Origin of the sequence: Psychrobacillus sp. NPDC096426, assembly GCF_044762745.1 — a bacterium.
GTDB lineage: Bacteria > Bacillota > Bacilli > Bacillales_A > Planococcaceae > Psychrobacillus.
The window spans coordinates 57,672-173,014 of sequence record NZ_JBIWEX010000004.1 but is presented as its reverse complement, the minus strand read 5'-3'; the positions used below and the strand labels follow the sequence as shown (position 1 = coordinate 173,014).

Below are 115,343 nucleotides of genomic sequence, written 5' to 3'. Positions count from 1 at the left end.
AGAATGGCTGGAGCAGTACAGCTTTTGAGACATACGACTCTTGGGCTGTAAGAAATACAATAGACGTCATTAATAAAGATAAAGAAGATGCAAGAAAATATCTTTTATCTTTTTTTTCAAATATTTGTAGTGATGAGTCAATAAAGAAACTGGAAAAAATATTCGTATAAGTAAAGAAAAGAAGTGGTGTGATTTAGTTTTCTTCCTTGTATCATAAACCATTCAAACACAATTCTGAAGAGAGTCTGAATGGTTTGTGTCAGTGATGACTAAAACGGAAAAAATCCATATCCTTCAATGTCATGTATCCAAACTTCGGCATTATTACCATTCGGATCAGCAATCCATAAATCTTTCTTTGTTGCGATAATATCACTCTTTCTGATCCATGTAATTTTGTTGATGGATTTTAAAAACAGTGGATTATAATCTCCAAATTCTTTTTTAGGCGTCGTTATTTTTAGTTGTTTTTGACCATTAATCGCTACATAATATAAAGATGGTTTTGGGCGTTTTGTCGGATCATTTGACCATTCGGATTCTTGCACTCTGGAAACAATAAGTGACATATCATTCACCCATGTAAAACCCATTTCTGCAAAGTTATTTGGTGTGAGATTTAGACTAGGAGCAGCGGGAAGTTCCGTGACTTTCAAATCTTTATTTTTAAAGCCAAATACAATTCGACCTCCACCTGCAATATAGCCGAGCGTATTTTTGGTAATTGCCCATTTTGGTTTGAAATCGAGAATTACTTCATCAATTACCTCAAAATCATCTCCACCTTCTGAGATGATACAAAGCATATCACTATCCATAGACAAAGAACCGGTCGGATTAACAATAAAGGAAATCCATTGCCCATTGGGAGAAAAACTAAATGACCCTGCGTTGATGGACATGATTCTTTTATCGTTTATCCCTATTTCTTTTGGAATGACAAATAGCTTTTTCACATGTTTCGTTAAATCCCAGTTTTTAAAATAATCATCTGTCAGTGTTATTGTAAAGAGCACGGGATTAGTCCAACCATCTGGTCGAAGCGAAGCGCTTGACGATGCAATAAAGCCTTTACCGTTAGGATGCCACTCATAACTATCAACACCTAAAGCAATGTTCGTAAAGGTTTCTAAATTTGATATATTTAACACTCCTCTATCGGTGAAAGCGACAATATTCTCGGTAGGAGACCATTTCGGGTTATACCCGTCATAAAAGATTTTATGATGCTTTCTCGTACTTACATCATATACCCATAACTCATTTGAAGTTTCTATTGATTTATTTATGTTACCACGTACGTTTTTCTGATAAAGGATTAGTGTCCCGTCGAATGACCAAGATGGGGGATAATTGTATACTGCTTGTTTGTCTGTTATTTTTTCTTCTATCCCGTTATCTTTTATCCATACATAACCATCCCGAACAAAAGCCACTTTTACACCTAACGTATTTGTTTCCGCATAGATAGCCGCTGGGAAAATCAAACAGAAAATAATTAGCAAATATAACAGCTTTGACATACGATCACCTCTTCCATCGTATATTCTCCAGTTCAGTCAATGTTAAGCATCTTAAAATTTTCCTATTCATATAAAGGTGAATATAAAACGTGTTTTTCCCTCGAATTTGCGGATTTTAGAATTTAAATCGTATAGACCTATTACTAGCCATACTTGGAGGACTGATGGGAGGTTTAGTTAATTCAATTTATCATTTTTGGGGAGTTAGTGTGCATAATCTATTATCAGACATAGCAATTTTCATATTATTTTTGATTTATACAGAAATAAGCTTCAATTCTCTGGATATTACAAAGTGAAAGAACGGGTCAAATTGTCTAAACGATTTAGTATATCACTTTATTATGATCGGTTTTATTGCTACTAATTGTTCCTATGCGTCGTTAACGAAAAGAGGAGGAGAATGAAGAAAATCATTGCAAATCTAATACTTCTTTTGTTTTCAGTAGTTATATTCATTACTCTTTGGAAAATAATGCAATATTTCTTTAACGCTTTTGTCCCGTTTAATCCAATGACGGAGCTTATCTCTTTCGTTGTAATTGTGATTATTATACCTACGTCCATGATTTTAGCAGATATTAGTTTTAGGCCATTTCAAAAATCCTTTAAGTAAAGGGAAAAGAATGCGGCTCAGGTGAATTATTTTTTGAAGTGTCCTGATCCCTTTGAAGGTAATCTTTCTACAAGATGGCTGTCTAGGTGTTAATGCACCAATTGTTCTTTATAGTGTACGTTTAATCTACTTTATGCATTTAATATTTCAAGACTGTTTAATTTACACTCACATAGCAGTTTTTTGTGTACCATTTGAACAAGTTATACGAAATATCCTTATCTTTTGGGCTAATCTTTGTGCAATACAACCATAGTATTCACCGATGAAAAACGGTAAATTGGAAGTGTAAACATCTAATATTATGAAGATTCTGAAAAAGTAGGTGATGTTGTGAATTATCAATCGAATAGATTGGGGCAAATCCCTCTTTATCTATTGTTGGAAATTTGAAGTGGAAGGCGTTCGCCTGTAGCGTAAATCAACCTTGTTCGGATTATAAGGTCATTTCCTTTTATGAAATTGATTGAACTAAATTGTTTTCTAAAAATGGGAGGAACATATATGAAAAAATATCTTAATTATATTGACGGCGAGTGGAGCGAATCATCATCAGGTAAATATGTAGAGATTTTGAATCCTGCGAATGGAGAAGTACTTGGTGAAGTTACACAATCGACGAAAGAAGATGTAGATCGTGCGGTTCAAGCAGCAAAGAAGGCACAAAAAGAATGGCGTCTTGTACCAGCTCCCGAGCGAGCGGAATTTTTATATAAAGTTGCATTCCTGTTAAAAGAGCGCAAAGAAAAAATTGCGCAAGTACTCACTAGTGAAATGGGTAAAGTGATTGAAGAGGCAAGAGGTGAAGTGCAAGAAGCGATTGATATGGCTTTTTATATGGCTGGGGAAGGTCGTCGTCAATTTGGGGATACTGTTCCGTCGGAGCTACGCAATAAATTTGCGATGAGTGTGCGAATTCCAGTTGGGGTAGCAGGTTTAATCACTCCATGGAATTTCCCAATTGCGATTGCTTCATGGAAGTCACTTCCAGCTCTAGTAACTGGTAATGCGGTTGTTTGGAAACCGGCAACTGAAACACCAATGACTGCTTATGAGTTTGCTAAAATCTACGAAGAAGCGGGCTTGCCAAAAGGGTTATTAAATCTAGTAAATGGTTCAGGAAGTGTTGTAGGAAATGCAATAGTAGAACATCCTGACATCGATCTAATCTCATTTACTGGTTCTAATGAAGTTGGTAGTGCTATTAATGCGCGTGCCGGTGAACTACTAAAACGAACATCTCTTGAAATGGGCGGTAAAAATGCTGTAACTGTATTGGCTGATGCTGATTTAGATCTTGCGGTAGATAGTATTTTATGGGGGGCATTTGGAACAAGTGGTCAACGATGCACTGCAACGAGCAGAATTATTGTCCATCAATATGTGAAAGCTGAGCTAGAGCAAAAGCTAGTGGACCGTATTGGAGAATTGACGCTAGGCGATGGTGCAGATGAGTCGGTGAAAGTGGGTCCAGTTATCAATCGCTCTGCTCTTGAAAAAATTCATGATTTTGTGCAAATTGGTCAAAGAGAAGGTGCTCGGCTACTTGCTGGTGGGCATATTGTATCCGAAATTGGGTTAGATGGTGGGAACTTCTATGCGCCAACGATCTTTACGGATGTAACACCAGAAATGCGAATTGCAAAAGAAGAAATCTTTGGTCCAGTTGTATCTATTATTTCTGTAAATAGTTTAGAAGAGGCAATCGAAATAAATAACAATGTAGAATTTGGTTTATCGAGTTCCATCTTTACAGCAGATGTAAATCGGGCGTTCCAAGCAATGAGAGATTTAGATACTGGAATCGTTTATATTAATGCTGGTACGACTGGAGCTGAAATCCACCTTCCGTTCGGAGGAACAAAAGGAACGGGGAATGGACATAGAGATTCTGGTGTAGCTGCACTTGATGTATACACGGAGTGGAAATCAGTCTATATAGATTACAGTGGTAAATTACAAAGAGCACAAATTGATAATAATTAATGAGTATAAAAAAACTGCCTATTCTTGAATTCTCAAGGGTGGGCAGCTTTAACTTTCGTATCGTCATAGCATTGGATAGCGGTATACAAAAGCATACAGTGCTTGAAGTCACTTGTATTAAGTGACGTAATTTCTTGAATTTTTCTAAGCCGATAAATGAGCGTGTTTCTATGAATGAACATATTTCTGGAAGTTTCACTTAATTTCATGTCATATTTGCAATACTCCATAAATGTACTGGATAAAACGTCATAATTTTCATGTTCGATGAATGGTGAAATAATGTTTGAAAGCTTTCGTTGATATTCTACTGACAATTCTTTTGGTAGAAGACGAAGCAACATTTCCCGTTCATTGTATACATGAATCGATGAATCCTTTTCTGTATCCCTTCCAATAGTCATTGATTTCTTTGCGTTTTGATAAGATTCAGATACACCCTTTATCCCATCACTCGTATCACCAACTGAAACGTAAGCGGAAACTTGATATTTTCTCTCCAAAAATACATTTAGTTTTTCAAGTTTTTCATCGAGGCTTTTTACTAAAATGGATAAGGATTTCTTAGTAGGAAGCGCTTTGATAATAATGAAGCGTTCGATATTTAAAACCGAAATAATATCATCCGTATTTTCAATGAAGATTAAGCGAAGATAATCTAAAACTTCCCTTTGAAAATATTGCAAGGAGAAATCGTCTAACAATCCCACTTTTCCTTTTTCAGAAGAAACTTTTTCAGTTAGATTATTAATGTCTATTAAAAGACAAACACGATTTGCATGTAAATCAACATTAAGTAAAGTTGCATATTGTAAAACATGATCATCCACCTCATTATCTTTAGAATGAATGATTTGGTGGACGAAATATTCAATCATTTTTGCTTTTAACTCCGCCATTTCCTTACTAATAGCCTCTTGACACATCATTTCTACTTGGTTTTTAACCAATTGCCCGTATTTATCTACTTCTTTTGGCTCTCCAACAATTCCAAGTACACCAATCACTTGGTTATTGAATTTAAGTGGAACAGCTACCCCGGGTAATACTTTATTGTCGATTTTATTCACACACTCTACCATTTTATTTGTTTTGACGACTTTTAGCGACGGCTGATGGAAGATTCCGATCCGGCTTATATCTGAAGCCCCAATAATATATCCTTCATTATCCGTAATGCTAATAGGGTATGGCAAAACTTCACTTGTTTTTTCCACAATATCTTGTGCGATACGTTTAAGTATTTTCATCGAGTGATGTCCTTTCTGTTATTTTCAAATTGTTTTAAACCTTGAAAGAGTGTTTGTTATTTACTCTATCAGAATAGTATGCACAATGGCTATTCTCAATGAAAAAATTGCTATGTAAATAGAAATTGGAAATGTGGTCTGATAAATAAAAAGGTTGTACAAGACATATGATTATTAATGATAGGGAGAAAAGTAATATGAATAAGTGTTATTCAATTGCATATAGATGGAAATAGCGGTTTGTAAGGAAGGAGAATATAGTTGGTGAAACTATTAAGAGATAACGAGTTTCTAGATTTTATCATGGATGGAGATAAGTTATTGGTTGGTGGATTCGGTATGTCAGGCACTCCTTTGACACTGATTGATGGATTAGCCTCCTCTTCTAAAAAAGAGTTAACTATTGTAAGCAATAACTTGGGTGAAGTAGGTAAAGGATTAGGAAAACTTTTGAACAAAAACATATTGAAAAAGGCAATCGGCTCTTACTTTACAACCAATCGGGATGCCGTTAAAGCATGGTCCGAAGGGAAGTTGGAAATAGAGCTTATTCCACAAGGTACTTTGGCGGAGGCTGTTAGGTGTGGAGGGGCAGGAATCGGTGGTTTTTATACGAAAACAGCTGTCGGTACTAAATTAGCGGAAGGAAAAGAAGAAAAAGTAATCGATGGGGAAAGATATATTTTAGAAAAGGCGATTAAAGGGGACGTTTCATTAATTAAAGCATATAAAGCAGATCGTTTAGGCAATTTAGTTTATGACCATACGGGAAGGAATTTTAATCCGGTTATGGCTACTGCTAGTAAGATCGTTATTGCAGAAGTAGATGAAATTGTAGAGACCGGTACACTGTTACCAACGGAGATTGTTACACCTCATGTTTACGTGGATTATATTGTGATGAGTAAATATGTAAAAAAAGGTGGGGTTTTCGTTGAAACAGTCTGAACGAGTGAAAATTGCAAAACGTATAGTTCAGGAGCTTAAAGAAGGGCAAGTTGTAAATCTGGGTGTTGGTATTCCAACACTTATTCCAGATTATTTGGAAGAGAAATACCTTGTTTTACAGTCAGAGAATGGTTTGCTTGGTATGGGGGCAACACCACCTCCTGAAGAAATAAATATGGATTTAATAAGTGCAAGTAAGGCTCCTATTACAATGGAGATAGGCGCTTCCTTATTTGATAGTGCAAGTTCTTTTGCGATGATACGTGGAGGTCATATAGATGTTGCTGTTCTAGGTGCTTTACAAGTGGATCAAACAGGAGAAATTGCCAATTGGGCAGTTCCTGGACAAACGATACTAGGAGTCGGTGGTGCAATGGATTTAGTCGCTGGTGCAAAGAAAATCATTGTTGCAACTGCACATTCCTCTATAACGGGTGAAGCAAAACTTGTGAAAGCACTTACTTTTCCGACAAGTGGGATCCGAAAAGCGGATCTTGTAGTAACGGAACATGCGGTATTTAAGTTTGAAGAAAATAACATGAAACTGGTTGAGAATTTGTCGGATATGACCATATCTCAGCTTAAGGAAATAACGGAAGCGGAGTTTATCTATGAATCAGAAAACAGTGATTTACGTTAGTTTAGACGTAAATTTGAACGGAGGAGATTAGCCCATGAAGCAAATTACAGTTGTCGGGTCTGGTGTTATGGGAAAAGGGATTGCCTATACAAGTGCAGTATCTGGATTTAAGGTGTATTTGAATGATTTGAACGAGAAGATTCTAGCAAAATCAAAAAAGGAAATTGATGATTTGCTAGATTCAAGTTTTCGTGGAGGTTTTTTAAACGAAGCGAAATATAAACAGGCAAAAGAGAATTTGATCTATGAGTACCAACTAGAAGTTGCAGCACAGGACGCTGATTTGGTTATTGAAGCAGTGCTTGAAAAAATAGACTTAAAAATAGAAGTGTTCCAGAAGCTTGATCGTATTTGTAAGCCGGAAGCGGTATTAGCGACAAATACTTCTACGATGAGCCCTACTGAAATCGGTGCCCAAACATCTCGTCCAGACAAAGTTATCGCTATGCATTTCTTTAATCCAGTCCATAAAATGAAGCTGATTGAAGTAGTAAAAGGGCTTGAAACTTCCGATGAAACAGTCGAATTTGTAAAAGGCATTTCCGAATCAATGAAAAAAGAAGCAGTCGAAGTGAATGAGTTTCCTGGTTTCGTCACTTCTAGGATGAACTGTTTAATTGGCAACGAGGCGATGAATATGCTTATGGAAGGAGTCGCATCTGCCGAAGACATCGACAAGGCGATGAAATTAGGTCTTAATCACCCGATGGGACCGCTAGAACTTGCGGATTTAGTAGGATTAGATACGAGATTACGTAATATGGAATATCTATATGCAACTTTGGGTGAGAAATACCGTCCTTGCCCACTACTTGTTAAATATGTTAAAGCGGGGCGTCTCGGTAAAAAATGCGGGAAAGGCTTTTATGATTATACGTAAGGGGGAAATAGGATGGGGAATTTCAGCAATCTCCTTGTGGAAAAAGAGAAGGGAATTATGTGGCTCACGCTTAACCGTCCGGAAACGAGAAATGCGCTAGACTGCCAAAACATTAGTGGAAATCGATACCGCATTTTCTGATGCTGAATCGGACAATGAAGTCCGAGTAATTGTCATACAAGGAGCAGGCGGTAAATCATTTGCTGCAGGAGCGGACATTCAGCAACTACATGATCGAGAAGCGCTAGAAGCACTTATTCCTGGAATGCAAGGGTTGTACTCGAAAATTGAAAGTTGTTCGAAAGTGACAATTGCAGCTGTAACAGGGTATGCCCTCGGAGGAGGATGCGAATTGGCGTTAGCTTGCGATATTCGTATAGCGACTAAAAAAGCAAAGTTTGGACTCCCGGAACTAAATTTAGGAATTATTCCCGGAGCAGGTGGTACACAGAGACTCTCTAGAATTGTCGGTAAGGGTAGAGCACTTGATATGATCTTAACCGGAAAAATGATAGACGGAGAACAAGCAGAGCGAATTGGTTTAATCACCTACCTCACGGATGAAGAAGGACTGGAGGAAACAGTGAAAAAAGTAGCTGCTGATGTTATGAAAAAAGGACCTGTTGCCATACAACTTGTAAAACTAGCTATCCATAAAGGATATGATGTTGATTCTGGAACAGCTATGTGGATTGAGAAATTATCCCAAGCAGTTGTGTTTAGTACAGAAGATAAAAAAGAAGGTACGTTAGCATTTTTAGAAAAAAGAAACGCAAATTTTATCAATCGATAAAGGGGGAGATTACGATGGATTTCACTTTCACGGAGGATATCAATTTTTTAAGAGAAACCGTAAGAAAGTTTGTACGAGAAGAAGTAGAACCTGTGGCAAAGATTATTGAAGAAGAAGACAATATTCCAACAAAAATTGTAGAGATGTCTAAAGAGATGGGTCTATTCAGTCTTGGAATCCCTGAAGAATATGGTGGACTTGGACTAGATATGGTTGGTAAATGTGCCATTTATGAAGAACTTGGAAAAACACATAATGGTTTCACAACTCTAATTGGCGCCCATACAGGGATTGGGACTGTTGGTATCGTAGAACTTGGAACAGAAGCGCAAAAACAAAAGTTTTTACCGAAGTTGGCTTCAGGTGAATGGATCGGTGCTTTTGCATTAACGGAACCAAGTGCAGGATCCAATGCTTCCAATATTAAAACGACTGCAGTTAAAAAAGGAGATAAATATGTCATAAACGGTTCCAAGCATTACATAACAAACGCCGTAGATGGACATATCTTTACTGTCATGGCTGTAACGGACAGTTCAAAAGGTGCAAAAGGAATCACTTCTTTTATTGTGGAAAAAGATACACCTGGATTTATCTTAGGAGCTGTAGAACAGAAAATGGGATTAAGAGGTTCTCATTCTGCGGAACTATTCTTTGATAATATGGAAGTCCCAGCGGAAAATGTCTTAGGTGTAGAAGGGTCCGGATACGTTAATGCACTCAAAATACTTGCGAATGGTCGCGCAGGTTTAGCCGCAAGAAATTTGGGATCATGTATCAGATTGCTTGAACACTCACTTGAATATGCGCATGAACGGGAACAATTTGGTCAAAAAATTGTAGACATTCAAGCCGTTCAACATATGCTTGCTGAAATCAGTATGCAAATTGAAGTACTTCGCGGGGTGACATATCGCGTTGCATGGATGACAGATCAGAAAATGCGCGTCGTAAAAGAAGCGGCAATTGCAAAACTTTTTGCTTCTGAAGTGTATAACAAAGTGGCGGATATCGCCTTACAAATCCACGGAGGAATTGGATATATGAAAGATTATCCAATAGAAAGATATTACCGCGATGCACGAATTACAAAAGTCTATGAAGGTACTTCTGAGATTCAAAGAAACATTATTGCAAGTGAACTAAAACGTGATTATGTAAATAGGGGGCTGTGAAGAAATGCGGAATGCTTATATTATAGAATCGGTAAGAACAGCTATTGGTAGAATGGGTGGTTCGTTAAAAGACATACCAGTTGACCATTTGGCGGAAAAGGTCATTAAGGAATTGTTGGTAAGGACAAATAAAGAAATCGAAGTAGATGAAGTTATTTTGGGTCAAGCAAAACAAAGTGCAGATACGTCAAACTTAGCGCGACTAGCAGCACTAAGGGCAGAATTACCAGTAACGGTCCCAGGTTATACCGTACATCGACAATGTGGTTCCGGCTTGCAGGCGATTAATAATGCAGACCAACAAATCCGTTTAGGATTATCCGATGTTGTCATTGCTGGAGGTGCTGAAAGTATGAGTACGGCACCATATTATATTCGAAACGGGAGATATGGTCTTGGAGCGGGGAATGGATTACTGCTAGACCCGAATACAGAAAGTCAACCACGCTCACAGCCCGCTGAAAAGTACGGGGAATTGACAATGGGCTACACCGCTGAAAATCTAGCAGAAGCATACAATATTTCACGAGAAGAACAAGATAAATTCGCCATGAGAAGTCAACTTCTTGCTGAAACTGCCATTAAAGAAGGTAGATTTAAAGATGAAATCGTCCCTTTTGAAACCAAAGGAAGAAAAAATAGCGTGCTATTTGAAGTAGACGAACATCCAAGAAAGTCTACGGAAGAACAAATGGCAAAGCTTCGCGCTGTCTTTAAAGACGGTGGGACTGTCACAGCAGGGAATTCAAGTGGAAGAAATGATGGTGCATCCGTCGTTCTCATGATGTCAGAAGACAAAATGAATGAATATGGATTGCAACCAAAAGCAAAAATTATTGCACAAGCAGTCAGTGCTGTATCCCCTGAAATTATGGGGATCGGACCAGTCACTTCGACACAGAAAGCATTGGAGCAATGCGGTCTAACAATCGATGACATTGATTTAATTGAGTTAAACGAAGCATTTGCTGCCCAAGCTTTATCCGTTATTAAAGGGGCTGGCATGGACATGGATAAAGTAAATGTCAATGGCGGAGCAATTGCACTTGGTCATCCGATTGGTGCTACAGGTGCAATACTCATGACGAAATTGCTCCATGAAATGGGTCGTAGAGGTTCGAAATATGGACTTGTTACGCTTTGTATCGGAGGAGGTCAAGGAATTACAACTATCGTGGAAAACTTACAATAATTGATTAGTATTCACGAAGTGAAAATGTATCTGAAGAAAGGGGAGCTGAATGTCTTTACATATCGTTCAAATACTGCCGATGTATCATCCTATCGGTGAAGAAAAGTTGAAAGAATTTGCTGATGTAAAAGTATTTCATGTGTTTAATGAGCAGGAGATTATTTCCTATTTGCAGCAGAATGTTGTGGACGGAATTATTTTGAGAGCGCCTGCGAAAATCACTCCTGCCATATTAGATCAATGTGAACATGTAAAAGCCATTTCAGGAGCAGGTATTGGACTAGATAATATAGACGTAGACTATGCAACAAAAAAAGGAATTAAAGTTTTGCATGCACCGAAAATGAATAGTGAAGCTACAGCTGAACATGCCGTAGCTTTACTACTAGCTGTTATGAAAGATATTAGTAGGTTCCATTTAGAAATGAAAAAAGGAAACTATTCTTTTAGGGATGGCAGATATACGACAGAATTAAAAGGTAAAACGCTTGGACTTGTAGGATTCGGATCCATTGCTCAAAAAGTGGCAAAAATATTAAAGAATGGCTTTGAGATGAATGTTCTTGCATATGTTCGAACGATTTCAGCTGATAGACAAGAAATAGCAAATTCATTAGGAGTTGAACTGACAACTTCCATAGAGAAGGTATTTAGGAAGAGTGATGCAATCAGTCTTCATATCCCGCTAACAGAGGAAACGAAAGAATTGATTGATAAAAAATTATTTAACATCATGAAACCATCGGCAGTTATTATAAATACGGCACGTGGCGGTATTATAAATGAGAAGGATTTAGTTTCCTCATTAAAAAACAAAACATTCTCAAGGGCCGGAATAGACGTATTTACAGTTGAACCGCCAACGGAAAACCATCCGTTTTTTCAAATAGATGAAATTACAATGACGCCGCATATTGGTGGCATCAGTATCGAAGCTGCAAAAAAGACATCAGTCGTGATAGCTGAGAATTTACTAAAAGCAATCGAAGGGGAAGAGCTATCCGTTATTGCAAACTTGGATGCACTTCATAAGATACAAGGAACATAAAGAATTAGTAAAAAATATGCCGCTTCGCAGATAAATCTATCTGAGGGAATTGTCCAACTTTTATAGAAGATCGACCAACTTTAGGAGAAGATTGTCCAACTATTTGAGGGCATTGTCCAGGTTATATAGAAGATTGTCCAACTTTAGAAGGAGATCGTCCAAGTTCTATTCGAATGTCAATTTTGGTATTTTTCATCTATACCACCTTCCGTATTATCCAATTTATCCAAATATACAATATTACTAGTAGTAATATTATTCTGCTGACACAAAAATAATCCACCCATCCGCTTAACGCCTTGGGTGGATTATTTCTTTTAGCATTTTGAACCTTTGTAAACTTATAAATATTACTAAAATCCTCTTTTATACGGTACGGGTGGTACTACATTCCCTGTAATGGATTCTTCTGCATGTAGTGCCCAGTAAGGATCCTTTAGCATTCCCCGACCAACCGCAACAAGCTCTGCATCTCCATTTGCAATCGTTTGCTCTGCCAAAGCAGCATCTTCTAAAATTCCAACAGCAATTACAGGTACATTTAATGCTTCTTTATATGCACGCGCAAATGAAACCTGATATCCAGGCGTATTTGCAGGCTTTATCTTCCCGGAAGGTCCTTCGCCTCCGCTCGAAACATGGAAAACGTCGACACCCGCTTCTTTATATTTTTTTGCTATTTCTAATGAATGCGCTAAATCATAACCGCCATCCATATATTCAATCGCTGAAATTCGGAAAAGAAGCGGCATTTCCTCCGGCATCACACTTCGTACTGCTTCGATAACTTCTACGCCAAATTTGGATAAGTCTTTTCCATATTCATCGGTTCGATTGTTAATTATTGGTGAATGGAATTGATGGATTAAATAGCCATGTGCTCCGTGAAGTTCGATTGTATCGAACCCAGCTGCAACAGCCCGTTTGACAGCTTCTTTGTATTTTTCGACCATTTCATTTACTTCTACAGTGGAAAGCGCTCTTGGCACTTTCCAATTTTCCGCGACCGGAATGTCAGAAGCACTAACAGGTGGGTTAGCATCGGTTGCTTTTCTACCAGCATGTGCAATTTGTATGCCTATTTTAGCATTGTGTTTATGTACTTCTTTCACGATTCTTTCGTACGCAGGAATTTGATCGTCTGACCATAATCCTAAATCGAAATCGGTTATTCTGCCATCCGGTTCTACATCGGTCATTTCAACGATAATAAGCCCGGCACCACCAACTGCTCTAGAAACGTAGTGGACAAAATGCCAATCGGTTGGGGTACCGTCTTTTGCTTCTACCGAATATTGACACATAGGAGGCATCACCACTCGATTTTTTAATGTTAGTCCATTTAGTGTAATAGGTGAAAATAAATGACTCATTGAACACACTCCTTTCTTCCATTATCTTTGTTTCATTTCCGGGAATCAATTAATCTGTCTAATAAAAATATTCTTCATAATCATAAATTACTGGTTGTATTTATACATTAAGCATGTTACATTATGTATATTAATACTATAATAATGAATAAACATACAACGGAGGAATATAAATGAGTAAAAAAGTTGTTTTAGCATATTCAGGTGGATTAGATACTTCGGTTGCAATAACATGGTTGAAAGATGAAGGATATGATGTAGTTGCGGTGTGCCTAGACGTTGGAGAAGGCAAGGATTTGGAATTCGTGAAAAATAAGGCGCTACAAGTTGGGGCTATTGAAAGCTATATGATCGATGCAAGAGAAGAATTTGCGAATGAATATGCATTAATTTCTTTACAGGCTCATACATGGTATGAAGGTAAATACCCATTAGTTTCTGCATTGTCTCGTCCATTGATTGCTAAAAAGTTAGTGGAAATTGCAGAACAAACTGGCGCAACTGCAGTAGCTCATGGTTGTACGGGTAAAGGAAATGACCAAGTTCGTTTCGAAGTTTCTATTAATGCTCTAAATCCCAATTTAGAAGTAATTGCCCCAGTTCGTGAATGGAGCTGGAGCCGTGAAGAAGAAATTGCGTATGCAAAAGAAAAAAATATCCCAATTCCGATTAACTTAGATAGCCCGTTCTCGATTGATAAAAACCTTTGGGGACGCTCAAACGAATGTGGTATTTTAGAAGATCCATGGCAAGCACCGCCAGTAGATGCATATGAACTAACAGTTGCATTAGAAGATGCACCTGATACTGCAGACGTTATCGAAGTTGAATTTGTTCAAGGGGTGCCTGTAGCAATCGACGGTGCAAAATATCCTTTATACGAATTAATTTCAAGATTAAATGATTTAGCTGGTAAACACGGGATTGGACGTATCGATCACGTAGAAAACCGTCTTGTTGGTATTAAATCACGTGAAGTATATGAAATTCCAGGTGCTCATACATTATTACTCGCACATAGAGAATTAGAAGATATTACACTAGTAAAAGAATTAGCTCACTTTAAACCAGTAATTGAGAAAAAATTAACAGAACTAATTTATGAAGGACTATGGTTCTCTCCACTAAGAACCGCTCTAGAAGCATTCTTAAAAGAAACACAAGTGTATGTAAATGGTACAGTTCGTGTGAAATTATATAAAGGTCATGCCATTGTAGAAGGACGTAAATCTCCAAACTCTTTATACAACGAAAAACTTGCAACTTATACAGCGGAAGATGAATTTAACCATGCATCAGCAGTCGGATTTATCGAACTTTGGGGACTTCCAACGAAAGTTCACGCTATGGTGAACAAGGGAGCAGAGAAGGTGAAAGCATGACTAAGCTTTGGGCCGGAAGATTTCAAAAATCTGCCGAGCAGTGGGTAGATGAATTTGGAGCTTCCATCGGTTTTGACCAAACATTAGTAATGGAAGATTTAGACGGAAGTATCGCGCACGTCAAAATGCTTGGGGCATGTCAAATTTTGCCCCAAGCAGATGTGCAGCAAATTCTAAGTGGATTAGAGCAATTAAAAAAACGAGCAGAAGATAATGCATTAGAGTTTTTAATTGCAAATGAAGACATTCATTTAAATTTAGAAAAAATGCTAATCGATTTAATCGGTCCAGTTGGTGGAAAATTACACACTGGGCGTAGTCGAAATGATCAAGTAGCAACCGATATGCACTTATATTTGAAAAATAGGGTTGGGGAAATCATTGAGTTAATTGAACTTTTCCAACAAACACTTATCGCTCAAGCAGAAACGCATGTGGAAACACTTGCACCAGGATATACGCACTTACAACGTGCACAGCCAATTTCATTTGCACATCATTTAATGGCGTATTTCTGGATGCTCGACCGAGACAAAGAGCGTTTTAAAGATTCGATTAAACGTATCGACATTTCACCACTTGGAGCAGGAGCGCTTGCAGGGACTACTTTCCCGATTGATCGCAAACTTTCGGCGGAATATTTAGGCTTTGCGAACGTATATGCAAACAGTATGGATGCGGTAAGTGATCGGGATTTTATCGTAGAATTTTTAAGTAATTCTTCGATGCTTATGGCACATTTATCTCGATTTGCGGAAGAAATCATCTTATGGTCCAGCTCGGAGTTTAACTTTATTGAGTTAGATGATTCATTTTCCACTGGCTCTAGTATTATGCCACAAAAGAAAAATCCAGATATGGCCGAGTTGATCCGTGGAAAAACAGGACGCGTTTACGGCAATCTAATGGGCTTACTTACAGTTATTAAAGGATTACCACTTGCTTATAATAAAGACATGCAAGAAGACAAAGAAGGTATGTTCGATACCGTGCATACAATCGTTGGCTCATTGAAAATATTTGAAGGTATGGTTCGTACTATGACGGTTCATAAAGAGCGTCTTCACGATACTGTACATAAAGACTTTTCAAATGCAACAGAACTTGCAGACTATCTTGCAGCAAAAGGACTTCCATTCCGTGAAGCACATGAAATCACTGGGAAGCTCGTATTTTTATGCATCCAAAGAGGTTATTTCTTATTAGATCTTCCGCTAGAAGATTTGCAAGAAGCAAGCAGCCTAATAGAGTCGGATATTTACGATGTATTATCACCGCTTGCGGCTGTAAAGAGAAGAAATTCCCTTGGTGGAACTGGATTTGACCAAGTTGCCATCCAAATAGAAGAAGCTAAAAAGCGTTTAGTATAATAACGAACTGTAGACACTCTTTTGGAGCTGTCTACAGTTTTTGCTTATGTAACATTAAGTTTAGTTGGAAAATTGGTGAGTTTAGTTGTAAAAAGGAATGATTTAGTTGTAATTATTGCAGGTTTAGTTGGAAAAATTTCGAACAGGTTAGTAACAACTTCTAGGATACAGTAGTCACCATTAGTACAATTCTAGTTGATTTGCATGTACTTTACTAAGCTCTATTATTTTATTCGCAACTGCCTGCTCATCACTTTCAACAACCCTCGAAGCGATTTCTTTTAATTCTTCATGCATACCCACACATACCGCTTCTTTTGCAAATTGAAACATGGGTATATCATTTGCATCGTTGCCAAATGCAATGAATTCTTGTTTTTTCACATTTAATTTTTGCAAGCCTGTCCATTTATCGATGCCTAAAGGGCTAATATCTAGAATATTTTCTTGTCCGTGATTGTATATCAGAACCTCAAGCGATTCTAATCTGGCTAATATCGCAAGTGCATGTTCATTTGGAAATAGTACGACTTTCATCATTTGTTTAATCTCATCAATCGAAATATTTTTCGCTAACTTTTCGGGATCAAGATTTTGATATATCGGATGTTCTGTGTTTCCAGTAAACGAATAATTCCATTCACTATCGATTAAATAGGTAAGATGAAAGTCCTCTATCATTTGTATTATTTGTTCTTTTGTTTGATTATCAAACGATGTTAGATACGTGTTTTTCCCCGCATTTGTTACAAAAGCACCATTTCCACCAATCATGGGATTCATATGCATCTCTTTTGGAAGTACAGGCAGTAAATCGCGAATCGGTCTGGCAGAAGCAAAAATTACTTCATGTCCCATATGGCGACAATATTGTAATGCATCCGTTATTTCTGTACATAGAGGCTGCCCCTTAAAACAAATCGTACCATCTAAATCGAAAACAAATTTCATTTTTCTTCATCCTTTCACTCTCTTCATAGTAGCGATTTTTCGATATAATAAAAAGGACATATGTCCCAAAAGGAGAAGAACAATGCAAATTATTCAAGATCATTTACTTTCAACCTATTATTTGAACAATGAAGAATTGAAAAAACTTTTTAGTGATAAACAACATCCTTTTCAGATTAGACGATATAGTCGCAACGAAGTCATTTTATTAGAAGGGGAAGAAATAGATGGGTTATATATTCAAGTTTCGGGTAGAACGAAAATTACTACGAGTGTCATTACAGGTAAAGCATTGCTGCTCAGATTTTGTTCTGCTATTTCAATCATGGGTGATATTGAATTAATTCAAAAGGTGCCAATTCAATCCCAGGTGTCAGCAGTGATCGATTCAGATTTTATATTTATCCATAAAACGTACATACGCAACGAATTGATGAAAGATTTAGCTTTTTTGCAACAACTCTTAATCCATACAACGTACAAACTACAGACATGTACCACTGCTTCTCGCATTAATTTGCTCGCTTCAGTAGAAACAAGGTTTGCGAGTTATTTATGCACCGTCCGTAATGGAGAAACGTTTGGTAAAGAAATCCACACGACAAATAGCGTGGAAATAGCTTCCCTAATAGGTACAACAACACGACACTTAAATCGAATAATTGAAAAACTTGTTAATGAAAAAGTAATTGAGAAGGAAAAGAAAGAAATAATGGTTATCGATTGGGAAAAGATAGAGGAATTTTCAGGTGGATTAAGGTATGAATGACTCAAAAGTCTTAAGCGAACTAGCTACCTTCAGGAAAAATATTTCTTCCATTTGAAACCGAAAGGCGATTTGATTTGTCTAACAGGTAGTAAAAGAATGGAGGGGAAGGGTTGGATAGGCAAGATAGAGACTATCTGCTTGTAAAAGCAATGAATGAGTACGGACATTACTTAACACGGCTTGCTTATTCATTTGTAAAAGACGAAGCAAAAGCTGAAGATATTGTCCAAGAAGTATTTATTCGTTATTACTTGAATATGGATAATTTTGAAGGACGTTCTAGTATTAAAACATATTTATATCGCATCACCGTGAATGAGTGCCACAACTATTTTAAAAGCTGGTCGTATCGAAAAGTGGAAATATCAAACTTTATCAATCATTTACTAATACATAATCAGACTCCTGAAGAAAGCATAATAGCTGATGAAAGTAGTAATGAACTTTCGGATGCAATTAAAAAATTGCCTAGGAAATATCGGGAAGTATTATGGCTTTACTATTATGCGGAACTTTCTGTAACGGAGATTGGTACGATTTTGAATTGTTCTAATAATACTGTGAAGACACGACTAGTAAGGGGGAGAAAAATGGCTAGCCTTACATTTGCTGAGGAGGGATTCCATCATGGAGGAAGAAATTAAACGCAAGTTAGATTCATCTGTGCCAGAACATATTACGTTATCAGAAGAACAAAAGAGCGAAATTTTAACGGAAGCGCGACATAGGGTTTCATCTGAGGAGAAGCGACAAAAGAGAATGCTTAAACCAATTCTTGTTGGAGTAGCGATTATTGGTCTATCTGGTATATTAAGCTATCCTTATGTAAAGGATTGGCGGGAACAAGCTGGTATTAGTAGCTCAGTTAAAGAAGAGTCTTTAAGAAAAGTGATGATAGAAGGACATGATTACAACGCTCTTATCAACTCTATTTATGATGAGAAAACAGATTCCATGATTTACACAGATAATAAGGCAATCTATACTTATTCGCTTACATCAAATAAAAAGACAATATTGGTAGCCCCAAAAGAGAATGTCTTGATAACAGAGGTACTATTAAACGAAAAATGGTTTGTTTGGGACGAATTATATTCGGAAAATGATAATGGCCATGCATCCATTCATATACTAAATCGTGAAAGTAATGAAACATTTGTAATGGAAGAAACTCTACAAGCAGATCTTCAACTTGATGGTGATTATTTAGTTCGTTTGTCTTTTGATGAACAAGGTGCTGTGCCAAGTTACCGAATCCTTGACCTAGAAACGTTAAAAGAAACATTAGTGCACGAATTAATTGGAGAAGGTACTAATAGTAGAGCTTCTTTTAATGATGGCTTACTTGTTATTCCGGAGCGGCTTACAGATAATGAGCAAAAAACGGTGAAGTTCTTTGTATACGATGTGTACAAAAATGTCAAAATAGGGGAGTATATCGTGCCCTACGAATACTCATTAAATGTTACAGTAACAAGAGATAAGATATTTACTCAATTGCTAAATGAAGATGATCCTTCGATTTTAGCGTATATAGATTTAGAAAGTGGGGAATTAAACAAAATTGGAACTCCGACATTCCAGGACTATGCTGTGTTCGGTGATTATGTAGCATTAAGTGTTCCTAAGAAAAAATCCGACACAGTCGAGTTATATAAAATAGAAGGAACAAAGGTGAAAAAAATGTCTACTTTCAATAGAGTAAAAGAACGACTAGTAAAACCAAGGTTCACTGTAAATGGTATGCTCATTGTGAATGGAGAAGGTGAAAAGTTTCCGATGTACTTGCAAGACGTTCGTAATATGGAATAGTTAAGGGCTTCTACTTATTTAATTAAAATAAATTAAACAGAATATTCCCGTTAAATACTATTAAATAACATTCGCTTCCTGTATTCTTAATCTATAGAGATTCTTAATAATATGAAGCTTTTTGACAAAAGGGGAATGAACGTTATGAACACAGTTTTTATAGCAGGGCATGCAAGACTTCCGGCGGGAATGGCCGCACAAAATTTATATGAAACATTGACAATTACAGCGGAAATCGATAAAAAATACGGGGTAATTGTTACGGCTAGTTGTACGTTAGCTACGGAACATGGACGAGCGTTTGTACAACACCTGCTAAGAGGGCATAGTTTACAAGATGGAATTGATCAGCCACTCGCGAGTATAAAAAATCATTATTTAGGAAAAGCGGGAAATGCGGTAATGTCAGCATTGAAAGATTTATATAAACATTATGAGCTATATACAGCTGAAAAATTATAATTTATAAAATATTTAAAAATATTTAAAAATATTTAAAAATATTTGATTATTTAGTTTACAAACTAATATTTGTGTACTAGAATAAGAAGTAACGAGTCATGCCGAAGCGTTTCAACGTTCATTCCCATGACCAAATTATGCAAAACAAATAGAAAAGCTAATACTGCCTAATCTGTCAAAATTCTTGCCGGGATTTTTAACCACAGATAATAAGCCAGTTCAATTTGATTTACAGCGAGTCTGTAGTCTCTTTGAATTGGCTTTTTGAATTCAATAGAGGAAAGGTGTGATTGTTCAAATGACGGGAGCTCTTGCGAATATCAAAATCTTGGATTTGTCACGTGTTCTCGCTGGTCCATATTGCACGATGATTATGGGTGACTTAGGTGCGGAGGTCATAAAGGTGGAAGCACCTGGAGGAAGTGATGAAACACGTAAATGGGGTCCACCATTTAAAAGTGAAGTAAGCGCTTACTACTTGAGTGCAAACCGAAACAAAAAGGCGATAACTTTAGACTTGAAGTCAGTAGCTGGTGTCGAAACTATTAAAAAGTTGGTTCAAGAAAGTGATGTAATTATTAATAACTTCAAAACTGGAACGATGGATCGTTTCGGTTTAGGCTATGACGTTTTGGCGGAGCTTAATCCACGTATTGTGTATTGCTCAATTACAGGGTTTGGTGAAACAGGACCGGATCGACATGTTCCTGGATATGACTTTATCATTCAAGCGATGAGCGGGTTAATGAGCATCACCGGTACGAAAGAATCGGGACCACAAAAGACAGGTGTCGCCATCGTAGATGTTTTGACTGGGTTATATGCATGCATTGGAATTCAAGCTGCTTTGTTAGAGCGTGTACAATCTGGGAAAGGACAAAAATTAGACATTTCCCTTTATGATTCTGCAGTAAGCGCACTAGTGAATATCGGCAGTAACTATTTAATGGCCGAACAAGTTCCTAAAGCTCTTGGAAATACCCATGCAAATATTGTTCCGTACCAGGCATTTCAAACGTTAGATGGGGAAATGGTCGTTGCAGTCGGAAATGATCATCAGTTTAAGGCATTTTGCGAAGTGCTTGGAAAACCCGCATACGCCCAAAATGTTCTTTTTCAAACAAACCCTAACCGCGTGAAAAACAGAGACAAATTAGTTCCATTATTACAAGCCATATTATTAACAAAAGGGACCGCCTACTGGCAGGAACAATTTAGAAATAATAATATTCCAAGTGGTCCAATTCAAAATATAGAGGAAGTTGTAAATGATAAACAGCTCCAGTCACGCAATATGTTTATCACGCAAGAACATCCAACAGCGGGCCGCATCAAACTGATTGGAAGTCCACTTAAGCTATCCCGGACACCCGTTCAGATGAAGTACCATCCGCCTAATCCAGGAGAACATAATGAAGAAATTATGAATCGATTAAGTATGACACAAACAACCAATTAAAAAAGGAGAGATTATATTATGAACTTTTCATTTTCAGCAGAACAAAACATGTTACGTAAAACGGTGAGAGGATTTGTCGACAAGGAAATTATGCCTTATATTGGCGAATGGGATCGTGCAGGAAAATCAGACCCAGCTATTTATACGAAACTTGCAGAACTTGGATTCATGGGTGTTTGTATTCCTGAAGAATATGGCGGAAGCGGAATGGACTACAATTCGCTTGCTATCGTATGTGAAGAACTAGAACGCGGAGATACGGCTTTTCGTACAGCGGTTTCCGTACACATTGGCTTAAATAGTTTGACGTTGTTGCAGTGGGGAACGGAAGAACAGAAACAGAAGTATTTAGTGCCTCAAGCAAAAGGGGAGAAAATTGGTGCGTTTGGTTTAACGGAACCTGCCGCTGGGTCTGATGTGGCTGCACTTGAAACAACCGCTGTTAAAGATGGGGATCACTACATTTTAAACGGACAAAAAGCATGGATTTCACTATGTGATGTTGCGGATCACTTTTTAGTGTTTGCATATACAGGAGACAAATCGGAAAAACATAAAGGGATTTCTGCATTTATCGTAGAGCGTACGTGGGAAGGGTTTTCTTCTATTGTAACGAAAGGAAAACTAGGAATACGTGCCGGCAATACAGGCGAGTTATTTTTCGAAAATGTGAAAGTGCCAAAAGAAAACTTACTTGGTGAAGAAGGAGAAGGATTTAAAATTGCGATGGCGGCTCTTGATAATGGGCGCTTCACAGTAGCGGCAGGAGCAGTAGGACAAATTATGGCATGTATGGAAGCTAGCGTGAATTACTGCCATACGCGCGAAACTTTTGGAAAAGAAATTGGTAGACACCAATTAGTTCAACAAATGATCGCTAAAATGGAAGCAGGTTATCAAATGAGTAGCTTGCTAGTGTATCGCGCAGGTGAACTGAAAAACGCTGGAAAAAGAAATACGCGTGAAACGTCCCTTGCTAAGTGGCAAGCTTGTGATTTTGCCAACCAAGCAGCAGATGATGCAGTTCAAATTCACGGGGCAAATGGCTATTCGGATGAATATCCAGTAGAACGTTATTTACGTAATTCAAAAGCGCCGGTCATTTATGAAGGGACACGTGAAATCCATACAGTGATGCAAGCTGAATACGTATTAGGATACCGTGAAGACAAACAATTAAACAAAATGCTTCCTGCTTGGGAACAAGAACTAATTAGATCATAACTAATCAAAAGAACACCTAACGGAGTCAACCTATTTAAATAAAAAAGCAATCTCCTGTAATAGAGAAAGCTGATTTAACAATCCGTGCAGTTAAAAGTAATCGGCCATATATGAAATGGCTGATTACTTTTTGTTTTTTAGTGAATACAACTCATTCAACAGTATCTTATCTCCAGTTTTCAAGAAAAGATATTATTAATTAGTTTTTTTGATATAATATTCTCAAGATTATAATATTTTGGGGGTTAAGTTAATGATTGAAGTAAGCCGACTGCAATTAGATAAAACAAAACGTGCAATTATCATTTCAGATATACATGCAAATCTAAAGATATTTAAAAATCTATTACAAAAAGTGAATTATACGAGAGAAGATTATCTATTCATCAACGGTGATCTTTGCGAAAAAGGACAAAATAGTTTAGAAGTAGTGGAATTTGTGAGAGGTTTATCTAAACAATCCAATAAGGTCTTTGTCACAAAAGGAAACTGTGATGTAGTCCATCGCTATGTGTTTAATGGGAGTAATGGAATTATTCCATACATGAACAGACAAAAAAATTCTGTTTTAAATGAAATGCTAGCAAAAAATTTTAAAACAATAGATGATTTCACAAATCTAGAAGAACTTGCCCGCTATTATCGCCAATATTTTCAGGAGCAAATAGATTGGATAGAATCATTACCAATTGCTTATGAAACCGATGACTTTATTATCATTCATGCAGGTATTGAAAATAAAGAAAATTGGAGAGAAACAAAAGAAGAGGTTGCATTATATACGCAAGAATTTTATAAGCAAGTGCACCAAGCCGACAAAATAGTCATCGTAGGTCATTGGCCAGTCGTTAATTATCGTGCAAATCAAGTTAGTTCCCATAATTCGATCATTGATCTTGGTAAAAAAATCATTGCTCTAGATGGTGGAAATCAGATTAAGAAAGATGGACAACTAAATGCGCTAATTATCCAAAATGGAACGTATACATCTACATATGTGGATGAGTTAACGAGCGAAATGATTGTGCAAAAAGAATATAACAATTCCACAAAAAGAGTAGGAACTGTGACATATCCAAATTACGACATGCAAATAATAAGACAAGAGAGATACTTTACTCTGTGTGAAAATACGAATCTCGGCATTGAACAATGGATTAAAAATGAATATTTACTAATAGATCATGAATCAGCCCGTGCCAAAACGGACCTGAGTACAACCTTTCTATCTGTTAAACAAGGAGAAAAAGTATCGATGGTTGATAATGAATGTGACGGATATATTCTTGTGAAGAGAGAAAATGGAGAGGTAGGCTGGTTGCCAAAAGATTGCTTTTGAAGTGAGTGCAACAACAAGGGGGACATGAAATGTTAACAGAAGTAACAGATGGTATACATAAACTAGTTATCAAATTTCCAAAAGGAATGGGAGAGGTTAACTGCTATTTAATAGAAGGAAAAAATGGATATACGGTGATTGATACGGGGACTGATTCAATAGAATCGAAAGAAGGATGGAAAAAAGTGTTATCATCTGGGATCTTAATAGAGAAAGTGGTCCTGACACACACTCATCAAGATCATATCGGTCTTGCAAAATGGTTTCAACAGGAAGTTGGAGTACCTGTTATTGTCTCCAATTTGGGTTACGAAGAAATGAGGAAAAATCGGAATTCACATGGTAGAGACCGATTAAACAGTTTGATTATCAGACATGGGGGACAATCACTTCCTAATAAAATAAATGAAGATCCTCCCATTTACGATTTCGAACCGAATGGTTTTTTTGAAAATCATCAACATATTCAATTAGGTGAGGAATTGTTTGAGGCTATTTGGACACCAGGTCATGCACCTGATCATTTTTGCTTTTATAATGAAAATAAGAAGATCATGATCATTGGAGATCATGTATTAAACAAGATCAATCCAGTAATTGGTCTATGGTCGGGAGAAGAAGAAAATCCATTGAAAGATTACTTTTTATCATTGACGGAATTGGAAAAATATCCAGCCGACATTACTTTACCAGGTCATGGAGACTTAATTTATGATCTTCATTCTAGAATAAACGAACTGACTGCTAAACATGAATATCGCCTACAACAAGTACTACAATCCGTGACGAGCGAAAGTAAAACCGCTAATCAAATCTGCCACGAAGTATACGGAACCGTAAATATCATCCTCAATTTAAGTTCTTTTATGGCTACACTTACTCGATTATTGTATTTAGAATCGATTGGAAACGTGGAGCGTCAGGAACTGGACGGAGTAGTAAAGTTCAAGGCGAGAGAATAGATAACGAAGATAAGAATTCCTAATAAATGAAAAGAAGGCATAAAAAAAGTGGCATGATTTCTTCTTAAATCATGCCACTTTTTTAACCTAAATCTTGCCCAGTTATAATAATATAACCGATTAAGAATATATTCAAAATCACGATTAAAACGGTACATCCCCACGCTAATATTTTCACGGGTAGTGTATTGGCGAATTCGCCCATTTTTCTTTTATCGCTTGTAAATAATACTAAAGGTATAACGGCAAATGGAAGAGCAAGGCTTAATACTACTTGACTCCATAACAATAACTCACCTGTTCCTTTAGAACCTGCTATCCAAGTTACAATAAACGCAGGAATGACTGCTAATAAACGTGTGATCAAACGACGAAGCCATGGAGAAATTTTTAATCGTATAAATCCTTCCATCACTATTTGCCCGCTCATAGTTCCTGTAATGGTCGAATTTTGCCCGGAAGCAAGTAAAGCAACCGCAAATAATGTACTTGCAATACCTACACCTAAAGTAGGGCTTAATAACTCATAAGCTGCTTCAATCTCGGATACATCTAAATTTGTTCCATAAAAGGCAGCTGCCCCAAGAATTAAAATTGCAGAATTGATAAGAAAAGCGACAGTTAAAGAAAAAGTAGAGTCAATAAGCGAAAACTTTAGTGCTTCTTTTTTCCCAGCTATTGTTCTTTTATAATTTCTTGTTTGAACGATAGAAGAATGCAAATACAAATTATGTGGCATAACCGTCGCTCCTAATATACCAAGAGAAATAAAAAGCATGGATGGATTTGTGATAATTTCCATTTTCGGTACATATCCACCAAATAATGCGGAAATTTCTGGTTTGGATATAATCACTTCAAATGCAAAGACGACAAAAATAGTTACCATTAGCACAATGACAATCGATTCGATAATACGAAAGCTTTTCTTTTGTAAGTAAAGCAAAAGCAAAACATCTAATGTAGTGATGGTGATTCCTAATAGTAAAGGGATACCAAACAATAAACTTAATGCAATCGCCGAACCGATTACCTCTGCTAAATCTGTTGCAATAATAGCAAGTTCCGTTAAAATCCAAAGGAAGAAAGCCGTTTTTTTGCCAGTGGCATCTCTTGTTGCTTGCGCAAGATCCCTCCCAGTAACGATACCAAGTTTTGCTGATAACGCTTGTAGGAGCATAGCGATTAAATTAGATAGTAAAATAACAATCAAAAGCGTATAACCAAAGCGCGCACCACCCGCAATAGAAGTCGCCCAATTTCCTGGATCTACATATCCAACCGCCACTAAGGAACCGGGACCTAAAAACGCAAACAGTTTGCGCCAAAAGCTACCTTTTATTGGAACATTAACCGAGCTATTAACCTCTTCTAAACTCACATTAGCACTTGCTTTTAACCAACCTTGCTCTTCTGTTATATGTTTTGGGTCAGAACTCATCATTCATCTCTCCTAAGTTTAAAATGTTTCCCTAGACCAACTTTAAAAGTAAAAAAAATACATTCTTATGATATGTAAATATTGTAACACGGTATCTTGTCTTCGTAAACAATTTTTGTTAGAGGGAAACTTTTAGTTATGAAGGAAACACATGGAGAAATAACAATAGGTCTAAGAAAGCGCCTAAGTTGTATGAGTGTTTCTAGAAAAGTAACGCGCTTATACATTGGAGAGTAACGGAAGGGTTTTTTTTAGTGGGAAAAGCAATTGGAACCCGTAATGAGTCGTGTATTGTCCGAAAATTGTTTGACAATTGAATTAATTATATGCTATTTTTATTGTAATATCTTTGAAGGGATGATGAGTGGCCGATGTTAAACTAATTCTATTTATAGTAAAAATGTATATACATTTACTTGCAAAATAGGATTAGTCTGCTCATTTATCATATATTCAAAGAACCTAATACACTCAAAATAGGCGTATTTGTTATGCATAAATGAATACATATATAGACTGATCCTTCCAAATAAACGGAGGGATTTTTTGTTTTCTTTCCTATTAGAGGCGATCTGAATGACCGGTAATATACTTATAAAAAATATGTTGTTTAAATATGTTTCGATGATTCAACCGATTTTTAAAAATGTAAACTTAAATATCAATGAAAATTGGAAATTAGGGCTTGTTGGCCGGAATGGTCGGGGAAAAACAACCTTTTTAAAAATCCTTTTAGATGAGTTAGAATATGAAGGTTCTATACAGTCCACATTAGACTTTAAATACTTCCCATCTTATAAAGATATGCATGAAGATCTAACTGCTTTGGAAGTATTACGGAAACAAAATCCATATATAGATATTTGGCAAATTGAGCGTGAGTTAACCTATATGGATCTATCGACAGACATTTTATATAAAAAGTTTAATATTTTAAGTGGAGGGGAGCAAACAAAAATCTTATTGATAGAGTTATTTTTGAATGAAAATTCATTCCCTTTAATTGATGAACCAACAAATAATCTAGATGTAAATGGAAGAAAAATAGTGGGGCAATATTTAAAGAAGAAAAAGGGATTTATCGTAATTAGTCATGATGAGTCTTTTTTAAATCAATTTGTTGATCATATTTTAGCTATAAATAAAGAATCGATGGATTTGATTAGTGGGAATGTGGATACGTGGAAATACGAAAAAGCAAATGCAGATATGCTTTCTGAAGAAGTAAACGCAAAGCTCCAAAAGGAAATTAAACGGCTTCATGATGTTTCAAAACAAGTAAGTAATTGGGGGTTAAAAAAAGAAAACAGCACAAAGGATGCTTCTGCAAGACGATCGGCAGCAAAACAAATGAAAAGAGCAAAAGCTATAAACAAACGAACAGAAGCAATGATCGAGGAAAAAGAAAATCTCATTCATAATTTCGAAAATATCTCGGAACTTGAAATGATTGTGGAACAGCCAAGAAAACAAATTTTATTCTTTCGTGATTTTTCCATTTTGAGAAATGGTGTCCCTCTTTTTGAACCGATCAATATAGATATATATCCAAATGATCGTTTCTTTATTGGAGGGAAAAATGGAAGTGGTAAATCTACTCTATTAAATTTTATTTTAGGATCAGAGCAGCTAGATACAATAGGTGAGTATCGTATTAGGCTACCTGAACATTTATCGATACTACATCAAAAAATTCAAAAGGAAGTAGATTATTTTTCAGTGCTAAGTCGATTATCAACAAAAGAAGCAAAAGAAAAATATTGGTATTTGTTATATCAATTAGGTATTGAGCGTTCAAGTTTTTCAGCTAAATCAAGTAAAGATTGGAGCTCTGGTGAACAGAAAAAAGTATTTTTAGCGAATGCATTATTAGGTAAAAATGAGTTATTTATTTGGGATGAGGTAACGAATTATTTAGACATATTCGTAATAAATCAATTGATAGATGCAATCAAGAAATATCAACCAACGATAATTGGCGTAGATCATAATGAATATTATGTTAACACTATATCTACTAAAAAAATAGAATTAAAACCTTTTTAATCACTTCTATTATCTGAATAATGAATATTCAGTTGATTCTATGTATTTCGAATGATATATTCAGAGTATATAGAATTTTCTGGAGGGGTGATGTATTGGATGTCTTAAATCTTACAAGTAGGAAGAGAGAAACGTATCAAGTTCAATTAAAATACTCTGTTTTATGGGAATGTGCATTAGGAATAGCTGCAATTACGAATAAGCCTCTTATTAAAACACTAGAAAAACCTGTATACTATTGGAAAGAAATAAAAGAATCTCTACCTGTGAAACTATTAGTTGAATTAGACTTTGTAGAAAACAAAAATACTTGGAAAGCCTTACTACAGTTACTCCATCAACGAGACTTCGCTGATCTAAGAGAGTTTACTAAGTATATTCAGGAACTTTCCATGCCAAATTTTATTTTTATTTGTTTGCCGTTTATCGGAAACAACTATCAAGAGTTAAGAAGAAATGCTTCATTAGGCGATCAATTGGCCATGAAGGAAATGATGAAAATTACGAAGGATAACTCCTTTTTTCCACGTTATATCGAATTCATTTGTCAGGCTAACGGTAAACGGTTAAAAGAACATCTTATTAACGTGATGACTGGATGGTATGAGGCAGTTATTATAAAAGATGTGGAGCTTCATGCTATTTTGCAAACGGATTATGAAATGAAGATAGAGATGGCAAGTAAAATGTCGGCGGAAGAACTAGTAGAATGGACGACAGGAGGCATTACATATTCACCAGAACTAAATGTATCCAACGTGTTATTAATCCCACAATACATTTATCGCCCGTGGAATATTGAGGCAGATTTAGAAGATACAAAAGTATTTTACTTTCCTATTACGAATGAAAGTATCTCACCAAGTGACCGGTACACACCAAACAATTTATTAGTATTGAAACATAAAGCATTGGGAGATGAGGTCCGTCTCCGAATGGTTAAATTACTTGAGGAACGGGATCTTTCGTTACAAGACATTACAGAGCAATTAAACATAGGCAAATCAACCATCCATCATCATTTAAAAATTCTAAGAGCAGCTAAGTTAGTAGAGATTATCGATGCAAAGTATTCGCTTAAAAGAAACTCACTGGATGTGCTATCGAAGGAACTGGAGTTTTACTTAAATCAATGAGAAACACCTTATTAAAGAGTCGTCCGTTTCTTATTGTCTGGATAGGGAATGTTATTTCCGAACTAGGCGGTGCATTTGGTACTTTTTGCAATTCAATTCTTATTTATCAACTGACCAATTCGACGATGGCATTAGGTAGCATGTGGTTACTGTATTTTATTCCGTCTATTATTTTGCAATTATTTATTGGTCCTTTTATTGATCGATGGAGTCGAAAATGGATCATGGTATTTTCACAGTGGACGCGAGGGTTAATATTCCTTATACCACTTGTCTCATTGGCTACTGGAAATCTACACGCGTGGCATATTTATGCAGTCCAAATAATAGTGGGATTAATAACGCCTATTTATACACCAGCAAACCAAGCAATCACACCAACAATCGTACCGAAAGACCAATTAGCTGCAGCGAATGCCTATATAGATGGAACGGTCCGATTAATGACTTTTCTAGCTCCAATTTTGGGAGGAATCGTCATTGAGTATATAGGCGTTATACCTACTATACTATTTGTATGTGGCACACTAATTACAAGTGGCGCACTTTTACTTTTTATCCAAGAAAACAGAATTTCCTTAAGTGTACGAACGTCTTGGTTAGAACAATTCTTGGAAGGAATATCATATTTCTTTAAGCAACGGCTTATCGTTTGGTTAGGAATCTTTTTAGCATTCGTCCAATTTGGAGTAGGAGTGACGATGGTTGTCACCTTACCTTATATAACAAAAGAGTTGTCAGGAAGCTATGCTGAATACGGCTATTTTATGGCTAGTTTTCCACTTGGCTATGTAATTGGATCAATACTAGTAGGGAAAATAACGTATAACAGTCGTAGAGTTTTAATGTTGGGAGCATTGATAATCGGTGGTCTAACATTTATCGCGTTAGGATTTAACCATAGCATTATTTTGGGCATAATGACCGAGGTGATTGCTGGAATTGCAATGGCTTTTTTCGGTGTCCATAACTTAACGATATTTCAACAAACCGTTCCGAACGAATTGATGGGTAAAGTAGCATCTGTCCGACTTTTTATCATTCGAGGGGCAATGCCGCTAGGCGTACTCGTTGGAGGGATTTTAAGTGAACAGTGGGGAATACGTCCGCTTTATTTTTTGATTGGATCTATTATATGTACAGTATCATTACTTGGGATACTTCTTCCCTATTTTAGGTTTATGGATGAATACTCTGAAAATAGCAGTTGAACTAAATGTCAATTCAGTTAAATAACAAGATGGTACTGTCTGGATGTTACATTCATTTAGACACTTTCATGAAAATAATTCTCTAAAGGAAGTGGGCAAGATCGAACAAAAAAATATCGGAATATTCGGTGTGTTGTTCGTCCTCTATATTGTGGGAATATTTTTTATCAGCGTTCCCACCGCAGTTGCTGTAAAAAAAACATATTATATTGCAGGAGACCGTAATTTACCACCATTCTCATACACAAATGAGGATGGAACACTAAGTGGCATTAGTATAGATATTATGAAGAAAATAGCTAGCGATAATGGGCTTACTTTTAAATATATTCCAATGAGTATAAGTGAAGCTGAAACAGCTCTGAAAAATGGAACAATTGATGCGATTGCTGGCATCACCTATAGTACAGAAAATGATGAGTGGTTTGATTTTTCGGACTCATATTTTACAATGTCTGATTCACTCATCATTCCAAAAGAGAAGGTAGGCACTATTCGATCTATTGCTGATGTTCGGAATCAGCACGTAGTGTTGGAAGAACGTACACCAGTACTCAACATGCTTCTCAATATGCGCAACCCAAATCTAACAATTACAACAAATCAATATGATGGTCTCGAAACATTGCTTAATGGGCAAGCAGATGTGTTTGTAGGGAATAAATGGACAGCAGCTTTCTATTTAAAAGGTTCCCAACAAGAAAAAAAAATCGTAATCCTCGAAGAAGTGATAGAACCAGCTGATTATACAATTGCAGTGAAACAAGGCGAAGAAGCATTGCTTCTAATGGTGAATAATACACTTAATACACTGAAGGCAAAAGGAGAAGTTAATTCTATAATTCATAGATGGTTAATGCCACAATCTGAAGCACAAATCACTCAACTAAAGCATTTCATTTTTCTTCTAAGTCTTGTGTTAATGGCAGGTGCGCTAGGAATTTTCTTCATCTACAAATGGAATCAACGGCTAAAAAAAGAAGTTAATATCCAGACGCATAAACTTGTGAATTTAAATATGAATCTGCAAGAACAACGACAAGTGATTGCTGATAATAATGCCTTTAAAGAACAAGTGTTGAATAATATTGATACAGGTATCGTTACATATGGTCTTAACTTTAAGATAACTAGCTGGAATGCTAAGGCATTGGATGTGCTTGGCCTTTCTGCTAATCACATTGACAACCTTCAAGATTCAACTCTTCTTAACCAACTATTTCACCAATACAGAGTTGGTAATGAACAGCAGGAAGGTTCAATTATCCCCTATATTCGGGAATTTAATGAGGGTACACAGCAAAAGTTAATATCCTACCGCGTAGTCCAAATGTATGATTCGCAAGAAAAGCAGACAGGATATTTACTGTCCATGAACGACGAAACAGAAAAGAAGAAGCTCGAGCATAAACTTAATTCACAGGAGAAGATGCACGCACTTGGACAACTTGTCGCTGGAGTTGCACATGAAATCCGTAATCCTTTAACGTCGATTAAAACTTTCATTGATTTGCTCCCCAGAAAATATGATCAGCCTAAATTTCGGGAATCAATTATTGATCATTTGCCTGCAGAGGTGAACAGGTTGAATAAAATTGTAACCAATCTACTTGATTATTCACGTCCGCGTCCACCTAAAAAGCAAAGATATAATACTGTTGATGAGCTTACTTCATTGCTATCATTTCTTCAAATTACTATAGAGAAGAAACAAATTATCCTTGAACAATTTGTAGAGAAAAATTTAGTTTTTTATATTGATCCACAGCAAATACGTCAGGTGCTCCTAAATTTAATATTAAATGCTATTGATGCGGTTGAGGAGACTGAAGAGAAAAAAATTACAATTAAGATAAAAAAAGAACATGGGAATACAGGGAAAATTACAATAACCGATACAGGGATAGGTATAAGAAAAGAAGATATTAATAGAATATTTGAGCCCTTTTATACAAATAAGGAAAAAGGAATAGGATTAGGTTTATCCGTATCCTACAAGTTGGTTAAAGAAAATAACGGGGATATTCAGGTTTATAGCCAACCCAACCAAGGTACGATATTTATAGTATTCTTACCATTGTTCGAAACGGAGGGGATGAAAAATGAATTCACGGATTTTAATAATTGATGACGAAACTGCTATTTGCGTATCTCTAAGTTTTGCTCTTGAGGACGACTACGATATTACAACGACTACTAATCCGCAGGATGGTATTAACATCATTGAAGAAGGAAATATCGATCTAGTTCTTCTTGATCTTAACTTAGGAATTTACAGTGGGCTTGACATCCTTCAAGAGATTAAGAAAAAAGATCCATCTATTACTGTTATAATGATGACTGCCTATTCATCTATTGAAACTTCCATAGAAGCTATTAAACAAGGTGCCTACTATTATATTGAAAAGCCTATTAATATTGAGGAACTTCAGTTACTTATGTCGAAAGCTCTTGAATTTAAGGGGCTATCGTCCCGAGTTGAAACGTTAACTGAAGAACTAGAACAGAGGCTCGGTTATAAAAACTTTATTGGTAAGAGTAAGGCTATGTATCGCGTTTTTTCGTTGATTGAGCGCATTAAAGACATTGATTCAAGTGTACTAATAATGGGTGAAAGCGGCACAGGAAAAGAGCTAGTAGTTAGAAATATACACAACAGCGGAAAACGAAAAAACGGTCCGTTTGAAGTTGTAAATTGTGCTGCCATTCCTGAAGCGTTACTTGAATCAGAGTTGTTTGGCTACGAAAAAGGAGCTTTTACTGGAGCAACACAGAGAAAACTAGGTAAATGGGTATCCGCTAATGGAGGAACGCTCTTCCTAGATGAAGTAAGTGAGATGCCTTATACGCTTCAAGCAAAATTGTTACGTGTATTACAAGAGCGTGAAATTACACCATTGGGTTCAAATACAAAAATTTCGTTAGATGTACGAATTATAAGCGCTACCAATAAAAAACTGGAACAAATGGTGAGTGAAGGAACCTTCCGTGAGGATTTGTATTTTAGGCTTAATGTCATTCCAATTACAGTTCCTCCTTTAAGGGAAAGAAAAGAGGATTTACCCCTTTTGATAGATTATTTCTTACAAAAGTATTGTTTAGAAATGAATAGAAACAACAAATGTTTTTCTACAGCTGCCTATCGATTTCTACTCGAATATAATTATCCGGGAAATGTAAGGGAACTAGGAAATATTATTGAATATGCAGTTGCATTATCTAAAGATGACAAGATTTTAGATAATGATTTACCAATGTATATTCTGGAACAAAAAGCGGGTCTTTCAACTTCTGTAACCAACGAAGGAGGAGAGGGGATTTATATTCCATTAGGTATTTCAATGAAGGAAATTGAAAAAAAGATGATTGCCGCAACACTAGATTATTATGGCTGGAATCGACAAGATACTGCCAACGCACTACAAATTTCAGAACGCGGTCTTCGTAATAAAATTAATCAGTACGAAATAGAAGAGTAACATAGAAGAAAACGGAAATATATGCCGGCAAACTTTTCCTTGCTAAGGAAAAGTTTGCCGGTTTTTCTTTCATATATCCACATATCTATTTATATGAAGGTTCGGAAAATTGGCACGTTAATTGCATTATAAATAGAAAAGGAAGAAAGGAGGGAAGAAGTATTTATTATAGGAGCCCTATCACTTGTCATACCCCATTAGAAATTCAAAGAAAACAAGGAGGTTTATTAAAATGAAAAAAACTATAAGTATATTTATTATTGCTCTACTTGCTCTGCTTTCCGGATGTGGGAATCCATCTCCTCAACAACCAGGAGGGGCAATTAAATCCTCTGAGGGAGGAGCCAAAGAAATTACGATTGCAGGAAATGGAGGGGTAATTGAAAAAACTATACGCGACGTAATTGCCCCTAAGTACAAAGAAGAAACCGGAATTCAAATAAATTATATAGCTGGCTTATCAGGTGAAATATTATCCAAAGTAGAATTGCAGAAAAATTCTCCACAAATTGATATCGCTATCTTTGTTCCGAACGATGTCTACCGAGCTAAAGACAAGGGTCTTTCTGAAGCCATTGACGAAACTATCGTCACGAATATGAAAAATGTTAATCCACATTTTATAGCTGTTGAAGGTGCAGCTGCGCCAGTTTTTGGTCTTGCAATAGCTCCAGCATACAACACTGAAAGTTTCGAAAAGAACGGAATTAAACCAATAGAGTCATGGAACGATCTAGCTAGTCCTGCATACAAAGGTAAAACAGCTTTTGTTGATATTACAAATGATTGGGGCTTTAACACTCTTAATGCCTTAGCCATGGCAAATGGCGGTAGCACGGACAACATGGAAGCAGGGCTGGAAAAAGCGAAAGAACTTGCGGGCTATTCCACTACATTCTATAAAAACTCGACTCAGGTAATCCCAGCTATCCAACAAGGTGCCGGTGATATTACTGTAATGGGAAGCTACGCGATTGCAGAACTGGCAAACTCAGGAATTCCAATTAAAATGGTCGTACCAAAAGAAGGAGTACCACTTCAAGCATTCAGTGCTACCCTTGTAAAAAATGCACCACATCAAAAAGAAGCGACTGACTTCATAAACTATTTAATTAGTGAGGAAGCACAAGGATTAATAGCAGAAAATGCATTTTATCCAGTTGTCAAAGGGATGAGTCTCCTAGAAAAATTTGAACCTGTTATAGGCCTTAAGGAAACAGATAAAACCTTTGTGCCTGATCCTGCCAAAATGGCAGAAGTCCGTGGTGAGTGGACAGACAGATGGGCTAAGGAGGTTACTCCTGAACTTGGAAAACTACTAAAATAAGAAATAAAAGAGGAGGATAAAACGATGCAAGTTATAAAAGATCCAACGGTACAAGCTATAAAAAATGACGTAGAAATAAAAGGCGCTTTTAAGCAATACGGTTCCAATATCGTGCTAAACGGGATTGACCTGGAAGTAAAACAGGGGGAGTTACTCACCCTCCTTGGACCATCAGGTTGTGGGAAATCAACAACGTTAAACCTAATTGCGGGATTTCTCGAGGCAGATGAAGGCGACGTATATATTAAAGGAAAGAAAGTCACAAAAGTACCACCATATAAGAGAGATTTGGGAATGGTTTTCCAGTCCTATTCCCTATTTCCTCATATGACAGTATATGAAAATCTAGATTTTGGTCTAAAATTGCGAAAGATAGAGAAGTCAGAGAAGGACAGACGTATTGCCCGAACTCTTGAACTCGTAAGGATGTCTGGTTTGGAAGATCGTTACCCTCGGGAACTTTCTGGTGGACAACGGCAGCGTGTAGCTATTTGCCGTGCACTTGTAGTAGAGCCAAAATTACTTTTACTTGATGAACCCTTATCTAATCTTGATGCGAAGTTGCGCCATGAGCTAGGTGCGGAAATTAAGCGCTTACAAAAAGAAATTGGAGTAACGACGATTTTTGTTACACATGATCAGCAAGAGGCACTTTCCCTTTCTGATCGGGTTGTTGTAATGAATCAAGGCAAAATAGAACAAGTCAGCACTCCTACTACAATTTATAATCATCCACGTTCCGAATTTGTCTATCAGTTTATCGGTAAATCGAATAGTTTTGAAGGTACTATCATGGCAGTAGAGAATAGAGAAATCGCTGTAAAAGTGAATAATGACATAATGCGAGTAAATATAGATAATATCATGGGCGACGATCATTCTTGTCATTCTGGAGATGCTGTTAAGCTATACATTCGGCCTGAGAAGATACAAATCTTCTCAAAGGCTACTGCTTCACAGAAACCATCAAATTTCTACAAAGCTAATATATCTCAGTTGAACTATCTCGGTACTTCATGGGATATAGATGTGATGATGTATGGGGAATCATACCAAATATTGACTTATGCTATTGACTCTTCTTGGCAGCAGGGAAAAGAGGTGTATATCGGATGGAATCCATCAGACATGATGCTGGTCAAGAAATAACACAACATACAGAAATAACAAACCATACACAGCCACCAAGACAACATAGAAACAAGAAGAGTAAATGGAGAAATCCCGGTCTTCTTCTCCTTCTTCCAATTCTATTGTTTCTTGTTAGTTTTTTCGTTGTACCGATGCTCTATATTTTATATTTAAGTTTTATTGATACAGATGATTTAGGTGGAGCTGATGCAGTATACAGCTTTAAAAACTATATTCAGTTCTTTACTGATAGTTACTATCTATCATCATTATGGTTAACGGTGAGAATCAGTCTTTATACAGTAATCGTTTCGCTACTCCTTGCTTATCCGGTTGCGTTGACGATGGCAAAAAGTACGCCGCGAGTTCGAGGTTATATAGCTTTGCTAGTAGCCTCACCACTATTAGTTAGTATTGTTGTTAGAAATTTTGGTTGGTATCTCCTGTTATTACCGAATGGTACTGTAAATAATTTCCTAGTTTCAATTGGGATAATCAAGGCTCCACTTAATCTATTATTTTCTGAGATCGGGGTTGTCATAGGTCTGTCAAACGCTTATTTACCTTTTATGATACTTACAATTGCTACAAGTTTATATGGTGTGGATCCTGATCTGGAGAAGGCTGGAGCTATTCTGGGGAGCAGTCCTATTCGCAGCTTCTTATCAATTACGCTACCACTTAGTCTACCTGGTATCGTAGCAGGCTGTGTCCTTGTGTTCAGCCTTTCAATGAGCTCCTACGTTACACCAGCCTTAATGGGAGGAGCAAACGTACCGGTAATGCCAGTCGTAGCATACGATCAAATCAACAGTCTATTGCGTTGGACTTTCGGTTCGGCTGTTTCATATGTCCTACTAGCAACTACGCTTATTTCGGTATTCATCTTTACACGTGCCTTTGAATTAGGTAAATATAAGGAGGTATTCCGATGATAAAAAGTCTTGGGCGACTACGCTTAACGGTTGCAGTCATCAGTATTATTTATATTTTAATTCCACTTCTTGTAGTTATCCCTGCTTCCTTTACAAGTGCAAATTATCCAAGCTTTCCGGCACAGGGATTTTCTTTTATGTGGTATACCAAGATATTAGAGCGTCCTGAATTTATAGAAGCGCTCGGAAATAGTGCGAAATTTGCACTTATGGCAGCTTTATTTTCAGTTATATTTGGCACATTAGGTGCACTTGCTATTGCCAAGTATGAAATACCAGGAAAATCCTATATTACAACGCTATTGACAGCTCCTTTGAGTGTACCGCAACTCGTTCTCGGTATAGCACTACTAATATATTTTACACCGATGATGCTTGCTGGCACACCAACTGGTTTTTTAATTGCTCATATAATCATTTGTATTCCTTATGTTATCCGACTCGTACTAACTGGTCTTAGCGGATTCGATTACAATCTTGAGCGAGCAGCAACTATTCTTGGTGCAAATCCGCTAGTTGTATTTTGGAAGGTGACGCTGCCACTAATACGTCCAGCGATTATATCGGGAGGATTGTTTGCTTTCCTTACGTCATTTGATAATGTAACTGTTTCTCTATTTATGGTTTCATCTACCATGCGAACGCTACCTCTAGAGATTTTTTCACATATGCAGGATGCGTATGATCCATTAATAGCATCTGTTTCTAGTGTGGTAATCTTTATTTCTGTTATTTTGATTCTTATTCTTGAAAAATTACAAGGGGTTGGAAAGGCATTTGGGGGGCCAAGTTCTTAATCATCAAATATACAGTGAAAAAGTGGAGTACATGTCAAATCCACCAGATAACATCTCACTTTTGGAAAATTGTTGCTCGGTTTTACAAAACGCTGCAAGCTAATCTTATTTCCTTCGCCAATTGATTAGATTAGTTTGCCTTAAATCATTCGAGGAGGAAAGAACATGAATGCGCTTAGAGATACCATTATCGAAAAGCTCATTGAAGCAATCGGTGATCCATTAAGAGTATTAACAGAGATACATGATTTGTTTAGTTATTCGTTCGACGCTTCTTTTGGCGTTTACAAACCTGATTTTATTTGCCAACCAATGGCAACTGTTGAAGTTGTAGAAATTATAAAATTGGCGTCCCAGTACGAAATACCAGTCACCGCAAGAGGAACAGGTACAAGTTTAAGCGGTGGCCCACTTGCTATCAAAGGTGGAATTATGCTTGACTTCTCTTTGTGGAATACAAAGCTCGAAATTGATCCAGATAATTTAGTCGCAGTTGTTTCACCGGGTGTTATTACTGCGAAGATTAATGCAAAAGCTGAGGAATTTGGACTGATGTATCCACCTGACCCGAGTAGCGCTCATGTATCAACAATCGGTGGAAATCTCGCTGAAAATGCAGGAGGCCCAAGAGGGTTGAAATACGGTGTGACGAAAGACTATGTACTGGGTCTTGAAGTGGTAACTGCACAAGGAAAGGTGATTCGAACAGGCGGACAGACTGTGAAAAATGTAACGGGATATGACTTAACAAAGTTAATTGTTGGTTCTGAAGGGACACTTGGAGTAATTACGGAAGCAACCTTGCGACTTATACCGAAACCAATGGCTACGAAAACAGCTATGGTTTTATTTGATGAAATTGTAGATTCCGGACGTGCCATTTCTAAAGTGCTTCGTTCAGGAATTATGCCATCGAAGATGGAAATAATGGATCAGCATTCAATTATTGCTGTGGAAGAATATGCTTCTCTTGGATTGCCCACTGATGTTGAAGCGATTCTCTTGATCGAATTGGACGGACACCCAATTGCCTTAGAAGAAGAAATGGCGCGCGTGGCAGAAGCTTGTATGATGGTCAATGCAAGACATGTGCAAGTGGCAAAGGACAATGAAGAAGCCCAACAATTATGGCAGGCCAGAAAACTAGTTTCCCCTGCCATCGTAAAAGTAAAGCCTACAAAAATTTCGGAAGATGCAACGGTTCCCCGAAGCAAAATCCCAGAAATGTTTCAACGTCTTAAAGAAATTAGAGAAAAATATAATGTTCATCTCGTCGTATTTGGTCATGCGGGAGATGGCAACTTGCATCCAAATATTATTGCAGACCAACGTGATGAAGAAGAGATGCGCCGAGTCGAACAGGCAGTCGAAGAAATCTTTGAAACAGCAGTCGAACTGGGTGGAACATTATCTGGCGAACATGGAATAGGACTTATGAAAGCGCCATTCATGGAAATGGAGTTGGGAAAAGACGGATTACACATGATGAAGCTAATTAAAGATGCATGGGATCCACAAAATATACTAAATCCCGGAAAAATATTTCCAGAACCGGGGCAAAGGTTTGAGTTGCGAAATGATTGATGAAAAAGATTTAAGAAAAAAACTTGCTTATGACGAAACTTTTAGTTGTGTTCAGTGTGGATATTGTTTACCGGCATGCCCCACATACATTTCTTTTGGGAAAGAGACACATTCCCCGAGGGGCCGAATCAATCTTGTAAAGATGGCCGCGGAAGGGAAAATTTCAATTCATGATATGGCAAATCCAATTGACCTCTGTTTAGGTTGCCGTGCTTGTGAAACCGTTTGTCCTACGAATGTTAAATACGGAAAAATTCTTACATCCGCTGTCAACGTATTAGCCGATTATAGGGATAAAGACAGAAGTCGCAAGACAAATGCAATAAGATCTCTTATATTTCATCATACATTACCAAATAAAAGAGTATTAAAATTGATGGGACAAGGTCTTTATATTCTTCAAAAGACAAAAATTATTAATGGCATTAGGAAATCTAATGTACTATCAGTGCTCCCTTCAGCAATCAAACGTATGGAGTCAATTACACCTGTTGTTAAACTTCCATTAAAGAGAAAAAGTATGCTTTCTACTAAAAAGAATTCTCCACTTTTACGTATTGGCTATTTTCCAGGATGTGTGATGGATACGTTCTTTGCTAATATTAACGACCTTGCGATTAAACTACTAGAAGCAGGTGGTTGTGAAGTTATCACGATTAAAGAACAAGGGTGTTGTGGAGCACTCCAACATCATGCCGGTGATAGTAATCAGGCAGTTACACTTGCAAAAAAGAATATTGTAGCTTACGAGAACTATGAACTTGATTTTATCGTAAATTCGATAGGTGGTTGCGGTGCTGCACTTGTTGAATATCCTTTGTATTTTGATGAAAAAGATCCGTGGTTTGAGCGGGCAACAAATTTTAGTGAAAAAAATAAAGATATTAGCGTTCTTTTGTCAAAGTTAGAATTGCCATTCAAAAAAAGCATTCACAAATCCGTATCTTATCAACCATCTTGCCATTTAACGAATGTCCAACATATTGTGGATGAACCTTTGCGATTGTTAAAACAAATTCCAGGCATTACGTATACGGCAATGGAGCAAAAAGATATGTGCTGTGGGTCAGCGGGAATATATAATATTGTTCATCACGAAGAATCGATGCTTGTTCTTGATAACAAGATGAAAAATGTAAAAAAAATTGTACCTGATGTGATTGTTACCACAAATCCAGGTTGTCATCTCCAGATGTTATTAGGTGTGCAGCGTGAAGGCTTGCAAGATAAAATTAAGGTTGTCCATCTTGTAGAATTCATCGCTGAAGCCTGTGAGATTAACTAAAGCAATAAAGGGGGCCAGGCATTTGAATGATTATCTTATTATCGGCGGAGGAATTGTAGGTTTGGCAGTAGGGATGACAATTCTTGAAAGAAATCCTAACGCGAAACTCGCAATACTAGAAAAAGAATCAGAACTTGCACTGCATCAAACGGGACATAACAGTGGGGTTATTCATTCTGGAATTTATTATAAACCGGGGAGTTATAAAGCGAAGTTTGCAAAAGCCGGAAGTGAAAGTATGCGGGCTTTTTGCGAAACAAACGGAATTCCCCATGACATTTGTGGAAAAGTTATTGTTGCAACGAATCCAAAAGAGTTACCAGAACTTGAAAAACTTTATAATCGAGCCCTTCAAAATAAACTTGAAGTCAGAAGATTAAATAAAGAGGAATTACTTGAAAAAGAACCCCATGTAAATGGAATCGAAGCAATTCATCTTTCAACAACAGGAATTGTTAATTATAAAACCGTTGCAGAAAAAATGGCAGAGATTATTCGAAGTACCGGCGGATTAATTGAAAATAATGCAGAAGTGAAAGCAATTGACGAGCAACCGAATGAAGTAACAGTTGAAACAACAAATAAAACCTACAAAGCAAAGTTTCTTATAAATTGCACCGGATTACATAGCGACAGAATAGCAAAAATGGCCGGCTATGTAATAGATATGAAAATTTTTCCTTTTCGCGGTGAATACTTCAAACTTAAGAAAGAAAAAAGATCGCTTGTTAAAAACCTCATCTATCCCGTACCCAACCCGAACTTTCCATTTTTGGGCGTACATTTCACAAGGATGATTGATGGAGAAGTTGACGTTGGTCCAAATGCAGTACCAGGATTTAAAAGAGAGGCATATAAAAAAACGTCATTTAATTTAAAAGACTTTGGAGAAATGATTACATATTCAGGCTTTTGGAAGCTAGGATTGAAAAATTCAAAGGAAGGCTTGGAAGAAATCGTTCGATCCGTGAGTAAAAAAAGATTTGTTGAGAATGCACGTATTCTTATCCCTGATATTTCGGAAGATGACTTGATTGCTGCACCAGCCGGCGTGCGCGCACAAGCACTTAAAAGTGATGGTAGTCTTGTGGATGACTTCTTCATCGTAAATGGCCAGAGTAGTGTTCATGTATGTAATGCACCTTCCCCAGCCGCAACGGCGGCACTAGAGATTGGAAAAGAAGTTGTGAATAAAATTGAACAGATTGAAAAACGTTAAAGATTTCTAGAATTTTATGAACTAGTGTCATTGGAGTTAACGATATAATACTAACAAAAATAGGTATATACCTTTTCTCATTCGAAAAATCTAATCGATGGTTTAAGTAACTTCGGAGAACTTGTTTCGTTTTGAGGATATGCTTTAGACAACTCAGATTAATAAAACCATAGATTTAGGGGGGAATTTATGAAAGTCGGATTAATTCACGCTACAACGACCGCATTAAAACCTATAGAAAAAGCGTTCAATAATGAAGCGCCTGACGTTCAACTTCTACATTTCATGGATACGGGCTTGTTCTCTATGATCGAAAGTAGTGGCTCGCTTACACCAGAAATTATTAGAAGATTTTCATTACTGATTAATTTAGCTGTCCAATCAGACGTAGACTGCATTTTGCTTACTTGCTCTGCATTTAACAATGTAACAGATATTCTTCAACCTCTATATCCCGTTAAGTTGTTCCGTTCTGATGAAGCTATGCTCGATGAAGCACTAAAATATGAGCGGATTGGTTTAGTATCTACAGTTAGAGAAACCCCAATTGCCTTACTTAGTTATATAACAGAAAGGAATCCTGAAATTTTAGTGGAGTCTCTAGTTGAACCGGGACTTATTCATCTACTTTCATTAGGTAAGAAGGATGAACATGATGAAAGGATACGGAAAATGGTTCATCAAGTAGAAGCAAAGGTAGATGTAATTGTCCTCTCTCAATATAGTATGGCTCATATCGCCGATCAGCTAAATACGACTGTTCCTATTCTTACAGCTCCAAGAGCTTCGGCTAAAAGATGCTTAGGTTATTTACAATCTCTCCCAATAAATATAAGTAATTAACCTTGGGCATTTGAGACTTTTAATCTTTGTAAATAGCAATAGAGAATCATTCCTTATTTGTGTATTCACTACAAATGCATACTTAAACTAGAATGATTTTCTTTTGTTTATTTACCTTCAATTATTCAAATTTAATTTGAAATCTCGTTATTCTACCAACTTGTACTATTTATAAGTATTGATAAGGATGCTTATCGATACTTTGGAAAGAAAACTAATTTTTCCATCCTTTAAGCATCCTTAGATTAAATATGTCGAAAGACGAAATGAATCAATTATGATGCTTTTAATTTTCTATAAATTCAGAATTGACAATTAAATTATCATTCTATATTATGTGATTAGTTACCATTAAAGAATAACTATTACCGTATATCGGTAAAAGGGGAGATAATAATGAAGCAATTACAACTTCCGGCATTTGAATTTACAGAAAAACAGAAAGAATTCCGACAGATAGTTCGCTCTTTTTTAAAAGAAGAAAAGGCAAAAGGGAGTTTTGAAACGCATGCGGATTCTTGGTTAAGTGGTTACAGCTCTGAATTTTCCAAGAAACTTGGCCAACAAGGATGGATTGGAATCACTTTCCCTAAGAAATACGGAGGACAGGCAAGATCTTCAATCGATCGTTACATCATCACGGAGGAATTACTAGCAATAGGTGCTCCTGTTGCATCTCATTGGTTCGCTGATCGTCAGACAGGACCGTTGCTGTTAAAATTCGGTACAGACGAGCAAAAAGATTTTTTTATCCCGAAAATTATAAAAGGGGAATGTTATTTTTCTATAGGGCTTTCTGAACCAAATTCAGGTTCTGACCTTGCTTCACTGAAGACAAGTGCCAAGAAAGTAGAGGGTGGATGGATAGTGAATGGTATGAAGACATGGACATCAGGTGCACATCATTCACATTATATGATCACCTTATGTCGTACTACTCCACAGGATCCGAATAAGCGCCACCATGGGATGAGCCAGTTAATCGTTGATTTAAAGTCTGAAGGAGTTAGCATTCGTCCAATTCAGTACTTAACAGGTGATCACCATTTCAATGAAGTTTTTCTTGAAAACGTTTTCGTTCCTGATAATCGAGTAGTTGGGAAAATAGGAGAGGGATGGGCACAAGGAATGACGGAACTAGCTTTCGAAAGAAGTGGTCCAGAACGAATTTTGAGTACATTTCCATTACTTGAGGCTGCTATCGCCTTACTAAAAGAAAAAAAGGATCATCTAGGATTGATGGAAGCCTCAAAACTAGTTAGCCGAATGTGGTATCTTCGTAATATGTCAGCTGGGATAGCAGCTCTATTAGAAGAGAAAAAAGATGTTAATTTGGCAGCAGCCCTCGTTAAAGATTTAGGAACTAATTTTGAACAGCATGTGGCAGAAGTGATTCGATTATTGTTACCAACACTACCTGATAAGCGGTCCACTGATGAATATACTCGTTTACTAACCGAATCTATTCTCCATGGTCCAGGATTTACTCTTCGCGGGGGAACAACTGAAATCATGAGAGGTATTGTGGCGAAAGGGGTGGTTTATGCATGAGTGAAATGAAATCGTATATTGAAGGTACAACGGAAAAAATTTTAAAAGTCTTATCGACAAAAGAACAGCGTGAACGATTCGAAGAAGGGGAATGGAATGTGCCATTATGGCAAGCGATACAAGAGGCTGGATTGACACTCCTTAGTATTGATGAAGAAAAAGGAGGGGTTGGTGGTGACTATGAAGATGTGTTTGCTATTTTACGCATTGTCGGAAAGTATGCAGCTCCTATTCCTTTAGCAGAAGTAATTTATGCCAATCAGTTCATAGCGAATCATGAAGGAGAAGTTGAACCTAAGCTACGAGTCGTACATTTTGAAAATGGAAGTGAAGAGGAACTAAAATACGTCCCGTTTGCTCGATATGCAGATGAAGTAATTGTGATATCAACAGAAGGCTATAAGGTAGTTAACCTTGCTTTAAATGAAATTAGTAGCAACAAGGAAAATATTGCTGCTGAACCCCGAGACACTGTAAAGGTAATACAGCGATTAGAGAACAGAAAATTAAATACTACATCTGAAGAAGCTCTAGAAGATTATACAAACTTCTTAGCACTTAGCCGAGTTGCGATGATGGCTGGGGCGATGGAAAGTGTATTAGCATTATCTATTTTTTACTCCAAAGAACGTCAACAGTTTGGACGCTCTCTATACAAATTCCAAGCAATTCAGCAACACTTAACTGTAATGGCCGGTGAAACTGCTGCAGCAAATGCAACTTTAGCTGTAACGAGCGCAACATATCAGACAGATGTAGGAAAAGAGCAAATAGCAATGGCGAAAATTGAGCTTTCAGCAAATGCAAATTTAGTAGCAAAGGCTGCACACCAGTTACATGCAGGAATAGGGATGACCTATGAACATGAATTGCATCATTTTACGAGACGTCTGTGGGCATGGCGTGAAGAAGGTGGAAATGAGACATATTGGGCAGATCAGTTAGCTACGATGTACCTCGCACGTGAAGAAACAATTTGGGAATCGATTACTCAAGTCAAAGGAGCGGAAGTTCATGTCTGATTTACTATTTGAAGTAAATAATAAAGTTGCAAAAATCACTTTAAATCGCCCAGAGGCTTTAAATGCATTTAGTGGTGAAATGTTAGATTTATGGATTGATGCACTTGAAAAAGTACGTGATTCAGATGAAATATCTGTGTTGATTGTTCAGGGAGCAGGAAAAGGCTTCTGTTCTGGTGGGGATATTAAAGAGATGATTGCGGGCAAGGGATTTTATAAATCAGAAAAAGATAATATTTCAAATGGAATTAGGAGAAAAAATTCGCTTTGGAAAAAAGTACAACGAATTCCACTTCTATTAGAAGAAATTGATAAACCAGTGATTGCAAAAGTGCATGGAGTAGCTTTTGGTGCAGGACTTGATATGGCTCTGATGTGTGATATTCGCTTTGTGGCCGAGTCAGCTAAACTATCTGAAAGTTATATTAAAGTCGGATTAGTCCCTGGAGATGGAGGGGCATACTTTTTGCCTCGACTTGTAGGGCGAGATATGGCGTTGCATATGTTGTGGACGGGAGAAGTTTTAACGGCTAAGGTAGCGAAAGAACGAGGACTAATTACATTTGTAGTTCCAGATGAGGAACTAGAACGAACGGTCGATGATTATGCGGAAAAATTGGTAAGTGGCCCTCAGCTTGCAACTCAGCTTATTAAACGGGCAGTATATCAGAACAGTGAAATGACTTTACGCTCATCACTAGATTATATCTCATCGAAAATGGCCTTCGTGATGGAAGAAGAGGATCATAAGGAAGGTGTGCAGGCGGTCATGGAGAAAAGAAAACCGGAATTTGGAAAGTAGGAGATTAGGAGAAAACTATGAAAAGGGGTGTAGTAAAATGATTCAACCTTTACATGATATACGAGTATTGGATCTATCACGTGTTTATGCAGCTCCTGCTGGTGCCATGATATTAGGAGACTTGGGAGCAGACGTTATTAGAATAGAGCCGCCCGGTGGTTCTGATAGTATGAGGGATTGGGGACCTTTTTTAAAGGGAGAGAGTACCTATTATTTAAGTGCAAATCGCAACAAACGATCTGTCACTCTAGATTTGAAGTCAGAAGAAGGGAAGCTACTTTTCTTTGATCTAGTTGAAAAATCAGATGTAGTTATTGAGAATTTTAAAGCTGGAACAATGAAGAAGTTAGGTATAGATTATGACGTGTTAAAGGAGAAAAAACCGGGAATTATTGTGTGTTCTGTCACTGGATTCGGGCAAACAGGACCACTTAGCGAATTACCAGGTTTTGACCCTGTTATCCAGGCAATGAGTGGGTTAATGGATGTGACTGGTAGTCCCCAAGATGTTGCAACAAAAGTAGGTATACCGATTGCTGATATTATCACCTCTGTGTATGTTGCTCTTAGCGTGGTAACTGCGATTCGTCAGCGAGATATGTCAGGTGAAGGGCAATATATTGATCTTTCACTACTTGACGTTCAAGTTGCAAGCATGGCTAACGTTGCAAGTGCATATTTGAACACAGGAATGATTTCAGAGAGAAAAGGAAATCAACACAATAACGTGGCACCTTATCAAGTATTCCAAACCGGAGACTTCGCTATTATGATTTGTGCTGGTAATGACGGGTTATTTAGGAAGTTTGCTGCCGCGCTTGGTCACCCAGAATGGGGTAATGATTCACGATTTATAACAAACAATGACCGAAAAAAATATGAAAATGATTTGGTGATTTTAATAGAGGAAGTATTGAAAAAGAAAAAATCTGACCAATGGGTAGATATTCTTTCTGATGCCAAAGTCCCGGTTGGGCGCGTGAATAATATTCAGCAAGCATTAGATCAAGAACAAATAATTGCTCGTGGAGGCATTGAAAACTTGTTACACGAAGTAGGTGAAGTAAAACTGCTTGCCAGTCCTTTAAAACATAGTGGACTTAATGTGAAGACAAGAATGGCTCCTCCAACATTAGGTCAGCATAATGAGGAAGTATTTCAGGAACTTCTTGATTTGAAAAAAGAGGGAGTAGCAATATTTAAAGAAAATAATCTACTATAAAGGGAATAATTATGAAAGAGGTGCACACCTTGAAGGAAGAAACATTTAAAAGTAATTATTCTATGTCTTCGATTCACCGAGTGATTCAAGTGTTACGTGCATTTTCTGTAGATCAACCAAAATTATCATTAACTGAAATTTCTAAGGGAACTGAAATTTCTATTTCTAGTTTACAGAGAATCGTTAGTACATTAGTTTACGAAGGTTTTCTTGTAAAAGATGAGAAAACCAAACAGTATTCATTAGGACTAGAGCTTATGTTTTTAGGTCAACTGGTTAAAAAAAATGACGTACTTCTTTCTAGAACCATACCAATAATGGAAGAATTGAATGACCAAACAAAAGAGAATGTCTCATTAAATATTATTGAACATGATGAGCGTCGTTGTATCTATAATTTGCCGAGTCGTCACGAACTGTCAGCACTTACTTTTGTTGGGCATACTTCGCCATTGTATGCGGGAGCCTCAGCTAAGATTTTACTTGCCTATCAAGACAATGCATTTATTCAAAACTATATAAGTACTAATGAATTCAAAAAAATTACGGAAACTACGGTAGATTCGAAAGAAGTCCTTCTTAAGCAATTATCGTTTATTCGAAACCATGGATATGCAATGACTAAAGGAGAGCGTGTAAAAGGTGCCATGTCCATAAGCGTACCAATTTTTGCTAAAGGTAACTTATTACTTGGCACGCTATCAGTAACATTTCCTGTTATTCGTCAAGAAGAGTACGATATTGAAGCGCTTATTTGTTTATTAAAGGATGCTGCAAAACGAATTATGAATCAGGAATAATCTTTGGTTGTCACTTTACTACTTGGCTATGTAATTGGGTCACTATTAGTAGGGAAAATAACGTATAACAGTCGTAGAGTTTTAATGTTGGGAGCATTGGTGATCGGTGATCTATCATTTATCGCGATAGGATTAATTTGCAAAATAAAGGATATTTTTAAATTAGTTAGAATGAAAGAAAGGAGGAGTGATAGTGAAAACAAAAGCGTACTTTGCTACAGGAATGTGTATAATTTTTCTAGTGGTTGGAGGGTTCTTTATGCTAGAGAAAGAACCTAAGATAGCTGTAGTAGAACCAGAAGTTGAAGCACTAGAAATACTACCTACAAAAAAGGTAAGCAAGGTACCTGTTTCAGAACTTCCAGGTTCCAGAGGAAATTACAAAATAGATATTCGCCAGGCGGAGGATTTACGTTTCCACATATTTGCGGAGATAGAAGTTAGCAATGAATCCAAAGGTGTATGGGAGGATATTGGTTTTTATTTTATCCCAAATATAACGACGGTAGGGAACAAATACTATACGTTACCATATACAGGAGAAGCGGAGATTACTTCTATTAGAGGTAAAGATGGCGAAGAGTTATCCTATAGTCTTGAAAATACCATGCTATTTATCACTCCAAAATCTAATGTTAAGCCAGGAGAAAAAACAATATTAACAGTAGACTATTTATTATTGCCGCCATTAGAAGGGCAACGATTGTCGAAAGTAGACAATAACTTCTATTTAGCATTATGGTATCCAATGCTAGGTAGATATAATGACAAATGGGATTTGAATCCTTATTATCATAATGGGGAATTCTATGATACAGGGTATGGAGACTATGAGATTACCTATGAGTTAGCTAAGGATTACTTGGTTGCCAGTTCTGGAGAAGATGGGGAACCCAAGCCTACCAAAAGCGGAAAGACACAAGGGACAAATATAAAAGATTTTTATATCGCATTTCTCGATCCCGAAGAATGGATTAGTGAGTCTCTGGTAGCAAATGATACAACAATCAGATACTTTTATCCGTATGATGAACCAGATACTTTACATCAAATGATTTTGGAAGCCGAAAGAGCGTTTTTATTTATGGAAAAAAATATAGGTGACAATCCGAATAAAGAGTTAGATATTGTTGCAAATGATTCAGGAATGGAATACCCAAATATTGTAGAAGTATTGGGATACTCCCCTGGGAAATATGAGAGAACACTTATACATGAAATTGCTCATCAATGGTTTTATTTTATGGTGTCCAGTGATCCTTATGAAGAATCTTGGTTAGATGAAAGTTTAACTGCACTATTGGAGGGAACCTACCGTACATTAAGTTTTAGTTCCAGTAATGTTGGCGAACAAATAGGTTTTCATGAAATAAATCTTTTTGCTGAAAGAAAAATAGGAAAGGTGTTTGCTAATATTCCAGTTACAGATTTTGGTGCGCAGCTTGGTCCTATAATATACGGAGAAATTCCAGCAATTCTAAGAGATTTCTTTAAAGCACATGGTGGACATGAAGAGACAATCAAATTTTTATCAGCTTATTTTAATGAATTTAAATATCAATATGTGGATACTAAAACCTTTATAGAATTCTTTAATGAGTATCATCAGGAAGATCATACAGGTTTTTTCAAAGAGTGGCTCATATTAGAATAATTTATTATTGTATTAAGCCTCCAATTATATTGGGGGCTTTTATCGTAGGAAATATAATAGCAGAACATAAACTAATAAAAATTTTACTGAATAGTTTCGAACACTCACTTAATCCATTTTCATAATTTCTCACTTTTAAGACAAGCTATTTAAAAAGAGAAAGGTGATCAAATGGATAATAATTATGGATTAGGTAGTTCGCAATATGAATAAACCCTTCACACCACAGCTTGTCTATTTTGAGCCAAATGCACTTGATTATCCACTTGGAAAAGAATTGAAGGAAAAGTTCGAGAAAATGGGGATTGAAACGCGCTTTACGACTTCGCATAATCAAATTCGGGATTTGCCAGGTGATACGGACGCTCAAAAATATCGTATCGCAAAATCCACCTTAGTCGTAGGCATTCGAAAAACGTTAAAATTCGATACGTCCAAGCCTTCAGCTGAATATGCAATTCCTCTTGCGACGGGTTGTATGGGGCATTGTCATTATTGTTATTTGCAAACGACGATGGGCAGCAAACCATATATTCGAACTTACGTAAACGTGGAGGAGATTTTTGAAGCGGCTGATCGCTACATCGAAGAACGCGCACCTGAGATTACCCGCTTCGAGGCTGCGTGTACATCCGATATTGTGGGAATTGACCATTTGACGCATTCATTAAAGAGAGCAATTGAACATATTGGTCAAACAGAACTAGGCAGGCTGCGTTTTGTGACGAAATTCCATTTTGTCGACCATTTACTGGACGCCAAGCATAATGGTAATACGCGATTCAGATTTAGCGTAAACGCTGATTATGTCATTAAAAATTTTGAACCCGGCACATCTCCTCTAAATAAAAGAATAGAAGCTGCAGGAAAAGTAGCGAGAGCTGGCTACCCACTTGGCTTTATCATCGCTCCCATTTACCTGCATGAAGGCTGGGAAGAAGGCTACCGCCAAATGTTTGAGCGACTTGACGAGGAATTGCCGCAAGATGCAAGAGAGGATATTACATTTGAATTCATTCAACACCGGTTTACGAAGCCCGCGAAAAAAGTAATTGAAAAGAACTACCCAAAGTCAAAATTGGAGCTAGATGAAGAAAAAAGACGCTACAAATGGGGCAAGTATGGAATTGGTAAGTATATTTACCAAAAAGACGAAGAGGATGAAATAAAATCTCATCTATATAGTTATATGGAAAAGTACTTTCCGAATGCCAAGTTAGAGTATTTTACTTGAGCAATCAAAAAAGGGTAAGGCCCTGGGAAACTGGGGCTATTTAGTGTGTAACAATTTAAGTGGTAAAGCAGAAATTACAGAGAGGGATTTATTTGTATTATTTACGGATCAAAAAATTCAATAGGAAAATTGTGTTAAAACAGCAGTTTAGGATTCTTTCCTGAACTGCTGTTTTGTATGGTGACAATAATAAGTTTATATACTATTTCATGTTAATTTATGGAGAAATAAAAAAGAATCAAAATTAGAAGGAGGATCAGTGAACTAGAAAATGGGATTTGAAGAGTCTAATTGGGTATGCATTAAAAAATAGTAAATGGGCAAATAAATTTTTTATATTTAAAATTCGTTGACAAAAATTTTTTTTGTATATAAAATAAAGCGGAAGATAGAATTATAAATTAATTCTGAAAATTTGTGGAAAGGGGTTGTTTGCTTGTTATTTTAAAACTATTTGTATTATTGAAATAACTAATGTGCGATAGATTTTAAGGAGTGTTATAACTGAAATAGTGTAAGAAAACCTATATGTTAATCTTTTTTTGATGTAAATGAACAGATTGGTCTAATGATAGTTAAAGAGAATAAGAGGATAAAAATATTAGTGTGGAATACCAGAAACCATTTTCACTAATAAAAAAATGTGGAGTACGCCACGGCGTTAATCGGATAAAGACTAAATGAATATTCCTCAAAAACGAAGGAGGGTTTATTCATGTTGGGAGGAGATTGTATGTTGGAAAAAAACTATCATTCTATTGATGTGACAGTTGACCAAGCGGTTTGTATTGTTACTTTGAACAGACCAGAAGCAAGAAATGCTTTAGGTTTGGAAATGCGAGAAGAATTAAAGGATTTTTTTGTTTCTGTTAAAAAAGCTAATAATATAAAAGTAATTGTATTAACAGGAACGGGTCTAGCATTTTCTGCTGGAGGTGATTTAAAGGCTTTACAGAATATAGAATTAGTTTCAGGAAGAAGTAGATTGCAATCAGGACATGAAATGATTAAGTCTATTCTAGATTTGGAGAAGCCAGTCATTGCAGCTGTCAATGGTGTCGCGGCTGGGGCAGGTACTAGCGTTGCGCTAGCGTGTGATTTTATAGTGGCAGCAGAGTCATCTAATTTCATTCAAAGTTTTATTAAAGTAGGTCTAGTACCAGATCTAGGATCTCTTTACTTCCTTCCACGTCTTGTAGGACGGCATCGTGCGTTAGAAATGATGCTCTTAGGGGAAAAAGTGAGTGCAAAAGAAATGCAAAATCTAGGTGTCGTTAATCGTGTTGTAAAGGATGAGGAAGTTCTCGGCGAAGCATTGATCATCGCTCGGAAACTCGCTGAAAATCCAGTTAATGCCATGGGGCTAACAAAAAGGTTAACGAATAAAAGTATATTGTCGGATATAGATGAAACATTTGAATTAGAAGGGTTTGCCCAAGCAATGTGCTTTGATTCGGAAGACTTTAAAGAAGGAGTAAGTGCATTCATTGAAAAACGTAAGCCGCAGTTTTCTTAATATTAATAGATAAAAGTATTTAGAAAATAATAAAAAAATAGAGGGCAGGTTGATAAATATGAAAAAATTAGAAGATAAAGTTGCAATAGTAACAGGATCCGGTCGTGGAATAGGGCGTGATATAGCATTATTATTGGCAAGTGAGGGAGCGCGTATTGTAGTTAATGATTTAGGTGGGAGTTCTGACGGTGGAGGAAACGATTCAAAGGTAGCAGATGAGGTAGTTAGGGAGATTAAAGAGGCTGGGGGACAGGCAGTAGCTAATTATGACTCTGTAGCAGATTATGAGAGTGCAAATAATATTGTACAAACGGCAATTAATGAATTTGGAAGAATTGATATTGTCGTCAATAATGCTGGTATTCTAAGAGACCGTATGCTTTTCAAAATGAGCGAGGAAGAATGGGATTCGGTTATTAGTGTTCATTTAAAAGGATCCTTTAATATGACACGGGCAGCTGCCCCGTATTTTAAAGAGCAAAAGAGTGGACGCTTTATTAACTTCACATCTACTTCGGGTTTAATAGGGAATGTGGGGCAGGCCAATTACGCAGCAGCTAAACTAGGTATTGCAGGATTATCTAAAATAACGGCATTGGATATGGCTAGATATAACGTTACTGCCAATTCTGTAGCACCGTTCGCATGGAGTCGATTGATAGGTACGATACCGACTAATACTGAGGCAGAAGAGGCAAGAGTGAAAAAACTAAAACAGTTATCACCAGCACATATTGCTCCACTAGTTGCGTTTTTAAGCTCAGATGAAGCAGCAGATGTTTCAGGGCAAATCTTCGGTGTTAGAGGTAAGGAAATAATGGTCTTTTCTCAGCCACGCCCAGTCCGATCTGTATATAATTCAGATGGTTGGTCTATTGAGAGTATCAGTGCAATCAAGGATTCACTTAAATCGAGTTATACACCACTAGAAGTAAGTTCGGATGTATTTCCATATGAACCACTAGTTTAAAGGATGCATAAAATTAACCATTACAGAAAGCGCTTTCAGATATTTATAACCTAATGACACCAGATCATGTGCCTGTTCAAGTAGGATTTTATACTATTTGTAACAGGTCATGAGACTTTGGATTAAATCTAATGTGTGAATTCTATTTTTTGGTAAATGCCGATGCAATGTGTATTTTCTGTCGCGATAGTAGGTAAGGGACTTTCATAACTTAAGAAAAGGAGAGATTTGATTGAGTAATCTAAGTGCAACACTAGAAAATATAAAAAAGATAAAAATAGATCCTTTTACGTATACGGTAGAAAAAGGGAAAATTAGAGAATTTGCATCTGCCATTGGTGATGAAAAAGAGGAATATATGAATGGTGAAATAATCCCTCCAACGTTTCCGACGGTCATAGAGTTTTGGGGTGGTAAGTCATCTTCTTCGCAGTCGTTGGGATTGAATATTTCTAAAGTACTCCATGGTGAGCAAGCTTTTGAATATTTAGGGGACATTAATCCTGGAGATGAAATAACTGTATATAGCACTGTTGAAGATGTTTATACGAAAGCATCTATGAATTTTGTTGTACTAAAAAAAGAGTTCGTTAATCAAAATAATGAAACGGTGTTAATCGGTCGTTCTACTATTATAGAAAGACACTAGGAGGAGAAAAAATGAACGTAGGTTATCAATTTGATTCGCTTCAAAAAGAGGAAATTACTCATACTCAGCTAGTGCGCTATGCTGGTGCTTCGGGAGATTTTAATCAAATCCATACAGTTGTACCATTTGCAGAAAAAGCTGGTTTGGGAGGAGTTATTGCTCATGGAATGATGATTATGGGGTTTATAGGAGAAGCCATAGGTAACTGGTTTTCAGTCAAAGATCTTACTAAATACTCCGTTCGTTTTAAGGCAATGACCAAACCAGGAGAGAAAATTGAAATTAATGGAAGTATAGTGGATGAAACAGAGGATCGATGGATTTGTGAAGCTAGGGCAGTAAATGAACTAGGTGAAGTGAAAGTTCAGGCTTATTTCGAAGTTAAAAAATAATAATGAACATATTGGAGGATAAACATTGTGAAGGGTAAAACAGTTGTTGTCACAGGAGGTAGTAGCGGTATTGGGAAATCCATGGCGAAAAAGTTCGCCATGGAAGGTGCGAACGTTGTTATTACCGGTAGAAACGCAGAACGTTTAGATGATGCAAAAGAAGAATTTAAACCATTTGTAGGGAATGTAAAAACTATTCAAATGGATGTTAGGGATCCTATTCAAGTTCAGGAAATGGTTGAGCAGACAAGAAAGAGTTTTGGAAAGATTGATTTTCTCGTTAATAACGCTGCGGGAAACTTTGTTTGTCCAGCTGAAGACCTATCTATTAATGGATGGAATTCTGTAGTAGATATTGTATTGAATGGAACTTGGTATTGCTCTCAAGCCGTTGGAAAAGAATGGATTAAGGAGGGGCATAATGGAAGCATTCTTAATATTATTGCAACCTATGCGTGGGGTGCTGGTCCTGGAACGGTCCATTCTGCGAGTGCAAAGGCAGGGGTATTAGCAATGACCCGAACTCTTGCAGTTGAATGGGGAAGCAAGTATGGAATTAGAGTAAATAGCATTGCTCCAGGACCGATTGAGAATACAGAAGGAGTGGCAAGATTAATTAAGCCTGAAGTTCAACAGCGGGCAATAGATTCTATTCCTCTTAAACGTTATGGGCGGGCGGAAGAAGTTGCAGATTTGGCATATTTTCTATTTGCTTCAGAATCTAGTTATATAAATGGAGAATGTATAACCATAGATGGTGGAAGATGGCTTAACAATCGTCTAGACAACGGTTAATTAATAATAAAATGGAAAAAAGTCTAAGTTGTTTACAGTATAGACTCTTTATATAGTGAAATTTACTTCAATTCGACATTTTTTTATAGCAGAATCGATACTATAACGAAAAAATATTTATAAAAGTCATAAAGATGTGGAATTTTAGAATTTTCTTTTAAAATACTAATGAAACTAAATCTTAAGTAAATTATTTGTAAGAAAAATTTCTTTTGTTTGAGTTATTACTTGTTCTCTAATAACTTTTTACAAAATTTTTTTGCTTCTTTATGAGTTTTATCAATGACTATCGAAGACTGTGAATATGTTTGTCATTGTATGGTATTAAATAATAATGAGGAGTGAACAAAAATGGAGAAACCATGGCTTAAATTTTATCCGGAAGGCATTTCTTCTAAGATAGAAATTCCAACAACTACTTCGATTTATCAAATACTTGAGAAATCTGAATCTAAATATTCATCTAATATCGCTGTCATTGATGGAGAACATAGACTAAGTTACTTCGAATTAAAGAACACTACGGAGTATCTTGCTTCTGCACTTTATAACCGAGGTTTTAAAAAGGGTGATCGTTTAGCATTAATGCTATCTAACAGTATGGAATATATTCTAACTTTTTTTGCAGTTCATCGTCTTGGTGGAACAATCGTTCAAGTGAATCCGATGTATCAGACTCATGAGTTAGACAAAATATTGAAAGATTCAGAGTCTAGCTGGTTTATCGGGTATAAAGACGAGGAAAAAAAGTTGGACAATATCGGTTTAACCGAGAAAATAGTGAAGTTTTTCATCGATGGTAAAGATGAACAATCTTTTTACGCATTAATAGATGAAAAAGGCACAAATCTTCCTGATTTGACTATTAATCCTACAGAAGATATTGCCGTTCTACAATATACAGGTGGAACCACAGGAATACCGAAAGGAGTAATTTTAACACATTTTAATATAGTCGCTAACATTAATCAGATTAGTTCTTTTGGTGAACTTATTTTCAAGAATGGCCCCAACAGTTTTTTAGGTATATCCCCAATGTTTCATGCAATGGGAATGACCAATTTAGTACTCAATTTATCAATGGGCGGTACGTATATTTCTTTAAAAAGATTCGAAGTTAAAGCAGTAATTGAACTAATTAGAAAGCACCGTCCAACACTTTTTACAGGATCCCCCACAATGTATATTGCATTATTAAACTACCCTGAGCTTAGAGAAGATGATTTCCATAGTTTAAAGCTTTGTGTTTCCGGAGCTGCACCGATGCCGGTTGAAGTAATTAAGAAGTTTCGACAAGTTACGAATGCACTAATGATAGAAGGGTATGGTCAGTCAGAAGCAACAACTTCATCACATCGAAATCCGATGCCAGGGAAGTTGAAGGTCGGTAGTATTGGTATTCCAATTACAAATACTGATGCAAAAATAGTTGATATTGACTTTGGAAAAACGGAAGTACCAATTGGTGAAGCAGGAGAGCTTATCGTCAAAGGACCACAAGTGATGAAAGGTTACTGGAAAAGTACGGGGGAAACTGAAAAGGCGATTCGGAATGGCTGGTTATATACTGGCGACATCGCTACTAGAGATGAAGATGGGTATTTTTATATAGTTGGTCGTAAAAAAGAAATGATAATTGCTAGTGGTTATAATATCTATCCAATGGAAGTTGAAGAAGTTCTATACGAACATCCATTAGTAAAAGAAGCTTGTGTGTTCGGAATTCCGGATACATATAGAGGTGAAACGGTAAAAGCTATTCTAGTTATGAATGGTACTGCAAGTGAAGAGGAAATTAAAAGTTGGTGTGCGGAAAGACTAGCTAAATATAAGGTGCCTCGAATTATCGAATTCAGAGATGAGATACCGAAAACATCAGTAGGAAAAGTTCTAAGGCACAAATTAGTAGAAGAGGAACTAAGTAGACTCCAAATTGAAAAGTAAAGGAGCTCGTGAAATGAAAAGCAAATATCTAATTTGGACATTTTTTTCATTATTGTTACTAATGATAGGCGCGTGTGGGGTGGCTACGGATGAGTCTATAAATAGTGAAGTGAAAAATGAAAGTTCAAAAGAAAAAATCACACTAAAATTTGCTGTATCCACCCCTGAGAGTCATACAATGCATTCGGAAACATTTTTACCTATTATGGAGAAAATAACTGAATTAACCGAGGGGCAAGTCGTATTTGAATATTTTCCTGCGGAACAATTAGGCAAAGCAGCAGATTTATATGAGTTAACTAGTGATGGTGTTACGGATATCGGTGTTTATTATGCTTCTTATATCCCAGATAATATGCCTATAACGAGTGGACTTCTTGCAATACCTGGCATTTATTCAACAGCTTATGAAGGATCAATGGCTTATCATGCATTAAGCAAGCAAAGTCCAGTGTTAGAATCAGATTTCTTAAAGCATGGTGTACGGCCGTTGTTTTTATTGGCCCCACCGCCATCCGAAATTTTCACCACAAAAAAAGAAGTTAAAGTACCGGAAGATTTAAAAGGAATGACAGTTAGAGTTACTGGAGATATATTGAACATTGCTATAAAAAAACTTGAAGCTGCTCCTGTAAATATTGCTTTACCAGAATTATATGAGGGACTTGAAAGAGGAGTCTTTAACTCAATTAATCAAAATCCAGCATCCATAAATGACTATGGATTAGCAGAACTTATTAAGTATGGTACAGAAGGACTTTCTTTTGGAGGGGTTAGTGCAGGGCTTGTTATCAATGAAAAAGTATTCCAAAGTTTACCGGAAAATATACAGCAGGCAATTGTTCAAGTAGGTGACGAAGTAACTGAAAGTACTGCAAAATACTATGATGAAAATGTCAAAGTGATTCTTCAGAAATTTAAGGATGATGGAATTAATATACACCAATTATCGGAAGAAGAAAAAACAAAATGGCAAGCGTTTTATACTGAACTAGAAGATGACTGGGTGAAAGAAAAAAACAATCCTAAGTTGAAAGAAACAATAGAAATGTTCAAGGAAGAAAAAATAAAATACTATTGAGAATCTATAAGATGACCGGGAGGAAATAAAGATGAAAAGCAAATATATAATGGCTATAATGTTTGCTCTACTGTTACTTGTTGTTACTGGATGCAGCGATGGTAAAGAAACTGCGAAGGCTAGAGAATCAAAAGAAACGATTACTTTGAAAGTAGCAGTGTCACAACCAGCTTCGCATGCTATAAATGTAGAAACTTTTGTACCATTCATGGAAAAGGTAACTGAGTTAACAGACGGACAAGTTGAATTTGATTTTTATCCTGCTGAACAATTGGGGAAAACTGGTGACATCTATGACCTTACTGCTGATGGAGTAACAGATCTTGGGTTATATATGTCCCCTTATTATCCAAATAAGATGCCACTTACAAATGCTTTACTAACAATGCCGGGATTGTATTCAACAGCTTATGAAGGGACAATGGCTTACCATGAACTTACCAAACAAAGTCCTTTGTTGGAATCAGATTTCTTGAATAACGGTGTAAGACCGATAATTAACTATGCTATTCCTGTATATGAATATTGGACAACTGGAAAAGAAATTAAAGTTCCAGATGATCTTAAAGGATTGAAAGTAAAGATCTCCGGAGAATTAGCCAACAAAGCAATGGGAAGTCTTGGTGCTTCACCTGTAAATATTACAGTAAGTGAAATGTATGAAGCACTTGAAAGAGGAGTTGTTGATTCTATAAGCCTTTACGCTGCATCAATGAAAGATTATGGCATGGGTGAATTGGTTAAGTATGGAACAGAGGGAGTTTCTTTTGGGGGAAGTGGTGTTGGTTTAGTTATAAATGAAAGGGTATTCCAAGGATTGCCTAAAAACGTACAAGAAGTACTTGTAGAATTAGGCGATGAGTTTACGGAAAGTAATGCTAAGTACTTCGATAAATATAACTACGAGGTTATTCAAGAATTTAAGGAAGCTGGGATCAAAGTACATGAATTATCGGAAGATGAAAAAGCGGAATGGCAAAAGTTCTATGCTGAAATTGAAGCAAGTTTCTTAAAAGAACAAACTAATCCTAATATAGATAAAACAATAAGTAACTATAGAGAAGTAGTAAAAAAATACAAATGAGTTATTGCTGGCTTGAAATATCGAATAAAGAACCAATCAGTAAATAAGGATCTGTTCTAAAATTGTAAAAAGTTTATTGGGTAGTTCAGAAAAAAATCCTACAAAATTACTATAGTAAAAGACTTTGTATAATCAAGATAACTTTATCTTGATTATAAGCTAAGGGGGAATGAAAAGTGATGAGGAAATTTTTGATGGTTTTTATGTTCGCTTTTCTCCTAATCATCACCACAGCTTGTAGCGGTGGTGATGAAACAGGAAATGATACTGCAAAAGCTGAAGAAACAAAAGAAAAAATTATATTGAAATTTGCAGTTTCACAACCTGAATCTCACGATTTGTATGCAGGGACGTTTACTCCATTTATGAAAAAGGTTACAGAGTTATCGGAGGGAAAAGTTGAATTTGAATTTTATCCAGCAGAACAATTAGGAAAAGCAGGCGATTTGCTTGAACTGACTAGTGATGGTGTAACAGATATTGGTTTTTATTTCCCACCCTATTACCCAAGTAAAATGCCAATCACGAGTGCGCTCATACAGATTCCAGGTTTGTATTCAACAGCTTATGAAGGAACCATGGCTTACCATGAACTTAGTAAACAAAGTCCTGTGTTAGAGACAGACTTTTTAAAGAATGGTGTTAGACCCTTATTAGCAATAGGTGCTCAACCCGCAGAACTTTGGACAAAAGGAAAAGAAATAAAGTCTCCTTCAGATATTAAAGGAATGAAAGTAAGAGTGTCTGGAGAATTGACAAATAAAGCTGTATTGGCTCTAAATGCATCTCCGGTAAATATTACTTTACCAGAATTATATGAAGGACTTGAAAGAGATGTTTATGATTCAATTAATCTGAATGCTGTATCAATGTCTGATTATGGTTTAGGGGAATTAATTAAGTTTGGAACAAACGGTGTTGGATTTGGAGGAGTTACTGTAGGTTTAATTATTAATGAAAGAGTATTCCAAGATTTACCTAAAGATATACAAAATATCCTAGTGGAAGTAGGAGACGAACTCACTGAAAGTGTTGGTCATCGCTATGATAATAATAGTAATAAAATTATTCAAGGGTTCAAGGAGAATGGGGTAAATGTATATGAATTATCTGAAAGTGAAAAAGCACAATGGAAGAATTTCTATGTTGAAATTGAAAAATCATTTTTAAGTGAACAAAATAGTCCACAACTTGAAAATACATTGGCTACTTTTAGAGAATTAGTCAAAAAATATAATTAATCTTTGTTGAATGTGAAAAAAAATTCAAAACTATGGATTTTGGGACGTCTTTTATTTCTTACCAATAGACTAATTATTTACGAAATTAAAAAGATAATTGGAGGTAGTGCCTTGAAATACTTAAACAAATTTCTGACTAAAACAGATGAATTTATTAGCAGAATATCAGCAATAACAATATTTATTATGATGATGTGGATTGTGATAGATGTTGTATTAAGGTCTGTATTTCATACACCAGTATCGGGCACAATTGAAATAACTGGAGAATATTTACTTGTAATCATTGTGTATCTGTCTATTAGTTATACCTATAAAGAAGGTGGGCACGTATCGGTTGAATTATTTGAGAATAAGTTTTCTGTGAATATAAAAAAAATTATCAAACTATTTACTAACCTATTAACAATAATTGTTTTTGTACTTCTAGGTATTGCGAATTTTCAAAAAGGACTAAATTATTTTGTAAATGATATTCGAACAACTAGTTTACTTAACTATCCGTTGGCACCTGCATTATTTATTATTACTTTTGGCGTACTTTTACTAGTCATCAATTTAATCCTCGAATCTATCAATATACTACGAGGGAAAAAAGGCTTTTAGTATTACTTGGTTACTAATACTTAGTTAAACTAATAACGTAAAAAGAGGTGCTCAGATGGTGATCGGGATTTTAATGTTGTTATTAATTATTCTACTTTTAATAGGGATGCCTATAGCTTTTGTATTACTTTCGATAGGTTCAATAGGCATCTTTTTAGTTCAAGGATTTGACTCATTACAAGGTATTTTATCAACGACTGCTTACCGAAGTGTGAATAGCTTCTCGTTTAGTGCTATTCCTTTATTTATCTTAATGGCACATTTAATTTCTAAAAGTAAAATTGCTGATGAATTATTTGATAGTGTCATTAAATGGATTGGGCATATACCGGGTGGGGCAGGTGTCGCGACTGTTTTAGCAAGTGCAGGATTTGGTACATTATCAGGATCAAGTATTGCAGCAACCGCAGCAATGTCTCAAATTGCGGTTCCTCAAATGATAAAAGCCAATTACTCGGATAAATTTTCGGCTGGCTTAGTCGCTACTGCTACAGGAGTATTGGCAGCGATGATTCCACCAAGTATTCCTCTCATTTTATATGGAATTCAGACCGAAAACTCAATCGGAAAACTACTGATGGCTGGTGTTTTCCCAGGTATATTAATCGCCTTACTTATGTGTATTTTTGTTGTATTGGTGTCCTTTAAAAATAAGAGTAAAACGGAAAAGTATCCTTGGAAGGATAGATGGCTATCTTTGAAAAATATTTGGCCAGTCGTTCTATTGGTTTTATTTGTATTATTTATTATTTATACGGGAATTGGAACAGCTACAGAAGCAGCTGCTTTTGGTGCATTTGGTGCACTTTTGATTGGATTACTCATGAGAAGGTTAAACATTAAGACAGTTTTTGAGTCGTTAATGCTGACTACAAAAAATTCAGCTATGATATTTGCGATTATCATTGGTGCGCACGTCTTTTCTTACTTCATTGCTTTTACAAGGATTGGAAACAAAATAATAACTGCAATTGAAGCAACTGGATTCCCTTCATGGGCAATATTGTTAATGATTGTTATTCTTTATCTTGTCATGGGAATGTTTATGGACTTAATAGGAACGATGTTATTGACGATTCCTTTAGTATATCCACTAATAATTGGACTTGGATATGATCCAATTTGGTTTGGTATTGTCCTTGTATTGTTATTGGAAATCGGACTTGTGACACCGCCTGTCGGAATAAACTTATTTATTGTAAGTGAGAACTCAGGTATCCCTTCAAATAGAGTATTAGTCGGTTCAATTCCTTTTATCGGAGTTTTGTTTGTAGCGCTACTTTTGATAATTTTATTCCCACAAATTGCTTTGTATTTACCATCATTAATGTAATAACACTAAAAATAACTGAATATTCATTTATTTTTAAGACTGTAATGGAAATAATTTTGCTTTGGGTGACTTAATAAGCTCCAGATTAATCAAAGAAAGTAGAAAGGTGGGTGGAAACATGAAAGCTGTTGTATTGCGAGAAACGGATAAATATAGGAGGACTATAAAATGAAAACAAGAATTACAGAATTACTTGGAATTGAATACCCAATTATTTGCGGAGGAATGTTTCAGGTTGGAAGAGCGGAGTTAGCCGCAGCAGTTTCTGAAGCTGGAGGGCTAGGTATTATTACATCAAAAACTCAAGGATCACCAGATAAGTTACGTGAAGAAATTCGAAAAGTTAAGGCGTTAACTAAAAAGCCATTTGGCGTAAACTTAAATCTTTTTCCAAGTCAGTCTGCTACACCTAATGAAGAATTTATTGAAGTGATGATACAGGAAAATGTCCGCATCGTTGAAACGAGCGGACAAAGTCCAGAGCCACTAATGAAGCTATTGAAGGATAACAACTTTATCGTCATGCATAAAGTTATCGGAGCAAAATATGCAATAACAGCTGAAAGGTTAGGTGTTGATGCAGTAATTGTCGTCGGGAATGAGACAGGAGGACATCCAGGAATGAGTGATGTCGGTACAATGGTTGCACTGCCCCGTGTCATTGACTCTGTAAAGATACCTGTTATTGCAGGAGGTGGGTTTGCTGATGGAAGAGGACTTGTAGGTGCTTTGGCGTTTGGAGCAGAAGGCGTATTAATGGGAACTCGTTTTATGGCTACGAAAGAAGCTACTATTCATGACAATGTGAAGAAATGGATGATTTCAGCAGATGAAACCCAAACGGTTGTCGTTCAAAAAACTATTGGAAGTCCCTCACGCGTTGCAAAAAATGAAGTAAGTAAAGAAGTAGAGCGTTTAGAAACTAAAGGTACATCGATTGAAGAGTTGCTACCATTAATTACTGGACAGAGAACGAAGCATGTCTACTTTGAAGGTGATTTAGACGGGGGAATTTGGTCTTGCGGTCAATCAGTCGGATTAATTCAAGAAGTACTGTCGGTTGAAGAACTTATCAAACAAATGGTTGCTGAAGCCAAAAAAGCTTCAGCATTTATTCAAGAAAGTATAATCTAAAGAATTTATAAAAAAGGATGGATAAGTCATGTTAAAGGGTATACGCGTCATCGATTTTTCGCAATATCTACCAGGTCCGAATACGACATTACGCTTGGCAGATTTGGGAGCTGAAATTATTAAAATTGAGTCACCTAGTGGAGATCCTGCACGATTTCCTCCTGAAAAAGATGGCGGAGATCGGTACGTATTTCGTGCCCAAAATAGAGATAAAAAGAGTGTCATACTAAATTTGAAAGACCCTTCTGAACAGCAAAAAGCGAGGAAATTAATCAGGGAAGCAGATGTTGTAATTGAAAGCTTTCGTCCAGGTGTCGTAAAGCGGTTAGGTATTAGTTATGAAGAAATCATCAAAGAGAAGCCTGACATTGTATATTGTTCATTATCTGGTTATGGTCAAGAAGGTGAGATGAGTCATTTAGGCAGCCACGATATAAATTACATGGCACTAAGTGGAGTTCTTGCGCAGTTTAAAGACGATACTGGAAGACCTGTATTTCCTAGTACAACGCTTGCAGATTTAGTCGGTGCTGTTACAGCTAGTGAATCAATTGTTGCAGCACTTTTACAGAAAGAAAGAACAGGTAAAGGATCTTATCTTGATATTGCTTTAGCGGATTTAATGTCTTCACTTATGACAAATCATATATTAATAGAGTCAGCAACTGGGCAAAAAAATGGAGTTGAAAGATTGCATAAAAAGCTCATATCTTATTCCATTTATGAAACGAAAGATGGCCGATTTATAAGTCTTGGTGCACTTGAACCAAAGTTTTGGGAAAATTTTTGTCTAGCCATGGATAAAGAAGAATGGATACCAGCGCATCTTTCCGCTCCAGTTGAGACAAATCAAGTTTATGAGGAAATGAAAAATGTATTTTTAAGTCGGAACTTGGAACAATGGACGCTTTTTTCACAACAGGTAGACTGTTGCATGGCTCCAGTGTTGGAATCTGGAGAAATCGCAGACCATCCTTATTATAAAAATAGAAACCTCATCCAAGAGCGATGGGCTCTTAAATATGTTTCTACTCGTTATAACAACGGATATTCTTTACTTGAACATTCAACCCCTTCTCCGAAACATGGAGAACATACAGATGAGCTATTAAAAGAATTGAAGCATTCTTAAATTAACGTTCTGACGCAAATGACTGGGGCACTGAACGAATATTTGAACTAACGGTTACCTACTCGAAGCAAGGAGTTCAATTTGGACGACTGATTGGGAAGTTTCAAGCAGTTCGGCGGCAAATTACAATTTTAGCAGGAGAGGTTACTGCTGCTAAGTCTATTGTAATTAATAGTAAAAATAAATGTCGCAATCTTCTCTTTACTTCAAACCCTATTTAAATACAAGGAGGAAAATTGAAATGAATAGAACTTGGTATTCGTTTTATCCAGAAAATGTTCCGGAAAAAATTGAACTACCTACTATTTCTTTATACGAACTATTAGCACGTACAGCTGAGAAATATCCATTTCATAAGGCAGTTATTGACGGTAACGAAGAGCTCACCTATACCGAGTTAAAGAATGCATCCGACTATTTTGCCGCGGCACTCTATAACAGAGGATTTCGAAAAGGTGACAGAATGGCAATCATGTTACCAAATAGTGCCGAATATATCATTGCTTATTTTGCAGTTCATCGGTTGGGGGGAATTGTGTGTCAAGTAAATCCCATGTACCAGTCACAAGAATTGGAATATATTTTACAAAATTCTGAGTCCAAGTGGTTTATTAGCTTTGAAGAGCAACAGTATAAACTAACGGAATTTGGTAGTACCGATAAGTTAACCATCATTACTGCAGATCGGGGTCAAGTACACATTAATAATCTTCATGAGTGGATAAAGGAAGAAAACAACTTTCTCCCACAATTAGACATTAATCCAGAAGAAGATACTGCATTGCTTCAGTACACGGGGGGAACGACAGGCAGATCTAAAGGAGTAATGCTTACTCATGCTAATCTGCTTACGAATGTTTTCCAATCGGTAACGTTTCAAAAAAACGAACTTCAGATTCCAGGTGAAAGATCGTTTGGTTTATCACCATTATTTCATATAGCGGGAATTGTTAACTTAAATCAATCTATTTTAATTGCTTCCACATATATTGCGGTAAGAAGATTTCAGTTAGAAGCAACATTAGAACTAATTCGGAAACATCGTCCAACAATATTTTCTGGTAATCCTACAATATACATCGCACTTTTGAATTATCCAGATTTAAGAGATAGTGATCTAGAAAGTTTTAAGATTTGTGCGAGTGGCACGGCACCTATGCCAGTTGAAGTCATGGACGCAATTAAGCAAAAAACTAAAGCACGTGTTTATGAAGCGTTTGGTATGTCAGAAACGCTAATAACGCACCGAACTCCACCAGGTGCTATTAGTAAGATTGGCAGTGTAGGGGTGCCCCTGCCAAATACAGATTCTAAAATTATGGATATTGAAACAGGAACAAAAGAAATGCCCAATGGTGAAACAGGAGAACTAATTATTAAAGGGCCTCAAGTCATGAATGGTTACTGGAGAAATCTTGAAGAAACCGAGCATGCACTACGTAATGGATGGATGTATACCGGCGATATAGCGTATATGGATGACGATGGTTTTTTCTATGTAGTCGGTAGAAAAAAGGACATGATTATTGCTAGTGGTTATAATATATACCCAAACGAGATTGAAGAAGTGATTTATCAGCATCCAGCGGTCTTAGAGGCTTGTGTATTTGGCGTTCCCGATTCTTATCGAGGAGAGACTGTTAAAGCAGTTATTGTAATTAGAAAAACGGAAACAGTTACAGAAGAAGAAATTTTGAACTGGTGTAACGAGCGAATGGCGAGATATAAGGTACCACGATTAATTGAATTCAGAAGTGAGTTACCTAAATCTTCTGTTGGAAAAGTTCTAAGGCGTATTTTAGTAGATGAAGAGAAAAATAAAATTAAAAATTAAAGAACTAGAGATTACCTAGCAAGCAAAGAGATTGTTCGGCGCACCTGCGAATGAACCGAGGAAGAGGCATGTGAAAAACATAAAAAAACGTGAAACGAACAATACTATAAAAATATACGTGGAGGTATAAAAATGACACAAGCAGCAGTCGTAGATACAAAGAATGTAAATCGTTCTTATTTTACAGAGGAGCATATTATGTTCCGGGACTCCTTACGAAGATTTCTTGAAAAAGAAGCAGTACCATATTTTGACCAGTGGGAAGAAGAACGTCTTGTTCCACGTTCATTTTGGAAGAAGATGGGCAAGAATGGATTTATTTGTCCGTGGGTAGACGAGGAATATGGAGGTCTTGGTGCCGATTTTATCTTTACCATTATTTTAAACGAGGAGTTAGGACGCATCGGAGCGGGCTTAGGTGGAGTTGGTATTCACAGTAGTATCGTCGCCCCTTATATTAATAATTTTGGTACAGAAGAGCAAAAGAAGAAATATTTGCCTGGTTGTATTAGCGGAGATATTGTGACCGCAATAGCCATGACGGAACCTGGAGCGGGATCCGATTTGGCAGCAATCAGTACAACAGCGATTAAAGATGGAGATAGCTATATTATTAATGGTCAAAAAACATTCATATCGAATGGTATTCAATCAGACCTTATTGTTGTTGTTGCTAAAACAGATCCAAAAGCAAATCCTGCTCATAAGGGAATTAGCTTATTTTTAGTTGAAAGTGATACGCCTGGCTTCTCGCGTGGAAGAAAACTCAAGAAAGTCGGAATGCACAGTCAAGACACGGCAGAATTAGTTTTTGAAGATGTAAAAGTTCCAGCTACTAGTTTACTTGGAGAAGAAGGCAAGGGATTCTATCATTTAATGAAAGAGTTACAACAGGAAAGAATCCTTTCAGCTATAGGGTCTCAGGTAGCAGCTGAGGATATGCTTAACATGACACTTGACTATGTGAAAGAACGGACAGCTTTCGGAAACCCGATTAGTAAGTTTCAAAATACTCAATTTAAACTAGCTGAAATGGCAACGCATGTTCAATTAGGTCGAACATTGGTAGATGATTTAATTGTAAAACACATGGAAGGAAAAGATATTTATAAAGAAGTATCGATGGCCAAATGGTGGATTTCAGATAATACAAGAAAGATGGCTCCTGAATGTATGCAGCTTCACGGTGGATACGGATATATGGAAGAATATAAAATCGCTCGCCGTTACCGAGATGTAGCCGTAGCTCCCATTTATGCTGGGTCAAATGAAATTATGAAAACCATTATTGCCAAAAGTCTTGGGTTATAACAAGAAGAATAATGGATAGGAATATTCTAAAGGAAAAAACAAGTCATGGGAAAAGACAAAACGTGGGGGTATAAATATGACAAACGTTACAGCTGCAGAAGCAAAAAGTACAAACCGGTCTTATTTTACAGAGGAACACATTATGTTTCGGGACTCTTTACGAAGATTTCTTGAAAAAGAAGCAGTTCCTTATTTTGACCAGTGGGAAGAAGAACGACTTGTTCCACGTTCATTTTGGATGAAGTTGGGCAAGAACGGATTTCTTTGTCCATGGGTAGATGAAAAATATGGAGGTATTGGTGCTGATTTTATTTTCACGATTATTTTAACTGAGGAGTTGGCACGAATAGGTGCAGGTTTAGGGGGTATTGGTGTTCATAGTAGTATCGTCGGACCTTATATTAATAGTTTTGGAACAGAGGAACAAAAGAGAAAGTATTTACCTGACTGTATGAGCGGGGAGATTATTGCAGCAATAGCCATGACGGAACCTGGAGCAGGATCCGATTTAGCTGCAATCAGTACAACAGCGATTAAAGATGGAGATAGCTATATTATAAACGGTCAAAAAACATTCATTTCGAATGGTATTCAATCAGACCTAATTGTAGTTGTTGCTAAAACAAATCCAAAAGCAAATCCTGCCCATAAGGGAATTAGCTTATTCTTAGTTGAAAGCGATACGCCTGGTTTCTCTCGTGGAAGAAAACTCAAGAAAGTCGGAATGCACAGTCAAGATACGGCAGAAATGGTTTTTGAAAATGTAAGAGTTCCAGCTACCAGTTTACTTGGGGAAGAAGGCAAGGGATTCTATCATTTAATGAAAGAATTACAACAAGAAAGAATTGTTTCTGCTGTAGGTGCTCAGGTAGCAGCGGAAGATATGCTTAGTATGACACTTGACTACGTGAAAGAACGGACAGCTTTTGGAAACCCGATCAGTAAGTTTCAAAACACTCAATTTAAACTAGCTGAAATGGCAACGCATGTTCAATTAGGGCGAACATTTTTAGATGATTTAATTGTAAAACATATGGAAGGAAAAGATATTTATAAAGAAGTATCGATGGCCAAATGGTGGATTTCAGATAATGCAAGAAAGATGGCTCCTGAATGTATGCAGCTTCACGGGGGTTACGGGTATATGGAAGAATATAAAATCGCTCGTCGTTACCGCGATATTGCTGTTACTCCCATTTACGCTGGATCAAATGAAATTATGAAAACCATTATTGCGAAAAGTATGGGGTTATAAATGAAAAGATAGTATCCTTTCTATCCTTAAAAATGTACCAATAAAGATGTAAAAATAGGCTATATTGAGACGGAACAAATGAAGTATCAATAGGTGAACCCGGTGTGCTAATTGGTAAAGGACTACAAGTAATAAGAGGTTATACAAAAAAGGAGGAAATAGAAATGAGTAGAAATGCAAAAGTAATTGGAGTTAATATGGTGAAATTCAAAAAGCCTGGAACACATGAACCTTATGAAAAGATGGCATCTAAAGCTATAAAGGGTGCTTTAGAAGACGCAGGAATTGACTATAAAGAAATTCAACAGGCATATGCAAGTTATGTTTACGGTGATAGTACTTGCGGTCAAACAGCGCTCTATCAAGTTGGCATGACAGGAATTCCAGTTATTAATGTTAATAATAATTGTTCCTCAGGTTCCACTGCATTATTTCTAGCGCGACAAGCAGTAGAATCAGGCGCATTAGACTGTGTTTTAGCCTTTGGTTTTGAAGAAATGAGACCGGGTGCTTTGAGCAGTAATTGGAATGACCGTACCGCTCCTTTAGGATGGGCGCTAGATCGATTAAACGAGTTAAAACCAGATCTACCAGAGGGTCCAAGGGCGATAAAAATGTTTGGAACGGCTGGAAAGGAATATTTAGATAAGTACAATCCAAATGCAGATATATTTGCAAAAGTAGCTGTAAAGTCACGTAGTCATGCAATAAATAATCCTTATTCACTTTTTGATACTCCACTAACAGTTGAGGAAGTAATGAATGCACCAATTATTTTTCCAAATCTAACTCGTTTTATGGCTTGTCCACCAACTTGTGGAGCTGCTGCGGCAATTGTTTGTTCAGAAGAATTTGCTCGTAAGCATGGTATTCATGATGCAGTAGAAATAGTTGCACAATCGATGACAACCGACACAATTGAAAGTTACGATAATCCAATGAATTTGGTAGGTGCGGATATGACTTGGCATGCTGCGCAACAAGTATATGAAAAAGCAGGTATTGGTCCCGAAGATGTTAATGTACTAGAACTTCATGATTGTTTTACACCAAATGAAGTTATTACGTATGAAGGCTTGGGGCTTTGTGGATATGGGGAAGCAGAGAAGTTTATTAACGACCAGGACAATACGTATGGAGGTAAGTATGTAGTGAATCCATCTGGCGGGTTAATGTCAAAAGGCCATCCGCTTGGAGCAACCGGTTTGGCTCAATGTACGGAGCTTGTCTGGCAATTACGTGGTCAGGCAGGTAAACGCCAAGTAGAAGGTGCAAAAATTGCACTTCAGCATAATCTTGGTCTTGGTGGTGCATGTGTGGTCACGATGTATAGTAAATGATAAATTCTATTAACCTTGAAGAATTCGTTTAGATTAGCTACTGAAAAATACATTAAGTAATTGAATTAAAAACAAGCTTTTTCCTATGTAAAACTACCAAAAGCAATTGGTTATCCTTTAAGTTTATTACTAATTAGTAAAGGGGAGGTGAAAGTGAATCAAAACTTCATCTTGTACATCAAGTGAATTAAAAGAAGACTCCCCGCTTATTAAACATGAAAATATCTTATATGGAGTAATTTTTTTAAATACTTTAATTACAGTGATGAATACTTCTATGTTTAATGTAGCACTTCCTGATATTTCGGATCAATTTCAAATTAATGCTGGGTCCGCCTCGTTAATTGTTAGTAGTTATTCGATTTTATTTGCTCTAAGTGCTATTTTATATAGTAAATTTTCATCTTTAATTCCAATTAAAATACTACTTACAGTTGGTCTAGTTTTAATTAGCGTAGGTTCTTTAATCGGGATGCTGGCTATATCTTTTCCCTTGCTAATAGCTGCACGTATAATTCAGGCTTTAGGTGCTTCATCCATTTCTGCATTAAGCATTATCATAACAACAAAATATATCCCCTCTCACAGAAGGGGGAAACGGTTAGGGCTAGTGGCATCTGCCGTGACATTAGGTTTTGGTTTTGGCCCACTTGCAGGAGGCCTCTTGACCCAGTTTTTAGGGTGGGAATACTTATTTGGTGTGTCCTTAATAGCGTTGATTGGTATCCCATTTTATCTAACTTTGTTGCCATTTGAAATAGGAGTTAAAGAAGTATTTGATTTCAGTGGCATGCTGCTTTTTTTTGCGGCCATTGTGTTGTTATTAAATGGTATTGCTTACTCGTGGATATTTATTCCACTATCCATTTTAGTGATGTTTTTTTACTTTCTTCATATTAAACGTCATGAGTTTCCATTTATGCAACCTTCATTGTTAAAAGATAAATCATTTCTAAGAATCATAGGAATTGGATTTATTATCTTTTTCATTAACTTTTCCATTTTATTTATGCTACCACTTATTTTAGCTAGGTCTTATGAGGTGGGAAATACAGCATTAATTGGCCTTATATTATTTCCAGGGGCGTTTATCGCCTCTGTTGTATCAATTTTGGTAGGAAAGGCTGCCGATCAATTCGGCCCTAAAAAGGTGATGTTCTTTGGCACCCTTTTTATGCCAATTGCTTGCATAATTGCGAGTTTGTTTGGAAATACATCTATTATGTTTATTATTCTAGCATTTAGTGTTTCAAGTAGTAGTTTCGTTTGTATTACAACTAGTTTGCCGAATATATTAACTGAAAAGCTTCCAACTAGCCAATTGACCACCGGAATCGGAACTCTTCAATTATTTCAATATATCGGTGGTGGAATCGGTGTTACGGTATCAGGAAAAGTGATTACATTTATCAGTGATATCTATCCTAGTAATAATGAATATATTATCGTATTTTGTATCCTATTCATGATTTCTATAGTGGCATTTATACTTTCTTCTATGTTTTTTAAAAGTCAAACAATTAAAATATTCTCGGTGAAAAAGTGGAAGGAATGATCTACCGTAATCCAAGAGCATTGTCCATTAGTAAAGCGGCTGGAATGGCCATTGATAAGTGAATGTCAATGGTGGGGCAATTGCACTTATTACGACAATTATTGAAAGTCTTCAAAATTAAAATATTTCTTAATTTCCTTAGAAGCCATCTTTGTGTAATAATAGTTTTTATTGATAATAGAACTTCTATATTGGAAGGAAAGAACTTGGGTGAATAAATATGAATTATGAAGAAAATTCGAAAAAGAAGTATTCGGTTCCTGCAGTCGATACAGCTTTTAAGCTGATTACATTATTAAGCAGAAAAAAATACCAAAGTAGTACGCTTACAGAAATCGCAAATGCTTTAGATTTAAATCCAACAACTTGTTTTAGGATACTATATGAATTACAACAATTGTCTGTTGTTAAATATGAACAACGAACCAAGCGATATACTCTAGGACCATATCTTGTTGTGTTGGGAGAACGAGCAAAAGAACATATAAATTATTTATCATTGATTAATTCATATCTTGAAAAAATGACTGCCGAAACAGGAATTACTAGCTTTCTTGTTTCCAGAGTGGGGAGAAACCGTTCCACAATTGTTTCTAAAGTGGAAGGTGACAACTTTGGAGTCAGGGTTTCTGTTGGTCGACATTTCGACTTATTAGATGGAGCATATGGAAAATGTATTATTGCGTATGCCAATGAGGCTGATATGGATTATTGTTTAAAATCTCACGAAAGAGTTAATGATTACAATCTTAAAGAAGTTGAAGATTTAAAAAAAGAACTATTTGAAGTGAAGAAAAATGGATATGCGATTTCCTTTAATGAAACAATCAATGGAATCTTTGGGGTTGCTGCTCCGATAATAAATTTTAATAATCAAGTGGAGATGTCCATAGCGTTTGCAGGTGTGTCTGCACAATATAGTATAGAAGAACTTAAGCCTTTAATAGATTTAGTTAAGGACTCTGCTCAAAAAATATCTAGTAAATTGAATATGGAATTTGAAGTATTTTAAATAAATAATATTAATTTACACGTGAATCAATTTCATAATGCGTACTTTTTAAAAAATCATAGAAGCGTATAATATTTGAATTAGTCTATCAGTTGCCAGTTTGAATCACAGTATGTTATTTGAACTAGATTAGATGCCTTCCTGAACAATTCCTAGCACATTCGATTCACTGATCAACGTAATCATGCGGGAATAAAGAGGCTTCCAATGAAATATCTTCAAAAATGAGAAAGCCACAGTCAATCTTGAATCGAAAATCACCTCGAAGCCCCTTTATTAAGCACAGATATCAATACCAGATAAAATCGAATTGTACCGATGGGGATGTTCTAAGTCATATAAAACTTGCATATCAAACAGGCTTTCTCGTCGTATAATAGGCATTGGGCATTTCTCCAGTCTGTTAATGTTTGTGTCGTAGCACTCATTATACAGGATTGGGGATGTGCTCTATTTTCTTGTCATTTTACGCTTAGAACCGCTAAGGCTCACAATTATGAAATTAACTCGTTTATATTTAAATTATCAATCTCTTTTGACAAGGAGTCATTCCGAATAAAGTCAGTAGTTTTTAATAATATGAGGTTATACCCAAAAAGTATTCTGGAACTCTAGGAGAAGGATGTTAAAATAAACTAACAATAATTAATATTCAGAAAACAATTGACTTTAAAATTTTCATGTGTAAAATTAAAATCATAACAAATAGAATGTAATTATTAATTCATTTGTATATAAAGGGATTATTATTTCGCATACAAAATATTTAGATGACTGCCGAGTAATGTTTTTGTAAAAAAACAAAAATAAATAGATCTATAGGCTTTCTATTTACTAATTTATATGCCTCTATATCTATAAATGACTGAATTTTATAAATACCGTAAAAGGGAGATTGTGAATGCAATCCAATCGGGATTACTGTAACTGTGATGGAGGTGGCAGGGGGGCGTTCTATGTAAGCGTTATTATTATGGAGTGAATGTAGAGATAAATGAAATTGTTTAGAGTAGTTATTTGCTAGTAAGTGAATAATTATTTCACGGCTTAGGAGTAGATCAATATTGAATTTTAAAAAGGGGGAAAACAAATGTTGAAAAAGTCCACATTTCTACTACTGACTATTTTTCTACTATTGTTTCTAGGAGGTTGCGATAGTGATACGAAACAATCAACAGACAATAAGAAATTATCATCTACTAAAGTAGATAAGGAGACTTATGCATTACCAAATCAAATGACATGGAGTGTATATGATGTAGGGTCAGGTGGCTATTCAGAAATGTCAGCCATTGCTAATATGCTTACTGGAGTAAGTGGAACTAAAATTAGAATGTTACCTTCAGCAACTGGTATTGGAAGGATGATACCTTTAAGGGATGGAACGGCATCGATTGGAAAAGTAGGAGACGAAATCCAATTTGCATTTGAAGCAATGGAAGAGTTTGTCGACCCAAGTTGGGGACCTCAAAACGTGCGAGCGGTGTGGGCACCAACTAGTTCAACGGGGTTCGCGGTTCGTAAGGACGCAAATATCAAAAAAATTAGTGATTTAAAGGGAAAAAAAGTACCGTGGATTGTCGGTAACTCTTCGATAAATATTAAAACTGAAGCCACGTTAGCATTTGCTGGGCTAACATTGGATGACGTAAAGTTAATTGAATTAACTTCTTATGCAGGCCAATCTGACGCATTAGTTTTAGGGAAAATTGATGTAGCCTCTATTAATCCAACAGCTTCCGCCATGTATGAAGCTGACAGTAAGGTCGGTATTCAATGGCTTGATATGGATCAGAATGATACTGAAGGATGGAAGCGTGTGCAAGAAGTCGCTTCATGGTTCTTTCCGAAAAGTCAATCTGGTATTCCAGGATTAGAGGGTGAAATCACTTTACAGGGACATGGGTACCTGATTGCTAGTTACGAGGATCAAGATTCTGAAACCATCTATGAATTATTGAGAGCCATGGATGAAAATTTCGACCAATACAAAGATGCAGCATTGAATTTAGTTGAATACGACACGGATAAAGTACTAAATGAACCACGTGGGATACCTTTTCATGAAGGTACAATAAAGTTCCTTGAAGAAAAAGGTCTTTGGGATGATAAAAAACAAGCTAAAAATGATCAATTGGTCGAAAGACATCTTAAATTAAAAGAAGCTTGGGATAAAGTAGTAGACGAATCTGTTGAGAAAGGAATTTCAAATAAGGATTTTCCGGAATATTGGTTGGAAAGAAAGAAAGAACTAGTTCAGTGAATAGATAAGTATGTAAATAGAATATAAGTTGAAATTTAGTTTCGTGCTTTTGTGAAATTTTACTCGTAGGTTTGAAAAAAAACGTTTCAAACCTACGGAAATAATTAATCTAAAATTTCTTGTTCAACTTTTATAAATAATACAAGTCATATATTAATTTCATAAAAATATTAATGATTGGAGTGGATGAATTTGGCGATGAGTAGATTAAACTACTTTTGGAGAGTTATTATTGTTATTTTCACAATAATCGGTGTAACGCTTTCCATCAATATGCTATTTTATTTGAATCTATTTGGAATTAGTCCAATGGAAAATTCTTTTCTTTATTACTTATTGGCTTGCTTTATGTCAATTGCCTTTTTACTTTTTCCAGCTAAGAAAAATGATGCTGACAGGCTTCCGTGGTATGACATCCTTTTATTCGGAATTACTGCCGTGATAGCTGGCTATTTCGGAATGCAAGGAGAGAGGATTGTATTAGAAGGCTGGGATTGGATTGCACCATTATTACCTACCATTTTAAGTATATTTTTTTGGGTGCTTGTTCTCGAAGTACTCCGAAGAACTGGGGGGACGGCAATTGCGATTGTTTGTCTAGTGTTCTCACTTTATCCCCTTGTTGCTTCAGATATACCTATATCTCTTTTGCAAGGTCAATCGTATGACTTTCTTGAAACCGCAAGAAATCATATCATGAGTTCCAATGGTGTCCTAGGTATTGCCTTTTCATCAGTAGGAAATTTAATTCTGGGATTTCTTGTTTTTGGAATCGTAATTACTCGTACCGGAGGTGGCGATTTCTTCTTTAATATCGCTCAATCATTGTTTGGAAAAACACGAGGGGGAACAGCGAAGGTTGCTGTTGTAGGCAGTGCATTCTTTGGGATGTTAAGTGGTAGCGCGGTATCGAATGCGGTTACAATCGGGTCAATGACAATTCCTGCAATGAAAAAGTCAGGATACAAACCGCATTATGCTGCGGCGGTCGAGGCAGTTGCATCGACTGGAGGATCAATTACACCACCGATTATGGGATCAGCGGCGTTTATTATGGCCTCCTTTCTTGGACTACCTTATTATCAAATAGCATTAGCGGCTGTCATCCCAGCTGTTTTATACTACGTAGGGTTATATATTCAAATCGATGGACATGCAGCCAAACACAATTTAAAAGGGATGCCGGAATCGGAAATCCCTTCTCTTTGGAAAACATTAAAGAATGGGTGGTATTATTTATTTGCACTCGTCTTATTAATTGCCTTTTTAGGAATTTTGAATTCTGAAGCGCAAGCACCTTATTATGCGAGTGTTGTTTTGGTGCTAATCGCAATAATCAAAAAAGAAAACAGATGGGGTAAAAAACAAATATTTGAAATGTTTGAAGCGATAGGAAAAGTATTATCCGAAATTGTTTGTATTATTGCTGGAGTAGGTTTTATCGTAGGAGCATTATCAGCAACAGGGGTTTCATTTTCATTTTCAAGAGAATTAGTCGCTGCTGCGGGAGACAATACGTTTCTTATTTTAGTTGGCGGAGCACTTACATGCTTTATTTTAGGAATGGGAATGACTGTATCCGCTGTATATGTGTTTTTAGCCATAATAATGGCGCCAGCACTTGTTGCAGTTGGCATTGATCCAATGGCAGCACATTTATTTGTAATCTATTGGGCAACGGTTTCATATATTACGCCACCTGTTGCATTGGCAGCTTTTGCAACCGCAAGTATTGCTGACGCTAGTCCGATGAGGACCGGATTTCAAGCAGTCCAACTAGGTATGGTTAAGTTTATAGTTCCTTTTTATATGGTTTACAAACCGGCAATATTACTTGGACGGGGAGACTCCATATTTGAAACAGTAATTGCTATATTATCCGTGTTATTAGGAGTATTCGTGCTTGCTTCGGCATTAGAAGGATACCTATTAGGTGGGGGGATAATAAATCCCGTTGTACGGCTAACGTTGGGTATTTCCGGAATTGCAATGTTTTTCCCGGGATTAATTATTCACATCATAGCCATTGCTTTAATCATACTTATATTTCTTTACCAAAGACTTGTAGTACAGAAAAAAAATACCCTAGAAATGTCAACCACATAACAAAATGTAAAACTGGAGGTAATACTACCTTTGTGTTTTTTGGTTAATAAACATTAATTTCACAACTACCTTTAAATGAAGGAGAAGGTTATTTATGTATACAAAAAATTTAAAAGAATTCTTTCATCCAGAATCGATTGCAATCATAGGGGCTTCTGAAGATTTGACTTCAATTAGCGGTAAGCCAATGAAAAATCTGATGCGAAGTAATTTCAAAGGGAAAATTTATCCAGTAAATCCAAGATATGATGAAATTGAAGGATTAAAATGTTATGACAGCATATTGGATGTTCCTGGTAAAGTGGACTTAGTACTAATTGCAGTTTCTGCTTCACGACTACTTGCAATAATGAACGAATGTATTGAAAAAGATGTTCGGAATATTTTACTTTTCAGCTCAGGCTTCGCCGAGATAGGGGAAAGTGGAAAAAAAATCCAAGATGAAGTGGCAAAAATTGCGTTAGAAAATAATGTTCGTATTATTGGGCCAAATAGCGTTGGATGTTTAAATGTAAAAGAAGGTATTCCCATGGGATTCGCAACATCTTTAGAGTCCACTAATGGTTTCAAAAGTGGGAATATTGGATTAGTTTCACAAAGCGGAGCGCTTGGCTTTTCTGTATTTGGTATGGCGCAAGAAAGGGATCTTGGATTCTCATATGTTGTAAATACTGGTAATGAAATGGGTATCACTACTTTAGACACAATGGAGTTTATGCTCGAAGATGAGGATACTAAAGTGATTGGTGCTTATATCGAAGGAGTTCCTAACGGCAGGCAGCTTATTGATATAGCTAAACGTGCTAGAGAGTTAAAAAAACCATTAATCATTTTGAAATCTGGAAATTCTGTAATTGGGAGAGAGGCGGCACTTTCTCATACAGCATCTTTAGCGGGCTCCAAAGAAACATTTCAAGTGATTGCTAAACAATACGGCATTATTACTGTAAAAGATATCGATGAAATGATTGATGTCTTGCAAATTTTATCCAGAGGGAAATTGGCGGGAGGAATAAAGCTCGCAGCTATTTCCAACTCTGGGGCAGCAGGAATTGCAATGGCTGACTTCAGTGAAGAATTCGGTCTGATACTTGAACCGTTACAAGGTGAATCAAAAGTAAAAATCGAAGCAACTATTCCTTCATATGGTTCAGCATTGAATCCGATTGATATTACAGCACAAGCATTAAAAGAACAACATATTTTAACCGATACTGTAGAAACGTTAGCGAAGGATAATAATACAGATATAATCATCATCCAGACAACCTTCGGGGGAATTTTAGGTGAAGAGATATGCAGAAAAATTGTTGAAATTGACAAAAGAGAGAAAAAACCAATTATCGTAACAGTGACCGGTACCGAAGAACTTACTGGTAAAGGTAGGAAGGTATTACACCAAAATGGTGTGCCGGTTTATAAAACGACTTACGACACGATGTTGGCAGTTAAACACTTAGCAGATCTTTCTGTATTTTATAACAAAAAGTCCAATTTAAGTAGGCAATCATCGATTCCTAGTCATTTAGTAAAAGCAGAATATAAAACACGCATTTGGACTGAAGATAAGTCAAAAGAACTTCTTAATCAATTGAATATTAATGTTCCTAAAAATACAGTGGTCCGATCAGTCGGAGAGATTGAACGATATGTGGAAAACCTTAAATTTCCTTTAGCAGCAAAGATTATTTCCGAAGATATTTTGCATAAGACAGATGCCGGTGGAGTTAAGTTAGGTATTCAAAATATTGAAGGAGCAAAACAGGCGTTTAATGAAATAATTGAAGCGAGTAAAAATTATAAATCAGATGCACGAATACAAGGCGTGTTACTTGAAGAAATGTTAAATGATAGTGGTGTAGAAATGTTTATTGGAATAAAAAACGATCCACAGTTCGGAAGTTTCATTGTTTGTGGATTGGGAGGAATATTTATTGAAGTATTAAAAGATATTTCGGTACGCCACATCCCTATTGACAAAGAGGGAGCAAACTCAATGATTGAAGAATTGAAAGGGCATCCTATGCTTTTAGGCACTCGTGGTCAAGAGAGGTCAGATATCGAAGCATTTGCTGATACACTGGTTAAAATTTCTGATTTTGTTCATCAGCAAAATGGAACATTAAAAGAGATGGATATTAATCCAATCGTTGTACTGAGTGAGGGAGAAGGAATAGTAGCGCTCGATGGATTACTTGTTTGGGATGTATTAGAATCTGCATACTTGGTGTCAAATTAACAAGGGGTGATGAGATTTCATGAAAACAGAAACAGATTATTTGGAATGGCTCAAAGACCACTTCGAGAGTTCTCCTTATTGGAAAAATCTTGGTATCACATTTCATTCCTTAGCAAAAGGTGAAGTTTGTGTGAAAATGATGGTTACCGAAGAAGTAGTAAATATTAATAATACCTTACATGGTGGAGCGATTGTTTCATTATTAGATGTCGCAATTTCTACTACATTACGCTCTCAACAGCCAAATCTCGTTACGACGGTGTCACTGACGACAAACTTTATTAATCCGGCCGAATTTGGAAAGACAATTTTCGCTACTGCTAATATAGTAGATTCAAAAAATAGAATACAATATGTGGAATCGAAGGCTTTTGATGAAGACGGCATGATTATTGCAAATGCAGTTGGAGTTTTTTCACTTTTAAAAGAAAAAAGTAAATTTGAATTTAATATATAGGGGGAAATAATAATGAACTTTGAATTTTCTGAGGAAACTAATTTAATTATTAAAAATGTACGTGACTTTGTCTACAATGTAGTAGATCCATATGCGAATGAAATTGAGAAAACGGATAAAATACCACAATTTATTGTAGATAAGAGTAGGGAAATGGGGTTATTTGGATTAAGTATTCCAGAAGAATATGGTGGGCTTGGTCTAGATACTGTTGGGAAATTTGCCGTTTTGGAGGAAGTAGGCAAAACTTCGAATGCTTATACGACTCTTATTGGGGGACATACGGGAATTGGTACTGTCGGTATTGTTGAGATGGGAAATGAAGAACAAAAACGAAAGTATTTACCTAAATTAGCTTCAGGCGAACATATTGGTGTGTTCGCTTTAACTGAGCCAAGTGCTGGTTCGGATGCATCGAATATACAAACTACTGCCGTTTTTAAGGGAGACAGATATATTTTAAATGGCTCAAAGCATTATATTACCAACGCAACAATTGCTGATATATTTACAGTTATGGCTGTAACAGATCCAAGTAAGGGTGCGAAAGGGATAACTTCTTTCATCTTAGAAAAAGGTACACCTGGATTCACCGTCGGTAAAAAGGAAGCGAAGATGGGCTTACACGGTGTACAATCAGTGGAATTATTTTTTGAAAATTGTGAAATACCTATTGAAAATGTTTTAGGTGAAGTAGGGCAAGGATATGTAAATGCATTAAAAATCCTTGCTAATGGTAGAGCAGGACTTGCTGCACGTAATCTAGGTTCCTGTGTAAAATTACTAGAACTATCGTTAGATTTTGCTATGGAACGAGTGCAATTCGGAAAACCTATCTTTGAACAGCAAATTATTCAACATTATTTAGCTGAAATGGACTTAGAAATTGAAACTCTACGGAGTATGACTTATCGAGTTGCTTGGATGGTCGATCAAGGAATGAATGTTATCCGAGAAGCTTCAATGGCTAAATTATATGGTTCCGAAGTATATGGTCGCATCGCGGATAAAGCGGTTCAAATACATGGAGGTCTTGGTTACATGCAAGATTATCCAATTGAGCGCTTTTACAGGGATGCACGAATTACGAGAATTTATGAAGGAACTTCTGAAATTCAAAAGAATATTATTGCCAATCAATTAAGAAAAAAATTCAATGCTAAAAGAACAACTGTAACAGTTTAATGAAAAGGAGGAAGAAAAATGAAATTTGAAACTAAAGTAGGGATTTCAGAAACTGATAAAATTTTTGTACATGGATACAATCTAGTAGACGATTTGATAGGGAATATAACGCTTGCAGATATGGCATTCTTAGGTGCCAAACATAAAAAGCCAACAGAAGGCGAATCAAGAATGTTGAATGCAGTAATGGTTGCAATTTGTGAACATGGTTTCACTCCCAGTTCCATCTCTACAAGACTTACCTATTTAGGAGCTCCAGAAGCAGTTCAAGCAGCTGTAGCGGCGGGGTTATTAGGTGCAGGATCGGTATATCTAGGTGCCATGGAACAAGTGGCAGAAATGTTGGAGGATGGATTCAAGAAACACGGGGCTGATAAGAGTGCTGCGGAACTAGCTACACTAATATTAGATGATTTAGAGCTACAAGGGAAACAACTACCAGGATTTGGTCATCCAATCCATAGACCTGTTGATCCAAGAACCGTGAAGTTATTTGAAATCGCGAAAGAACTTGGTTTCTATAAGAAGAACTCCGAAACTATAAATGAAATTAGTCGCCAATTTAATGAACGAAAAGGGAAGCCAATTACCTTAAATGCCGTTGGAGCAATTGGTGCAATATTGGCAGATATGGATTTTGATTATCGAGTAATGAAATCTTTCGCCGTTGCGGCAAGAGCTGTTGGTCTCGTTGCCCATATTGTAGAAGAAATTGAGTCTGGTAGAAAAGAAGGTGTTGGTCAGAAGTTATTTGATTTCATAGAAGAAAACACGGAATATATCGCTAAGCCTGTAATCAAAGTCTAATATATATTTTTAGAACGGGTCTTTTTCTGTCCAATAACATTAAAGTTGGTAACTTTATATTAAAGTGGGTTACTGATATTTATAAGAAATCTTATAGAATTCAAAGTATAGTTTGAATTTAATAAAGATGGTTAAAATCACCACTCTAGTTTTTGTGAGAGGTGATTTTTTTATTGGATATTTATGTTAAAATAACTATGGATTGTGAAGGATTGGACTTAAGCTATTAGGCAGTTTAGTTGAACAAGGATATTGTAATTTATAACAACTAACATTTTAATATTTTGGGGGTTTATATAAGATGAATCAAGTATTAGCAAAAAAAATATTTATTTTGTATTCGCAATATTAATCTTTATAGCACTATGGAAATTTATGGGGGTATTTTGGAATGCTTTTGTGCCTTGGAATGTTAAAACTGACCTATTAGGAATTTTTGTTGTAACTCCAATTCTAATAGCTGTTTCATTTGTTTTGTCGAGTTTGTCTTTTAAAGTCATAAGAAATTCTAAATAACATTAGGATTTTAAAAGTCCTTATTGCGGTAACAGGTGCGCTTCTAAAAAGCCAAGGCACTATTTAGTAAAAATTATTATTCAAAAGGGGATATTACAATGGGGAAACGGAAATTATCGATTACAGTGTTCTTATTAAGTTTTTTTTCATTACTTATCTCGCTTAAATTATTTTGGAATTTAGGGATTTTTGTTGATGAGTATGGTTTAAGCCCTGATATTGTTAACGGCGGAGACATTTGGCTTACAATGGATTGGTTAAGATTATTATTACTGTTGTTGCTTTGTGTTGTGTCTGGTATCAGTATTTTTAGTGCTAAACAAAATAAGTGAACAAAAAGCTAATAAACTTTGTGAAAAATTATACTTAAACTCCCATGATAAATAATTTCTTCAAGAAAAGAAAAATGACAATGCTAAAGAAGACCCCTGCAATCGTTAAAAAAGAGGAGAGCGGACATTAATAAGTCTATGGAGGTTCTTCAAGTATCGCAATTTTGTAAAAACCTTAAAGTACGATTAGATTGGTTACCAACTATAATGTAAATTAAAGTTTTTTGGAACATTTGTGTTTCGTTGCTGCTATTGAAATTCCTTAGAAGCTATCTTTATGTATGTAATAATAACCTAGGCTGAATTAATTTCATAATATGTACTTTAAAAAAATTACAAGCTAATTAAATGGTGGTGCCGACAAGTCTAGTACTTACGCCCCCTTACCTGGTCGAGGTTGCGTTGAAAAGGCATGCTTCCTTCTTAATCGGATGTATTACTTTCACAGTTTCGTTTGAGGATTTCTTCATTCATGGATAGCCCTATTTTAGTAAGGCGATCAACAATGAATAATTTGACTTTTCGAAAAAAAATAACTTGAAAGGTTAAATTTAATTTGCTATTATCAGTAACAATAACTTATTAGCGATGAAGAGACGATTAGATAAGATGCAGCATTACAGAGACCCTTGGTTGGTGAAAAGAGGGATGGGAATTCTTATTGAAAAAAAACTCCGAGCTTCGTACGGATCTAAGCTAGTCTTAGGGATGCTACGACGGTTTCCCCCGTTATAGGGATAAGGTATCGCATTATGGCCGTACCTGATAAGGCTTATTGAGTGATCAATAAGTAAACTGAGGTGGTACCGCGGATTCAAACTCTCGCCCTCAAGATGAAAATCTTGGGAGGTGGGAGTTTTTTTATTTATTTAAACTAGTGGAATGAAAAATAAAAAAAGAGGTGGAGTAAATGCACTGGGCATATCAAGTAGCGGAAAGATTAATTGAACAACATCCTACGAAAGAGGTGTTTACTTGTGCCTCTGGAATTAGCCCTTCAGGCTCTGTTCATATCGGCAATTTTCGTGAGGTCGTAACAACTTTTTTTGTAGTGAAAGCATTAGAAAGCTTAGGTAAAAAAACGAGGTTTATTTTTTCTTGGGATGACTTTGATAGACTGAGAAAGGTCCCCCAAAATGTACCATCATTTTATGAAAAATTTGTTGGTATGCCATATTCGGATGTCCCCAATCCTTTTGGCGATGGAAGTTACGCTAACTATTTTGAAAAGGAGTTTGAACAATCCTTACAAGCGTTTGGCATCCAACCCGACTTTATATATCAAAGTGCGGAATATCAATCTGGACGATATTCGCCCCATATATGGACTGCATTGAAAAAAAGAAAAGAGATATACGAGATACTCATGCGTTTTAAGTCCAGTGCCTTTTCTTCTGAACAATGTGATGCATTTTATCCTATTACCTTATATTGTGATGGGTGTAACAAGGATACGACCACAATAAATTCTTTTAACGAAGAACTTGGAGAAATTGAATACGAGTGCACTTGTGGTAATAAAGGAATGCAAACACTAGGTGATAAAAACAGGATAAAACTAAATTGGAAAGTAGATTGGGCGATGCGCTGGATGATGGAGGATGTAGTATTTGAACCAGGGGGAAGAGATCACTCATCTGCAACTGGTAGTTATAATGTGTCCAAAGCAATTGCCAAAGAAATTTTTAATTATGAGGCGCCTGATTATACCGCGTATGAATTTATCGGACTAAAAGGGACAAATCAAAAAATGTCTAGCTCCTCTGGAAACGTACTTACACCAAATGATCTTTTACTAGTCTATACTCCGGAACTCATTCTTTTTATGTTTGCCAAATACAAACCGAATGCTTCCTTTCATATCGGACTTGATGAGGATGTACTGCGCAATTACACAGAGTATGACCGCTACTTGGCCTCTTATGCAAAGGGATTGATAAAAGAAGAAGATATTCTACTTACATTGGAGTTGGCTTGTGCCGGTAGAATAGACAGACACCCTAGCTTTAACCAAGTTGCTAGTATTTTCTCACTAATAGGTTTTAATGATGAGTTATTACAAACTACGTTAAGTCGAACGGGAGTAGAATATACAATAGAAGAGATTTATCCGATCAGCGACAGGGTAGCTCATTGGATAAAATATTGGAATCCTCATCGTTCGGTTAGTATTAGTCAGGATAATAATATCTTGTATTACAATAGTTTAACGATTGAACAACGAATAAAAGTGAACCAACTAACAGAGTTACTCAAAAATGAGACTTCCTTAATGGGGGATTCCTTAATGAATCGAATTTATGCCATTTGCGACGAAGGTGATAAAAAGAGAATGCGTGAAAGCCAGAAAGACTTATTTAATAATGTCTATCAGTTAGTTATGAATCAGAGTAGTGGACCCCGATTACCTTTGCTCATAAGTGCAGTTGGTCGGGAGAAAATGATTAAGTTACTTACATTTTCCTGAGTTCCTGTGTCTAATATATTCCATTCATCCAAACAATCGTGAAAGCTTAAAATTTCACGGTTGTTTCTGATAATTAAGTCTCGTGTTGTATCGTATCTAAATAACCACTATTTTCCTTGGGTGGTGGTAGAAGAGTCATGAACCAAATTCTTCTATTTAATTCTTAAGCATTGTTTTTGTGAAAATTGCAACTTCTCTCTTTACCTTCCATTCTAAAAGTGGAATATTATAACTATTGATAGGTTACTAGAGGAGGAGAAGCATGTTCACGTGTGGGGCATTACTGTATAATGAGGAAAATCGGTATCATTCAAAAGTGATTGTTTCTAAACTCTTGATGAGGCATTACCTATGAAAGTATTAGATGTAGATTTATTTCAAGATGGGATACAGCGCAATATTGCGATGCTTGACAGGTTAAGAAGTGAAACAGACACAATCTATCAGGCAGTGTTAGGACTAGTGGAGATGGAGGAGCAATTGAAAGGAGCAGGGGGTAATGCCATTCGCTCCTTTTATAGAGAATGTCATATGCCGTTTCTTCAATTTTTCCGAATGTTTTCTCAAAGCTTTAAAAAAGTGCTGGAACAGATGGAGGCAGCTCTTCACTCGTTCGAACCAGATTCGGCAGGCTACATACTAGAACGATTCCTAGAAGGCGAACTGGAAGAAGGACTTATGCAGATTAGTCAGTTGACTGCCAGTTTGACGGACGAGACAAACAGTATCACGGATCGGGTAAGCGATATTGTCAGCCTACCTCATCTGGATGATAGTGGCGTGCAGGAGGGAGTCATCCAATCAAAGAAGAAGCGTACCGACACAGTCACGGGACTTAATGTATTCGATGCGAGCCAAACATTCGCATTAAATTTCATTGAACAAGATCTACAAGCGATGGACATGTGGCTGGCGGATATGGAAGGACTGTTCAAAGCAGGGGTAAAGGACATCACCTTCGTACAAAGCCAATGGGATGTGCTTACATTAAGAAGTCATATTAGAACGGAGCTGTTTCCAAAGGTATACTTAAATCCTGGTGTCTTATGGGTGGAAAAACAGGAACAGCTGATTGGTACGATGATTACTGCAGCTACTTTTCAATCCCTTGAAGGGAAAAAAGTGAACACTGTCGAAGAACACGTAGAGGAAAATGTAAAATACCATCAGTATGAAAATGGATTGCTGATAAAAGAGTATATTGTTGGCCAAACAGTTTTTTATGAAGTTGTTTCTAAAGTGGAATATAAACAAGAGATTGTTCAAACAGAGATACCGAAGGAAAATGTAGGACTAGATATTTTTCAGACCGTATTAGATGTAGCCGGGCTTATCCCAGGAGTTGGAGAAATAGCAGATGGTTTAAACGGAGTTATTTATTCGTTTAGAGGAGATAAAACGAATGCGGCACTTTCATTTGGAGCAATGATTCCCTTTGTAGGCTGGGCGAGTACGGGTGGAAAATTCGCAAAAAAGGGCAACGATTTATATCAAGCAAGAAATGTCGTGAATACGGAGAAAATGGCATCCGTCTATTCTCCAATTTATCAAGACGTCGTGAACAGCCCACTTGGTAAAACACAAAATCATCTGAATATATTATCCAATACTCGTTATCAATTAGGTATGCCTGATGCCTTTACATTTAATATGCCACCAGTAAAAACGGAGATTCCTACGACGATCAAAAGTGGAGATGTTAAGACTGACACAATAAATGTGGATGTTGGAGCGAAGGGTATAGGTAAAAGTACCCCAGTTGGAAATGTGAGACTTAAATCCACAAAATTATCTTCCGAAAAAATCGAACTAGATTGGTTACCTGATCAATATACTCCTATAGAAGTAAATGGATCAGTTAAAGTAGCCGGAAAAGAAGTAGATGTTTCAAGAAGAGTGTACCAAATTGAGATTGATAAAACTTACCTACCAAAAGATGCGAGCGCAGGTGGGTTGACAAACATGGAATTGATGGCAAAAGGTAAATCTCCCTATGTGGTAAAGAATGGGGTAGATAGTAAAGTTGAGCTACATCATTTAATTCAGAAAGAGCCTGGAGGAATGGTTGAGATTGCAGAATCAACCCATGATAAATATAGCACTACATTACATGGTTTGGTTGAAGATGGAAATAGTTTCAGAAATAATCCAGAGCTGGAAAAACAGTATAATAATTTTAGAAATAACTATTGGAAAATGCGTGCGAACGAACAGTAGAAAAGAGGTTAATTATGGACAAAAAAATACTTAAAATGATTGAAGATTATAGTGAAGAGAAGGATTTTTTTGGTGCGACTTCAGAGAAACATATTTGTAATGCTGAAGAAAACCTTGGGTTAAAGTTTCCACAAAGCTATCGTGATTTCGTAAAAAACTATGGCTCTGGAGGGATATGTGGAGTTGAAATTGAAGGTGTTCAAGGCGAATTAGGAGCATCTGTAGTGAAGTCAACTAAAAGATGGCGACAATTAGGTTTAGATATAAACCTAATTGTTATCGAGGATTCAGGGGAATTTGTTAGATGTATGTATTCGGCTGATGTTAATGATGAAAGAGTATTTAGTTGGATTAGAGGTGGGAAAGAACTATCTCCCCGATACAATACATTTGATGATTATGTAATAGATATGTTTCAAGAAGGAATTGATAACCTGTAAGGAATTAATTGGCCTATCGTTACTTAACATAAAGGTGTTTTCAAAAAGGTTTTGGCTAACGTATTAATCTCATTATTCAATAAAATCAATAAAGTATTTTAGTGTAAAAGAAAGTATCGAATTTACTAGTTATTTAATAAAATTTGTTTTAGATAATGGATACTTCGTTAAAATTTTTAGTTTAAAAACTATTTAATTTAACCTTGAATGGCTAATAGCTTATTCAAGGTTTTTTAGGATTAATTAATAGGATAGAAGAACGAAAGATAAAAAAATAAGGAAATGATGTCAACAACAAAAGGAGATGCGTAAGATTTATTGAAAGGTGCATGAGCTAACAAAGGGCAACATATGAGATCAGTAAATTGGTGCCCTGGCTCAGGTAGAACAACGGATATAAATGATCATTTAGATGTTCGTTTTGGAAACTACCAAAATCCAACTAATGGTTATTACGATCCGAATACAGGTGTAATGATTGAATTTGGTGATAAGGTACCATGGAAGTAAAAAAATGCTTTAGGAGGAATGAAAATGGCATTTGGTGAAAATAAAGATTTTAAGCTTTTTAAGTATGTGAATAATGTACATTCACTAAATCCTGTAGAAATTGAGATACAAAAGATGACAGATGAATTTAATAGGATAAATAAAAAGGAGTGATTTCGGGTGGATAAATTATCTTTTTTAAAGCAGTACAGAAAAGTATAGAGTTTGTATCTCACAAAGACTTGCTTAATATTGAAAAAGAAAATATGCCTGAAAAATGGATAGAAATATTTGAAGAAACAGATAAAATTAGAAAGAAAGACAAATTAATAGCGTTATGGAAAAATGTGTGTGAAAAAGAATTGAGTAATACTATATCATACTTGAAAGAGAATTTATTAGAAATTGAACTTATTATAGATAATGGACAATATGCAGTATTATACAGCGTAAAAAGTGAAAATGAAGAGATTCTCTACTACGAAGGTGGTATACCGAACAATTCTCTTTATACTTCAGAAATGCAAGAAAATTGGTCTAATGTACCAAAATCTATTAAGGAGTTCTATGAAAAGTTACACAATGGGTTTTATTATTTGCCAAGTAGAGCTATGGGGCTTGTACCAGTGGAACGCACTACTCATTTTGAAGATTATGAATGGGGAATACTTGAAGAATTAGATGAACCATTAGGGATTAATATGGCTACAACATATGGTTTTTTTGAAAATGGCATGGGGGGATATGTTGCTATTGATTTAAACAGCTGTATCGATGATGTAGCGACATTATGGTTTACCAATGATAAGCCAGAATATAATGTGAATTTTTGGGATATTGTAGATGAATGGATTGTAATAGGGCTTCAAGATAATAAATAAATAATTTGGAAACAGCACTACTTTGTTAGTCTAACACTCATAAAGTAATCTTACTCTAGTTAGTCAAGTTTAATAACTTATGAAGATTGTAACACATAAGAAATTTAACATAGAGAAAGAAGAAAAAGGTCAGAAGAACGACAAAAACTAAGAGAAATAGTTATAAGGAATCTATGTTTATCAACTTCTGAATATTATTACGGTTAAATTATTCGATTTTTGACAATCAGAAATAAACTTGTTCCAATTGTTTTTCAAAGGTTAAATGCCTAGCAGTTATCTTGTGTCAAATCTAGGGAACAATCACTCATATACATATCAATCAATTTTCAGTATAATTAGTAAAATTATATTTTAAAAGCAAAGAGGGAAAGATATGACTATTTCTCGTCGAACAAAGCGAAAATTAACGAAAAAAAGAAAAATTTTGAATACAGTGCTTGTCCTATCTATGTTTTTAATATCCGCTGTTATCGTTTTTGCAACCAATTTGACGCTAGAAGCGAGACACGCTGCTTCCAAAATGTATGTGCCTTTGGACGGGGATATTAAAGATTCGATAAATATTGAAAATATAAAAGATATGGATTCTGCGTTCACCATATTATTGGCAGGTATTGAACGTAAAGAAGGAGAAAAAAACGGGCGTTCCGATATGCTACTTGTAACAACGGTTAACCCCCAAACTCAAAAAATATCGATGGTCAGTATCCCGCGTGACACAATGGTTGATATAGAGGAAATTGGAATGAAAGATAAAATAAATCATGCATATGCGCATGGGGGGATAAATTATACAATTAATACATTAGAAAATCTATTAGAAATTCCAATTGATTATTATGTTTCCACTGATTTTCAAGGGTTTGAAGATATTGTGGATACAGTTGGCGGTGTTAACGTAGATGTACCATTCACAGTCGATATCCAACTTGCTGATACTTTAAAATGGAAGACATATACAAAAGGCCCAATGCTGTTGCAAGGCAATGAAGCACTTGCATATGTTCGAATGCGAAAAAAAGATATAGAGGGAGATAGGGGACGTAATACCCGTCAAAAACAAGTAATCCAAGATATTATTAATAAAGCCACAAGTTTGAGTAATATAACCAAAATGGACGATATGATAAAAGACGTTGGAGAGAACGTTCAAACAAATATTCCCCCATCAAAATATTTTGAGCTAATGAAAATGTATCAAAAGATTAAAACAAACCCAATTGAACAATTACAATTAGTTGGTGAAGATAAGAAGATGTATAGTGAGATTGAAAAGAAAGATATATGGTATTTCTTTCCGACCGAAGACTCTTTGAAAGAATTAAAAGAAAATTTAAAACTTAATCTAGAAAATACGAACGAGTGATATAAAGCCTTATAATATGCTCGTATTCTTCCACTATTCAATTGTACATAATTCATTCTCCAGTAATAGCGTACAAATTAAATCCCGTACCCCTATTCATGGGTTACGGGATTCTGTCGTTTGATTATACTTCTTCTTGAAAATAGATTTTATAAAACTTTCGATTGGTTGTTTCATCATAGCCAACTTCAATTAGATCATCTACTTGTTCGATGTCACGAACATTTACTTGAATTTCAATATTGGAATCGAGTTTGATTTTACGCTTATACGTTTTTTCTACCTTTTCGATCGCACTTTCGGAAATTACTGTTTCGTACGGTTTCACCGAATTTATGATGACTTCTTTTTGTACCGGATCTGCCTTTTCAAATACAGTATCGATAAACTCATGTACCTGAAATTCTTCTTCGGTTCTAAAATAATCGAGCGTTTTGTTTAAAAACCCTAATTTCTCGGTATTCGTAAAACTTTCTTCTTTTAAAATATATTTTTTGCATTCTGTTAACGCTAAATTTGTTTTATGGTATTGTTCATCTACTACTTTAATTTTTAAAAAGCGTTCTTGCCAGTAGATCACATCTTCTTTCTTTTTTGTTTTTATAAAGACAGCGGGTGCTTGATCCGCTCCCATATCTACGACTATGGCCATATTATTGAGTTTCTTAACATTAATACCGTCAACGCCATTTACAATCATTTTATTTTGCTCGTTTTTCACATCTAAAAACATTTCTTTTTCTTCTATTTTTACGATGGCGATTACCTTTTTTACTTCATTAGACATTAAACAATTTTCGAACAATCCAATAAACAAGTCTCCACTTTTAATATTGGGATGCCCTGATACACTGTGTAAATGTGTGGCGATATGTTTTGATTGTTCCAGAAAGCTATTGTTATTATCGAAAATGGATGTCACATATGTATACATTTCATTTAACCCGATATTTGTTTCGTGAAAAAATTCGTATTGCTGCTCCAAATCCATTTTGTTAAAAGCTAATTGTGTAAAGGCAGCTTCTAGCAATACTTCTGGCTGAGAAAATGCCTCTTCACCTAAAACAAGTGTGTCGCTTACATTATGAACGACATACTGTGCTAATTTACTTTCACTTACTTCTAGCATGGTCTTCACCTTCTAATCATTAGTTGTAGATAATTTACCTTATCATATCTTGGCTGCTATTTGAATGGAATATTTTAAAAGCCTCTTTTCAATAAAGAAAATCAAGGGAAGATATATGAAAGTTAAAACTAAAATAATTTGACGTTGATAACCATTATCATATACAATTACGAATGATAGTGATAATCATTTTCATTTGAGTTTTTTCCATCAACACCTACGTGTTAATAAAAGAAAGATCGATATAGCTAGAAATATCACATAAACAGTGACCAGCGCTACTTAATTTTTCTGATTAAAGAAAGATGAAAAGGGAAGATGAATGAAGGAGGAATACGTATGAATGACCGTTTTATAATACTAGATTTTTTTCAGCATCAAGTAAGTTGCTGCTGTCCGGGACAAAAGCACCAACATGTTATTGACTTCCGTCAAGGAGATGTATGGACAATCACAAATGAGCGGAAATATATCGATATACTAGGGTGGCATATCGGGGTAATCGTCAATAGTGAATTTAAGTTTCTTATACATGTGGAAGATTTGGAGGATCTGTATGATAACGGCAGTATTTGTTCTGTTTTAGATTTGGAATTAAAAATTTTACATTTGAATTTTAAAATAAACGAAACACTTGATGCACATGATAAAGCGTCATTTCAGCTATTTGCAAATGAACTGACCAATTTGCAAGAAATCAAAGATACCATGCATTCTGTCGGTGCAGAAGTTTTCTAAGAACAGTTTTACATTTAAAAGTATACCTACTAATTGCACTTGTTTCTATTGGAAAGAATACAGCTAATTGAAAAAAGTGGTTCTATCTTTATCCTTTTTGATTACACTTAATGTAAGAAATAGTCTGTGGAGGAGAAGAGGATTTGGCAAAAAGATGGGGAATAACCGCACTAGTGATATTTGGAGTATATGCTTTAGTAATGTATATGTATATTTTTCATAGTGGAAGTGGAGACATACCAGCAGTTTTGAAAGGTACCGTTGCGGATCCGAAAGTCTTCATGACGGATCGTGAAATGTATCTGAGTCAGGAATATTCCAAAATAAGAAATTTCCTCTTTTTTGTGATTACTCCGTTTGAGTGGCTTATCTATTTATTTATACTGATCACTGGGCTTTCTCAATTATTTGAAAGATGGCTTCCATTAAAAAACAAATGGGCAATCGTACAAAATGCAGTTTATATATTTTTACTATCCGTTTTCCTTTTTATCGCATTATTTCCAATAGATTATTACAGATATCATTTGAGCAAGCATTACGGTATAAGTACGCAAGCTTTTTCATCATGGATGCGGGATAATGTCATAGACTTTTGGATAACATTTGGAGAGACTGTATTAATCGTAACCGTCCTGTATTGGCTAATCAATAAAAGACCAAAGAGATGGTGGCTACACGCTTGGCTATTAATGATTCCTTTTACATTATTCCTTATGTTCATCCAACCAGTTGTTATTGACCCGTTGTATAATGATTTCTATCCGCTGACCGATAAAGAATTAGAAACGAAAATTTTAGCGGTTGCAGAACAAGCGAATATTCCGACAGAGCATGTATATGAAGTGAATATGGCGGAAAAGACAAATGCGCTAAATGCCTACGTTACAGGGATTGGGAGAAATGCAAGAATTGTATTATGGGATACGACCTTAAGCCGATTATCCGATAATGAAATTCTCTTCATTATGGCACATGAAATGGGGCATTATGTGGAGAAACATATCTATTTCGGGATCGCTGGCTATCTGTTAATGATGCTAGTAGGGCTTTGGTTGACGGCGAAACTGATGCCATGGGTCATTAAGCATTTTGGACGTATCTTAAAAATCAAGCGACTAAATGCTATTCATTCGTTGCCATTATTTTTATTGCTCACTTCTTTTTTACTATTCGTTTCAAGTCCAGTTTCAAATTACGTTTCTAGATATCAAGAAACGAGAGCGGATCAATATGCAATAGAGTTAGTAGATGACCCGGAGGCAGCTGTAAGTACTTTTCAGGCATTGACGAAGGCAGGTTTAAATGAAGTGAACCCACCACTTCTCGTGAAATGGTTTCGATATGGCCATCCGACGATGTTAGAAAGAATAACTAGGGTTGCAGATGGTAAAGAAATTGATGCACCTTGAGTTTAAATAAATGCCTATAAAAACACAAGAAGGAGGTACTAGAATTGCTAGTATCTCCTTCTTGATTACATACGTGAATGAACTTTTTCGCCTTGAACCCAAACTTCCCGAATATTTTCTGGTCGCACTAGATACATTATTTTTTGGAAGACATCATGCAAATCTTCCTCATCGTTAAAAATAGGTAATTTTGCAGTCGCTAATTTTGTATCGATGATTTGTACATCCCATGCATAATTTTCTGCTAAACGTCCGATTGGTAAACTTAAACCTTCTCCTCCACCAGCAGTTGCCAAGTAAAATGCCTCGTTAATCGTAATACGTGAATTTGGCACCCCGCGTTCACTAGCAGGAAGCTTTGTATTCACGCCATCTTCTAACATTCTCGATGATATTACAGCCTGTCTAGCATTATCGAAAAGACTAGGCGAAAAACCACCGGAAATATCAGAGCCTAATCCAATCTCCACACCCTTTGCATGCAAATGAGCGATCGGAATGACGCTATTTGCGAAGTAAGCATTAGATACTGGACAATGGCAAACGGCAGTTCCCGTTTCAGCAAACAGATGTGCATCGTCTTCATCTAAGAAATTACAATGTGCCATCACAGATTTATCACCTAATAAACCAAAATCATTCAAGGCAAAGGCATCATTCTTTTGGAATCGATCTTGTACATAGCCATGCTCCCAATCACTTTCACTGCAGTGCGATTGAATATGCGTATCGTGTTTTGCAGCAAGTTCTCCTAAACCTTTTAAAGCATCATCCGTACAGCTTGGGATAAAACGAGGTGTCACTACTGGATACACCCCTTGTTTAGTAGTTTTAGCAAGTTCTTTACAGCTAAAATAAATGCTTCTGTATCTTCTAAAGCAGTTTGCGTGCTAGCATCTCGATAAAAGTCTGGATTTTGATCGGGATTATCCATGACTACTTTTCCAACTAGACCGCGTTGGCCTTTGTTCGCACATATTTCAGCTAGCATAAAACTTGCTTCTTTATGTACAGTTGCAAAATAAAGGGCCGTAGTAGTTCCATTTGCTAGCAGGGTGTTTACTACATCTTCGTAAACTGTTTTCGCGAATTCTAAATCCGAAAACTTCGACTCAATCGGGAACGTATATGTATTTAACCAATCATAAAGGGGAATATCTAGTGCTGTTCCAGATTGTGCCCATTGCGGAGCATGCACATGTAAATCGACAAAACCAGGTAAGAAATATTGACCCTCGGCTAAGCGCTGAAAGTTTTCTGCCCCTTCATAAGCATTTAGTAAAACTGGATAGTCGGCATCTACAGGTGCCACAACTCGCTCAATCATTCCTTTGTTATTAATGCAAAATAGATAGTCTTTTAAGATTTCCACTTCTTTCGGTGACTTGCTAGTAAAAGCTGTCCCTTGAAAAACTTGCGTATATTTATTCATAAACTACACCTCATTGTTCGTTTTTAGCAATATTATCGTAATTATAGAGCAATAAGGACAGGGAGTCTATCGTTTTTGGGGAATTCCAATAAAAAACGAGAGTAAAAATAACTCTCGCTTTTTCTATTAGTGTTGTTTTTACCTAAGGATATTTACCTTCTTTTCTTCTTCCCAAGGTCTTTCGTGTTTGCGATGTTTTTCTCTACTATTTTTTCAAACTCCATATAGACATGATAGGTACTTTCATCCATTTCTATCACGCTTATAACTTTTCCTTTTCTACCTTTAATTTTTAATGCTTCTCCTACTGCAGGTATTCTTCTTAACGCTTGATTTAACACTTTCGTCTTGTTTTCATAAAAATGAACGGCAAACATCTTCTTGTCCCCTTTTCCAGCAATTTATCATTTCTAAAAGTTAGAATTCTTCTATTCTATGATGAGCTTGGAAAGTTAGAACTTTGAAGTAAAACAATGCTTTTATTTCGAACGCTAAGTCGATTTTCTGCACATTGCCAATAATAAGATCATCCCAATGATTCGGCACTTTATTCTTGGTGAATAATGTCGATTAATAAATGCGCAACGTAGCAGGGGTTACTCGCAACATTGAAGAGCATATACGAAACTTCCACTTCAAACGTGCAACATTTTGAGGCATTTCCGCAACGTTCTCAAAAAACGAGTAACAGTCATTGACGTCTCACTCCAAGTTTACTTGCTGTCATAAGAATTAGTTACTTTCAATGGCCAATTAATTGTTTGAATCCATTTTCTGGATTTGTTTGTTAGAAAATGCTGCAATATTTCTGATGTTATCGCTTCTGTAGATTTAAAACCTAAAGAAGGGGAGTCACCATACGTTATTAACTATATTATAGGTTTCAATAAGCAGTTCTCCCCGAATATGGAAGGTTTCATTACTCGTGAAGAAATAGAACGTTGGTTAAAGTGGTGGACATTTCCAACAACGCGTGTGAATGCAGATGAGTTACTTGCATCCCTAGGTGTAAACGCCTTCAACCACTGGGGTATTGTGCCATGGTGTTATGGCTGATGATGAAATCTGGCTACGTTTCAAAGGGGAGGAGCAGCTACGCCATCGTGATGTATGCTTGCGAAAGGATTTATATTATCCAGAATTAGGAAATGAAGCTTAAAAAGAAGCGATTTCAAAAAAAAATATTTTGTAGCCTCTAAGCGAAATGATTAGGTTACAACATATTTTTTGTGTTTTTAATCGTTATATTGCTTTTTAGAATTAACAATCATCAACAACTTTCATTATTTCTTTTACAGCCTTTGATGTCTGTACATGGAGTAACCATTTAGCGTTGGCCGTTATTTTATTTTTTGTGTGGATTTCGACAATGTCCATATTTTGTAATGTTGTTTGAAGCGATTGGACTTTACCGTTCACTTTAGCAAAGGCCATTTTACTTGCTAGTGAAGGATCTAATGCATATGCAAAATCAATGATATTGGAGTTTGCTGGTAGTACAATCGCATCCATTTTTGGAGTGAACACTGTTATTTCTTTTTGGAATAATTCAAATGAAATTAACTCACAAAATGCGATCGAATTATTTGAGATTGATTTTACAGAGTGAATAGAGTTTCCTAAAAGTTTTTCGCTCAGATGTTGCATATCGGTTTCCTGTAAATTGTCAAAGACTCCATTTTTATAGAAGCTTTGCGTTTTTTCATCATGGATAATGACTTGGATAATCTGATGATTGATTTTAACCTTTGTTATAAGATATTTTAAAAATGGGTGCTGTTCAATCGCTATTTGATCAATAAATTGATCAGGTATGGGTTCAAATATTGAATGGATAATTCCAAGAGCTGTGTAGCAACTAAGTGCTGTTTTGGTTGTAACATGAATAGTAAAAAGATTAGGAATATGGTGTCCTTCACTTATCAGATTATATGCTTTGAAAAGAGGAGGTTTTCGACACTCTGTGTGAATAATGACGTTATTTGAATCGCATTCTTGCACTTTTTGAATGAACTTATGGAGAGTCGTAGAGTAGTTTTTCGCATAATCTTCCATGATTTTTTTATATCGTTTATACTTTGGCATATTTAAATAGCTAAATGCTAAATCCTCTAATTCCTCTTGAATTCTATATAATCCAATTTTTTCGGCAAGTGGAGAAAAGAATAATAATGTTTCATTCGCATAAGGTATTTTCTTTTCGATTCTTTTAATTGCGAGAGTTCTCATATTATGTAGACGATCCGCCAGTTTTATGGCGGCTACACGGATATCCATGATAGCGGTTGAAAGAAGCTTTTCTGTGTTAATGGCGCCATATTCTTCCTTTTCAATTGTTCCTTTCTCAAACTTTGTTAACCCGTCCACAATGAAAGCAACTTGCTTGCCAAAATGTTGTTCGATCTCAGACAAAGAAACTGCTGTGTCTTCCACCACATCATGTAGTAATGCACATATTAATGATAGGAGATCTGCTTTATATTCTGCTAAAATTAGACATACCTCAAGCGGGTGGATGATATATGGTTCTCCCGTTGCTCTTGTTTGTCCACTATGTCCTTGTTCGGCAAATTCCATTGCCTGTTGCAATTGTGTTATTTCTGCGGTCGATAAGTATTTGCACCTTTTTGTTAGCATTCCTTTCATTTCATTAATCACCGTGCTCACCTCATTTTTTAAATATTATACAGGAGCAACGGAAGAAAAGAAGTGTTTCTTCATTAATTGTCAGATATTTTAAATGAAAGGCTTTGTAAAAATTCATTGTTGATTTTAGGGTGAAATTTAATTGGAACTCTAGTTTCAGTGTTTCAATTTCTTAATTCGTTTTAAATCTTTATACATACTGGATTTCTTCAAATTCCTACTTTTTAACAAATTTCTTATGTCAGAGACATTATCGTATGATAGTTGAATGTGAAAGTAGTTAATAAACTCTAAAATTGCAAAGATATAAATGAACAAGGCAATTGCTAACCCACCTAATGGTAAAGATGGATACCATTTAATGAAATCAAACGCAAATACAAAAATTGTGGACATAATCATAACTATAGACAGCGTTTTTGAACAATGTAACTATCGAACAACCTTAATCGGAGTTATAGAATTATTCTCATTTCTTAGTCTTTTAAGTTTTGTATACCAATAAATCGTTCCTTGCAATAAAAGAAACTCTAAAAGAATAAAAGATACCCAAAATGAATATAGAGAATACAATTGTAGATTGGGGAATGCGTAATTTAATAGATAACTAACGGGGACAAAAACGATTATAGAAGATAATTCGCCAGAATATAAATAGGCTAACCTTTTTTCTATCATTTCCTTCAATTTACTATTCACCTCCTGATATACACATTTGATTTTGACAGTCGCAAGATATAAAACCCTGAATCGCAAAATCACACTTGAAAACCGCCAGATTATCTATATAGGGATTATATCGTCTTTAGAACAGTGAAATTCAGCAATTAACGCAAACCTACAAGAAGATAAACTGCGGTACACCATATAAAAACAGCGGAACATTTATTAAAAATAGTCATCAGCTTTCCTGTACCATCCATTTTTTTCATCGTTGCTCCTGCAAATGTCAGTCCAAAAAACCAACACCATGATACAACGATACAAGCTACCATAAATAATAACTGCTCTGTCCCAACGTACTTTAGTGCACTAGTCCCAATGACGCCAACCGTGTCTAAAATAGCATGTGGATTTAATAGGGAAACGGACATCGCAAAGACAATTTGCTTCCTTGCTTTTAAACTTTTCTCCGTTTCTAGGCTAGTAGGTTTTGCTTTCCAAATCGAATACCCCATATATAAAAGAAATACAATGCCAACTATCATCAGTGCTAGTCGCAAGCCCTCCAATTGCAATACAATGACGGACAAACCAAATACAGCGAGTACTATTAGTAAAGTGTCACAGATAGCAGCTGTAATAGCAGCAGGTAAAGCCTTTAATACACTCGGTTGTGTGGCTCCTTGCGAAAAAATAAAAACGTTTTGTACACCTAAAGGCAATATAAGTCCAAATGCTAATAAAATACCATGTATGATTGCTTCCAATTAAAAAACTCCCTTCTCATATTACTTTAACTATGTTACAACTAAAAGAAAACAACCAATTGGATGGTTTAAGAACCAACCAATTGAAGGAGAGATACTTTGAATTGGACACCAGATCGTCACTCGCATTTGTCACTCCATATCCAAATTGTCGAATGGATTACGACACGTATAGAGCAAGGAGAATGGCCAGTTGGTACAAAACTACCACCACAGCGCAAATTAGCTGAGCTGTTAGGGGTGAACCGAAGTACAATTATCGAAGTTCTTGATGAATTAAAGGCGGATGGTTTGCTTGAAATGAAAAGAGGGGCCGGTACTTTTGTATCCAATAACTCATGGAATATACTTTTGAACAAATCGCAGCCAAATTGGCACAAGCATATACAAGCAAGTATCCATAAACCAAATTATCATACAATCCAGCTGATTAATGAATATGAGCAAGATTCCTCTATAATTAGACTTGGTACTGGTGAACTTTCACCGGATTTATTACCAACGAAGCTTTTAGAACAATCACTTCAAGCTATTTCACTAAACGCACGAGATATCGGTTATTCAGAGCCGAAAGGAAGTAAGAGACTTCGAATAATTTTAAGCGAATATTTGCAGAAGCGGGGAATACATACATCACCTGAGAGTATTTTAATTGTTTCGGGGGCATTGCAAGCTTTGCAATTAATCTCCGTCGGTTTACTGGAGCAGCAATCAATTGTTTTTCAAGAGTATCCATCTTATTTAAACTCGGTGCACCCATTTCAATCTGCTGGTATGCAAATGGTGTCCGTCGAGAGGAATGAACGCTTAGTTGAAACATTAAAAGTTATTAGAGGAAAAAAACAGTCACTTTTTTATACGGTTCCAACTTTGCATAATCCAACAGGGAGTAATTTAACGCCCCTGGAGCGGAAAGAACTATTGGAAATATGTGCAGAACTACAAATACCAATAATTGAAGACGATGTGTATTATGAATTATTATTTGAGGAATCGCTACCGGCCATGAAATCTCTGGATCAAACAGGACAAGTTTTATACTTAGGGAGTGTGTCTAAAACATTAAGTCCGGGACTTAGAATTGGCTGGGTTGTAGCCCCTGAACCTGTTATTAAACGACTGGCAGATATTAAAATGCAGACGGATTACGGATCGAGTGCCTTCTCACAAGAAATTGTTGCCCACTGGCTTTCTACTGGTTTATACGAGGAGCATGTTGTAAGATTACGCCAACAATTAAAAGAGCGTGCCTTGTTCGTAGAGGATATTCTTAATAAAGATTTCAGTCAAATAGCCACATGGGAGAATTCAATGGGGGGCTTCTATATATGGCTAAGATTCAACGAACCAGTTGTGAATAAAGCACTATTCTTGAAGCTCATAAAGCAAAACGTACTCATTAACCCTGGTTATATATACGATCCGAGTGATTGGCATCATATTCGACTTTCCTATGCTTACGCTACTTTGGAAGAGTTAAAAGAAGGATTAACAATCTTATTAGGTGTTATTAAATCTGAATCATCTTTTATGTTATAAAAAGCAATCCCGATTTGGGGTTGCTTTTTTATATCACTTATTGATATATTATTTTTAGTTATATCAATAAGTGATATATTAAGGAGGATTATTTTGAAATCACTCGAACAATTAACAGACTCAGTGTTTTACATTATGGCTGCACTTGCACAGCCGAAACATGGATACGCAGTCATGAGTCTAATTGAGGAAATAACAAAAGGAGCATTTGTTATTGGACCAGCAACACTTTATACAATTATTAAAAAATTGCTAAGTGAACAACTTATTGTACTGCATGATGAAACAGATTCACGTAGGAAAGTGTACGTATTAACAGAAAAGGGTAGAAAAGTTTTGGCTGAAGATATCGAACGGCGAAAGGTTATGATTAAGTTGGCAGAAACAGGGCTTCAAGGGGGGAGTACATCATGAAAAGTCAAAATATATTGTTTCAAATGGTCTAGCTTTTGCGGAAGAAAAGGATATGCAATTGCTACAACTAAAAGGGACGGAAGGCTGGCATTTAAAAGATTTTGCTCTAGGAGGCTATAGATTAGAAAAAAGAGAGTTTGGAGAAATCCAATATAGTATTGATTACCGTAAGCTCTTGGAAGATGACAAGGATGAATACTTTGAAGTATTTGCAAGTTCTGGATGGACACATGTTTGTTCGAAAAATGATATGCATATTTTTAGAGCTATGCCAGGCACGATTCCGATTTATAGTGATGCGGATTCATCGATAGATAAATTGTCTAGATTAGCAAGACCGATATATTTTGTCACACTTTTCTTTTTAGTCGCAACGATAATTTTGTGGGCATTGATGACAATTACGGAAGGTCCAATTCAGCAAGTAAGTAAGTGGGCATTCATTTTTTCATTCGTCTTTACGATGCCTTCGATCATGATGGTCTGCTCTGTTCAATATCAAAAATGGAAGCAGGGGGCGGAGGTATGAAATCGATTGTAACTCCTAAATGGGTCTCCCTATGTGCATTATTAATGATCTTAGTAGGTGTCACTTTTGATCGTACATACGAAATGACTGTCATGCTTTCAGGAATTTTGTTATCGTTGTGGCTTGCGATAACTATTCATGAGTTAGGTCATGTCGTTGCAGGAAAGGCTGGTGGATTTGAATTTGTTTTCTTTATTTCAGGACCAGTTCAATGTTTGAAAACTGTGGATGGAATAAGCTTGAAGGAAAATAAAATCTGGTTATTTTTGGGAGGCGTTGCATTGATGATACCTCCTAGAGTTGGATACAAAAAATTAGCTAAAAAGGAAGCGTTATTTGTAGCAGGAGGTCCTGTTGCTTCGGTATTGATCGGGATCTTAAGTTTGGCTCTCTATTATTTGTCGGGTTATATTCTTTTTATGTATTTTGCGATTATGAACATAGCTATTTTTTGTGCAACAGCAATTCCTTTAAAGACGAGCATGAAGACTGATGGTTATGTATTGTTAACACTATTAAAGAATAATGATGAAACTATCAAATTATTAGATGAACTTGTATTATCGAAGGAATTGCTTAGTAATAAGCAACCAATACAATGGGATGTAGAATTAGTAAACTTTGCAAGACAAAAGCAGCCATCTATTGAAAATTTGCAATATGCCATGCTCCTATACTATTACGAAGTCTATCAAAATGGCTTCCATAATGCTGTGAAAGTGATGCAACCATACAAATCGATCCCTATTACAAAAGATAATAAATTTCAAATGAGCTTTATTATTAACATGCATCAAATCGAGTTATTGCTAGACGATAACTATCATACACAAGATATTGTTAAACTTCAGAAAAATCTCTCCATTATCGAGCCAGTATCTTATTATAGGGGACAAGCAATGGTTGCTTATTTAGAGAAAGACTTAAACCAGGCTATTGTTCATTTAGAAAAGGTTTATGCAATTATTGAGGAAAATGAATCGTTATATGGATTTTTCTTTGTAGAGAAAATTTTAACAAATCTAGTGAAAGAGAAAATAAATAGGTAATAGATTAGTTTTTATTTGTACATAGAGTCAAGTTTACTTTTCTGAATAATCTGTGTTAAAATCTATTAAACTACAAATTATCGGAGGGCAATATATGTTGCTTTACAATTGATCCTTTCTGATTCGACCTTATTGAATGAAATAAATGTTGAATAAGGAGTGTTCGGTATGGAATGGGTAAATAATTTTTACAACAAACAATTTCAATTATATAAAGAAGGTTTAACAGGACCAAACGAAGAGCATGAGGAAATATTGACGAAAATAGAGACTTTGGCTTCTAAACCTTTCCAGTCCATTTTGGAGTTAGGTGCTGGAGGTGGAGAATTTGCAATAACAGCTGCTAAAAAAGGATATGATGTTAGTGCGGTTGAGTTAGTGGGATCCCGAGTTGACTATATGAAAAAGCTAAAAAACGAACATAATTTGATCGGTGAGCTTGAAATCATTGAAGGAGACTTTTACGAGGTCGACCTTCCTAAATCCTTTGATGTTATTTGCTATATAGATGGATTTGGTATCGGTGATGATCATGATCAACAGAAACTATTAAAACGAATGAGCAATTGGCTAAAACCGGATGGATGTATCTTAATAGATATTTATGCGCCTTGGTATTGGGCAAGTGTTGCAGGTCAAGAGATGATGGTCGGCAGTAAGCTTCGAAAATATGACTTTGATTTTTTGAATTGTCGCATGCTAGATACATGGTTTGATGGGGATGAAAACGTTACGCAATCATTAAGATGTTATTCTCCTCAAGATCTGAAAATGTTATTAGAAGATACTGGTCTTATGCTTGTAGATATTAAACCTGGTGGTGCGATGAACTATAAGACTTGGCAGTATCATGAAAATGTTGACTTAGATGAAGCAATGTCTTATATGGCTAAACTAGTACCAGGACAAGGCTGCAGATAAATGTAATGTTGCTTAAGTTATTTTAAATGAATTTTTATTGCCCTAGTGGTATACTAGATTTTATAGATGAATAGTCCTTCGGGGTCGGGTGAAATTCCCAATCGACGGTGATGAAGAAATTCTAAGCCCGTGAGCCTTTCTTTTTAAAAAATAAAGGCAGGATTTGGTGCAACTCCAAAGCCGACAGTATAGTCTGGATGGGAGAAGGATGTACGAGCAAGCTTATTTCCTTATGGAGAAAAATACACTTCTAAAGGTTTATTTGTTGATGCGTAAAATATAAATTTTCAAACGACCCCGTAGAGATATATCTATGGGGTTTTATTTTTGCAATAAAACCGAATTAATTTCATACAAGTGTATTCCTTCGGGGTCGGGTGAAATTCCCAATCGACGGTGATGAAGAAATTCTAAGCCCGTGAGCCTTTTTAAGGCAGGATTTGGTGCAACTCCAAAGCCGACAGTATAGTCTGGATGGGAGAAGGATGTACGAGCAAGCTTATTTCCTTATGGGGTAAAACAATACCTCTAAAAGGTTTATTTGTCGATGCGTAAAACATAATTTCCCAAAACTAACCCCGTAGAGCTGATCTATGGGGTTTTCTTTTTGAACAAAATTTCTTTATAGAAAAGAGGTGTTGTGAATGTTCACGGGCATTGTAGAAGACTTAGGCAAGGTGAAGTCGATGAAAAGTGGGCCTAATAGTATGCAGTTAACATTGGAATCCAAAAAGATTGTAGAAGATATTCACTTAGGGGATAGTATCGCGGTAAATGGTGTATGTTTAACAGTGATTTCATTTTCGAGCAATATATTCACGGTCGATGTGATGCCAGAAACAGTGAAGTCTACAAGCATTCGTTCTTTACAAATGGGACATGTCGTTAATCTGGAGCGGGCGATGCCTGCAAACGGTCGATTTGGCGGTCACTTTGTTTCGGGGCATGTGGATGGAACAGGTGTTATTTTAAGAAAAAGAAAAATAGAAAACGCGGTATATGTCGATATTGGCATCAGCGAAGAACTGAGTAAATACTGCATGTTAAAAGGTTCGGTTGCAATCGATGGCATTAGTTTAACTATATTCGACGTTCAGCCAAAACAGCTTACGATTTCGCTTATACCACTTACATTTAGTGAAACAATTTTAGGAATCAAAAAAGAGCAGGATGTTGTAAATATTGAAAATGATTTACTTGGCAAATATGTGATCAATCATTTGGATCGAAAGAAAGAAAATTCGTCTATTACGATGGATTTTTTAAGACAAAATGGATTTTAACATGTTAAAGGAGGTTATTTATATGTTCCATACAATCGATGAAGCAATTGAGGATTTAAAAAAAGGGAAGATCATTATTGTTGTCGATGATGAAAGTCGTGAAAATGAGGGAGATTTTCTCGTGCTGGCAGATTTTGCAACTCCTGAAAATATTAACTTTATGGCAACATATGGTCGCGGGCTGATTTGCACGCCAATCACACAAGAACTAGCGGATCGCCTTGATTTACATCCGATGGTTGCGCGTAATACGGATAATCATCAAACAGCGTTTACGGTTAGTATTGATTATAAAACAACGGAAACAGGTATTAGTGCTTTTGAGCGCTCCGAAACGATTTTACAATTGTTCAATTCTGACTCGGTTAGCTCAGATTTCCGCCGTCCAGGGCATGTGTTCCCGCTTATCGCAAAAGATAACGGCGTACTGGAGCGTCCAGGTCACACGGAAGCAGCTGTCGATTTTGCGAAACTTTGTGGTGTTCAACCTTCCGGCGTTATTTGTGAAATTATGAGTGCCGACGGTTCCATGGCTAGGGTTCCGGAATTACATACAATTGCCGAAGCACATGATTTGAAGTTTGTAACAATTGAAGCATTAGTGAACTATCGTTCAGAACAAGGGATTAAAGCACTCGTTTAAAAATGTAAAAGAGGAGAGATGAAAATGGGAAAAGTATTTGAAGCACAGTTAATCGGAACAGATTTAAAAATTGGGGTAGTTGTCGGTAGATTTAATGAATTTATTAACGGTAAATTATTGGACGGTGCAATGGACGGCTTGAAACGTCACGGCGTTGCCGAAGAAAATGTGGATGTTGCATGGGTACCAGGTGCATTTGAAGTACCTTTCATCGCGAAAAAAATGGCCGAAACGAAAAAATATGATGCAATTATCGGTTTAGGTTCTGTTATTCGTGGTTCTACTACGCACTATGATTATGTATGTAATGAAACTGCTAAAGGCATCGCTAGTGTTGGGTTAACGACAGGTGTTCCGGTTATGTTCGGTATTGTAACGACGGAAACAATTGAACAAGCAATTGAACGCGCTGGTACTAAAGCTGGAAACAAAGGCTATGATGCGGCAGTATCTGCTATTGAGATGGCGAATTTGAATCGTTTGTTTGATTAAATAAGAAATAATTCAGGACAGACTGAAACTAGTCTGTTCTTTTTTGTTACTTATTATAATCGTATACTTCTAGTTATAAAGATTATTGAGAATGAGGGAAAATAAATTGAGATATAAAGAATTACAGGTACAGGAAATACCAAAGTGGGGACATTATCTGCGGGAGAAATGGCGGGAGTGCTTTGCAAATCATCTTTCAGCGGAAGAACAAAATTCAATCGGAATGGATGGATTTCTATGGCATTTATGTAGTTGGGAAAAAGTTGAGTGTTTGGAGAAAGAAGCAGCGGAAGCAGCATTTATAAAACAATTGAAGCAAAAGTGCACCATTTTTTATCAGTTTATAAACGAGGCGTATCTTCTTGAAAATGCTAAAACACTTACAATCGAAGATTTACCATATGACCAGCTTAACATGTATTTTGGTGACATTTATATAATGGATTGGAATGGTAACTGGACATTTATCATGACGCATGAAATGGAATGTGGGCCTTATTTTATTCGGAAAAAATGAGTGTAGCTCTTTCGAATTTATAACGTTCTAAATATCGAGAAGAGGATTAAGCGTGAAGAGATTTTTATTATTATTTTGCTACCTTCCATGCCTCCCTAATTAGAACAAAACTACAAAACACTACATCTGTGAAGGAAGCATTTCGTAATCTATTTGAAGAAATGATAGAAGAAGAGTACATGAACAAAGTAAGTAAGGGCTGTTTTTGTATTAATACAATTGTAGAGCTTGCTCCACGCGATGAAAAATTTGAAATCCTTAAGAGGGAGCACGAAATGTATTTTTCAGTCATATTTCAAGAAACCCTTCTAAAAGGTATTAAATCAGGTGAGTTAGAAAGCAACCCAGATGTTAAAGCCTTGGCACAGACATTAGTCGTTGCATTAATTGGAATTACTGTTTTATTGGAATCTAATCCGAAGCGATCATTCGTAGATAAATCTGTAACTTTAATATTATCGTTAACATATTCGTAAATATTATGTACCACCCTTTTACTTCTTATTCAACAAACACACATGTTGTATTTCTATTTATAGTCATTCAAATTTCTAATAATATCCCCTGATTCGAGTACAGATACAGCGATATTCTCCTATTTCTTCATTCCTTTTTAGTAGGGATTTTTAATGAGATAAAATCGTAGCCGCAGTATAAACAAGTAACAAAGCCATGATGCTATTGAAAATCGTCTGATATTTAGCAATCCACTTCTTGAAAAATGACCCAAACAAACTCCAACTGAATGTCCCTAAGAATCCAATCATAGCTAACAAGATTACAAATAGAAACTGAGTCAAATAATGGTGATAAAAGGGTGTCACGAATGTGGCGGTGACTGTAATGGCATAAATAGTTGCTTTAGGATTGATGAATTGCAACATAGCGCCTGACTTTAAATTATTATATCGATTATTAAATTGTTGTTCTTTACCAGGTTTACTTGTCATTATTTTATATGCTAGATAAAGTAAATAGAGGCAACCAAATAATTTCATCATTAACTCGACTTCTGGAAAAACGGTATTTAATGCAACACTAAAATAATTTGCGAGTAATAATAAAATAAAAAATCCAAAACCAACCCCTATGCAAAATCTGGAAGTCTGTTTCAAGCCAAATTTATTGGCGTAATACAACGACATAATATTATTAGGACCCGGTGTGAAACTTGCGACAAATGCATAAACCAATAGTGACAACATGGACATGATGACTGCACCCCTTGTGTGTTATAATGTACAAAAATGCTTTATATTGATATGTGCTTTAAATTGTACAATATATACGTTATATTGTAAATAAAAAATGGAGGATACGATGTGAAGGAAATACATGTAGTGGTAGCTGAAAATATGAGAGCATACAGAAAGGCAAATAAATTAAGTCTGGATAAAGTTTCAGAATTAACAGGTGTCAGTAAAACAATGTTAGGCCAAATAGAACGTGGGGACTCTATTCCGACGATAACGACCATGTGGAAAATTGCGAATGGATTAAAGGTTTCTTTCACTTCACTAATTAAGGAATCAACGAATGATGTAACGATAATATCAAAAAACGATTTATTGGAATTGCCAGAGAATGATGGGAAATATAAAGTGTATCCATATTTTCCATTCGAAGATGATAAACAGTTTGAAATATACATGGTAGAAATTGAGCCGGGGGGGTATTTAGAAGCAGATCCTCATCATGATGGCACAGAGGAATACATTACTGTATTTGATGGGCAGCTCGAATTAACGATATCAGGGCAAATCTATTTACTCGAAAAAGATCACTCGATTAGATTCAAAGCTAACTGTAAACATGCGTATCACAATCCAGGCAATGGAGTGACAAGATTAAATATGACGATTAATTATCCATCCTTGTAGATCAGATCATATGTGAGCTTTGATTAAACAAATTTGATGCCAGGCACAAACACTATTCTGAATAGTGTTTGTGCCTGGCATCATAATCACTAGAAAAAGTAGTTTTCAGGTTTTATTAATGCACTTGCAATTTTCTTAATACCTTCTTCAATTCGATGGCCGTCAACATTTGAAACATTCAACTTCAAAATCCGTTCATGGTAAAAGTCATCTAGATAATTTCTTTCAACTGAATCCATATATATGCCTTCTTCTTGCAAATGATAAACAAACGATTTCAAATTCACACGCTTGGGCAACTCAATATGACTATGCATTACAACTTCTGATGATGATTCATAAGTAGGTAAATGATCTCGTATTGATTGATGAAGGATTTTCGCGCGCTCATGATAAATGTTACTTACATTCATTTTATTATGCTCGAACATACCACTTTTCAAATAGAGATATAATCCGGCTTGTGAAATCATAGAGCTGTCGATATCCGTTGTCATTTTATATTTTTGAAAAATGTCAATAAGTGAAGGCGGAAGAACCGCCAATCCAACTCTTAACCCAGGAAACATAATTTTTGAAAAACTTTTTAAATAGATGACTTTATCATGGTAATCATCAGCAAAAAGAGGATCGTTCTTCGGATTGTATTCAAAATCTGCTAAATAATCATCTTCTATAATAAACACATTATATTGGTGGGCTAACTGTAAAATAGCCTCTTTTTCTTTTTTACTGTATGACGTCCCTAAAGGATTATGAAAGCGTGGCATTGTATAAAAAAATTTAATATCTTCTTCATGAAATATTTGTTCTAGTCGCCCTAAATCAATACCTTTCGCGGTACGTTGAATTCCTATTGCTGGAAGCTGTAAGGTTTTCAGCAGATCCATATATAGATGATAGCTAGGCTGTTCAACTAGAATGGTGGAACGATTATTTGGAAAGGGCATAATACTTAATAAAAAAAGAGCCTGTTGAACACCTGTAGTGATGAAAATCTGTTCAGAACGTGTAAATACTTGATAAGATTCTAAGAGTTTTTTAGCCTCTTCAATTAGTGAGGGCAAACCTTTTAGGGTGCCATAGCGAAATAATTCTTCTTGATATGTGTCAATTGCTTTATTAATACAATGTTGAAAGTCTTTATAAGGAAATGCATGCCAAGTAGGAGATGCGCTGGCAAAGTCAATTATGTCAGCCGGTGATGGGGTTTTGAAGATGTGATTATCCACAACATAATACCCACTTTTCGGTAGGGCATAAATAATATGTTGCTCCTCCAATTTATTTAAAGCGGTCAAAACCGTGCTTTTACTACAAGAATATTGCACAGTTAAATTTCGAATCGATGGTAATTTTGCACCAGTCGAAAATTTACCAGACTGAATTTGCATCAGAAGTGATTGATAGATTGATTCATATTTAAGCATCATAAACCTCCTTGCACATCTGTATCGGTACAGATGTGTATTTTTTATATCGTCAAGGTTATTATTATCCCTTATGATAATGGTACCGGCCGGATCAATATGAGGGGGAAATCGAAATGATTGAAAATAGAAATGCATATATCGCAGCAACCATCTATGCAATCATTATCGGATTGTCATTTATGTTTGTTAAAGTGACATTAACGGTTGCAACACCATTAGATACATTGGCTCATAGGTTTACCATTGCATGGATCGCTGCCACAGTGTTGTTCGTGTTAAAAAAAGGATCGAACAAAGTCAACGTGACAAAAAAAGATATACTGCAGATTGCATTGTTAGCCATCTTATATCCGACACTCTTTTTTGCCTTTCAAGTATTTGGGTTAGTGCATACATCTTCATCGGAAGCAGGTATTATTCAAGCGACAATACCAATTTTTACGTTAATTTTTGCAAGTATCATTTTAAAGGAAACGTCTACACATAGTCAAAAAATAGCGATTGGTTTATCGGTACTCGGTGTGATGTATATTATGTACATGAACGGGACAGGGGGCACCAATACAAGTCTAATCGGGACTGGTTTGATTTTACTATCAGCACTTACAGCCTCACTATACAACGTATTTGCCAGAAAGTTAACGCAACGCTATTCATTATTCACTATCACATATATCATGACCTTGTTCGGGTTTATAGCTTTTAATGTACTGGCACTAACAAACCACGTAATGAATGGAACAGTCCATCAATTTATGCAACCTTTTGGACACTGGGATTTTGTTCTTGCCATTTTATATTTAGGAATCCTATCGTCTTTAGGAACATCCTATCTTTCCAATTATGCTTTATCAAAAATAGATGCATCGAAAATGAGCGTTTTCAGTAATTTTGCAACACTCATTACAATTTTAGCGGGTGTAATTTTTTTGAAGGAAGAATTTCATCGACACCACCTAGTTGGAACAATTGTTATCATTATAGGAATCGTTGGAACAAATTATTTTGGTGCAAGGAGCAGACACAATGAAAAAGTATAGCCTCTTATTTGTAATAAGTTGCATTTGGGGTTCTCAATTTTTCTTCGTAGAATTAGTAACGAATGATTTAGGCTCGATTACATTGTCCGCTTTGAAAGCACTCATTGGTGCAATTTGTTTAACAATTATTAGTCTGTTCCTACCAAAAGTAAACAGCACAGATAATTTTAACAAATATTTTTGGCTTGCACTTTTTGAAGTAGTGTTTCCTTTTATTCTCATTGCGCAAGGCCAAAAATATGTATCAAGCAGTATTGCATCTATGCTTATCGCAATGGTTCCAATCTTCACTTTAGTATTTTTCTCATTGTTCTTCAAAAAGAAAGCAAGGAAGTTAGAAATAGTTAGCATCATTTTAGGATTTATAGGAATTGTTATCTTATCGTGGCCAACTCAAGGAATGATGAATGTTTCAGGGAATATATTTGGAAATGTGTTACTCATTCTTGCTGCTATGAGTTTTGCGGTGTCTTTGATTCTCATGGAAAAATTGGAAGGTGGTTCTCCTGTGGTCCATATGAGAAACGTTTTATGGATTGCAAGTATTATATTATTACCATGGGCATTTTTTTTTGAACAGCCGTTACAAATGAGCATAAGTAATACACAAATATTATATATTATCATTTTAGGTATGTTTCACGCAGGAATCGTCTACATGTTGTATAATCTTTTGATTCAAGAAGAGGGAGCGCTATTTACATCTTACAGCAACTATATTGTCCCGATTATTGGCGTGATTTTAGGCTATTTCATTTTAAATGAACCATTACTTTTGAAACATGAGTTTGGCATTTTTATCATTATTATAGCTGTTTTATTTTCGAATGGAGATATTTTTAGAAAATGAGCTAGGAAAGATAATTAATGACGAATCTCTTTGCATAAAGGAAATTTTAGTGGTTGATAATGTTTGGTTCCCTTTTTTGAGCGTTTTAAATTGCTAGGGTATTAATTCATACTAATCTTTTCTTTTGTTTTTGTTGATGTTTTAATCTCGAGTCAAGTTATTCCATTAAAGGGCGTCTAATGGAGGAAAGCTCACTGAAATGATCAAACTTTTTTATACAAGAATAATTCAATTGAAAATATTAAGAGCGTGTTTTGATCAATCTTTTTTCAAAACACGCTCTTTCTTTTGTCCGTTTATCAAGGTTATTAGTATCATTTTAATCGAACTTTATTACAAAGCTACAATAAATTGTTGTCCAGTTATATTAAAGTTGGTAACTTTACATTAAATTCGTTTACTGATATTTATAAAGAATTTTTAAAATCACCTCTTTTAGTTTACTGAGAGGTGATTTTTTGTTGGATACTTATGTTAAAATAGCTAATGATTGTGAAGGGTTTCACTTAAACTAAAGCGGCAGTTTAGTTAAAGAAGAAATGTATTGTAATTTAAAGGGGACATTACAGTTTATATAGAATTAAATATTAATCGGAGATCCTTACGAGGAGGAATAACACTTGAGAAACGAAAAAGAGATGTTTGATTTAATAGTAGGCATAGCTCAAAAAGATGAACGTATTCGAGCTGTTTATATGAATGGTTCAAGAACCAATTCTAATGTACCAAAGGATATTTTCCAAGATTATGATATTGTTTATGTAGTCACAGAAACAGCCTCATTCATAAAAGATGAGGAATGGATCGATTCTTTTGGAAATTTAATTATGATTCAAGAACCCGATAAAAATGATAAATGTATTGGGTTAGATTTGGATTTTGAAAAGTCTTATGGATATTTAATGCTCTTTACAGATGGTAATCGAATCGACTTACATATCGAAACAAGAGAAGCTATGATTGAAAACTATACGAAGGACAAACTTACGATTCCTTTATTGGATAAGGACAACATTCTTCCTAATATCCCTAAACCCACAGATAAGGATTATTGGGTAAAGAAACCATCAGAACCTCTCTTTATGAATTGTTGTAATGACTTTTGGTGGTGTCTGCAGAACGTTGGAAAAGGAATATGGCGTGATGAGTTGCCCTATGCAAAACAAATGTTTGAGTTGGTAGTAAGAGTTAGATTAGACGAGATGGTTTCTTGGTGGATTGGCATAAAATATGATTTCCAAGTTTCAGCAGGCAAGATGGGTAAGTATTTTAAACAATACCTCCCTGAATACTGTTGGGAAATGTATAAAAAAACCTACTCTGACTACAATTATAAGAATTTTTGGATTTCGATATTTGTGGCTTGTGAATTATTTAGAGTGTTAGCAAAAGATGTTGCTGAACAATTATTATTTACATATCCAATGGATGACGATAAAAAAATGAAGGAATTCCTTAAACACATTAGGCAATTACCAGTTGACGCCCATGGTATTTATTAAATAAATATTCAGGTTATTTATAAGAAACTGAGTTTGTAATCTTCAACTCCCATGAAAATTAGTTCTTCAAGAAATGAAAAATGACAATACAATACTTAAGAAGACCCCTACTTAATCGTTAAAAAAAGAGGAGAGCGTGAATAAGTCTATGGATTACGGTTGACTGGATTAAGGTCAGTATCAGTATTGACACATCCTAACCATTTTCATTCTCTGTGGTGAAGCGCTGATTTTGCGCTTCATGGATGGCTAACTGGTGCTTTAGCGAAAGATCATGGGTTGCTTAGGCAACTTTTTTCTTATTGAACTAACGTACGCAGATTAGTGCAACAAGAAATATCGTCAGATTTGTGCAATTATCTTAACTCCGATGTGAGAACAATTGGAATACCAAGGGTTCTCACATCTTTTACATGTATTTAATGTAAGTATTAGTGTATATATTTTTGAATACTTTATCTTGTAATGTTCACCCACATTAATTGAATTAAATCTAAAATAGACAATTCACAAACTTTCATCCAGTTGTTTACTTCTAATGACCCAATAGTTATATTTATCTACATATCTCTCATCTCATGGATTTTTTGCAAGGTATTAAGGTGCATTGATTTATCTTCGGGCGACTTAGCGAATTTA

101 protein-coding genes, 4 pseudogenes, 2 riboswitches and 1 other annotated feature (2 of these 108 cut by a window edge) are annotated in these 115,343 nt (G+C 36.1%); of the genes and pseudogenes, 91 read left to right on the top strand and 14 right to left on the bottom strand.

From position 1 onward, the window contains the following. Positions 1 to 170 carry the 3' portion of an AlkZ-related protein gene (locus ACIQYS_RS05325; protein WP_402975889.1) on the top strand. It extends 490 nt beyond the left edge of the window, so only the last 170 of its 660 coding nucleotides appear in the window; its start codon lies off the left edge, out of view; its stop codon occupies positions 168 to 170. A gap of 99 nt (positions 171 to 269) precedes the next feature. On the opposite strand, the gene ACIQYS_RS05320 is transcribed toward ACIQYS_RS05325, so the two are convergent. After that, positions 270 to 1,523: a TolB family protein gene (locus ACIQYS_RS05320; RefSeq protein WP_402975887.1), complete on the bottom strand. Its 1,254-nt coding sequence runs from the start codon at positions 1,521 to 1,523 to the stop codon at positions 270 to 272. A 403-nt stretch (positions 1,524 to 1,926) separates the two neighbouring features. Between ACIQYS_RS05320 and ACIQYS_RS05315 the strand changes: the two genes are divergently transcribed. Together ACIQYS_RS05315 and ACIQYS_RS05310 are read left to right on the top strand one after the other, a co-directional pair. After that, positions 1,927 to 2,139 carry a hypothetical protein gene (locus tag ACIQYS_RS05315; RefSeq protein ID WP_402975885.1) on the top strand — a complete coding sequence of 71 codons (213 nt, stop codon included), beginning with the start codon at positions 1,927 to 1,929 and terminating at the stop codon, positions 2,137 to 2,139. A 504-nt stretch (positions 2,140 to 2,643) separates the two neighbouring features. Beyond that, positions 2,644 to 4,125, top strand: coding sequence for an aldehyde dehydrogenase family protein (locus tag ACIQYS_RS05310; RefSeq protein ID WP_402975883.1), 1,482 nt, complete (start codon positions 2,644 to 2,646; stop codon positions 4,123 to 4,125). 32 nt (positions 4,126 to 4,157) lie between these two features. Here ACIQYS_RS05310 and ACIQYS_RS05305 read toward each other — a convergent pair whose 3' ends face one another. Then, on the bottom strand, positions 4,158 to 5,375 hold the full coding sequence (locus ACIQYS_RS05305) for a CdaR family transcriptional regulator (RefSeq protein WP_402975881.1): 1,218 nt from the start codon (positions 5,373 to 5,375) through the stop codon (positions 4,158 to 4,160). Positions 5,376 to 5,636: 261 nt separating this feature from the next. Between ACIQYS_RS05305 and ACIQYS_RS05300 the strand changes: the two genes are divergently transcribed. The 7 genes from ACIQYS_RS05300 (at position 5,637) to ACIQYS_RS05270 (ending at position 12,051) form a co-directional block, all read left to right on the top strand. Continuing rightward, entirely contained in the window at positions 5,637 to 6,323 is a 687-nt protein-coding gene (locus ACIQYS_RS05300; RefSeq protein WP_402975879.1) for a CoA transferase subunit A, read from the top strand. Then, on the top strand, positions 6,310 to 6,963 hold the full coding sequence (locus ACIQYS_RS05295) for a 3-oxoacid CoA-transferase subunit B (RefSeq protein ID WP_402975877.1): 654 nt from the start codon (positions 6,310 to 6,312) through the stop codon (positions 6,961 to 6,963). The genes ACIQYS_RS05300 and ACIQYS_RS05295 overlap by 14 nt, the downstream gene beginning before the upstream one ends. 34 nt (positions 6,964 to 6,997) lie before the next feature. Then, complete coding sequence (locus ACIQYS_RS05290; RefSeq protein ID WP_402975875.1) at positions 6,998 to 7,843, top strand: 3-hydroxyacyl-CoA dehydrogenase; 846 nt, start codon at positions 6,998 to 7,000, stop codon at positions 7,841 to 7,843. 115 nt (positions 7,844 to 7,958) lie between these two features. Next, positions 7,959 to 8,636 (top strand): enoyl-CoA hydratase/isomerase family protein, encoded by a 678-nt coding sequence (locus ACIQYS_RS05285; RefSeq protein WP_402975873.1) that lies wholly within the window; start codon positions 7,959 to 7,961, stop codon positions 8,634 to 8,636. A gap of 14 nt (positions 8,637 to 8,650) precedes the next feature. Beyond that, complete coding sequence (locus tag ACIQYS_RS05280) at positions 8,651 to 9,811, top strand: acyl-CoA dehydrogenase family protein (RefSeq protein ID WP_402975871.1); 1,161 nt, start codon at positions 8,651 to 8,653, stop codon at positions 9,809 to 9,811. A 4-nt stretch (positions 9,812 to 9,815) separates the two neighbouring features. After that, the gene (locus ACIQYS_RS05275) at positions 9,816 to 11,003 is read left to right on the top strand and encodes a thiolase family protein (protein WP_402975869.1); all 1,188 of its coding nucleotides are present in this window, start codon (positions 9,816 to 9,818) and stop codon (positions 11,001 to 11,003) included. A gap of 49 nt (positions 11,004 to 11,052) precedes the next feature. Further along, positions 11,053 to 12,051, top strand: a complete 999-nt coding sequence (locus ACIQYS_RS05270; protein ID WP_402975867.1) for a hydroxyacid dehydrogenase — start codon at positions 11,053 to 11,055, stop codon at positions 12,049 to 12,051. Positions 12,052 to 12,404: 353 nt separating this feature from the next. On the opposite strand, the gene ACIQYS_RS05265 is transcribed toward ACIQYS_RS05270, so the two are convergent. Then, positions 12,405 to 13,424, bottom strand: a complete 1,020-nt coding sequence (locus ACIQYS_RS05265) for an NADH:flavin oxidoreductase/NADH oxidase (protein ID WP_402975865.1) — start codon at positions 13,422 to 13,424, stop codon at positions 12,405 to 12,407. Positions 13,425 to 13,597: 173 nt separating this feature from the next. On the opposite strand from ACIQYS_RS05265, the gene ACIQYS_RS05260 reads away from it, so the two are divergent. Together ACIQYS_RS05260 and argH are read left to right on the top strand one after the other, a co-directional pair. Continuing rightward, positions 13,598 to 14,806 (top strand): argininosuccinate synthase, encoded by a 1,209-nt coding sequence (locus tag ACIQYS_RS05260; RefSeq protein WP_402975863.1) that lies wholly within the window; start codon positions 13,598 to 13,600, stop codon positions 14,804 to 14,806. Continuing rightward, the gene (argH, locus tag ACIQYS_RS05255) at positions 14,803 to 16,176 is read left to right on the top strand and encodes an argininosuccinate lyase (protein WP_402975861.1); all 1,374 of its coding nucleotides are present in this window, start codon (positions 14,803 to 14,805) and stop codon (positions 16,174 to 16,176) included. The genes ACIQYS_RS05260 and argH overlap by 4 nt, the downstream gene beginning before the upstream one ends. A gap of 180 nt (positions 16,177 to 16,356) precedes the next feature. Here argH and ACIQYS_RS05250 read toward each other — a convergent pair whose 3' ends face one another. Continuing rightward, complete coding sequence (locus tag ACIQYS_RS05250; protein WP_402975859.1) at positions 16,357 to 17,127, bottom strand: HAD-IIB family hydrolase; 771 nt, start codon at positions 17,125 to 17,127, stop codon at positions 16,357 to 16,359. Positions 17,128 to 17,209: 82 nt separating this feature from the next. On the opposite strand from ACIQYS_RS05250, the gene ACIQYS_RS05245 reads away from it, so the two are divergent. The 8 genes from ACIQYS_RS05245 to ACIQYS_RS05210 all read left to right on the top strand — a co-directional run bounded on the left by ACIQYS_RS05245 (position 17,210) and on the right by ACIQYS_RS05210 (position 25,154). Next, positions 17,210 to 17,896, top strand: a complete 687-nt coding sequence (locus ACIQYS_RS05245) for a Crp/Fnr family transcriptional regulator (protein WP_402975857.1) — start codon at positions 17,210 to 17,212, stop codon at positions 17,894 to 17,896. A gap of 110 nt (positions 17,897 to 18,006) precedes the next feature. Further along, positions 18,007 to 18,540, top strand: coding sequence for a sigma-70 family RNA polymerase sigma factor (locus ACIQYS_RS05240; RefSeq protein WP_402975855.1), 534 nt, complete (start codon positions 18,007 to 18,009; stop codon positions 18,538 to 18,540). Then, positions 18,524 to 19,708, top strand: coding sequence for a hypothetical protein (locus ACIQYS_RS05235; RefSeq protein WP_402975853.1), 1,185 nt, complete (start codon positions 18,524 to 18,526; stop codon positions 19,706 to 19,708). The genes ACIQYS_RS05240 and ACIQYS_RS05235 overlap by 17 nt, the downstream gene beginning before the upstream one ends. A gap of 144 nt (positions 19,709 to 19,852) precedes the next feature. Beyond that, a complete protein-coding gene (locus ACIQYS_RS05230) occupies positions 19,853 to 20,170 on the top strand; it encodes a DUF3870 domain-containing protein (protein ID WP_402975850.1) in 318 nt (105 codons plus the stop codon). Between the two features lie 298 nt (positions 20,171 to 20,468). Continuing rightward, a complete protein-coding gene (locus ACIQYS_RS05225) occupies positions 20,469 to 21,629 on the top strand; it encodes a CaiB/BaiF CoA transferase family protein (RefSeq protein WP_402976019.1) in 1,161 nt (386 codons plus the stop codon). 18 nt (positions 21,630 to 21,647) lie between these two features. Continuing rightward, positions 21,648 to 22,853 carry an acyl-CoA dehydrogenase family protein gene (locus ACIQYS_RS05220; protein WP_402975847.1) on the top strand — a complete coding sequence of 402 codons (1,206 nt, stop codon included), beginning with the start codon at positions 21,648 to 21,650 and terminating at the stop codon, positions 22,851 to 22,853. 253 nt (positions 22,854 to 23,106) lie between these two features. Next, positions 23,107 to 24,192 (top strand): metallophosphoesterase, encoded by a 1,086-nt coding sequence (locus tag ACIQYS_RS05215; RefSeq protein WP_402975845.1) that lies wholly within the window; start codon positions 23,107 to 23,109, stop codon positions 24,190 to 24,192. 29 nt (positions 24,193 to 24,221) lie between these two features. Then, a complete protein-coding gene (locus ACIQYS_RS05210; RefSeq protein WP_402975843.1) occupies positions 24,222 to 25,154 on the top strand; it encodes an MBL fold metallo-hydrolase in 933 nt (310 codons plus the stop codon). An 82-nt stretch (positions 25,155 to 25,236) separates the two neighbouring features. Here the strand turns inward: ACIQYS_RS05210 and ACIQYS_RS05205 are convergent, their stop codons facing one another. Continuing rightward, positions 25,237 to 26,595, bottom strand: a complete 1,359-nt coding sequence (locus tag ACIQYS_RS05205) for an Nramp family divalent metal transporter (RefSeq protein ID WP_402976017.1) — start codon at positions 26,593 to 26,595, stop codon at positions 25,237 to 25,239. A gap of 576 nt (positions 26,596 to 27,171) precedes the next feature. Here ACIQYS_RS05205 and ACIQYS_RS05200 point away from each other — a divergent pair. The 54 genes from ACIQYS_RS05200 (at position 27,172) to ACIQYS_RS04935 (ending at position 91,825) form a co-directional block, all read left to right on the top strand. Then, positions 27,172 to 28,641, top strand: a complete 1,470-nt coding sequence (locus tag ACIQYS_RS05200) for an ATP-binding cassette domain-containing protein (RefSeq protein ID WP_402975841.1) — start codon at positions 27,172 to 27,174, stop codon at positions 28,639 to 28,641. Between the two features lie 95 nt (positions 28,642 to 28,736). Continuing rightward, positions 28,737 to 29,777, top strand: coding sequence for an ArsR/SmtB family transcription factor (locus tag ACIQYS_RS05195; protein WP_402975839.1), 1,041 nt, complete (start codon positions 28,737 to 28,739; stop codon positions 29,775 to 29,777). Beyond that, positions 29,774 to 30,988 carry an MFS transporter gene (locus ACIQYS_RS05190; RefSeq protein ID WP_402975837.1) on the top strand — a complete coding sequence of 405 codons (1,215 nt, stop codon included), beginning with the start codon at positions 29,774 to 29,776 and terminating at the stop codon, positions 30,986 to 30,988. The genes ACIQYS_RS05195 and ACIQYS_RS05190 overlap by 4 nt, the downstream gene beginning before the upstream one ends. Before the next feature lie 43 nt (positions 30,989 to 31,031). After that, positions 31,032 to 33,116, top strand: coding sequence for an ATP-binding protein (locus ACIQYS_RS05185; RefSeq protein ID WP_402975835.1), 2,085 nt, complete (start codon positions 31,032 to 31,034; stop codon positions 33,114 to 33,116). Beyond that, positions 33,091 to 34,467: a sigma-54-dependent transcriptional regulator gene (locus tag ACIQYS_RS05180; protein WP_402975833.1), complete on the top strand. Its 1,377-nt coding sequence runs from the start codon at positions 33,091 to 33,093 to the stop codon at positions 34,465 to 34,467. Before ACIQYS_RS05185 ends, ACIQYS_RS05180 begins: the two co-directional genes overlap by 26 nt. A 232-nt stretch (positions 34,468 to 34,699) precedes the next feature. Further along, complete coding sequence (locus ACIQYS_RS05175) at positions 34,700 to 35,794, top strand: ABC transporter substrate-binding protein (protein WP_402975831.1); 1,095 nt, start codon at positions 34,700 to 34,702, stop codon at positions 35,792 to 35,794. Positions 35,795 to 35,818: 24 nt separating this feature from the next. Beyond that, positions 35,819 to 36,943, top strand: coding sequence for an ABC transporter ATP-binding protein (locus ACIQYS_RS05170; protein WP_402975829.1), 1,125 nt, complete (start codon positions 35,819 to 35,821; stop codon positions 36,941 to 36,943). Beyond that, complete coding sequence (locus ACIQYS_RS05165; RefSeq protein ID WP_402975827.1) at positions 36,907 to 37,860, top strand: ABC transporter permease; 954 nt, start codon at positions 36,907 to 36,909, stop codon at positions 37,858 to 37,860. Before ACIQYS_RS05170 ends, ACIQYS_RS05165 begins: the two co-directional genes overlap by 37 nt. Further along, positions 37,857 to 38,657, top strand: a complete 801-nt coding sequence (locus ACIQYS_RS05160) for an ABC transporter permease (protein ID WP_402975825.1) — start codon at positions 37,857 to 37,859, stop codon at positions 38,655 to 38,657. Before ACIQYS_RS05165 ends, ACIQYS_RS05160 begins: the two co-directional genes overlap by 4 nt. 165 nt (positions 38,658 to 38,822) lie before the next feature. Further along, entirely contained in the window at positions 38,823 to 40,241 is a 1,419-nt protein-coding gene (locus ACIQYS_RS05155; protein ID WP_402975823.1) for an FAD-binding oxidoreductase, read from the top strand. After that, complete coding sequence (locus tag ACIQYS_RS05150) at positions 40,234 to 41,526, top strand: (Fe-S)-binding protein (RefSeq protein WP_402975821.1); 1,293 nt, start codon at positions 40,234 to 40,236, stop codon at positions 41,524 to 41,526. Before ACIQYS_RS05155 ends, ACIQYS_RS05150 begins: the two co-directional genes overlap by 8 nt. A gap of 22 nt (positions 41,527 to 41,548) precedes the next feature. After that, positions 41,549 to 42,745 (top strand): L-2-hydroxyglutarate oxidase, encoded by a 1,197-nt coding sequence (gene lhgO, locus ACIQYS_RS05145; protein ID WP_402975819.1) that lies wholly within the window; start codon positions 41,549 to 41,551, stop codon positions 42,743 to 42,745. A gap of 189 nt (positions 42,746 to 42,934) precedes the next feature. Further along, on the top strand, positions 42,935 to 43,588 hold the full coding sequence (locus ACIQYS_RS05140; protein ID WP_402975817.1) for an aspartate/glutamate racemase family protein: 654 nt from the start codon (positions 42,935 to 42,937) through the stop codon (positions 43,586 to 43,588). 396 nt (positions 43,589 to 43,984) lie between these two features. Continuing rightward, the gene (locus ACIQYS_RS05135; protein ID WP_402975815.1) at positions 43,985 to 45,139 is read left to right on the top strand and encodes an acyl-CoA dehydrogenase family protein; all 1,155 of its coding nucleotides are present in this window, start codon (positions 43,985 to 43,987) and stop codon (positions 45,137 to 45,139) included. Beyond that, the gene (locus ACIQYS_RS05130) at positions 45,136 to 46,161 is read left to right on the top strand and encodes an acyl-CoA dehydrogenase family protein (RefSeq protein WP_402975813.1); all 1,026 of its coding nucleotides are present in this window, start codon (positions 45,136 to 45,138) and stop codon (positions 46,159 to 46,161) included. Before ACIQYS_RS05135 ends, ACIQYS_RS05130 begins: the two co-directional genes overlap by 4 nt. Continuing rightward, positions 46,154 to 46,963, top strand: coding sequence for an enoyl-CoA hydratase/isomerase family protein (locus tag ACIQYS_RS05125; RefSeq protein ID WP_402975811.1), 810 nt, complete (start codon positions 46,154 to 46,156; stop codon positions 46,961 to 46,963). Before ACIQYS_RS05130 ends, ACIQYS_RS05125 begins: the two co-directional genes overlap by 8 nt. 37 nt (positions 46,964 to 47,000) lie before the next feature. After that, positions 47,001 to 48,185, top strand: coding sequence for a CaiB/BaiF CoA transferase family protein (locus tag ACIQYS_RS05120; RefSeq protein ID WP_402975809.1), 1,185 nt, complete (start codon positions 47,001 to 47,003; stop codon positions 48,183 to 48,185). 29 nt (positions 48,186 to 48,214) lie between these two features. After that, positions 48,215 to 48,985: an IclR family transcriptional regulator gene (locus ACIQYS_RS05115; RefSeq protein ID WP_402975807.1), complete on the top strand. Its 771-nt coding sequence runs from the start codon at positions 48,215 to 48,217 to the stop codon at positions 48,983 to 48,985. Positions 48,986 to 49,178: 193 nt separating this feature from the next. Next, complete coding sequence (locus tag ACIQYS_RS05110; protein ID WP_402975805.1) at positions 49,179 to 50,639, top strand: M1 family aminopeptidase; 1,461 nt, start codon at positions 49,179 to 49,181, stop codon at positions 50,637 to 50,639. A gap of 205 nt (positions 50,640 to 50,844) precedes the next feature. Next, positions 50,845 to 51,873 carry a spore photoproduct lyase gene (splB, locus tag ACIQYS_RS05105; RefSeq protein WP_402975803.1) on the top strand — a complete coding sequence of 343 codons (1,029 nt, stop codon included), beginning with the start codon at positions 50,845 to 50,847 and terminating at the stop codon, positions 51,871 to 51,873. A 733-nt stretch (positions 51,874 to 52,606) separates the two neighbouring features. After that, positions 52,607 to 53,389 (top strand): enoyl-CoA hydratase/isomerase family protein, encoded by a 783-nt coding sequence (locus tag ACIQYS_RS05100; RefSeq protein WP_402975801.1) that lies wholly within the window; start codon positions 52,607 to 52,609, stop codon positions 53,387 to 53,389. A gap of 58 nt (positions 53,390 to 53,447) precedes the next feature. Then, the gene (locus ACIQYS_RS05095) at positions 53,448 to 54,359 is read left to right on the top strand and encodes an SDR family NAD(P)-dependent oxidoreductase (protein ID WP_402975800.1); all 912 of its coding nucleotides are present in this window, start codon (positions 53,448 to 53,450) and stop codon (positions 54,357 to 54,359) included. A 232-nt stretch (positions 54,360 to 54,591) separates the two neighbouring features. After that, positions 54,592 to 55,008 carry an FAS1-like dehydratase domain-containing protein gene (locus ACIQYS_RS05090; protein WP_402975796.1) on the top strand — a complete coding sequence of 139 codons (417 nt, stop codon included), beginning with the start codon at positions 54,592 to 54,594 and terminating at the stop codon, positions 55,006 to 55,008. Positions 55,009 to 55,019: 11 nt separating this feature from the next. Next, positions 55,020 to 55,400, top strand: coding sequence for a MaoC/PaaZ C-terminal domain-containing protein (locus ACIQYS_RS05085; protein ID WP_402975793.1), 381 nt, complete (start codon positions 55,020 to 55,022; stop codon positions 55,398 to 55,400). Positions 55,401 to 55,427: 27 nt separating this feature from the next. Beyond that, positions 55,428 to 56,195 carry a 2,4-dienoyl-CoA reductase gene (gene fadH, locus ACIQYS_RS05080; protein WP_402975791.1) on the top strand — a complete coding sequence of 256 codons (768 nt, stop codon included), beginning with the start codon at positions 55,428 to 55,430 and terminating at the stop codon, positions 56,193 to 56,195. Positions 56,196 to 56,546: 351 nt separating this feature from the next. Beyond that, entirely contained in the window at positions 56,547 to 58,139 is a 1,593-nt protein-coding gene (locus ACIQYS_RS05075; RefSeq protein WP_402975789.1) for a long-chain-fatty-acid--CoA ligase, read from the top strand. Positions 58,140 to 58,152: 13 nt separating this feature from the next. Then, positions 58,153 to 59,220: a TRAP transporter substrate-binding protein gene (locus tag ACIQYS_RS05070; protein ID WP_402975787.1), complete on the top strand. Its 1,068-nt coding sequence runs from the start codon at positions 58,153 to 58,155 to the stop codon at positions 59,218 to 59,220. Positions 59,221 to 59,251: 31 nt separating this feature from the next. Then, entirely contained in the window at positions 59,252 to 60,304 is a 1,053-nt protein-coding gene (locus ACIQYS_RS05065; RefSeq protein ID WP_402975785.1) for a TRAP transporter substrate-binding protein, read from the top strand. Positions 60,305 to 60,483: 179 nt separating this feature from the next. Continuing rightward, positions 60,484 to 61,545 (top strand): TRAP transporter substrate-binding protein DctP, encoded by a 1,062-nt coding sequence (gene dctP, locus ACIQYS_RS05060; protein ID WP_402976015.1) that lies wholly within the window; start codon positions 60,484 to 60,486, stop codon positions 61,543 to 61,545. A gap of 111 nt (positions 61,546 to 61,656) precedes the next feature. Beyond that, positions 61,657 to 62,151: a TRAP transporter small permease gene (locus ACIQYS_RS05055; protein WP_402975783.1), complete on the top strand. Its 495-nt coding sequence runs from the start codon at positions 61,657 to 61,659 to the stop codon at positions 62,149 to 62,151. Positions 62,152 to 62,206: 55 nt separating this feature from the next. Then, complete coding sequence (locus ACIQYS_RS05050) at positions 62,207 to 63,484, top strand: TRAP transporter large permease (protein ID WP_402975781.1); 1,278 nt, start codon at positions 62,207 to 62,209, stop codon at positions 63,482 to 63,484. 168 nt (positions 63,485 to 63,652) lie between these two features. Beyond that, a complete protein-coding gene (locus ACIQYS_RS05045) occupies positions 63,653 to 64,618 on the top strand; it encodes an NAD(P)H-dependent flavin oxidoreductase (RefSeq protein WP_402975779.1) in 966 nt (321 codons plus the stop codon). A 28-nt stretch (positions 64,619 to 64,646) separates the two neighbouring features. Beyond that, entirely contained in the window at positions 64,647 to 65,750 is a 1,104-nt protein-coding gene (locus ACIQYS_RS05040) for a CaiB/BaiF CoA transferase family protein (protein ID WP_402975777.1), read from the top strand. A 38-nt stretch (positions 65,751 to 65,788) separates the two neighbouring features. Next, positions 65,789 to 65,971 (top strand): acyl-CoA dehydrogenase family protein, encoded by a 183-nt coding sequence (locus ACIQYS_RS05035; protein ID WP_402976013.1) that lies wholly within the window; start codon positions 65,789 to 65,791, stop codon positions 65,969 to 65,971. A 20-nt stretch (positions 65,972 to 65,991) separates the two neighbouring features. After that, positions 65,992 to 67,584 (top strand): long-chain-fatty-acid--CoA ligase, encoded by a 1,593-nt coding sequence (locus ACIQYS_RS05030; protein WP_402975775.1) that lies wholly within the window; start codon positions 65,992 to 65,994, stop codon positions 67,582 to 67,584. A gap of 132 nt (positions 67,585 to 67,716) precedes the next feature. Then, a complete protein-coding gene (locus tag ACIQYS_RS05025) occupies positions 67,717 to 68,895 on the top strand; it encodes an acyl-CoA dehydrogenase family protein (RefSeq protein ID WP_402975773.1) in 1,179 nt (392 codons plus the stop codon). A 76-nt stretch (positions 68,896 to 68,971) separates the two neighbouring features. After that, positions 68,972 to 70,150: an acyl-CoA dehydrogenase family protein gene (locus ACIQYS_RS05020; protein WP_402975771.1), complete on the top strand. Its 1,179-nt coding sequence runs from the start codon at positions 68,972 to 68,974 to the stop codon at positions 70,148 to 70,150. Positions 70,151 to 70,314: 164 nt separating this feature from the next. Further along, positions 70,315 to 71,490 carry a lipid-transfer protein gene (locus ACIQYS_RS05015; protein WP_402975769.1) on the top strand — a complete coding sequence of 392 codons (1,176 nt, stop codon included), beginning with the start codon at positions 70,315 to 70,317 and terminating at the stop codon, positions 71,488 to 71,490. 157 nt (positions 71,491 to 71,647) lie between these two features. Continuing rightward, positions 71,648 to 73,045, top strand: coding sequence for an MFS transporter (locus ACIQYS_RS05010; protein WP_402976011.1), 1,398 nt, complete (start codon positions 71,648 to 71,650; stop codon positions 73,043 to 73,045). Positions 73,046 to 73,265: 220 nt separating this feature from the next. Next, positions 73,266 to 74,057 (top strand): IclR family transcriptional regulator, encoded by a 792-nt coding sequence (locus tag ACIQYS_RS05005; protein WP_402975767.1) that lies wholly within the window; start codon positions 73,266 to 73,268, stop codon positions 74,055 to 74,057. Between the two features lie 1,090 nt (positions 74,058 to 75,147). Further along, complete coding sequence (locus ACIQYS_RS05000) at positions 75,148 to 76,320, top strand: TAXI family TRAP transporter solute-binding subunit (RefSeq protein WP_402975765.1); 1,173 nt, start codon at positions 75,148 to 75,150, stop codon at positions 76,318 to 76,320. Positions 76,321 to 76,518: 198 nt separating this feature from the next. Next, complete coding sequence (locus ACIQYS_RS04995) at positions 76,519 to 78,426, top strand: TRAP transporter permease (protein ID WP_402975763.1); 1,908 nt, start codon at positions 76,519 to 76,521, stop codon at positions 78,424 to 78,426. A gap of 94 nt (positions 78,427 to 78,520) precedes the next feature. Next, a complete protein-coding gene (locus ACIQYS_RS04990; protein WP_402975761.1) occupies positions 78,521 to 80,665 on the top strand; it encodes an acetate--CoA ligase family protein in 2,145 nt (714 codons plus the stop codon). A gap of 19 nt (positions 80,666 to 80,684) precedes the next feature. Then, entirely contained in the window at positions 80,685 to 81,122 is a 438-nt protein-coding gene (locus ACIQYS_RS04985) for a PaaI family thioesterase (protein WP_402975759.1), read from the top strand. Between the two features lie 12 nt (positions 81,123 to 81,134). Next, positions 81,135 to 82,307, top strand: coding sequence for an acyl-CoA dehydrogenase family protein (locus ACIQYS_RS04980; protein WP_402975757.1), 1,173 nt, complete (start codon positions 81,135 to 81,137; stop codon positions 82,305 to 82,307). Positions 82,308 to 82,325: 18 nt separating this feature from the next. Further along, on the top strand, positions 82,326 to 83,114 hold the full coding sequence (locus ACIQYS_RS04975) for a citryl-CoA lyase (RefSeq protein ID WP_402975755.1): 789 nt from the start codon (positions 82,326 to 82,328) through the stop codon (positions 83,112 to 83,114). A gap of 614 nt (positions 83,115 to 83,728) precedes the next feature. Further along, a complete protein-coding gene (locus ACIQYS_RS04970) occupies positions 83,729 to 83,962 on the top strand; it encodes a hypothetical protein (protein ID WP_402975753.1) in 234 nt (77 codons plus the stop codon). A 579-nt stretch (positions 83,963 to 84,541) separates the two neighbouring features. Then, positions 84,542 to 84,795 (top strand) — a binding site (T-box leader). 77 nt (positions 84,796 to 84,872) lie between these two features. After that, a complete protein-coding gene (gene lysS / locus ACIQYS_RS04965) occupies positions 84,873 to 86,429 on the top strand; it encodes a lysine--tRNA ligase (protein WP_402975751.1) in 1,557 nt (518 codons plus the stop codon). Positions 86,430 to 86,780: 351 nt separating this feature from the next. Beyond that, on the top strand, positions 86,781 to 88,646 hold the full coding sequence (locus ACIQYS_RS04960) for a T7SS effector LXG polymorphic toxin (protein ID WP_402975749.1): 1,866 nt from the start codon (positions 86,781 to 86,783) through the stop codon (positions 88,644 to 88,646). Between the two features lie 14 nt (positions 88,647 to 88,660). Further along, a complete protein-coding gene (locus tag ACIQYS_RS04955; protein ID WP_402975745.1) occupies positions 88,661 to 89,086 on the top strand; it encodes an SMI1/KNR4 family protein in 426 nt (141 codons plus the stop codon). 351 nt (positions 89,087 to 89,437) lie between these two features. Continuing rightward, positions 89,438 to 89,596: a hypothetical protein gene (locus ACIQYS_RS04950; protein ID WP_402975743.1), complete on the top strand. Its 159-nt coding sequence runs from the start codon at positions 89,438 to 89,440 to the stop codon at positions 89,594 to 89,596. Positions 89,597 to 89,620: 24 nt separating this feature from the next. Then, entirely contained in the window at positions 89,621 to 89,749 is a 129-nt protein-coding gene (locus tag ACIQYS_RS04945) for a hypothetical protein (protein WP_402975741.1), read from the top strand. A gap of 92 nt (positions 89,750 to 89,841) precedes the next feature. Then, positions 89,842 to 90,456, top strand: a complete 615-nt coding sequence (locus ACIQYS_RS04940) for an SMI1/KNR4 family protein (protein WP_402975739.1) — start codon at positions 89,842 to 89,844, stop codon at positions 90,454 to 90,456. Positions 90,457 to 90,832: 376 nt separating this feature from the next. After that, the gene (locus tag ACIQYS_RS04935) at positions 90,833 to 91,825 is read left to right on the top strand and encodes an LCP family protein (protein WP_402975737.1); all 993 of its coding nucleotides are present in this window, start codon (positions 90,833 to 90,835) and stop codon (positions 91,823 to 91,825) included. A 124-nt stretch (positions 91,826 to 91,949) separates the two neighbouring features. On the opposite strand, the gene ACIQYS_RS04930 is transcribed toward ACIQYS_RS04935, so the two are convergent. Beyond that, positions 91,950 to 92,954: a nucleoid-associated protein gene (locus ACIQYS_RS04930; RefSeq protein ID WP_402975735.1), complete on the bottom strand. Its 1,005-nt coding sequence runs from the start codon at positions 92,952 to 92,954 to the stop codon at positions 91,950 to 91,952. A 339-nt stretch (positions 92,955 to 93,293) separates the two neighbouring features. On the opposite strand from ACIQYS_RS04930, the gene ACIQYS_RS04925 reads away from it, so the two are divergent. Together ACIQYS_RS04925 and ACIQYS_RS04920 are read left to right on the top strand one after the other, a co-directional pair. Next, entirely contained in the window at positions 93,294 to 93,692 is a 399-nt protein-coding gene (locus ACIQYS_RS04925; RefSeq protein WP_402975733.1) for a hypothetical protein, read from the top strand. A gap of 143 nt (positions 93,693 to 93,835) precedes the next feature. After that, a complete protein-coding gene (locus ACIQYS_RS04920) occupies positions 93,836 to 95,104 on the top strand; it encodes a M48 family metallopeptidase (protein WP_402975731.1) in 1,269 nt (422 codons plus the stop codon). Between the two features lie 65 nt (positions 95,105 to 95,169). On the opposite strand, the pseudogene guaD reads toward ACIQYS_RS04920, so the two are convergent. Further along, positions 95,170 to 96,536: pseudogene (gene guaD, locus ACIQYS_RS04915) on the bottom strand (guanine deaminase). Between the two features lie 152 nt (positions 96,537 to 96,688). Next, positions 96,689 to 96,913: a hypothetical protein gene (locus ACIQYS_RS04910; RefSeq protein WP_402975729.1), complete on the bottom strand. Its 225-nt coding sequence runs from the start codon at positions 96,911 to 96,913 to the stop codon at positions 96,689 to 96,691. 529 nt (positions 96,914 to 97,442) lie between these two features. Here ACIQYS_RS04910 and ACIQYS_RS04905 point away from each other — a divergent pair. Then, positions 97,443 to 97,592 (top strand): hypothetical protein, encoded by a 150-nt coding sequence (locus tag ACIQYS_RS04905; protein WP_402975727.1) that lies wholly within the window; start codon positions 97,443 to 97,445, stop codon positions 97,590 to 97,592. Positions 97,593 to 97,796: 204 nt separating this feature from the next. On the opposite strand, the gene ACIQYS_RS04900 is transcribed toward ACIQYS_RS04905, so the two are convergent. From ACIQYS_RS04900 to ACIQYS_RS04890, 3 genes and pseudogenes are all read right to left on the bottom strand, one after another. After that, entirely contained in the window at positions 97,797 to 99,194 is a 1,398-nt protein-coding gene (locus ACIQYS_RS04900) for an HD domain-containing protein (RefSeq protein WP_402975725.1), read from the bottom strand. Positions 99,195 to 99,338: 144 nt separating this feature from the next. Then, positions 99,339 to 99,869: pseudogene (locus ACIQYS_RS04895) on the bottom strand (general stress protein). Positions 99,870 to 100,009: 140 nt separating this feature from the next. Continuing rightward, positions 100,010 to 100,612 carry a LysE/ArgO family amino acid transporter gene (locus ACIQYS_RS04890; RefSeq protein ID WP_402975723.1) on the bottom strand — a complete coding sequence of 201 codons (603 nt, stop codon included), beginning with the start codon at positions 100,610 to 100,612 and terminating at the stop codon, positions 100,010 to 100,012. A 99-nt stretch (positions 100,613 to 100,711) separates the two neighbouring features. Between ACIQYS_RS04890 and ACIQYS_RS04885 the strand changes: the two genes are divergently transcribed. From ACIQYS_RS04885 to ACIQYS_RS04840, 10 genes and pseudogenes are all read left to right on the top strand, one after another. Further along, on the top strand, positions 100,712 to 102,151 hold the full coding sequence (locus ACIQYS_RS04885; RefSeq protein ID WP_402975721.1) for an aminotransferase-like domain-containing protein: 1,440 nt from the start codon (positions 100,712 to 100,714) through the stop codon (positions 102,149 to 102,151). A gap of 93 nt (positions 102,152 to 102,244) precedes the next feature. Then, a complete protein-coding gene (locus tag ACIQYS_RS04880; protein ID WP_402975719.1) occupies positions 102,245 to 102,565 on the top strand; it encodes a PadR family transcriptional regulator in 321 nt (106 codons plus the stop codon). 52 nt (positions 102,566 to 102,617) lie between these two features. Next, positions 102,618 to 103,094, top strand: a complete 477-nt coding sequence (locus tag ACIQYS_RS04875; protein WP_402975717.1) for a DUF2812 domain-containing protein — start codon at positions 102,618 to 102,620, stop codon at positions 103,092 to 103,094. Next, the gene (locus ACIQYS_RS04870) at positions 103,091 to 104,143 is read left to right on the top strand and encodes a M50 family metallopeptidase (RefSeq protein WP_402975715.1); all 1,053 of its coding nucleotides are present in this window, start codon (positions 103,091 to 103,093) and stop codon (positions 104,141 to 104,143) included. The genes ACIQYS_RS04875 and ACIQYS_RS04870 overlap by 4 nt, the downstream gene beginning before the upstream one ends. Positions 104,144 to 104,311: 168 nt before the next feature. Further along, complete coding sequence (locus ACIQYS_RS04865; protein ID WP_402975712.1) at positions 104,312 to 105,064, top strand: SAM-dependent methyltransferase; 753 nt, start codon at positions 104,312 to 104,314, stop codon at positions 105,062 to 105,064. Positions 105,065 to 105,134: 70 nt separating this feature from the next. Continuing rightward, positions 105,135 to 105,277: riboswitch (FMN riboswitch) on the top strand. A 146-nt stretch (positions 105,278 to 105,423) separates the two neighbouring features. Next, positions 105,424 to 105,554, top strand: a riboswitch (FMN riboswitch). A gap of 154 nt (positions 105,555 to 105,708) precedes the next feature. Then, entirely contained in the window at positions 105,709 to 106,347 is a 639-nt protein-coding gene (gene ribE / locus ACIQYS_RS04860) for a riboflavin synthase (protein ID WP_402975709.1), read from the top strand. Positions 106,348 to 106,369: 22 nt separating this feature from the next. Further along, positions 106,370 to 106,960 (top strand): annotated as a pseudogene (ribB, locus tag ACIQYS_RS04855) (3,4-dihydroxy-2-butanone-4-phosphate synthase); the annotation flags it as partial. A 54-nt stretch (positions 106,961 to 107,014) separates the two neighbouring features. Then, positions 107,015 to 107,482: a 6,7-dimethyl-8-ribityllumazine synthase gene (ribH, locus tag ACIQYS_RS04850; RefSeq protein WP_402975707.1), complete on the top strand. Its 468-nt coding sequence runs from the start codon at positions 107,015 to 107,017 to the stop codon at positions 107,480 to 107,482. Between the two features lie 91 nt (positions 107,483 to 107,573). Continuing rightward, on the top strand, positions 107,574 to 107,999 hold the full coding sequence (locus ACIQYS_RS04845) for a DUF4275 family protein (RefSeq protein ID WP_402975705.1): 426 nt from the start codon (positions 107,574 to 107,576) through the stop codon (positions 107,997 to 107,999). 86 nt (positions 108,000 to 108,085) lie between these two features. Beyond that, positions 108,086 to 108,475: pseudogene (locus ACIQYS_RS04840) on the top strand (TetR family transcriptional regulator C-terminal domain-containing protein); the annotation flags it as partial. Positions 108,476 to 108,625: 150 nt separating this feature from the next. Here the strand turns inward: ACIQYS_RS04840 and ACIQYS_RS04835 are convergent. Then, on the bottom strand, positions 108,626 to 109,210 hold the full coding sequence (locus ACIQYS_RS04835) for a LysE family translocator (RefSeq protein ID WP_402975703.1): 585 nt from the start codon (positions 109,208 to 109,210) through the stop codon (positions 108,626 to 108,628). A 111-nt stretch (positions 109,211 to 109,321) separates the two neighbouring features. Here ACIQYS_RS04835 and ACIQYS_RS04830 point away from each other — a divergent pair, with 111 nt between their 5' ends. After that, entirely contained in the window at positions 109,322 to 109,879 is a 558-nt protein-coding gene (locus ACIQYS_RS04830; protein ID WP_402975701.1) for a helix-turn-helix domain-containing protein, read from the top strand. An 89-nt stretch (positions 109,880 to 109,968) separates the two neighbouring features. On the opposite strand, the gene ACIQYS_RS04825 is transcribed toward ACIQYS_RS04830, so the two are convergent. Beyond that, positions 109,969 to 111,309, bottom strand: a complete 1,341-nt coding sequence (locus ACIQYS_RS04825) for an aminotransferase-like domain-containing protein (protein WP_402975699.1) — start codon at positions 111,307 to 111,309, stop codon at positions 109,969 to 109,971. A 116-nt stretch (positions 111,310 to 111,425) separates the two neighbouring features. Here ACIQYS_RS04825 and ACIQYS_RS04820 point away from each other — a divergent pair, with 116 nt between their 5' ends. The 3 genes from ACIQYS_RS04820 to ACIQYS_RS04810 all read left to right on the top strand — a co-directional run bounded on the left by ACIQYS_RS04820 (position 111,426) and on the right by ACIQYS_RS04810 (position 114,704). Then, positions 111,426 to 112,352 carry a DMT family transporter gene (locus ACIQYS_RS04820; RefSeq protein WP_402975697.1) on the top strand — a complete coding sequence of 309 codons (927 nt, stop codon included), beginning with the start codon at positions 111,426 to 111,428 and terminating at the stop codon, positions 112,350 to 112,352. Further along, positions 112,339 to 113,202: a DMT family transporter gene (locus tag ACIQYS_RS04815; protein WP_402975695.1), complete on the top strand. Its 864-nt coding sequence runs from the start codon at positions 112,339 to 112,341 to the stop codon at positions 113,200 to 113,202. The genes ACIQYS_RS04820 and ACIQYS_RS04815 overlap by 14 nt, the downstream gene beginning before the upstream one ends. Before the next feature lie 620 nt (positions 113,203 to 113,822). Further along, positions 113,823 to 114,704, top strand: coding sequence for an aminoglycoside 6-adenylyltransferase (locus tag ACIQYS_RS04810; protein ID WP_402975693.1), 882 nt, complete (start codon positions 113,823 to 113,825; stop codon positions 114,702 to 114,704). Positions 114,705 to 115,264: 560 nt separating this feature from the next. Here the strand turns inward: ACIQYS_RS04810 and ACIQYS_RS04805 are convergent. Beyond that, positions 115,265 to 115,343, bottom strand: partial view of an aminoglycoside phosphotransferase family protein gene (locus tag ACIQYS_RS04805; RefSeq protein ID WP_402975691.1) — the 3' end only. The gene runs 938 nt beyond the window's last position; 79 of the gene's 1,017 nt are visible here — the last part of the coding sequence; its start codon lies beyond the right edge, outside the window — the gene reads right to left on this strand; the stop codon is at positions 115,265 to 115,267.

Bases quoted from the DNA above. Each gene is read 5' to 3' on its own strand.
- ACIQYS_RS05320 (WP_402975887.1), bottom strand. From the start codon at position 1,523: ATGTCAAAGCTGTTATATTTGCTAATTATTTTCTGTTTGATTTTCCCA.
- ACIQYS_RS05315 (WP_402975885.1), top strand. From the start codon at position 1,927: ATGAAGAAAATCATTGCAAATCTAATACTTCTTTTGTTTTCAGTAGTT.
- ACIQYS_RS05310 (WP_402975883.1), top strand. From the start codon at position 2,644: ATGAAAAAATATCTTAATTATATTGACGGCGAGTGGAGCGAATCATCA.
- ACIQYS_RS05305 (WP_402975881.1), bottom strand. From the start codon at position 5,375: ATGAAAATACTTAAACGTATCGCACAAGATATTGTGGAAAAAACAAGT.
- ACIQYS_RS05290 (WP_402975875.1), top strand. From the start codon at position 6,998: ATGAAGCAAATTACAGTTGTCGGGTCTGGTGTTATGGGAAAAGGGATT.
- ACIQYS_RS05280 (WP_402975871.1), top strand. From the start codon at position 8,651: ATGGATTTCACTTTCACGGAGGATATCAATTTTTTAAGAGAAACCGTA.
- ACIQYS_RS05275 (WP_402975869.1), top strand. From the start codon at position 9,816: ATGCGGAATGCTTATATTATAGAATCGGTAAGAACAGCTATTGGTAGA.
- ACIQYS_RS05270 (WP_402975867.1), top strand. From the start codon at position 11,053: ATGTCTTTACATATCGTTCAAATACTGCCGATGTATCATCCTATCGGT.
- ACIQYS_RS05265 (WP_402975865.1), bottom strand. From the start codon at position 13,424: ATGAGTCATTTATTTTCACCTATTACACTAAATGGACTAACATTAAAA.
- ACIQYS_RS05260 (WP_402975863.1), top strand. From the start codon at position 13,598: ATGAGTAAAAAAGTTGTTTTAGCATATTCAGGTGGATTAGATACTTCG.
- argH (WP_402975861.1), top strand. From the start codon at position 14,803: ATGACTAAGCTTTGGGCCGGAAGATTTCAAAAATCTGCCGAGCAGTGG.
- ACIQYS_RS05250 (WP_402975859.1), bottom strand. From the start codon at position 17,127: ATGAAATTTGTTTTCGATTTAGATGGTACGATTTGTTTTAAGGGGCAG.
- ACIQYS_RS05245 (WP_402975857.1), top strand. From the start codon at position 17,210: ATGCAAATTATTCAAGATCATTTACTTTCAACCTATTATTTGAACAAT.
- ACIQYS_RS05235 (WP_402975853.1), top strand. From the start codon at position 18,524: ATGGAGGAAGAAATTAAACGCAAGTTAGATTCATCTGTGCCAGAACAT.
- ACIQYS_RS05230 (WP_402975850.1), top strand. From the start codon at position 19,853: ATGAACACAGTTTTTATAGCAGGGCATGCAAGACTTCCGGCGGGAATG.
- ACIQYS_RS05225 (WP_402976019.1), top strand. From the start codon at position 20,469: ATGACGGGAGCTCTTGCGAATATCAAAATCTTGGATTTGTCACGTGTT.
- ACIQYS_RS05220 (WP_402975847.1), top strand. From the start codon at position 21,648: ATGAACTTTTCATTTTCAGCAGAACAAAACATGTTACGTAAAACGGTG.
- ACIQYS_RS05215 (WP_402975845.1), top strand. From the start codon at position 23,107: ATGATTGAAGTAAGCCGACTGCAATTAGATAAAACAAAACGTGCAATT.
- ACIQYS_RS05210 (WP_402975843.1), top strand. From the start codon at position 24,222: ATGTTAACAGAAGTAACAGATGGTATACATAAACTAGTTATCAAATTT.
- ACIQYS_RS05205 (WP_402976017.1), bottom strand. From the start codon at position 26,595: ATGAGTTCTGACCCAAAACATATAACAGAAGAGCAAGGTTGGTTAAAA.
- ACIQYS_RS05200 (WP_402975841.1), top strand. From the start codon at position 27,172: ATGACCGGTAATATACTTATAAAAAATATGTTGTTTAAATATGTTTCG.
- ACIQYS_RS05190 (WP_402975837.1), top strand. From the start codon at position 29,774: ATGAGAAACACCTTATTAAAGAGTCGTCCGTTTCTTATTGTCTGGATA.
- ACIQYS_RS05185 (WP_402975835.1), top strand. From the start codon at position 31,032: ATGTTACATTCATTTAGACACTTTCATGAAAATAATTCTCTAAAGGAA.
- ACIQYS_RS05180 (WP_402975833.1), top strand. From the start codon at position 33,091: ATGAATTCACGGATTTTAATAATTGATGACGAAACTGCTATTTGCGTA.
- ACIQYS_RS05175 (WP_402975831.1), top strand. From the start codon at position 34,700: ATGAAAAAAACTATAAGTATATTTATTATTGCTCTACTTGCTCTGCTT.
- ACIQYS_RS05170 (WP_402975829.1), top strand. From the start codon at position 35,819: ATGCAAGTTATAAAAGATCCAACGGTACAAGCTATAAAAAATGACGTA.
- ACIQYS_RS05165 (WP_402975827.1), top strand. From the start codon at position 36,907: ATGGAATCCATCAGACATGATGCTGGTCAAGAAATAACACAACATACA.
- ACIQYS_RS05160 (WP_402975825.1), top strand. From the start codon at position 37,857: ATGATAAAAAGTCTTGGGCGACTACGCTTAACGGTTGCAGTCATCAGT.
- ACIQYS_RS05155 (WP_402975823.1), top strand. From the start codon at position 38,823: ATGAATGCGCTTAGAGATACCATTATCGAAAAGCTCATTGAAGCAATC.
- ACIQYS_RS05150 (WP_402975821.1), top strand. From the start codon at position 40,234: ATGATTGATGAAAAAGATTTAAGAAAAAAACTTGCTTATGACGAAACT.
- ACIQYS_RS05140 (WP_402975817.1), top strand. From the start codon at position 42,935: ATGAAAGTCGGATTAATTCACGCTACAACGACCGCATTAAAACCTATA.
- ACIQYS_RS05135 (WP_402975815.1), top strand. From the start codon at position 43,985: ATGAAGCAATTACAACTTCCGGCATTTGAATTTACAGAAAAACAGAAA.
- ACIQYS_RS05130 (WP_402975813.1), top strand. From the start codon at position 45,136: ATGAGTGAAATGAAATCGTATATTGAAGGTACAACGGAAAAAATTTTA.
- ACIQYS_RS05125 (WP_402975811.1), top strand. From the start codon at position 46,154: ATGTCTGATTTACTATTTGAAGTAAATAATAAAGTTGCAAAAATCACT.
- ACIQYS_RS05120 (WP_402975809.1), top strand. From the start codon at position 47,001: ATGATTCAACCTTTACATGATATACGAGTATTGGATCTATCACGTGTT.
- splB (WP_402975803.1), top strand. From the start codon at position 50,845: ATGAATAAACCCTTCACACCACAGCTTGTCTATTTTGAGCCAAATGCA.
- ACIQYS_RS05100 (WP_402975801.1), top strand. From the start codon at position 52,607: ATGTTGGAAAAAAACTATCATTCTATTGATGTGACAGTTGACCAAGCG.
- ACIQYS_RS05095 (WP_402975800.1), top strand. From the start codon at position 53,448: ATGAAAAAATTAGAAGATAAAGTTGCAATAGTAACAGGATCCGGTCGT.
- ACIQYS_RS05085 (WP_402975793.1), top strand. From the start codon at position 55,020: ATGAACGTAGGTTATCAATTTGATTCGCTTCAAAAAGAGGAAATTACT.
- ACIQYS_RS05075 (WP_402975789.1), top strand. From the start codon at position 56,547: ATGGAGAAACCATGGCTTAAATTTTATCCGGAAGGCATTTCTTCTAAG.
- ACIQYS_RS05070 (WP_402975787.1), top strand. From the start codon at position 58,153: ATGAAAAGCAAATATCTAATTTGGACATTTTTTTCATTATTGTTACTA.
- ACIQYS_RS05065 (WP_402975785.1), top strand. From the start codon at position 59,252: ATGAAAAGCAAATATATAATGGCTATAATGTTTGCTCTACTGTTACTT.
- dctP (WP_402976015.1), top strand. From the start codon at position 60,484: ATGAGGAAATTTTTGATGGTTTTTATGTTCGCTTTTCTCCTAATCATC.
- ACIQYS_RS05050 (WP_402975781.1), top strand. From the start codon at position 62,207: ATGGTGATCGGGATTTTAATGTTGTTATTAATTATTCTACTTTTAATA.
- ACIQYS_RS05045 (WP_402975779.1), top strand. From the start codon at position 63,653: ATGAAAACAAGAATTACAGAATTACTTGGAATTGAATACCCAATTATT.
- ACIQYS_RS05040 (WP_402975777.1), top strand. From the start codon at position 64,647: ATGTTAAAGGGTATACGCGTCATCGATTTTTCGCAATATCTACCAGGT.
- ACIQYS_RS05030 (WP_402975775.1), top strand. From the start codon at position 65,992: ATGAATAGAACTTGGTATTCGTTTTATCCAGAAAATGTTCCGGAAAAA.
- ACIQYS_RS05025 (WP_402975773.1), top strand. From the start codon at position 67,717: ATGACACAAGCAGCAGTCGTAGATACAAAGAATGTAAATCGTTCTTAT.
- ACIQYS_RS05020 (WP_402975771.1), top strand. From the start codon at position 68,972: ATGACAAACGTTACAGCTGCAGAAGCAAAAAGTACAAACCGGTCTTAT.
- ACIQYS_RS05015 (WP_402975769.1), top strand. From the start codon at position 70,315: ATGAGTAGAAATGCAAAAGTAATTGGAGTTAATATGGTGAAATTCAAA.
- ACIQYS_RS05005 (WP_402975767.1), top strand. From the start codon at position 73,266: ATGAATTATGAAGAAAATTCGAAAAAGAAGTATTCGGTTCCTGCAGTC.
- ACIQYS_RS05000 (WP_402975765.1), top strand. From the start codon at position 75,148: ATGTTGAAAAAGTCCACATTTCTACTACTGACTATTTTTCTACTATTG.
- ACIQYS_RS04995 (WP_402975763.1), top strand. From the start codon at position 76,519: ATGAGTAGATTAAACTACTTTTGGAGAGTTATTATTGTTATTTTCACA.
- ACIQYS_RS04990 (WP_402975761.1), top strand. From the start codon at position 78,521: ATGTATACAAAAAATTTAAAAGAATTCTTTCATCCAGAATCGATTGCA.
- ACIQYS_RS04985 (WP_402975759.1), top strand. From the start codon at position 80,685: ATGAAAACAGAAACAGATTATTTGGAATGGCTCAAAGACCACTTCGAG.
- ACIQYS_RS04980 (WP_402975757.1), top strand. From the start codon at position 81,135: ATGAACTTTGAATTTTCTGAGGAAACTAATTTAATTATTAAAAATGTA.
- ACIQYS_RS04975 (WP_402975755.1), top strand. From the start codon at position 82,326: ATGAAATTTGAAACTAAAGTAGGGATTTCAGAAACTGATAAAATTTTT.
- ACIQYS_RS04970 (WP_402975753.1), top strand. From the start codon at position 83,729: ATGGGGAAACGGAAATTATCGATTACAGTGTTCTTATTAAGTTTTTTT.
- lysS (WP_402975751.1), top strand. From the start codon at position 84,873: ATGCACTGGGCATATCAAGTAGCGGAAAGATTAATTGAACAACATCCT.
- ACIQYS_RS04960 (WP_402975749.1), top strand. From the start codon at position 86,781: ATGAAAGTATTAGATGTAGATTTATTTCAAGATGGGATACAGCGCAAT.
- ACIQYS_RS04955 (WP_402975745.1), top strand. From the start codon at position 88,661: ATGGACAAAAAAATACTTAAAATGATTGAAGATTATAGTGAAGAGAAG.
- ACIQYS_RS04950 (WP_402975743.1), top strand. From the start codon at position 89,438: ATGAGATCAGTAAATTGGTGCCCTGGCTCAGGTAGAACAACGGATATA.
- ACIQYS_RS04945 (WP_402975741.1), top strand. From the start codon at position 89,621: ATGGCATTTGGTGAAAATAAAGATTTTAAGCTTTTTAAGTATGTGAAT.
- ACIQYS_RS04940 (WP_402975739.1), top strand. From the start codon at position 89,842: ATGCCTGAAAAATGGATAGAAATATTTGAAGAAACAGATAAAATTAGA.
- ACIQYS_RS04935 (WP_402975737.1), top strand. From the start codon at position 90,833: ATGACTATTTCTCGTCGAACAAAGCGAAAATTAACGAAAAAAAGAAAA.
- ACIQYS_RS04930 (WP_402975735.1), bottom strand. From the start codon at position 92,954: ATGCTAGAAGTAAGTGAAAGTAAATTAGCACAGTATGTCGTTCATAAT.
- ACIQYS_RS04925 (WP_402975733.1), top strand. From the start codon at position 93,294: ATGAATGACCGTTTTATAATACTAGATTTTTTTCAGCATCAAGTAAGT.
- ACIQYS_RS04910 (WP_402975729.1), bottom strand. From the start codon at position 96,913: ATGTTTGCCGTTCATTTTTATGAAAACAAGACGAAAGTGTTAAATCAA.
- ACIQYS_RS04905 (WP_402975727.1), top strand. From the start codon at position 97,443: ATGGAAGGTTTCATTACTCGTGAAGAAATAGAACGTTGGTTAAAGTGG.
- ACIQYS_RS04875 (WP_402975717.1), top strand. From the start codon at position 102,618: ATGCAATTGCTACAACTAAAAGGGACGGAAGGCTGGCATTTAAAAGAT.
- ACIQYS_RS04870 (WP_402975715.1), top strand. From the start codon at position 103,091: ATGAAATCGATTGTAACTCCTAAATGGGTCTCCCTATGTGCATTATTA.
- ACIQYS_RS04865 (WP_402975712.1), top strand. From the start codon at position 104,312: ATGGAATGGGTAAATAATTTTTACAACAAACAATTTCAATTATATAAA.
- ribE (WP_402975709.1), top strand. From the start codon at position 105,709: ATGTTCACGGGCATTGTAGAAGACTTAGGCAAGGTGAAGTCGATGAAA.
- ribH (WP_402975707.1), top strand. From the start codon at position 107,015: ATGGGAAAAGTATTTGAAGCACAGTTAATCGGAACAGATTTAAAAATT.
- ACIQYS_RS04845 (WP_402975705.1), top strand. From the start codon at position 107,574: ATGAGGGAAAATAAATTGAGATATAAAGAATTACAGGTACAGGAAATA.
- ACIQYS_RS04835 (WP_402975703.1), bottom strand. From the start codon at position 109,210: ATGTCCATGTTGTCACTATTGGTTTATGCATTTGTCGCAAGTTTCACA.
- ACIQYS_RS04825 (WP_402975699.1), bottom strand. From the start codon at position 111,309: ATGCTTAAATATGAATCAATCTATCAATCACTTCTGATGCAAATTCAG.
- ACIQYS_RS04820 (WP_402975697.1), top strand. From the start codon at position 111,426: ATGATTGAAAATAGAAATGCATATATCGCAGCAACCATCTATGCAATC.
- ACIQYS_RS04815 (WP_402975695.1), top strand. From the start codon at position 112,339: ATGAAAAAGTATAGCCTCTTATTTGTAATAAGTTGCATTTGGGGTTCT.